This window comes from Sphingobacterium haloxyli, from assembly GCF_002980525.1.
Lineage (GTDB): Bacteria > Bacteroidota > Bacteroidia > Sphingobacteriales > Sphingobacteriaceae > Sphingobacterium > Sphingobacterium haloxyli.
The window spans coordinates 288,358-375,873 of the sequence record NZ_PVBQ01000004.1 but is presented as its reverse complement, the minus strand read 5'-3'; the positions used below and the strand labels follow the sequence as shown (position 1 = coordinate 375,873).

At 42.0% G+C, this 87,516-nt stretch carries 79 protein-coding genes (1 of these 79 only partly in view); 34 read left to right on the top strand and 45 right to left on the bottom strand.

All coding sequences use genetic code 11. The features are described from left to right. The 21 genes from C5745_RS07270 to C5745_RS07170 form a co-directional block, all read right to left on the bottom strand. Positions 1–661: IS256 family transposase (locus C5745_RS07270; protein ID WP_207795739.1), on the bottom strand; the 661-nt coding region annotated here is incomplete at its 3' end. A 224-nt stretch (positions 662–885) separates the two neighbouring features. Continuing rightward, positions 886–1,413 (bottom strand): SAM-dependent methyltransferase, encoded by a 528-nt coding sequence (locus C5745_RS07265; protein WP_105716341.1) that lies wholly within the window; start codon positions 1,411–1,413, stop codon positions 886–888. Positions 1,414–1,495: 82 nt separating this feature from the next. Beyond that, entirely contained in the window at positions 1,496–2,905 is a 1,410-nt protein-coding gene (locus tag C5745_RS07260; RefSeq protein WP_105716319.1) for an APC family permease, read from the bottom strand. Between the two features lie 111 nt (positions 2,906–3,016). Further along, a complete protein-coding gene (locus C5745_RS07255; protein ID WP_105716318.1) occupies positions 3,017–5,203 on the bottom strand; it encodes a TonB-dependent siderophore receptor in 2,187 nt (728 codons plus the stop codon). Beyond that, positions 5,203–5,754, bottom strand: a complete 552-nt coding sequence (locus C5745_RS07250; RefSeq protein WP_105716317.1) for a GNAT family N-acetyltransferase — start codon at positions 5,752–5,754, stop codon at positions 5,203–5,205. Before C5745_RS07250 ends, C5745_RS07255 begins: the two co-directional genes overlap by 1 nt. Continuing rightward, entirely contained in the window at positions 5,751–6,527 is a 777-nt protein-coding gene (locus C5745_RS07245; protein WP_105716316.1) for an ABC transporter ATP-binding protein, read from the bottom strand. Before C5745_RS07245 ends, C5745_RS07250 begins: the two co-directional genes overlap by 4 nt. Beyond that, positions 6,524–7,537 carry a FecCD family ABC transporter permease gene (locus tag C5745_RS07240; RefSeq protein ID WP_105716315.1) on the bottom strand — a complete coding sequence of 338 codons (1,014 nt, stop codon included), beginning with the start codon at positions 7,535–7,537 and terminating at the stop codon, positions 6,524–6,526. Before C5745_RS07240 ends, C5745_RS07245 begins: the two co-directional genes overlap by 4 nt. A gap of 3 nt (positions 7,538–7,540) precedes the next feature. Continuing rightward, positions 7,541–8,563: an ABC transporter substrate-binding protein gene (locus tag C5745_RS07235; RefSeq protein ID WP_243403275.1), complete on the bottom strand. Its 1,023-nt coding sequence runs from the start codon at positions 8,561–8,563 to the stop codon at positions 7,541–7,543. Positions 8,564–8,583: 20 nt separating this feature from the next. Further along, positions 8,584–9,000: an urease accessory protein UreE gene (locus tag C5745_RS07230; RefSeq protein ID WP_105716314.1), complete on the bottom strand. Its 417-nt coding sequence runs from the start codon at positions 8,998–9,000 to the stop codon at positions 8,584–8,586. Positions 9,001–9,012: 12 nt separating this feature from the next. Further along, on the bottom strand, positions 9,013–9,726 hold the full coding sequence (gene hypB, locus C5745_RS07225; RefSeq protein ID WP_105716313.1) for a hydrogenase nickel incorporation protein HypB: 714 nt from the start codon (positions 9,724–9,726) through the stop codon (positions 9,013–9,015). Further along, complete coding sequence (locus C5745_RS07220; RefSeq protein WP_105716312.1) at positions 9,726–10,073, bottom strand: hydrogenase maturation nickel metallochaperone HypA/HybF; 348 nt, start codon at positions 10,071–10,073, stop codon at positions 9,726–9,728. Before C5745_RS07220 ends, hypB begins: the two co-directional genes overlap by 1 nt. A 13-nt stretch (positions 10,074–10,086) precedes the next feature. Beyond that, complete coding sequence (locus tag C5745_RS07215) at positions 10,087–11,127, bottom strand: urease accessory protein UreD (protein WP_105716311.1); 1,041 nt, start codon at positions 11,125–11,127, stop codon at positions 10,087–10,089. 12 nt (positions 11,128–11,139) lie between these two features. After that, positions 11,140–11,751: an urease accessory protein UreG gene (gene ureG / locus C5745_RS07210; protein WP_105716310.1), complete on the bottom strand. Its 612-nt coding sequence runs from the start codon at positions 11,749–11,751 to the stop codon at positions 11,140–11,142. Between the two features lie 8 nt (positions 11,752–11,759). Further along, complete coding sequence (locus tag C5745_RS07205; protein WP_105716309.1) at positions 11,760–12,446, bottom strand: urease accessory protein UreF; 687 nt, start codon at positions 12,444–12,446, stop codon at positions 11,760–11,762. Beyond that, the gene (locus tag C5745_RS07200; RefSeq protein ID WP_243403274.1) at positions 12,443–12,937 is read right to left on the bottom strand and encodes an urease accessory protein UreE; all 495 of its coding nucleotides are present in this window, start codon (positions 12,935–12,937) and stop codon (positions 12,443–12,445) included. Before C5745_RS07200 ends, C5745_RS07205 begins: the two co-directional genes overlap by 4 nt. Further along, on the bottom strand, positions 12,938–14,794 hold the full coding sequence (gene ureC / locus C5745_RS07195) for an urease subunit alpha (protein WP_105716308.1): 1,857 nt from the start codon (positions 14,792–14,794) through the stop codon (positions 12,938–12,940). A 15-nt stretch (positions 14,795–14,809) separates the two neighbouring features. Further along, entirely contained in the window at positions 14,810–15,181 is a 372-nt protein-coding gene (ureB, locus tag C5745_RS07190) for an urease subunit beta (RefSeq protein ID WP_105716307.1), read from the bottom strand. An 18-nt stretch (positions 15,182–15,199) separates the two neighbouring features. Then, a complete protein-coding gene (gene ureA, locus C5745_RS07185; protein ID WP_105716306.1) occupies positions 15,200–15,502 on the bottom strand; it encodes an urease subunit gamma in 303 nt (100 codons plus the stop codon). Positions 15,503–15,548: 46 nt separating this feature from the next. Further along, on the bottom strand, positions 15,549–16,751 hold the full coding sequence (locus tag C5745_RS07180) for a porin (protein ID WP_105716305.1): 1,203 nt from the start codon (positions 16,749–16,751) through the stop codon (positions 15,549–15,551). A gap of 84 nt (positions 16,752–16,835) precedes the next feature. After that, on the bottom strand, positions 16,836–18,209 hold the full coding sequence (locus tag C5745_RS07175; RefSeq protein ID WP_105716304.1) for a sensor histidine kinase: 1,374 nt from the start codon (positions 18,207–18,209) through the stop codon (positions 16,836–16,838). Further along, entirely contained in the window at positions 18,199–18,879 is a 681-nt protein-coding gene (locus C5745_RS07170) for a response regulator transcription factor (protein WP_105716303.1), read from the bottom strand. The genes C5745_RS07175 and C5745_RS07170 overlap by 11 nt, the downstream gene beginning before the upstream one ends. Positions 18,880–19,119: 240 nt before the next feature. On the opposite strand from C5745_RS07170, the gene C5745_RS07165 reads away from it, so the two are divergent. The 3 genes from C5745_RS07165 (at position 19,120) to C5745_RS07155 (ending at position 22,854) form a co-directional block, all read left to right on the top strand. After that, complete coding sequence (locus C5745_RS07165) at positions 19,120–20,118, top strand: beta-ketoacyl-ACP synthase III (RefSeq protein ID WP_105716302.1); 999 nt, start codon at positions 19,120–19,122, stop codon at positions 20,116–20,118. Between the two features lie 204 nt (positions 20,119–20,322). Next, positions 20,323–21,573, top strand: coding sequence for a PQQ-dependent sugar dehydrogenase (locus C5745_RS07160; RefSeq protein WP_105716301.1), 1,251 nt, complete (start codon positions 20,323–20,325; stop codon positions 21,571–21,573). 75 nt (positions 21,574–21,648) lie between these two features. Then, positions 21,649–22,854, top strand: coding sequence for an MDR family MFS transporter (locus C5745_RS07155; RefSeq protein ID WP_105716300.1), 1,206 nt, complete (start codon positions 21,649–21,651; stop codon positions 22,852–22,854). Between the two features lie 12 nt (positions 22,855–22,866). On the opposite strand, the gene recR is transcribed toward C5745_RS07155, so the two are convergent. Continuing rightward, complete coding sequence (gene recR / locus C5745_RS07150) at positions 22,867–23,481, bottom strand: recombination mediator RecR (protein WP_105716299.1); 615 nt, start codon at positions 23,479–23,481, stop codon at positions 22,867–22,869. A 57-nt stretch (positions 23,482–23,538) separates the two neighbouring features. Here recR and C5745_RS07145 point away from each other — a divergent pair, with 57 nt between their 5' ends. Next, the gene (locus C5745_RS07145; protein ID WP_105716298.1) at positions 23,539–24,243 is read left to right on the top strand and encodes an LOG family protein; all 705 of its coding nucleotides are present in this window, start codon (positions 23,539–23,541) and stop codon (positions 24,241–24,243) included. Positions 24,244–24,360: 117 nt separating this feature from the next. Beyond that, positions 24,361–25,005, top strand: coding sequence for an MgtC/SapB family protein (locus tag C5745_RS07140; protein WP_105716297.1), 645 nt, complete (start codon positions 24,361–24,363; stop codon positions 25,003–25,005). 14 nt (positions 25,006–25,019) lie between these two features. Here C5745_RS07140 and C5745_RS07135 read toward each other — a convergent pair whose 3' ends face one another. Both C5745_RS07135 and C5745_RS07130 read right to left on the bottom strand, forming a co-directional pair. Continuing rightward, complete coding sequence (locus C5745_RS07135; protein WP_105716296.1) at positions 25,020–27,395, bottom strand: endonuclease MutS2; 2,376 nt, start codon at positions 27,393–27,395, stop codon at positions 25,020–25,022. Between the two features lie 7 nt (positions 27,396–27,402). Beyond that, a complete protein-coding gene (locus tag C5745_RS07130; RefSeq protein ID WP_165793039.1) occupies positions 27,403–28,080 on the bottom strand; it encodes a DUF4296 domain-containing protein in 678 nt (225 codons plus the stop codon). A gap of 81 nt (positions 28,081–28,161) precedes the next feature. On the opposite strand from C5745_RS07130, the gene C5745_RS07125 reads away from it, so the two are divergent. Genes C5745_RS07125 through C5745_RS07110 form a run of 4 tightly spaced genes read left to right on the top strand, consistent with a single transcriptional unit; the run spans position 28,162 to position 32,190 of the window. Next, complete coding sequence (locus C5745_RS07125; RefSeq protein WP_105716294.1) at positions 28,162–28,854, top strand: YggS family pyridoxal phosphate-dependent enzyme; 693 nt, start codon at positions 28,162–28,164, stop codon at positions 28,852–28,854. A gap of 36 nt (positions 28,855–28,890) precedes the next feature. Continuing rightward, positions 28,891–29,715 (top strand): DUF3298 and DUF4163 domain-containing protein, encoded by an 825-nt coding sequence (locus C5745_RS07120; protein ID WP_105716293.1) that lies wholly within the window; start codon positions 28,891–28,893, stop codon positions 29,713–29,715. Positions 29,716–29,723: 8 nt separating this feature from the next. Then, the gene (locus C5745_RS07115; RefSeq protein WP_105716292.1) at positions 29,724–30,995 is read left to right on the top strand and encodes an aspartate kinase; all 1,272 of its coding nucleotides are present in this window, start codon (positions 29,724–29,726) and stop codon (positions 30,993–30,995) included. Beyond that, entirely contained in the window at positions 30,988–32,190 is a 1,203-nt protein-coding gene (locus C5745_RS07110; RefSeq protein ID WP_105716291.1) for a THUMP-like domain-containing protein, read from the top strand. Before C5745_RS07115 ends, C5745_RS07110 begins: the two co-directional genes overlap by 8 nt. 442 nt (positions 32,191–32,632) lie before the next feature. Here C5745_RS07110 and C5745_RS07105 read toward each other — a convergent pair whose 3' ends face one another. After that, the gene (locus tag C5745_RS07105) at positions 32,633–32,983 is read right to left on the bottom strand and encodes a 4Fe-4S dicluster domain-containing protein (protein ID WP_105716290.1); all 351 of its coding nucleotides are present in this window, start codon (positions 32,981–32,983) and stop codon (positions 32,633–32,635) included. 134 nt (positions 32,984–33,117) lie between these two features. Between C5745_RS07105 and C5745_RS07100 the strand changes: the two genes are divergently transcribed. The 8 genes from C5745_RS07100 to C5745_RS07065 all read left to right on the top strand — a co-directional run bounded on the left by C5745_RS07100 (position 33,118) and on the right by C5745_RS07065 (position 39,425). Next, complete coding sequence (locus tag C5745_RS07100; RefSeq protein WP_105716289.1) at positions 33,118–34,134, top strand: acyl-CoA reductase; 1,017 nt, start codon at positions 33,118–33,120, stop codon at positions 34,132–34,134. A 42-nt stretch (positions 34,135–34,176) separates the two neighbouring features. Further along, the gene (locus C5745_RS07095; RefSeq protein WP_105716288.1) at positions 34,177–34,380 is read left to right on the top strand and encodes a fructose-6-phosphate aldolase; all 204 of its coding nucleotides are present in this window, start codon (positions 34,177–34,179) and stop codon (positions 34,378–34,380) included. A 5-nt stretch (positions 34,381–34,385) separates the two neighbouring features. Then, positions 34,386–35,072 carry a cell division ATP-binding protein FtsE gene (locus tag C5745_RS07090; protein WP_105716287.1) on the top strand — a complete coding sequence of 229 codons (687 nt, stop codon included), beginning with the start codon at positions 34,386–34,388 and terminating at the stop codon, positions 35,070–35,072. Positions 35,073–35,215: 143 nt separating this feature from the next. Further along, complete coding sequence (locus C5745_RS07085; protein ID WP_105716286.1) at positions 35,216–35,758, top strand: nucleotide exchange factor GrpE; 543 nt, start codon at positions 35,216–35,218, stop codon at positions 35,756–35,758. A 4-nt stretch (positions 35,759–35,762) separates the two neighbouring features. Then, complete coding sequence (gene dnaJ / locus C5745_RS07080; RefSeq protein WP_105716285.1) at positions 35,763–36,908, top strand: molecular chaperone DnaJ; 1,146 nt, start codon at positions 35,763–35,765, stop codon at positions 36,906–36,908. Between the two features lie 135 nt (positions 36,909–37,043). Next, positions 37,044–37,787 (top strand): nucleotidyltransferase, encoded by a 744-nt coding sequence (locus C5745_RS07075; RefSeq protein WP_105716284.1) that lies wholly within the window; start codon positions 37,044–37,046, stop codon positions 37,785–37,787. 4 nt (positions 37,788–37,791) lie between these two features. Then, on the top strand, positions 37,792–38,529 hold the full coding sequence (locus tag C5745_RS07070) for a metallophosphoesterase family protein (protein ID WP_105716283.1): 738 nt from the start codon (positions 37,792–37,794) through the stop codon (positions 38,527–38,529). A gap of 296 nt (positions 38,530–38,825) precedes the next feature. Continuing rightward, a complete protein-coding gene (locus C5745_RS07065) occupies positions 38,826–39,425 on the top strand; it encodes an outer membrane beta-barrel protein (RefSeq protein WP_105716282.1) in 600 nt (199 codons plus the stop codon). A gap of 73 nt (positions 39,426–39,498) precedes the next feature. On the opposite strand, the gene C5745_RS07060 is transcribed toward C5745_RS07065, so the two are convergent. From C5745_RS07060 to C5745_RS07030, 7 genes are all read right to left on the bottom strand, one after another. Next, the gene (locus tag C5745_RS07060) at positions 39,499–41,715 is read right to left on the bottom strand and encodes an NADP-dependent isocitrate dehydrogenase (RefSeq protein WP_105716281.1); all 2,217 of its coding nucleotides are present in this window, start codon (positions 41,713–41,715) and stop codon (positions 39,499–39,501) included. A 143-nt stretch (positions 41,716–41,858) separates the two neighbouring features. Beyond that, complete coding sequence (locus tag C5745_RS07055; RefSeq protein WP_105716280.1) at positions 41,859–42,311, bottom strand: septal ring lytic transglycosylase RlpA family protein; 453 nt, start codon at positions 42,309–42,311, stop codon at positions 41,859–41,861. 81 nt (positions 42,312–42,392) lie between these two features. Continuing rightward, on the bottom strand, positions 42,393–43,436 hold the full coding sequence (locus tag C5745_RS07050; protein ID WP_105716279.1) for a ferredoxin--NADP reductase: 1,044 nt from the start codon (positions 43,434–43,436) through the stop codon (positions 42,393–42,395). 110 nt (positions 43,437–43,546) lie between these two features. After that, entirely contained in the window at positions 43,547–46,588 is a 3,042-nt protein-coding gene (gene infB, locus C5745_RS07045) for a translation initiation factor IF-2 (RefSeq protein WP_105716278.1), read from the bottom strand. A gap of 107 nt (positions 46,589–46,695) precedes the next feature. Further along, positions 46,696–47,934 carry a transcription termination factor NusA gene (gene nusA, locus C5745_RS07040; protein WP_105716277.1) on the bottom strand — a complete coding sequence of 413 codons (1,239 nt, stop codon included), beginning with the start codon at positions 47,932–47,934 and terminating at the stop codon, positions 46,696–46,698. A 2-nt stretch (positions 47,935–47,936) separates the two neighbouring features. After that, positions 47,937–48,401, bottom strand: coding sequence for a ribosome assembly cofactor RimP (gene rimP, locus C5745_RS07035; protein WP_105716276.1), 465 nt, complete (start codon positions 48,399–48,401; stop codon positions 47,937–47,939). 122 nt (positions 48,402–48,523) lie between these two features. Then, positions 48,524–49,297 (bottom strand): XRE family transcriptional regulator, encoded by a 774-nt coding sequence (locus tag C5745_RS07030; protein WP_105716275.1) that lies wholly within the window; start codon positions 49,295–49,297, stop codon positions 48,524–48,526. Positions 49,298–49,408: 111 nt separating this feature from the next. Here C5745_RS07030 and C5745_RS07025 point away from each other — a divergent pair, with 111 nt between their 5' ends. After that, positions 49,409–49,735: a GIY-YIG nuclease family protein gene (locus tag C5745_RS07025; protein ID WP_105716274.1), complete on the top strand. Its 327-nt coding sequence runs from the start codon at positions 49,409–49,411 to the stop codon at positions 49,733–49,735. 68 nt (positions 49,736–49,803) lie between these two features. Here C5745_RS07025 and C5745_RS07020 read toward each other — a convergent pair whose 3' ends face one another. Then, the gene (locus tag C5745_RS07020) at positions 49,804–52,908 is read right to left on the bottom strand and encodes a DPP IV N-terminal domain-containing protein (protein WP_165793038.1); all 3,105 of its coding nucleotides are present in this window, start codon (positions 52,906–52,908) and stop codon (positions 49,804–49,806) included. 106 nt (positions 52,909–53,014) lie between these two features. Then, positions 53,015–55,345 carry a transglycosylase domain-containing protein gene (locus tag C5745_RS07015; protein ID WP_105716273.1) on the bottom strand — a complete coding sequence of 777 codons (2,331 nt, stop codon included), beginning with the start codon at positions 55,343–55,345 and terminating at the stop codon, positions 53,015–53,017. Positions 55,346–55,571: 226 nt separating this feature from the next. Here C5745_RS07015 and rpoN point away from each other — a divergent pair, with 226 nt between their 5' ends. Both rpoN and C5745_RS07005 read left to right on the top strand, forming a co-directional pair. Beyond that, the gene (gene rpoN / locus C5745_RS07010) at positions 55,572–57,035 is read left to right on the top strand and encodes an RNA polymerase factor sigma-54 (RefSeq protein ID WP_105716272.1); all 1,464 of its coding nucleotides are present in this window, start codon (positions 55,572–55,574) and stop codon (positions 57,033–57,035) included. A gap of 31 nt (positions 57,036–57,066) precedes the next feature. Next, positions 57,067–57,744 carry a M48 family metalloprotease gene (locus C5745_RS07005; protein ID WP_105716271.1) on the top strand — a complete coding sequence of 226 codons (678 nt, stop codon included), beginning with the start codon at positions 57,067–57,069 and terminating at the stop codon, positions 57,742–57,744. Between the two features lie 16 nt (positions 57,745–57,760). On the opposite strand, the gene C5745_RS07000 is transcribed toward C5745_RS07005, so the two are convergent. Further along, positions 57,761–59,281 carry a GH3 family domain-containing protein gene (locus tag C5745_RS07000; protein ID WP_105716338.1) on the bottom strand — a complete coding sequence of 507 codons (1,521 nt, stop codon included), beginning with the start codon at positions 59,279–59,281 and terminating at the stop codon, positions 57,761–57,763. A 459-nt stretch (positions 59,282–59,740) separates the two neighbouring features. On the opposite strand from C5745_RS07000, the gene C5745_RS06995 reads away from it, so the two are divergent. Both C5745_RS06995 and ku read left to right on the top strand, forming a co-directional pair. Beyond that, positions 59,741–60,907, top strand: coding sequence for a YbfB/YjiJ family MFS transporter (locus tag C5745_RS06995; RefSeq protein WP_207795737.1), 1,167 nt, complete (start codon positions 59,741–59,743; stop codon positions 60,905–60,907). Between the two features lie 319 nt (positions 60,908–61,226). Beyond that, positions 61,227–61,982 (top strand): non-homologous end joining protein Ku, encoded by a 756-nt coding sequence (gene ku / locus C5745_RS06990; RefSeq protein WP_105716269.1) that lies wholly within the window; start codon positions 61,227–61,229, stop codon positions 61,980–61,982. Here the strand turns inward: ku and ligD are convergent. From ligD to C5745_RS20065, 3 genes are all read right to left on the bottom strand, one after another. Next, on the bottom strand, positions 61,979–64,426 hold the full coding sequence (ligD, locus tag C5745_RS06985) for a DNA ligase D (RefSeq protein ID WP_105716268.1): 2,448 nt from the start codon (positions 64,424–64,426) through the stop codon (positions 61,979–61,981). The genes ku and ligD overlap by 4 nt on opposite strands. A gap of 45 nt (positions 64,427–64,471) precedes the next feature. Then, on the bottom strand, positions 64,472–65,185 hold the full coding sequence (locus C5745_RS06980; protein WP_207795736.1) for a type 1 glutamine amidotransferase domain-containing protein: 714 nt from the start codon (positions 65,183–65,185) through the stop codon (positions 64,472–64,474). Between the two features lie 67 nt (positions 65,186–65,252). After that, on the bottom strand, positions 65,253–65,459 hold the full coding sequence (locus C5745_RS20065; RefSeq protein WP_133166311.1) for a hypothetical protein: 207 nt from the start codon (positions 65,457–65,459) through the stop codon (positions 65,253–65,255). A gap of 262 nt (positions 65,460–65,721) precedes the next feature. Between C5745_RS20065 and C5745_RS06975 the strand changes: the two genes are divergently transcribed. Beyond that, entirely contained in the window at positions 65,722–66,405 is a 684-nt protein-coding gene (locus C5745_RS06975) for a DinB family protein (RefSeq protein WP_207795735.1), read from the top strand. A gap of 275 nt (positions 66,406–66,680) precedes the next feature. Further along, entirely contained in the window at positions 66,681–67,805 is a 1,125-nt protein-coding gene (locus tag C5745_RS06970) for a baeRF3 domain-containing protein (protein WP_165793037.1), read from the top strand. 134 nt (positions 67,806–67,939) lie between these two features. Here the strand turns inward: C5745_RS06970 and mnmE are convergent, their stop codons facing one another. The 4 genes from mnmE to C5745_RS06950 form a co-directional block, all read right to left on the bottom strand. Next, positions 67,940–69,349 (bottom strand): tRNA uridine-5-carboxymethylaminomethyl(34) synthesis GTPase MnmE, encoded by a 1,410-nt coding sequence (mnmE, locus tag C5745_RS06965; protein WP_105716265.1) that lies wholly within the window; start codon positions 69,347–69,349, stop codon positions 67,940–67,942. Positions 69,350–69,371: 22 nt separating this feature from the next. After that, positions 69,372–70,091 carry a bacillithiol biosynthesis deacetylase BshB1 gene (gene bshB1 / locus C5745_RS06960; RefSeq protein ID WP_105716264.1) on the bottom strand — a complete coding sequence of 240 codons (720 nt, stop codon included), beginning with the start codon at positions 70,089–70,091 and terminating at the stop codon, positions 69,372–69,374. A gap of 81 nt (positions 70,092–70,172) precedes the next feature. Beyond that, positions 70,173–70,664, bottom strand: a complete 492-nt coding sequence (locus C5745_RS06955) for a glutathione peroxidase (RefSeq protein ID WP_105716263.1) — start codon at positions 70,662–70,664, stop codon at positions 70,173–70,175. Between the two features lie 19 nt (positions 70,665–70,683). Then, positions 70,684–71,325 carry a DUF4294 domain-containing protein gene (locus C5745_RS06950; RefSeq protein ID WP_105716262.1) on the bottom strand — a complete coding sequence of 214 codons (642 nt, stop codon included), beginning with the start codon at positions 71,323–71,325 and terminating at the stop codon, positions 70,684–70,686. A 144-nt stretch (positions 71,326–71,469) separates the two neighbouring features. On the opposite strand from C5745_RS06950, the gene C5745_RS06945 reads away from it, so the two are divergent. From C5745_RS06945 to C5745_RS06915, 7 genes are all read left to right on the top strand, one after another. Next, on the top strand, positions 71,470–73,677 hold the full coding sequence (locus C5745_RS06945) for a RelA/SpoT family protein (protein WP_105716261.1): 2,208 nt from the start codon (positions 71,470–71,472) through the stop codon (positions 73,675–73,677). Between the two features lie 108 nt (positions 73,678–73,785). Continuing rightward, positions 73,786–74,292, top strand: coding sequence for a Fur family transcriptional regulator (locus tag C5745_RS06940; RefSeq protein WP_105716260.1), 507 nt, complete (start codon positions 73,786–73,788; stop codon positions 74,290–74,292). A gap of 105 nt (positions 74,293–74,397) precedes the next feature. Beyond that, complete coding sequence (locus C5745_RS06935) at positions 74,398–75,669, top strand: adenylosuccinate synthase (protein WP_105716259.1); 1,272 nt, start codon at positions 74,398–74,400, stop codon at positions 75,667–75,669. Between the two features lie 12 nt (positions 75,670–75,681). Further along, the gene (locus tag C5745_RS06930; RefSeq protein WP_105716258.1) at positions 75,682–76,974 is read left to right on the top strand and encodes an anthranilate synthase component I family protein; all 1,293 of its coding nucleotides are present in this window, start codon (positions 75,682–75,684) and stop codon (positions 76,972–76,974) included. A 17-nt stretch (positions 76,975–76,991) separates the two neighbouring features. Further along, positions 76,992–77,651: a TatD family hydrolase gene (locus tag C5745_RS06925; protein ID WP_105716257.1), complete on the top strand. Its 660-nt coding sequence runs from the start codon at positions 76,992–76,994 to the stop codon at positions 77,649–77,651. A gap of 18 nt (positions 77,652–77,669) precedes the next feature. Next, a complete protein-coding gene (locus tag C5745_RS06920; RefSeq protein ID WP_105716256.1) occupies positions 77,670–78,425 on the top strand; it encodes a tRNA threonylcarbamoyladenosine dehydratase in 756 nt (251 codons plus the stop codon). A 21-nt stretch (positions 78,426–78,446) separates the two neighbouring features. Further along, positions 78,447–79,835 carry an exonuclease domain-containing protein gene (locus C5745_RS06915; protein ID WP_105716255.1) on the top strand — a complete coding sequence of 463 codons (1,389 nt, stop codon included), beginning with the start codon at positions 78,447–78,449 and terminating at the stop codon, positions 79,833–79,835. Here C5745_RS06915 and fbp read toward each other — a convergent pair. Beyond that, positions 79,814–80,836, bottom strand: coding sequence for a class 1 fructose-bisphosphatase (fbp, locus tag C5745_RS06910; protein ID WP_105716254.1), 1,023 nt, complete (start codon positions 80,834–80,836; stop codon positions 79,814–79,816). The two genes, C5745_RS06915 and fbp, sit on opposite strands and share 22 nt — an antisense overlap. 264 nt (positions 80,837–81,100) lie before the next feature. Between fbp and ppk1 the strand changes: the two genes are divergently transcribed. After that, entirely contained in the window at positions 81,101–83,167 is a 2,067-nt protein-coding gene (gene ppk1 / locus C5745_RS06905; RefSeq protein WP_105716253.1) for a polyphosphate kinase 1, read from the top strand. Between the two features lie 5 nt (positions 83,168–83,172). Here ppk1 and C5745_RS06900 read toward each other — a convergent pair whose 3' ends face one another. Both C5745_RS06900 and C5745_RS06895 read right to left on the bottom strand, forming a co-directional pair. Next, positions 83,173–83,766, bottom strand: a complete 594-nt coding sequence (locus C5745_RS06900; protein ID WP_105716252.1) for a DUF502 domain-containing protein — start codon at positions 83,764–83,766, stop codon at positions 83,173–83,175. Between the two features lie 15 nt (positions 83,767–83,781). Continuing rightward, on the bottom strand, positions 83,782–86,211 hold the full coding sequence (locus C5745_RS06895; protein ID WP_105716251.1) for a bifunctional UDP-N-acetylmuramoyl-tripeptide:D-alanyl-D-alanine ligase/alanine racemase: 2,430 nt from the start codon (positions 86,209–86,211) through the stop codon (positions 83,782–83,784). 86 nt (positions 86,212–86,297) lie between these two features. On the opposite strand from C5745_RS06895, the gene C5745_RS06890 reads away from it, so the two are divergent. Then, positions 86,298–86,777: a regulatory protein RecX gene (locus C5745_RS06890; RefSeq protein ID WP_105716250.1), complete on the top strand. Its 480-nt coding sequence runs from the start codon at positions 86,298–86,300 to the stop codon at positions 86,775–86,777. 132 nt (positions 86,778–86,909) lie between these two features. Further along, a protein-coding gene (locus C5745_RS06885; RefSeq protein ID WP_105716336.1) for a DUF6733 family protein crosses the window boundary here: on the top strand, positions 86,910–87,516 show its 5' portion. It continues 122 nt past the right edge of the window; 607 of the gene's 729 nt are visible here — the first part of the coding sequence; the start codon lies at positions 86,910–86,912; the stop codon falls past the right edge of the window.

Genomic DNA, 87,516 nt, shown 5'->3' with positions numbered 1-87,516 from the left:
TCAGTACCGAAAGCCAGAACTTGGCCCCTTCATTTTCCGAAAGATAAATGCCGATCAGGTCTTTCCGACCATCCCTGTTTACCCCAAGTATATTGTACACCGCACGGGTCTGGACACTGCCATTGTCCTTAACTTTATAATGCATACAATCCAGAAAAACAAAGGGATATACCGATTCAAGCGGGCGGTTTCGCCATTCGTTCAGCGCAGGGATAACCTTGTCGGTAATATTGGAGATCTCCGTAGCAGATATATCCATGGCGTACATCTCCTTAACATAACCCGAGATATCCCGCGTACTCATGCCCCTGGCATACATCGCTATAACGTTGCCTTCCAGTTCGTCAGTGATAATCAACTGCCGTTTAGGAACTATTTTTGGCTCGAATGTGCCGTTTCGGTCCCGGCCGCTCTCCAGTTCAAAATGTCCTGATTGAAGGCTCCTGACCGTTTTTTTCGTCTTCCCATTTTTACGGTTGATCTCTCCGGAAGCTTTATTCTCCTGTAGGTGGTGGTCCAGCTCTCCCTCCAACATGCTTTCCAGTAGATGTTTCAGCATCGGAGCAAAAACTCCGTCTGTACCGCCCATTTTCTTGCCCTCATAAAGGCCTTTCATAGCTTCCTCTTTGAAGCTTTCGAAGTCAAAATTGTCTTTACTCATGTTCTGTGTCTAAATATAGAAATTCTTTATTTGACACAGTTTACTTTACACCCTCTGTTTACTTTTATTTACGCCTTGCACCATCCCCTCCTTAACTTTTAAGGTCGCATCCGAATGTTTTACAACTGCACAAATTCATCCTTAGTACTATTCCAAATGTAAAACATCCGAAGCGACGATTTTTTTTGGTTCTTTTTTGAGGGAAAAAAGAACACTTAAAGCTATTAACGATTAGGAACAGTCCATAAGAATATAGTGCTTCCGTTTACGGTGATGGTTTTCTCAGGTTCCCAATCGCCCATATCAAAAGCATGTGATACCACACGTGTTCCCGGCTTCAGTTCTTCCAGGATTTTCGGACGTAACTTTAAATTGACTTGGGGTAGTAAATAGAGCGTCAGTACATCGGCTTTACTAAAGTCAAAATCAAACAGATTTCCCTGTATAAAGGTAACTTTATCGGTTACACCTGCTTCTTTTGCATTTTCGTTCGCCTCCTTAATACGTTCCGGATCCAGATCAACGCCCGTCGATGTAGCTCCACGTTTAGCAGCGGCGATTGCTATACGTCCATCACCGCAACCTAAATCATAATGGATATCCCCCGCCTTCACGCCTGCCAAATCTAACATCGCGTCCACTACCGCTTGCTTTGTAGGCACATATGGAACGTCCAAATTAGGCTTTTGTGCAAAGACCTGGAAGCCGACCAATAAACAAAAGACCAGTAAATAGTTTTTCAATGCATTCATTTTTTTAAAATTTAAAGAGCCAAACATTATTTTTTCAATTAATTATACAAAACCAAGCCCACCGTAATATAGTACCCTCAAATCATACCTTTTGTTTCAACTTCGGTATGAAAAAGAAAAACACCATTCCCAACAGCAATACAGCTACACCAAGCCACGCTCCACTGCCAGCGAACATCAGGCTGGAGTACAATAAGTACAAGGAGGTAAGGCAAAAAATAATGGGAAGCACCGGGTATAATGGCACCTTAAAGGGACGTACCGCGTGTGGCTCCTTGTAACGCAAGACAAAGAGCGAAAGCCCGGTACATAAAATAAAAAACCAAAAAATCGGTGCTGTAAAATCCACCATAGATTCGAATCCACTACGAGCAAAAGAGCCGACAATAATCAGTAAAATCGCGATTGCTCCTTGTACCAAAAGTGCATTGACAGGCGTGGACGTTTCGGACTTCCAGGTCCGCATAAAGGAAAAAATCGGAAAATCTCTACCCAGCGCGTGATTGGTACGCGCGCCGGTAAAAATAGTTGCGTTAGTGGATGTCAACGCGGCTAGAATCACCAATAAACCTATAAAAAAGACCCCCGTGTCTCCCATAACGACACGCATTGTTTCTACCCCCACGGCTTCCGAAGATGCCAGTCCTTCAATGCCTAAGACATTGAGATAGGCTAAATTAATTAGTATATAAATAGCGGTAATGATCAGGATGCTGGCTATCATTACCAAAGCCATCTTCTTGCTGCCGCCGCGCATCTCTGCGGATATATAGCCCGCTTCGTTCCAGCCTCCGAAAGTTAATAGCACCATCACCATAGCCCCTCCTATTGCCGGTGTAATTCCTGAGCTGGCAGGTTCGGCTGTTGTATCAACGCTATTTTCGGGCACGAACAAAAAACCGGCAATAACCAAGACGAGTAAACCGATGAATTGCAGACAAACAAACAGCTTCTGTGCGCCGGTTCCGACGTGCACACCGATAACATTAACGAATGTAAGCCCTATGACTACTAGTGCGGCGTATATCGAAGAAGAAAACGCGCCCACGCTATACAATTCACTCATATAGTCGCCTACTATAAATGCCAACAACGCTATGGAACCCGTTTGGATGATACTCATTCTTGCCCAAGCAAACAGAAATGCAAAGCGTCGACCAAAAGCCCGGTGTAAAAAATGATAATCGCCACCCGTATTGGGAAAAGCAGTACTCAGCTCCGCATAACACATCGCACCAATAAGGGAAATCACGCCGCCCAACACCCACACGCCGAGAAATAATTCCGAACTACCTGTGTTTGCGGCAACAATGGAGGAGGTCCGAAAAATACCTGCTCCTACGACGACACCAATGATAACGACGATGGCGTCTACTACACGTAAACGCGGTTTTGGGCTATTGGTATTATCGTTTCTTTTGGTAAAATCGTTACTGTCGTTCGGTTGTGTTATACTTTTGAGACGGTCTTCCAAGTTCTGCGTGTCTTTCATGCGCGCTTTCTGTTATATGGAGTTTATGAATTTTCCCCATATAATAGTACAAACAACTATCCAAATTGTTTACCGTATTCCCTGACATTATTGAAGATAGTACCTACGAAACTAAAACGAAAAGCCTAAAGACAACATCGCTGTCCGTGGCGTCCCTACAAAACCCCTTGTATAATCAAAACCACCTAAATAATAATACTTATCGAATATATTGTTGATATTGAGGCTCAGCCGAGCTCCGCTTATATGATAATATAATGCGGCATTCCAGACCTGGTAAGCGGGCCATTCTCCCCACCTCATATTCCCCTGATCGTCTATTGCCATCGGGTTCTCCATCCGCCTGCTGTTCATAAAATTCGTTCCACCACCAAATCCCAGTCCTTTTAACGCGGCATGCGGAATAACATACTTCATCCATATGCTCCCCATATGCTTCGGTGCATTAGCTAATGGCATACCGACCTCCATTTCTCGCGAGGAGGATTTCACCTCGGTGCGGTTAAAGCTGTAATTTGCCATCACCTGGAGTTCTTTCGTTACCTGCCCTCTGAAATCCAATTCTACCCCTTGTGAGATAACCCTTCCCGATTGCCTATATACCGGAAAACCACTGTCGCCCATTTCGCCTGTAGCAATTAGCATGTTTTCTCTACCGATATGGAATATAGAAAGCTCTGTTTGCAATTGATTGCTAAAGAACCCTGCTTTCAATCCGGTTTCCACTTGAAAACTACGCTCGGGCAAAAACGGGCGATCCCCACCGTATTGTTCGTGGTTGTGAATAAAATCTGCCCCAACCGGAACATATCCCTGCGAATAGCTCGCGAAATAATTCACTTGGTCATTGATATGGTATGTCAACCCGAAACGAGGTAACCAAGCGTGTTGGCTCGTTTCATAAGACCGCGCCAAATCCGCACTACTCGAACGGTAATATTCATGCCGCAAGCCGACAATTACGTTTAGGCGTTCACCAATAGTCATCTGGTCTTGCAGATAAAAGCCTATACTTTTGTACGGATTCAAAAACGGAAATTCAGCTTGGGCTAACCACACGTAAGATCCTACATCAATAACATCCCGTACTGGGCTTTCCAGATCAATCGTCAGCGGCACTTCTTCTCCATCCAACATACGGCGTCTTGCCTCGCGCTGTACGTTATTTTTATCTCCACCGTATTGTGCGTAGTCTACCCCCAACACGAAACGATGTGCATGGCCTGGCTTTTGCAGGTTGTAGCTTAGATAACTTACGAGATTATCCGTATAATCCTTTACTTTCTTTGAAAGAAAGCGCATGTTCATAATGGTATTCTCTGGCGGATTGGCATACGTATTCAGTGTACGGAATTCATTCAGATCCTCACTATATATTGATTTCATGTAGTTTACATGCAAAGACAAATCGCTGGTGATGTATTGTGACAAACGGGTCGAAAACGTCAAGAACCTGGAACGGTAAAAATCTGTCGGTTGATTTACATTGAACGCTCTATCCTGCCCATAGAAATCATTATTTCGGATGCCAAGACCTCTATCCAAAAACCCATCAAAATCATCATAGGTTAAGTCCACATCAATCTGTGTTCCTTCTGCAGGACGAAATCTAAAAGAGGGAGCAACCAATATATTTTTTCGCTGGTTATTATCTCGAAATGTACGTGACGCTTCGTAAGCCAGATTGAGTCTATACAAAAATCGGCTGTCTTTATCCAAAGGGCCACCCATATCCAATGTAGACCGAAGTGTTTGAAAGCTTCCTACACTAAAACCAATATTCGTTTTTTGTTCTTCGAGCGGCTTTTTCGTCACCAGATTAATCGTCCCACCCGGTACGATATCACCAAATAGCGAAGCCCCTGGACCTTTCAGCACCTCGATACTTTCCAAATTTGCTGTTAGCGGTGCACGCCAAAAACTAGTCCCATAGCCATAGGCTGAGCGCATTCCGTTCACCAAACGAAGACCACTTGCATAACCACTGTTAAAACCTCGTATGGTTAAATCGTCATAAACAGATGCTTGGCTCACACCGGCCAGATCCTGTACCATATCCGTAATCTGAAAAGCTTGTCGATCCTCCATGAATTCACGACTCACTAACGATACCGATTGCGGGAGATCTTTCAATATTCCCGAAAACTTACCACCCAGCTCCGTCGTATTGATTAAATACGAATTGTTCCGCCTACCGGTAATCAATACCTCTTCTAAGGTGACGACAGTGGTATCTACTTGCGCATAGCTCATCACTGCGCAACACAGTAAACAAAACGTATAAAAAGCTTTTGCCATCAGCGGTTCTCCATAAATGAAGTAAAAGTATCTGTCGTTATCACTTTCGTCTTATCCAGTGTCATGTGCAATGTCTCAAAACCAGATTCTTCACATGCCAAGACCAAATCGAACCCCTGCTTTAACCAAAACTCATAAGCACCTTCCAGAAAAGGATGTGTATGTAAATACAATAATTCAACGCCCTGTTGCTTTCCTATAGTTTTCAACCGCTGTACAAGTGCTGTCCCGAGACCCGATTTCCGGTAGGCGGGCTCAACATATAACCTCGCGACTTCGACAATCTTGCTCCCCGTAAAAGAAAAATAGGGAAAACGATTATCATATGCCATCATACCTATGGTGCCGATGAGCTTTCCTTGTTTTGTACGCGCTTGTAAAAAAGCCCCTACATCGGTGTGTACATACGTTGAAGAAAAATCTCTTAAATCTCTCGGTATAACCTGATGGTTCAACATGGGAAATAGATGCTCCCGTGTTTTCAATACGTAGGCGATAACTTCTTCACGATCTCGTATGCCTACAGGTAATATGTCTATATCGTTTATCATAAACGCTTCCGTTTAGGGATTATCAATGTTCGTCCATCATGCTGGACATCTGTTAAAGCAACATTATAGGTGTTTTCTAAAGTGGAAAGCAACACAGCTGGGTCTTTCTCTTCTAACCCATGTAATTTTTTGTCTTGCATCACATAAAATCGATCGCCATATAAAAGTGCAAGGTTAGGATCATGCATCACAGACACCACTGTTGTACCAGCTTCGACCAAACGCTTGAGATGTTCCATCACCGCAACCTGGTAATGCAGGTCCAGGTGATTTGTTGGTTCATCGAGTAGCAGTACATCCGGTTGTTGCACCAAAATTCGGCACAGCAAAACCAATTGCCTCTCCCCTCCCGAGAGCGCCGTATATGGCTTATCCTTTAGGTGCCACAACCCGAAGGCACGCAGATTTTCTGCCACTAAGTCAAGATCCACTTGCCGTGGAGCAAACCTAGAAAATGCGGCTCGACCTGTTAGTACCACATCGAACACGGTAAACGGAAAAGTAGTTTGGTGAAATTGCGTCATGAAGCCGATCCGAAAATCACTGTTCTTTCCCCACTTGATATGTTTCCGATCTTGATTGCCAAACAGCACTTCGCCTTGATAGTGGCGTTCCATACCCGATAGAATATTAAAAAGTGTCGATTTTCCACTCCCGTTTCTACCAAGAATAACCGTCAGCTCGGATGCATAGAAATTTGCTGTCAGTTCGGCCAGCACTTGCTGCTTTCCGAACGAAAAGGAGAGGTTATGAATTTGTATCAACTCTTTCATGCGTTCCAGTTTACAGCATTTTTACGCATTAAGTAAATAAATAAGGGTGCGCCCAAGATCATAGTGAATACACCCACCGGAATTTCAAATGGCATGACAGCACGTGAGAAGTCATCAATTAGCAGCAGAAATGTTCCACCGATACTCATATTAGCGAAAACGCCTATTTGATTGTTAGGTCCGAAGGCGATACGGCTAATATGGGGCACAATCAATCCGAATAAACTAATCATGCCCACCGAAGCGACCGCCGATGCCGTAATCATTGTTGCAAGCCCTACAATAATAAACTTAATATTTCGGGGATTAACCCCCACTGCCATCGCCTCTTGGTCGCCAAGCGCCAATAAATTAAGTTTCCAGCGGAGTGCAGCAATAGCCACCAATCCGCCTCCTATCGGTAAAAATGCTGTCTGTACCTTATCCCATGAAGCCGTGTGCAGATTTCCCATTGTCCACTGTACAATGGCCTGTAATTTATAGGGGTCACTCAAATACTGTAATATGGTCAAGAACGCCGTAAAAACACCTGTTATAATCATTCCGGATAGTACCATCGTTATCAACGAAGTCCGTACACCCGAATAAGAGACGAGGTAGGTAATCCCTACCGCTAACACCCCAAATAAAAACGCAGAGAGATTAATCGGTATCAACGGTATCAACATGGACAATGCCGCACCGAAGGCCGCACCGGAGGATATACCTAATGAAAACGGGTCGACAATCGGATTTCTGAAAATGGCTTGCAACACCCCTCCTGACACCGCCAATGCGGCTCCCACCATGAAGGTAAGCAAAATACGAGGTAAGCGGACTTGCCAGAGGATGGTCTCGATATCGGTATACGGTTCTCCTGACACGTCAGCCCAAAGCCGCTGTATAGCCGTCCAGGTATAGCGGGTTAAATCCAATACGCCTATATAGCCCGTACTACCCAAAGACAGGGAGAAGAACAACACGACAAGCGGCATTAGGACGAGCAGAAGGATCTTCAAACGCTGTTGCATAGTTTAGCCCCCCTCCTTCGCGCTGTGATAGAGCTTGTCCATTGCTTCTTGAATTTGGGTTTTCAAAAGCTCCGCGCTTTCTTCCGGATAACACCAATGCCGCAGCTGCTTGGCAAAAAGCATAAATTTAAGGGTATGCGGGTCAAAGTTGAACGTAGGTGTCAGCACGTACACTTCTTTATTTTTCACAGCAGGAAGGGCAGTTAACTCCTTAAGTGTATAGACATCCGCTAACTTAGAATTCCATAGCACAATAATATCCGGATTCCAGCTGTACAGCGATTCCGCCCCAATATTCGGAGCTTCCATTTCCAACGTGCAAGCATTTGTCGCGCCCGCCGCCTCAATGGATAAATCCATCAGTGAGCCTCTGCCGGAAGTCGAAAGTATACGTCCTTTGGACCAGGCGTAATATACCTTTTTACGAACGCTATCCACCGGTCTTTCCATTTTGATCAACTCTTCTTCTACATAGGAAATAAGCTCCTCTGCTCGCTCCTCTTTACCTACTAATGTAGCAACACCCCGTAGTTCTTTGTAAATACGCTGTTTGTTTTTACTGGAAACAGCATAAACGGGGATATTTAACTCTTCCAACTGAACGATGGTCTCCTTATCTTGCTCATACACGATAGCCAAGTCCGGTCTTAATCCAACAATGGACTCCACGTTATTCGCTCGCCCACCATAGGTGGGTGTCGCAATTTCTTTACGCGCTATACGTTTATCTAATTTAGACAAAAACTGGTAAGAGGACTCATTTTGATAAACCTGTTCGGGAATGCCTACGATGCTTGCCCCTGCCTGCAACATATACAGTTCGTCCACCATGGGTTCAAACAACACCACCACCCGTTTAGCAGGCTGGGTCAATGCTATTTTTAAGCCCCTGCTGTCTTCCGCAACATAAGCGCTGCCTTCCTTATGGTTATGCTGTGTAGTTTGTTGACAGCTCGTCAGCAGCAATGCAATACACCACCATAACGACACGTATCTAAAATCTACACCTGTATATCTTTGCATCATTTTATATTGTACCAATCTTCTTACATGTAATTTCCGAAAGCTTTGATGGTATATTCTGCGTCCAGTACTTTGGTCTCCATCTTTACCTTTTCCCCATATTTACCAAATAACGCTTGAAATAGACGCCCATCGTAAGACACTACGATTTGATCGTCTATACAAAATATAGGCAAATGGCGATTGCCTACATCAAAGCAAAAGCTTCCAATGGTCGCCATATCGTCCGCATGTAACACGATGCATGTACAAGGTTGAATCCGCGCTTTCACGATAACCTTATCTGTGGCGTAGACAACCTCGCCATCGTGGATAGGATTCTTCGGAAACCGAGAGAGGGAAACATCGCTGCCCCCCTCGGTCTTCCGTCTGATTACTGTTCGATTGACCTCATACCATTGGAGCGGTAAAAAGTCTATTTTTGGATCGGAAGCATGCATTTTTATCGTTTTTTATACTATGCTCACTGCCTTTTTTGCAGCCACTTTCTGTTTCAACCAATTGCACCATGCATCAATTCCTTCACCATTTAATGTACTGATTGATATCATTTCCAAATTGGGGTTAACTTCACGTGCATCTTTTGTTACCGCTTCAAGCGAGAACGGGACATAAGGCAATAAATCTGCTTTTGAAACAAGCATCAATTCACTCGTTAGGAACATACGTGGATATTTCTTTGGTTTATCATCACCTTCGGTAGAAGCTAGCAATGTGACGCGGTAATCCTCTCCTAGGTCGAATGCAGCAGGGCAAAGCAAATTGCCTACATTTTCAATAAACAATAAATCGACACCATCTAAATTGATATGATCCAGTGCCTGCAAAACCATCTGTGCTTCAATATGACACATACCGCCTGTTACAATTTGTAAAGCATTGATGCCAACTTCGCGCATACGGACAGCATCACGTTCGGTTTCGGGGTCGCCCACTAAAACCGCTATATTTAACTCGCTGCTTAGACGCTTGCCTGTTTCTTGCATTAAAGTCGTTTTTCCGCTTCCCGGGGAAGAACATACATTAATAACACAGACATCTTTCAGACGCTCCCGAATTGCTTTGGCTACGAAATCGTTGGCCTTCAATAGATTCAGCGTGGTATTATCACACTGGACCGAACCTACCGGCATTTGATTACTCTTTGGGGTTGTTGGGTTACTCATTATTTATCCTCCTGAAATGTTACTTGACTAATTCTTAATTCTTCACCTTGTATTATGCTATCTGACGGTTCCCCGCAGTCGCATACAAATCGATGATATTTCACTTCAAACTGTTTATCACAACTTTTACAATACGCTACGATAGGTAATATAGACACTTCCAATTCCGTATTTTTAAACCTTGTATCATCCAATACATACGCTTCGAAGGCATTCTGAATCAATATCGGTTGCAAGCTGCTTAACAAGCCTGCCTCCAGATTAATTTTGACAATAGCTTCATATTTATCCGGATAAGCCTCTTCTAACGTTCTAAAAATATCTTTAACAATACCTAACTCATGCATATCAATCTTATATTTAAACCGCTTTCTTACTTGTCTTCCGTTCCGTATCTTTTTTTACTATTTTTTCCCCTTTGCTTACCGTCTTCTTTTTGACAGCTGTTTTCGTATCCACCGTTTTGGAGGTTACTCCTTTCGACTCTGTTTTCTTTAGTGTGTTTGCCTTCTTGGCAACTACACTTCTTACTTCCTTCTTCTCGAGATCCGTACCCGCCATATCTCGCTGTGCTACTTCAGCTTCAAGCTTCGTCGTTTCTTCAGCTTTTACCGCTAATTGATCATGTGTAAAGACCCAACACATTTGTGCCAACATAGTTAAAAAGCTATATAGCAATTCCCCATCCGTGCCCACTGCGCGCAGCATGAGCGTGTTATCCGCGCATTCGGTAAACCCAAACGAGACATCCTCATACTCCATCGTTAGAATCTCATCCATCTCGTCTTTCATTAGCTTCGCGAACGGACCACAATAAAACAGTGTCGCCTGATGCGTATATCCTTCAAAAAACAACAAATCAGATACGGGCTGCTCCCGGGGTAATAAACACTGATTATCAGTCACCAACAATTTGCCATCTTTATAAATACGTGTAATGCTGTGCAATTTTTGAAAAGCAAACACTTCGTTCCGATGTATTCTCCCGGCACTGATGATATCACCCCAAATTAAGGTTGCGTCATCATCGATATGGATAGTATTGACCGTCTTAAAAATAGAATCCTTAAAGGGGGTTACGGGATGTGGCACGTAGTTAAAAACACTATCCCTGTCCAATCTCACATTTGTCTCTTGAGAAGCACCCTCTTTCATCGGGTGTAGCTTATTGAAAGACTGTGTAAAAAGCTTCAAATGTGCACTCTCTTTGACATGTACATCGATTACTAGCGAATCTTTGTCCAAAATCCCCGGAGAGGCACTCATGATAATCATTTCCAAATGATCTTGCGCCCGGGGCGAACCATAATGCGTCAACTTATAGGGTGCATTATGATAGCTTTCCTTCAGCAAACTCCGATTTCCTTCTCTTTCTACATTAATCTTGATTATACTATCCATCAATACCGACTGTTATTGCTCTAATAAGGCGTGTTTTTTAATCCAGTTCTTGACATCTTCGAGTCCTTGCAATGTCATCAGGTTCGTAAAAATAAATGGCCGTTCGCCTCGCATCCTTTTAGCATCGCTTTCCATAACGTTCAAATCAGCGTTTACATAGGGCGCCAGATCTATCTTATTAATCAACAGCAAATCTGACCGTGTGATGCCTGGTCCACCTTTACGCGGAATTTTTTCGCCCTCGGCCACATCGATTACAAAGATGGTTACATCAGCCAAATCAGGGCTAAACGTAGCCGTAAGATTATCACCGCCACTTTCCACAAACACAATCTGCGTGTCCGGAAATCGTTGTACTAGGTCCTCTACCGCTTCGATATTCATCGATGCATCTTCACGAATAGCCGTATGTGGACATCCACCTGTTTCCACGCCCGCAATGCGCTCTGCCGGCAACGCGGAATTTTTTTGTAAAAACTGCGCGTCTTCGCGCGTATATATATCATTTGTAACAACACAGATGCTGTAATCTTCTGACATCGATCGTGTTAATCTTTCAATCAAGGCCGTCTTTCCGGAGCCTACCGGGCCGGCCACGCCTATTTTCACATAATTTCTTTCCATCGTAATGATTAAGAGATATAAATTCTTGTATAAAGTTTTTCATGCTGCATGCAACGAATATCCTGCACAACACAACAGTTCCCTATCATGTCTGTATCCATATCCGACTGCTTATCAACCAGTTCTTTTATCAAAGACTGGAGTTTAAAGAGAATCTTCTGTCCGTCCATTTGACTGATCGGAACAAGCTTAGCGCAGTTAGTTACAATTCCATTTAATGAATTATAATAAAATGCACTCAATGCATCCTCCAAAGTAATATTTTGGGCGTGGGCGTACATCGCAAACGCCATCGCGTAATGCCCGTGTGCTTCGCCTGCTTGAATAGCTTCCAAATAGGTTTTGCAACGCCTTACAGACTGGAAGTTTTCAACCACTTTCAGAAACCGTATCGCCAATTTTTTACTGGCTTCTCTGATTTCATATGGTGATTTAAGCGATGTAATAAAGCTGTCAAGTTCGATCAATTTTTGCTTCAATGCCTTCTTATCGCATATTTTCCATGTTTCATAAAAAAAAGCGGCATCGTTATAAAAGAAGTTGTAACGTAACATCTTTTCGGCATAAGCTTCGGTAGATTTACTATCGTGTACTATACCTTTATGGATATAAGTTTCCAAACCATAGGAGTGGGTAAAGCTTCCTATTGGGAAAACAGAATCATTAATTTGCAGCAACGTCAGTAATGGATTCATTCGCTTTTTGCTAATGTGATATTAAATTTTGTTTTTGTTGACCACGCATGCATTTTTAACGTATGCGTTTGCAGAATCACCCGGGTATCTACCGTGACCTGATATTCACCGATCACTAATAGTTGATGCAGGGGCGACTCATAGGCCAATATCACCTCCGCGGTTTCATTGATATAGATAGGTAAATGGCGGTTACCTATCTCAAAACAGACTCTCGCCATTTCCATACTATCGCGGGGATGAAAAATTAGACAAAGGCAAGGTAATATACTGACGACAATACGTTGCTGTTCGTCTTCAAACAAGATGTCGCCATCCTGTAGCGGCGCACCGCTTAGATTCCGAAAGCCAATTTCCTGGCCATTCACTGTACGCACCCTCAAGATTCGTTTTTCGGTATCGAACCATTCCAGTTCAACTCGATCAGTCGATTTTTCTTTCAGCGCATCATCTGTCCGTATATTACCTGCTATGCCATTGGATACGATCATTTAGAACAAGAAATAACGTTGTGCCATCGGAAGTTCCGCCAGCGGTTCACAAGTTGCTAATACACCGTCTACCGTTACTTCATAGGTTTCCGGATTCACCTCAATATTCGGTGTCGCATCATTATGTACCATGTCTTTCTTCATGACATCGCGACAACCTGATACCGGTAAACTTTGTCTAGATAATCCCAAAGACTTGATCGTCCCATTATCAATAGAAGCTTTTGATACAAAATTGAAAGATGTTTTGGTTTTGGCCTTTCCGTAGTTACCAAACATCTGGCGATAAATAATAGGCTGAGGTGTCGGAATAGAGGCATTCGCATCCCCCATTTTCGAACTCAGAATCATCCCGCCTTTAATAATCATCTCTGGCTTAACACCAAACATTTCCGGCTTCCACAGCACTAGATCTGCAAATTTCCCCACTTCTACCGAGCCCACATACTGATCGATACCGTGCGCTTTTGCCGGATTGATCGTGAATTTAGAGACATAGCGTTTCACACGAAAATTATCGTTGTTGGTAGCTTTGTCTTGCTCTAACGGTCCGCGCTGTATCTTCATTTTATGTGCTGTCTGCCAAGTTCTAGAAATCACTTCGCCTACGCGTCCCATCGCCTGACTGTCCGAACTCATGATCGAGAAAACGCCCATATCCTGCAAGATGTCTTCCGCTGCAATAGTTTGCGGACGGATACGCGAATCAGCAAAGGCCACATCTTCTTTTACGTTTTTATCCAAGTGGTGACAAACCATTAACATATCCAGATGTTCCTCCGCGGTGTTAATAGTGAACGGTTTTGTTGGATTCGTCGACGCTGGAATAACATTGGGATACATGGAAATCTTAATGATATCCGGCGCATGCCCTCCTCCCGCACCTTCGGTGTGGAACGTATGAATTACACGACCATTGATAGCTGCAACAGTGTCTTCCAAAAACCCAGCTTCATTCAAGGTATCGGTGTGGATAGCCACCTGTATATCATATTTGTCAGCCGTTTTCAAGGCTGCATCGATAACAGAAGGTGTCGCGCCCCAGTCTTCATGAATTTTCAATCCTAAAGCTCCTGCTTCAATCTGTTCTTCTAACGCTTTTAATCCTGTTACATTTCCCTTACCGAAGAAACCAACATTAATGGGCAATTCCTCAAATGCCTCCAGCATTTTTTGAATAAACCATTTACCTGGCGTCACGGTAGTTGCATTTGTACCATCAGCCGGCCCTGTACCACCACCAATAAATGTCGTAACACCACTATATAGAGCGGTTTCTACCTGTGTTGGACTGATAAAATGGATATGTGTATCCACCCCGCCAGCCGTAAGAATATAACCAGCGCCACCGTGCACCTCTGTTGACGGCCCAATAACCATACCCGGCGTCACACCATCCTGCACATCTGGATTACCCGCCTTACCGATTCCCACGATTTTGCCATCTTTAATACCGACATCCGCTTTCACGATCCCCCAGTGGTCAATAATAATCACGTTGTTGATACAAAAATCAAGTACATCCTCGTCACGCAAGGCACGTGCCGACTGCCCCATACCATCACGGATCGTTTTGCCACCACCGAACTTATTTTCTTCGCCGTAGACTGCGTAATCTTTTTCAATTTCGATCAACAGTTCCGTATCTGCTAGACGAACACGGTCACCCGTAGTCGGGCCAAATAGCGAAGCGTATTTATCTCGTGGTATATATAAAGCACCGTCATCGTCATAATGAATCGACGATTTATCCAAGCCTAGTTTTTCGAGACCTAAGGCGTTTAGTTTTGTCGTAGCAACTCCTGCAGTTGCCAGTCCGACAATCTTAATCCAGTCTCTTCTGTTCCATTCTCCCATAATATGTTCTTTTAATTATTTAGAAGATTTAAAATTCTGTTTCTTCATTTTATCGATAGCCGAAGCTTTCACCTTCGCATTGGTATACTTACCATTGGTCAAGCCATTGAAACCGTGGATTTCTTTGTTTCCACCGATGTCTACCAATATGACATTTTTCTTCTCACCTGGTTCGAAACGGACCGCTGTACTGGCCGGAATATTCAGGCGCATGCCAAATGCCTCTTCTCTGTTAAACTCCAAGTCTTTATTCACCTCAAAAAAGTGATAGTGCGACCCCACTTGAATAGGTCTGTCGCCTGTATTAGCTACCGATATCGTCTTGGTTTTATAGCCAACGTTCGCTTTGATATCGTCATTCTTCAAAAAGTATTCTCCTGGAACCATTTTCTTAGATTTTAAGGGTTAACGAATAGGATTGTGTACGGTTACTAATTTCGTGCCGTCCGGGAAAGTGACCTCGATCTGTACGTCATGTATCATTTCCGGCACGCCTTCCATAACCTGCTTTCTTTTCAGAAGTGTTGTCCCATACTCCATCAATTCCGCAACGGTTTTGCCGTCACGCGCACGCTCCATCAGTTCCATACTGATATACGCGATACATTCAGGGTAATTGAGTTTCACTCCCCTTTTTAGCCTCTTAGCTGCAAGTTCGCCAGCTGTATGAAGCATTAGTTTTTCGATTTCACGTGGTGTTAAACGCATAATAGTTATCGATTTATTTTATTCTATTAGTAATTCCTTAAAGCTATTATAATAAGGGGATCGTAAAATAAGCCCCCAATGCTAATCTGTTAAGCTGTTGCCGCTCCACATTCATTTTATCTGCGTAAGCTATGCTGTTGCCGATATAACCTAAATAGAAACGCATGTCTTGTTTTCGGAACGGCTTGTGTTGCAGCGCGGCAAAGTAAGTATAGTTCTGTCTAAAATTCTTACCCAGTTCCTCGTCCTTCGCACTTCCGGCGGTTTCTACAGCACCTTTCAACGCGATTTCCCACTTATCTGTTAGAAATTGATCATAACGCAACACCGCTGATTTATAAACAATATCTTTACCTAATACCCTGTCTGCTCCTGTATGGTTATAAAAATCATTGATTCCATTGGATGCAATCAACGCATGGTCGACGCCCATGTGAGAATACTGCAGATCTAAATAAACCATTTGCTTATTGGTTTTATACTTATTCGCCAATGAAATAGCGTGATTGGTATGTTTGTCCGCAAACTGAGAAACATGATAAGACCATTTCGTATGTATTCTTTGGTCGGCAAAAGCCCCCACCCAAGTAAAATAGGCACCCATCGGCACTTTTGAACGTTCCAAATCACCTATAGCAAAACCATTGTTTAAAATGCGGTCATCGAAATTGTCATTCACCGTGTTGTGCACCTGTACGTGAAAGGAATGATTTGGGTTTACGTGATAGCCCAACTTTGCCCCCGTTACGAATAAGTTCAATATACGGTCTACATAATCCGTAAACATAAATTCGTAAATCGGGTTGTTTTCAAATTCATACGATCCCACCATCGCACTTTGCTTACCTACTGTGACATCCCAATTTCGGTTCTTACCAAATTTGTATTTGATGTTTGCAAAGTCCAATGCCGGAGCACCATTGTCCAATGAGTTCTGAGAGAATGGACGGTTCAGACGAAGACGTACACTATACGATAAATCCTCGTTGTAGTTTCCGTGAAGATGGAGCCGGATCTCCTCCATTTTTGCCCTGGTCAGGGCCTCGTCCCTACCTAGGTTGTCGCCAACAAGCGCACCTCGAAACAGCACATCAAAATTAAACAGCTGGGATTGATCGGGCTCGCGTTCCAACGTATCCTGGACAGCAGTTGATTGCACCCCAACGGTATCTGACTTTTTATCCCCGTCATTTGTATAACCGGCCTTTACTACAAAGCCTAAAGTCAAAAACAGTAAAACTTTCTTCATGAATTTTAATTAAACCTACTTTCTACAATTATACTACCACCATATAAGAACCGCATTAAACTAAGATTAGAACGAAATTAGAAATCAAACAGGAATTTCAATCGTCACACTTGTTCCGTGATTTTCAATCGAAGCGATCGCAAGTTTGGCACCGTGCAAGTCGAAAATATTCTTCGTTAAAACGAGCCCCAAACCATTTCCGTATATCTGTCCAACATTAGAAGCTCTAAAAAATGACTCGAAAATATGGGGTTGATCTTGCTTCGGGATACCGATGCCGTCGTCCGTAATTTTTACTATAACATTATTTAAATGACATTCCAATGAGACCGTCACTGTATTGTCGTCCCCGAATTTACATGCGTTAGACAATAGGTTACTAAATGCAATATAAAATAAATCCGGGTTGACAAATACATTCAACCGATGACTTTCATTTGGAATATTCGAAAAATCCAAGTGGATACGGGCTTCTGGATTAACGGCCTTTTCATTACGACGCACCTCATAAAGCAGTTCATCTATCCGTATGAGTTGCTTATTTTTTATTTTCCGGTCAAATCCAGAACGTGAAAGCAATAAGAGATTGTTGACAATCAAAGCCATTTTGTTGGTTTGCTTTGATATCGTCTCTACGGAATAATAAGCTTCATGCTGCTTATCCAAACTCTGTAGTGCCAACTCTGCTTCCCCCCCGATAATGGTTAATGGGGTACGCAGAGAATGCGAAGCATTCCCTATAAAACTTTGTTGGGATTTCATCGAAATATCTAGGCGGTTCATCATCGAATTAAAGTTAGCAATTAATGTTCCTATTTCATCGCTTTCACTATTAAATTTATTTTGCAACCGCATATCCAAACGGGAAATATCAATCTGCGTAAGGTCGTCGTTGATCGCCTGGATAGGTACCAGCAATTTATTTGCAAAATAAAAAGACAATAAAAAAACAAGTGCAACGGCGATTAATGCACCCGACACGACGGTCCGATCTAACGTACGCTGTTCATCGTGTCCATATTCATCTACCCCTTCCGAAATGACTAATAAATCTTCTTTATGCAGCGAGTCAACAAAGAACACAGCTACATACGACGTTTTTTCATGAAGATACTGGGCTTTACCGCTGACAATCGCTTCTCTATAAAAAGAAGCGGGCATCGGAAGATCAGGTTTAAACCGTAAATTCGTGCTATCTTTTACAATCCGAATGAGATAATCTTTTCCCGCTGACAGTTGCGCCAGGTACTTACGCCTTACTTCATAATATATTTGATTATTATATTCGTCATTTTGGACAATATGGTTTCCCACGATGGTGGCATTCTCTTCCAGGCGATGGTAAAACTTAGTCTGCAGACTATCACGCGTGAAATACGATACATATATGGCGAACGACACAATATAAAATATTGAGATCGTCGTAAAAAGTAAAATAATCCGGGTCTTAATTTTCATTTCTCAACACATAACCCATGCCGATCACCGTGTGAATCAGCTTCTTATTAAATGGGTGGTCAATTTTTTTTCGTAGATAATTCACATAGACATCAACAACATTTGTACCCATATTGAAGTCCATACTCCACACTTTCTCCAGGATATCTACCCGGGACAATACTTTATTTTTGTTTATGAGCAGATATTCCAACAATCGATATTCTGTAGCAGTCAGTATAATAAGTGTGTCGCCACGAACCACGGTTTTACTGTCCCGATCAATCACCAAGTTACCAATAGAAACGGTATTTGGCGTGGATTTTCGGTTCGTTGCACGACGTGAAAACCGGTTCACCCTCGCTCGAAGCTCATCTAGCTTAAAAGGCTTGGTCAAATAATCGTCGGCATCCCGATTGAATGCTTCAACAATATCCTCGGTTTGATTTAATGCACTTAAAATAAGAATAGGCACCTCCTCATTTGCCATGCGTATATTCTTACAAACATCCAGCCCATTCATTCCTGGCAGCATCACGTCGAGGATAATCAAATCATAACGATTCAGCCCTGCCATTTTGAGGCCAGTGAAGCCATCCATGGCTATACTAATCCGATGATTTTCTCCTTTAAGCCCGCGTTCTATCAACGATATCACCGACGGCTCATCCTCTATTAAAAGTATTTCCAAACTTCTTCTCCGTTAGTAACAAAAAAATTGATTCAACCATGTGATTTCTCAACATTTGCCTGTGAGGTAAATATACATTTTAACGGCTTTGTGGGAGCACCTTCGATTCAATTTTTTCTAATGTTTCTATTTTTTTACGTTTGGGTTACCAAAAACAAATAGTTCCAATATTTTATCTTATCCAAACTAATTATAAAAATCCCTATCTTTGCCCTGTTTTTATTTTGAGAAACCAAATTTATGCAAAACATTTATTCTTCCCGACCCCATGCTGCTATTACTGCTATAGGTGGTTATGTTCCGCAAGGGCGAAGAACCAACTTCGATTTAGAGCAGGTATGTGACACTTCGGACGAATGGATTGTAAAACGTACAGGAATTAAGGAGCGTCGTATTCTAGAGCAGGGATTGGCAACGTCGGATATGGCGGTGATGGCCATCCAGGATTTATGTACGCGATACGCCAAAGATATTGCTGATGTCGACGCCATTATCGTAGCAACCTCAACGCCGGACGTCTTGATGCCCGCAACAGCCAACATCATCGCTCGCAAACTGGGTTTAAAAAATGTATGGGCTTTCGACATGAACGCCGCTTGTTCGGGATTTCTATACGCATTGGATATGGGCGCTTCGCTGGTAGAAACCGAACGATATAAAAATGTACTTATTGTCGGAGCAGACAACATCAGCGCATTCGTGGATATCCATGACCGTTCCACTAATATTCTTTTCGGGGACGGGGCCGGCGTAATTTGGCTGGAACCATCGGCAGAAGCTGGCGTGATGGATGCCTTTATGCAAAGCAATGGCGACGGACGTGAGTTTCTAAATATTGAAGGCGGTGGCTCCTTGTACCCAGCTGGCCACGACACATCAGACGATGAACGTAGATACCTACGGCAGGACGGCAAAGTCGTATTCAAGCAAGCCGTACAATCGATGAGCAACGCCTGCAAGCATATTCTAGACCGCAATCAATTGGGTATAGAACAAGTTGACTGGCTCGTACCACATCAAGCCAATAAACGTATCATTGACGCCGTCGGTAAGGAGATTAATATCCAGGGAGAGAAAACATTAACGAATATAGCATACCGCGGTAATACCATTGCAGCTACCATTCCACTGTGTATCTGGGAAAATATTAAATTGATACAAAAAGGCGACCTGCTGATGTTGACCGCATTTGGAGCAGGATTTTCTTGGGGAGCCAGTTTGCTGCGATGGATGATATAGTGGTATTTCATAAGAAAAATTAAAAAATATTTGTTTTTTAACCAAAACGACCTTATCTTTGCAGCATCATAATTTAGGTTTATAATTGGTTAGCTAAAGGTTTTCATTCTCCCCGTTTGAAAACCTTTTTTTATGCTTTACGAAAACATTTTCATACATTTAGTGCTTAAATAAAAAGACATATTAAAAAATAATATTTAACAGATGAAACGAACATTTCCAGCTTTTTTATTATTATCGACAGCGTCGTTAATAGTTGCTTCTTGCGATAGTAATGGGGCTTCCAAAACGTCAGACAACAACGCTGTAACAGACAGTATCTATCCCCCTGTAGAAAAAAACAAACCCAATACGGACTATAAACCTGCTTTTGAAGGTCAGACCCGGGCTCCGGGCGTAAAGACGCAGACACCATATGAAAGCCACGTTGTAACAGATAAGCTCGAATCTCCTTGGGGAATCGCCGTACTTCCAGATGGCCGTCTCTTAATTACAGAAAATGAAGGCAGTATGCGCATCGTTTCCGAAAACGGCGAACTTAGTGAAGCGATTGGTGGCATCCCGGAAGTGGACGCACGTGGCCAAGGCGGGCTTCTTGGGCTTACACTCGACCCTGACTTTAGTTCCAACAGAATGGTATACTGGGTATTTTCCGAGCCCGTAGCAGGTGGTAACCATACCGCAGTCGCCAAAGGCCGTTTGGCAGACGATGAAAAGTCCATCGAAAATGCGCAGGTCATCTATCAAGCGCTGCCAACCTATGATGGAAGGCTTCACTACGGCGGACGTATCATCTTTGATAAAGAGGGCCACTTGTTCGTGGGCACTGGAGAACGTTCTGATATAGAAACGAGACCGCAAGCACAAGACCTCCAGTCTGCTTTGGGAAAAATTGTACGCATCACAAAAGACGGTCAGCCCGCCCCTGGCAATCCTTTTGCTTCAAACCAAGAAGCTCGTCCGGAAATTTATAGCTACGGAAACCGAAATGTTCAAGGATTGGCAATACATCCTGAAACTGGAGATCTATGGTCTACAGAATTTGGTCCACGTGGAGGCGATGAACTTAACCGCATAGAAGCAGGAAAAAATTATGGGTGGCCTATTATTACCTATGGGCTAGAGTATAGTGGAAAGGAAATTGGAAATCCTCCTATTCAACAACAAGAGGGATTAGAACAACCCGTTTATTACTGGGATCCTGTATTATCCCCGAGCGGTCTTACATTCTATACTGGTGATGCTATTCCAGAATGGAAAAACAATTTGTTTAATGGAGGCTTAAGTAGTACACATATCGCTCGGCTCGTTATAAAAGATAATAAGGTGGTCGGCGAAGAAAGGCTTCTCGAGAAAGAAGGGCAGCGTTTCCGTGATGTCGCACAAGGTAAGAACGGTGAAATATTTACAATTACAGACGCAGGTAGACTTTACAAAATACATAAAAAAAGCTAGTCAGTCTTTATTTAAAAAGTTATAGACGGACGCTTTAAAAGGTGTCCGTTTGTTTTTTACACATTCTTTCATGATTTGAAAAAATTAGTACAACTCTATAAGAACTCCTATCGGGGTTTATCTACTGAAGCTTGGTTATTAGCCTTAGTGATGCTTATTAACCGTACAGGCTCGATGGTAATTCCATTTCTGAGTATGTACATGGCATCGGAACTGCATTTCAGCAAAGCACAGGTCGGAATGGTATTAGGCTGCTTTGGGCTGGGCTCTGTTTGTGGCTCCTGGTTGGGTGGCTGGTTAACCGACCGACTGGGTAATTTCCGAGTACAAGCAACCAGCTTATTACTTGCAGTTCCTATTTTTATTATGCTGCCGCAGTTCAGAACCTTCGAAAGCTTAGCGGGTATGATTTTCCTGCTGACCCTCGTTGCCGACACCTTTCGCCCCGCCAACTCCGTCGCTGTCGCCCGGTACGCTAAACCAGAAAATTTGACAAAAGCCTACTCCCTCAACCGCATGGCGGTCAATCTTGGCTTTTCTGTAGGCCCGGCATTGGGCGGTTTTCTGGCTATGATTTCTTACAGCTGGATTTTTTACGGTAATGCTATTGCTGCATTATCCGCGGCTGTTGTCTTCCTTATCTTTTTCCGAAACCGCAAGCCACGCTCTACCGCACCCTTACAGCAGAAAGAGGAAAAAATAATCACAAAAAATGACAGAAATGCCTACCGAGATGTGCCTTTCATCGTCTTCAACGTTTTCTGTTGTCTATTTTCTATGGCCTTCTTTCAACTGTTGAGTACAGTTCCCCTGTATTATAAAGAAGTTATTGAACTGTCAGAAGTACAAATTGGAATGCTTTTAGGTTTCAATGGCTTCAGCATTGTCGTGTTTGAGATGCTGTTAGTACACGGTGTTGAACGTCGCTTTTCCCCTCGGCAAGTCATGATTTTTGGCACTGCTGTCGCAGGAATTTCGTATTTCATGCTATCTATTCCATTGGGTATTGCCTGGCTATATTTTGCGATGTTCGTTCTTTGCGTAGGCGAAATGCTTACCTTACCTTTTACAGCGACCATCAGCGCATCGCGAGCTACACCGAATACACAAGGTGCCTATATGGGATTCAACTCATTGGCATTCGCGGCCGCCAATATCTTTTCGCCCTATTTGGGCACATACGTCGCCGCGCATTTCGGTTATCAAATCTTATGGTTCGGTACCGCCGGATTATTAATTTTCACCAGTATCGGTTTTTCATGGATATTAAAGAAAATGTAGTGTAGGGCTATCCTACCCTATATTTCTTTCGTAAGGCACACGCGTAGCGATAGACCGCCCTAACGTTATTTCATCAACATATTCCAATTCACCGCCAAAAGCAATACCCCTAGCGATCGTGCTCACCTGCACATCAAAATCCTTCAGTTTTCTATACAGATAGAAAATCGTAGTATCGCCCTCCATGGTCGCACTAAGCGCTAAAATAATTTCCCGAACCGTACCGTTCTTCAATCGCTCCATCAGTGCGTCAATCTTCAGGTCGGAAGGGCCTACTCCATCCATCGGCGAAATAAGCCCACCGAGAACATGGTAGACCCCTTGGTATTGATTCGTATTCTCAATAGCCATCACGTCTCGCGTATCTTCCACCACACAGATTGTTTCATGATCCCGCTTTACAGACGTACAAATTTCGCACACTTCCTGATCGGAAATATTAAAACAGGTTGTACAATAACGGATCTGTTCTTTAAGCTGGTCTATAGAATGGGTAAAACGGCTTACGTCACTATTTGATTGCTTTAACAAATGTAACACTAAACGTAGGGCTGTTTTTTTGCCTATTCCAGGCAAACGCCCAAATTCATCTACTGCCTGCTCTAAAAGTCGTGACGAAAAATGCATGCACAAAAATAAGTAAAAAAATCCCTATCTTGGAAATCTCAATAAGTTGTATTATATATGGTTAAAGAAGACAAAATCAGAAGCTCGTTTGCCAATAAAACTTGGCAAGAAATAAAGGTAAAAGACTCATGGCAGATTTTTAAAATCATGGCCGAATTTGTTGATGGTTTCGAAAAACTCGCTAAAATAGGCCCTTGCGTCTCGATATTTGGCTCCGCCCGGACCCAATCAAACCACAAATATTATGAAATTACGGTAGAAATAGCGCGCTTGCTTGCCGACAAGGGTTACGGCGTGATCTCGGGAGGTGGCCCCGGAATTATGGAAGCAGCCAATAAAGGTGCATACGAAGCAGGTGGTAAATCGGTTGGATTGAATATCGAGCTGCCGTTTGAACAGTTTCATAACAAATACATAGATCGGGATAAGCTGTTAGAATTCAATTATTTCTTCGTTCGCAAGGTTATGTTCACCAAATATTCGCAAGGATACATTGTAATGCCGGGAGGTTTTGGTACGATGGACGAACTTTTTGAAGCCATGACCTTAATCCAAACCGGAAAGATAGCTCGTTTCCCAATCGTTTTGGTCGGAACCGAGTACTGGAAAGGTTTATTCGATTGGATCGAACAGAGCATGCTTGGTAACGCCTATATTTCGGAGGAAGACCTGAAACTCTACCGATTTGTAGACACCGCTGAGGAAGCAGCAGACCATATCTTCCGTTTCTACGACAAATATTTAATGAAGCCGAATTTTTAGTGTTCCGGCTTTTACGCAATTGGGGGGCTTTATTGACCCTCCAATTAAACTTTATCAGTAGCAGACCGTTCTACTATCAATACGAAATAACAGTTAGTTCACATTATTTATAAAAGTATGTTTGCGGGGTTAGAAGAGCTTCCTATCCAGAGTATATTAGTATCCATTTTGTGCGGAGCCGTCGTTGGCTTTGAACGTGAATTTAAAAATAAATCTGCAGGTTTCCGTACGATCATTCTTATTTGCTTAGGCTCCACCATCTTTACATTAACTTCTCGTATGGGCAATATTTCCGACGATCGTATAGCCGCCAACATTGTCACCGGAATTGGCTTCCTCGGTGCGGGCGTTATTTATCAGGGTAAGTTTACCGTACAGGGGTTGACAACGGCAGCGGTCATTTGGTCTATGGCGGGGGTAGGCATGATGATCGGCTTTGAGAATTACACCTTCGGCTTTATACTCACGTTCTGCATGGTGATTATCCTTTCGCTGTTTCAAAAAATCGAAAATTTACTTACCAATATCTACTTTGTAAGGACCATCCATGTTACTTTTCAAAACATTGAAGTATCAAATTTGGGAGAATTCGAAAATTTCATGAAAGAGTTTAAAGTAAAGCCGCAACGTAAAGGCGTAGAAAAACGCGGCGAACATCTTACCGTTGTCTATGAGATAACAGGAACACAAAGGAATATCCGCCGTGCAAACGATGCCGTCATTGCCTTAGATTACGTGTATTCATTTAATAATCTGGGCTAAACAGCGTGCCTACGCTACTGAATATGCGCGTAAGTAATACCGTCCCCACCGCGGTCAGCATGCTCATCTTCAAAATGCGAAACATGGTTATATTTACGTAAATAATCGCGAATGAATTTCCGGAGTATGCCATCCCCCCTGCCATGTAAAATTTTCAACGTGGGGTAACCGATCATTACAGCACGATCCAACACGGTCTCTAATTGACGTAGCGCATCTTCCGTCCGCATGCCCCTGACGTCAAGTTCGGGTTGAAAATCTGCAGCGGATTCCGTGGCTATCGTTTTGTGTTTCTTTATTACTTTAGCTTTTTCCTTTCCTTGCAGTTTAACGACTTTATTTTTCTTGACAACCGTACGTAATTCACCAAGCGCCAAAATCAAGTTATTACCTTTCGACACTTCGATCACTTGCGCCTCCGTATCAGCGTCCAGAATCTTCACCCAATCTCCCACCTTGATAGATTCATCAGGCTGTGCATTATTCACCTGTTTATCAACTGGTTTCTTCTCGCTGTGTCGATCTACTTCGGCATGCAAGCGACGTCTTATTTCCCTCGTTTTTTCTTTGTCCGCCTGTACTGATTTAATCTCTGCAACCGTATTTTCGATCAGTTTATTAGCGTTTTTCAATATTTGGCGAGCCTCCTCCTTAGCTTCTCGGATGATCTGCTTTTTATTTTCCTCCAGATAGCCCTGTAGGTCTTCATATTCGCTTTTCAGTTTTTCCAGCTCACGTTCCCGCATCGCAATAGCCGCCTTCGTGTCGTATATCACTTTCTTATCGCGTTCCAAATCAACCAATAAAGTATCCACCTTTTTCTGACGGACGCCTATTTTGTCCTTAGCAGCATGTAAAATCTCCTTATTTAACCCAATTTTTTGCGCAATTTCAAATGCATACGAACTTCCCGGTTTTCCCACTTGCAGCACATACAACGGACGCATTTCGACATTATCAAAGAGCATAGAAGCATTTTCCAAACCTGCGGTGTTGCTCGCGAATACTTTCAGGTTGGAATAATGCGTTGTTATCACGCCGCGCACCTCTTTTTTATTCAGTGCTTCCAACACCGCCTCTGCTATGGGACCTCCAAACAAGGGATCTGTTCCCGTACCAAACTCGTCAATCAGCACTAGTGTCCGCGCGTTTGCAAACTCAGTAAAATGCTTCATTTTTGATAAATGAGCACTATACGTACTCAAATCACTTTCGATGGATTGATCATCGCCTATATCGGCAAAGATCTGTTGAAAAACACCGACTTTAGAAGTATCTTCTGCCGGGATAAGCAGGCCTGATTGTACCATAAGCTGTAGCAAGCCGACGGTTTTCATGCAGACCGACTTACCCCCCGCGTTAGGCCCGGACACTAAGATTACTCGGTCTTCCTGATCTATTTTGATATTCAGGGGTACAACAGGCGGATGACTTTCCTTCCGTGCATTTATTAGCAACAAGGGATGTCGGGCATTGATCAGATTAATTGCAGCCTCTTTTGACAATTCCGGCATCTCGGCCTCTATATCAATAGCGAACAGGGCTTTCGCCCGAACAAAATCCAGCTTGCTCAATAAGCCGTGGTACGCCAGTAGCAAGGGAACGTGCGGCCGTAGCTCCGTGGTGAGTTCCGTCAAGATACGGATGACTTCCCGTCTGCGTTCAAACGCCAGATCCCTTACTTTATTATTCAGGTGGAAAACCTCTTCTGGCTCTATATAAGCTGTTTGTCCTGTAGCAGACTCGTCATGTATAAAGCCCTTCAACTTGCGCTTATTCTCTGCAAGTATTGGCATACATAAACGGCCATCCCTAATTGTTAAATTTCCATCTGCCGTCCATCCATTATGCTGCGCTTGCTTAAACACTTGGTCGATACGCTTACGGGCCTCTTGCTCACTTTTAAGTATTTGCTGTGTTAAATCCAATAATAAACGAGACGCATTGTCTTTCATTTTCCCACGGTCGTCTATCACCACTTCGATCTGCCTGATAATTTTCGTTTCGATCGGCAGGTGTTCAAACAGCAATTCTAAATGGACATATTGTCCGTCCCGTTCGTTGAAATAACGAATAATAGCATACACCGTGCGCAATGAAAGCAAAATCCGATGAAATTCCTCTTCCGCTAAAAAGGAACCTTCTACACGCGCTTTTTCTGCCAACGGTTTTATCGGATAAAGGTGGTCTACGGGCAACGGAGCATCGTTAACCAACAAATCCTTAAATTCCTGTGTTTGACGCAGAAACCTATCTATTTGTTCAAGTTTTACCTGAGGCTGGATTTTCTCCACCATCTCCCTTCCAGATTCACTCAAACATTTATCTTTTATCAGGTCTTTAATTTCAATAAAACCTAATTTATCTATTGCATTTTTCGGAAAAATCATAAAATTCTTAATTTTCAAGCGGCTTCGCTTCTACTTTCTGTGGCACGGTATTTCGAACCGGCGTTGGTCGCGTCCTACGGGGTACAGTCGAATCCCCCTGCATCTTTTTCGTGTTCGAATTTGGTTCGTTTGTTTCAGGTTCTTTCGGTACATCAGGTTGAACCGTAGGCTGATAAAGCTGGACCCCGTGGAGCTCAGCACCCACCATAAATTCCTTTTGGTAAACTCCATATGTAAATGGTAGCGTATCCACCTGTACATCCAAAATCAATTTGCGCGCATCCTCTTTCAAACGTTCATACCGGCGCACGACCCGTATACTATCCGAGATCCGTGTATTTTTCAAAGAATCCGTCCGGCGGTAATCCTCTTCATAGGTATTCAGCTTTTTCGTCACTTCAGCATACATTTCCTTTGAAAGGATCGGATTGCCCAAATAATAGCTTATATTTGCTTTAAATGTGATCGAATCAATACCGTACTTTTCAAATATACCATCATACAAGCCATCAATAACTTTACGGGTACTATCAACCTGCAACGTGTTCAGGTAGCCATCCACCAGGTGTACATCGGTCATCAAGTCCACCATCGTCTTTTCCGAAAGGATGCCTTTCGGCTTCGATCGATTACAGGAAATCATCAGAAAAAACGACGACAATATAATAACTATTAAGCGCTGCATTTCGTAAGTTTGTACAAAATTACAAAAAGGCATTCTAATAACCGCTTTTTTCAGTTTCCGAACGTTTGAAATTACAGCAAAATGAGTATTGCAACAAATATTGAATCTTTAAAAATCGACCTTAAACCCATCGGTGTTACGCTTGTCGCGGTTTCCAAAACGAAATCTAATGATGAAATTATGGAAGCTTATTCCGCAGGACAACGTGTATTCGGTGAAAATATGGTGCAAGAGATGGTAGAAAAGTATGAAGCCTTACCCAAAGATATTGAATGGCATCTTATCGGCCACCTGCAGACAAATAAAGTAAAATATATTGTTCCTTTTGTATCCATGATACAGTCCGTTGACTCTTTAAAAGTTTTAAAAGAGATCAACAAACACGCTGCTAAGCACGACCGTGTCCTTGACTGTCTGCTACAGATCCATATCGCAGATGAAGAAACCAAATTTGGATTCGATCACGCAGAGCTTATCGAAATGCTACGCAGTGAGGACTTTCAGCAGATGCAGCACGTACGGATTCGTGGGCTCATGGGAATCGCAACCAACACCGAAAACGAGAAAGTGATCAAGGAAGAATTTTATGAACTAAAAATGTTGTTTGACGGTGTCAAAGCGAGCTTCTTCCGTAAGGATGACACGTTTGACACCCTGTCTATGGGCATGTCGTCAGACTACAGCCTAGCTATAGAGAAAGGCGCCAATATGGTTCGCCTGGGAAGCACTATTTTCGGCAAACGTGTTATTAAACATTATAAGAACACAGACTAAGGACACATCGCATCCAGATAACTATAAAAGGTAACAATGGCATTAAAAAGAGAACTCCTATTTAGCATCGGACTGGTCGCCTTACTATGGAGCTACAGTTGTATGAATAGCAATAAATCGCAACAAAACGTACACGCATCGCAAGACGTGGATATGTCCATGACCGATACATTGGATTATCACATGGAGGTTATCAAGGAAATCAGTCCCTATTTCTCCGCCGACGGAACGGCTTTAGATACCACCTATTATGCAGCACGGTATCCGGTATTTTCTGCCGCGATTGATACGTTGGTGCGCGCGGCCATTTTTGTCGATGGCGAAAATACCGCCAGCCAAGTAGCAGAGAGCTTTCTCGGCGGATTTAATGAATACGCGGAAGAGCAAATAAATAGCGACCATCCGGGCTTCCATGCTTGGTTCAGAAACCAAGATTGCGAAGTCGTTCTGAATGTTCCCGGTTTTCTAACATTAAAAAACGCCATCAATGAGTATACGGGAGGTGCCCACGGCATAGAAATTGAAATCTGGTCCAGCTATGATATAGGTAATAAAAAGAAGCTCACATTGACTGATCTTTTTCAAGACACCATTGCTTTACGCCAAATTGTAGAAAATCATTTCAGAAAACAGGAACAATTAGATGACACCAGTTCTTACGGAACTGCTTATTTTTTTGAAGACGAGACTTTTACGCTGGCAGAAAACTTTGGCCTGACCCGATCAGGACTTTTGTTCCACTATAACCCTTACGAAATAAAATCATATGCAGAGGGGCCAACGACGCTCACCGTTCCATACGGGGTATTGGCGGACCTGATGACAGCGCGCGGAAAGCAATTGCTAAACGCTATAAAATAAACGTTTTAATGCAAGTATTTAAATTTGGCGGCGCATCGGTAAAGGACGCCGACAGCATACGCAATGTAGCACATATTATTACCAAATGTAAGACCAGCGAACTGCTCGTCGTGGTTTCTGCACTTGGCAAAACCACGAATGCCTTAACCGAGGTCACCCAACATTTTGTTGATCAAACCGGACAAGCGTTCGATCTGTTGGAAAAAGTAAAGCGTGCACATCAACAGATTCTGGGCGATCTTTTCGGCACATCCAATCATCCTATATTTGATGACATTGCCAATTGCTTCGTCGAAATCGAATGGATACTGGAAGAAGAAGCCCAAGATTCATACGACTACCTACACGACCAAATTGTCTCTACCGGCGAGATTGTATCTTCCAAAATCTTAGCTGCGTACTGCGCTCATACCAGTTTACCCATTAAGTGGCTCGACGCGCGCGATTACATCTTTACAGACAATACGTATCGGGAAGCCGAGGTGGACTGGCAAAAAACGGAAGACAAAATCCGCAGAGAGCTGCCCGCTTTACTCGACGAGCAGATCATTATCACCCAAGGTTTCATCGGTTCCACCTCTGAAAATTTTACGACAACATTGGGTCGTGAAGGTTCCGACTATTCCGCTGCTATATTCGCAGCTTGCCTACAGGCTGATGATGTCACCATTTGGAAAGATGTGCCGGGTGTGCTCAATGCAGACCCCAAATGGTTTAACCCGACAGAACTCATTCCAGAATTGTCATATACCGATGCCATTGAACTTACCTATTACGGTGCAACGGTTATCCATCCGAAGACCATCAAGCCACTACAGAATAAAAAGATTACCTTAAATGTGCGTTCTTTCGTACATCCCGACGAGCCAGGCACCCTTATCCGTACGACGAACGACGGCCTGCCTATCCCGTCTTTTATTTTTAAGGTCAATCAGGTTTTTGTAAGTATACAGCCGCGCGATTTCTCGTTCATCGTAGAAGATAACCTAAGCCATATATTCAACCTGTTCCATAGCCACCGTATCAAAATCAATATGATGCATAATAGCGCGATCAGCTTCTGTGTCAGCATTGATGATACCGGAGCAAATGTGGAAACCTTACTGGAAGAATTGGAAAAACGTTATAAAGTCAGTGTGGAAAAAGGTTTGGAGCTTATCACGATCCGCTATTTTAATCAAGAGACCATCGACCGGGTGTTGGTGAATAAAAAAATTATCCGAGAACTTAAAGATAGTTACACCTGTCAATTATTAGTTAAGGAGTTAAAGATTGAATAACACTGTTTTATCATCGGAAGTCCAGGCATTTATCCGTCAGCATGTACATGATGACGCAAGCCGTATTGCGCTGAATAAAAGTCCTTTCGAGCATGTATCGTCACCGGAACTTGCCCAACAGATCCACGGCTTGCAAAAAGTGAGCAGGAAGGTCCCCGATTGGATAGAACAAAGCAAAGCGCTGTATTTTCCCGAGAAATTGAATCTGGAACAGTGTTCCTCAGCCGGAACTGCAAAATTCAAAGCTTCTCTTCTTTCGCCAAACAGTACAGTTTTCGATTTAACAGGCGGGTTTGGCGTAGACAGCTATTATTTTGCACAGCGCGCAAAAAAGGTAACTCACTGTGAAATTACCCCCGAACTGTCGCAAATCGTCGCCCATAACCTCAACGCATTAGGCGTAGACAATGTGCAATGCCACGCCGGAGACGGAGTCGCTTTCTTGGCTTCCTCGAACAATCACTATGATTACATTTACATCGATCCTTCGCGAAGGGTGAAAAACCAAAAGGTCTTCCGACTGGAAGACTGTGAGCCCAATATACTCGCCTATCAGGAATTATTTTTTCAACATTCGGATAAGCTCATCACCAAGCTAGCGCCTCTGCTCGACATCTCGGGGGCTTTAAATGCACTGCCACATGTCAAAGATGTCTATGTAATGAGTATTGAAAACGACTGTAAGGAACTGCTATTTGTCCAAGAGAAATCCTTTCAAGGTATTCCTAATATTCATGCCGTGCGGTTATCGGCAGAGGAACCGAAAATCTTCTCTTTTAACTATATACAGGAAAAGGAAGCAGCTCCTGCATTAAGCGAACCGACTAACTTTTTATACGATCCCGATGTTGCTATTACTAAAGCCGGTGCTTTTAAATCTGTTGCTACTGCTTTCGGGATACAGAAACTGCATCAGCACAGCCATCTGTATGCCAGTAAAACCCTCGTTGCCGAATTTCCCGGACGCATCTTCCAAGTACGACAGGTTGTTCCGTTTTCCGTCTTCAAAAAGAACATTGACATTACCAAAGCGAATATCGTCGCCAAAAACTTTCCATTGAAAGTGGAAGATATCCGAAAGAAGTTTAAGATTAAAGATGGCGGGGATGATTATCTCTACTTTACGATGTTATATGATGATCGGCTTATGGTTGTGTATGGGAGGCGGATTGTACGGGCCTGCCAGCCACGGTAGCTGTAAGCTGGTGCCGGTCAGAACGCTTGTGCCCCTTCGCTGTGCAGCTTCCTCCCCATTCAGGTGCACGATCCGTTGCACGCAAGTTTGGGAAGCGCCACGGTGTCCTTGACCTTGTTGTCGAGTATGCTCCATTCGTGTTAAAGGACGAAAGTTTCGGCAATAAGAATACACTAGGCGTCAATCAGAGGGTCAGGAAAGCTCCCCAGTGAACCATTCGACACAGTTTCTTGGTTAATCCTTTTCCGAATCCGTCTAAAGTCTTGCAATTGCAATATCCGCTGTGGCAGTATAGAACTACAGTAAAGGTCAAGTCAAGCTTTACGCCATATCCTTTTCCAGTATCCGCCTGAACCATAAACAAAAAAATATGAGGCCTACAAAAAAAAGCATCATCCAAAGGGCAATGCTTTTTTACAAGTTTGATAATGAGCAATCTTACTTACTCAGCATGAAGCCACGCTTTCTTAGCCAAAAGTTCTTCTTCCGTCTCCACAACCTCTTCATCTTCCACACAACAATCCACTGGGCACACGGCTGCACATTGTGGTTCATCATGGAAACCTTTACATTCTGTACATTTATCCGAAACGATATAATATACCTCGTTTGAAATGGCTTCTTGGGACTCATTGGCATCCAATGTTACACCGTCTCCAAAATCAATCACACCATCCAAGGCAGTTCCTTCCGAAAATTTCCAACTTACTCCTGCATCATATATAGCGTTATTCGGGCACTCTGGTTCACATGCTCCGCAATTTATACACTCGTCTGTAATTTTAATTGCCATTTATCACCTCACAATTATAATAAATAAACTAATTTTGTCTCGTCCTAGAATAATACTACAAAGTTAGTAGTTATTTCTTAAGACACGCAAAGATACTTCAAAAAAAAATCAGAACGGTTCTAAATTAAAAGATTTTGACACAGAAACAACGAATTGAGGCCTTTGTAGCACTAGGTGAATTACTTTCCTCCAATCATGAAAAGATCGGTAGAATGTTACAGCAAGCATCCATTAAAAATCCGTGGTACACCACGGAAAACACCAAAAAGCAGCTTCAGGCACTATCTTCCAACTTAACATTTGAAAAGCTCATGCAGTGGATAGCTCCCTATCCTGACATACAAACCGATCAAACTGTAGGCCTTATATTAGCCGGAAATATTCCATTAGTAGGTTTCCATGATATATTATCGGTGCTTATGGCAGGTTTTAACGCACAGGTTAAATGCTCCTCTGATGATGCCGGGTTAACAACGTTTGTATTTAATGAGCTTATCGAAATTGAGCCTGCGTTCGCCGAGAAAATCCAGTTCGTAGATCGGCTGCAACAATATGACCTGGTTATTGCTACCGGAAGCAACAATAGCTCTCGCTACTTTGATTATTATTTTGGAAAGAAACCTCACATTATCCGCAAAAACAGAAATTCTCTTGCTATTCTTACCGGCACAGAATCTTCCGACCAACTAAAAGCACTAGGGTTTGATATTTTCGATTATTTTGGGCTCGGATGTCGTTCTGTTTCCAAAATATATATTCCCCGTGGCTATAACTTCAATTCGTTTTTTGAAGCAATAGAAGACTTTAGCGCTGTTAAAGAACATTATAAATACATGAACAATTATGACTATAATAAGGCCATTTATTTAATTAATGGCGATAAGCACCTTGACAACGGCTTTATATTGCTTAAAGAAGATGCAAGATTGGCCTCTCCATTGGCTACCGTATTTTACGAAGAATACAATCAAACCCACGAGATTATTGCCCAATTAGAAGCAAAAGCGAATCAAATACAATGTGTCGTTACCGAAGCCACAATACAAACAAGCATTCCGACGTTTCTTTTAGGAGGTAGTCAATGTCCTTCTCTAACAGATTATGCTGACGGAGTGAATGTTTTGGAGTTTCTTTTTCAATATAGTAAGTAGTTTGACCTCCGAGGGTTAAATAAAAATGATAACTTTGTTCTTATGTATGTTATTAAGGTTAAAGGTGTGGCTAAGATCCCCGATTATGTCCAACTAAGGGACGAGGGTTTTACATTGTTAGCATATTTTCGAGTAGATAGGCCGGACAAATCCTTAGAAAAAATAGGTTTAGGCGAAAAAACCGACTATATTATGCAAATTGTGGCGGAAATGCCCTTCGGCCAAATAAAAAAAATTGATATATAAAACGTATGACAACAGCGAACAACACAGTTATTAAACTAAAAAACGTAGATATATACCAGCAAAAGCACTTAGTGCTTTCCCATGTCAATCTCGATATCAATCAAGGAGAATTCATTTATCTAATTGGACAATCGGGTACCGGAAAAAGTAGCTTGTTGAAAATAATATATGGTGACCTCTACATCGCCAACGGCGAAGGAATGGTAGCGGGTTTCGATCTCAAAAAACTGCATGAAAACGACGTCCCTTATCTTCGTCGAAAACTAGGTATTGTCTTTCAGGATTTCCATTTATTAAATGACAGAACAATAGAAAAGAATCTTGAATTTGCATTGAAAGCTACCGGATGGACAGACAGAGGGTTGATCGAAAATCGCATGCTTGACGTACTGGAAAAAGTAGGGTTACGTTCAAAGTTACGCAAAATGCCTCACGAATTGTCTGGCGGTGAGCAACAACGTGTGGTTATTGCCCGGGCGTTATTAAACAATCCAGAAATTATCCTTGCCGATGAGCCGACAGGAAACCTCGACCCAGCAACTTCTGAAGAAATTGTGCTTTTATTGAGAGATATTGCCGCCTCAGGTACAGCCGTGTTGATGGCGACGCATGACTATCAGATTATAAAAAATATGCCCGCGCGCATTCTCAAAACAGCAGATACCGCTTTATACGACAATGCAACGATATAAATCAAAACACTGACAGAACATCATAAAGCCGACATTTTGGTAGTTTATTTTAGAATAGACTGACAGCGTGTCGGTTTTGTTTGTGTTGGCAATATTATTGAACGCCAACAAAAGGATATTAAAGAAGGCTATATAATATAGATATGATGAACGAACAGGAAAACAATATTCAAGACGAAAATTTAGCGTCCGTTGACCCCACTTCGGAAGAAAGTATAAACGAATCTGAAGAAACGACGGAAGGACGTTTACAGCAGGAATTAGCAAATGCGAATGATAAATACACACGCCTGTTTGCTGAATTCGATAATTATAAAAAAAGAACGTCCAAAGAACGTGTTGATCTTATCCAATCTGCAAGCAAAGACGTCTTAGCTAAACTTTTACCTATTTTAGACGATTTTGATCGAGCATTGGCGGCCATGCAAACAGCCCAGGACATTGAATCTGTAAAACAAGGCATTGACTTGGTAAATAGCAAGTTTAGAAAAATATTGACAAATGAGGGGTTAAAAGAAATGGAAAACCTTATCGGACAGCCATTTGATGCTGAATATCAAGAAGCAATCACCGCCATTCCCGCACCCTCAGAAGAGTTGAAAAATAAAGTTATAGATGTAGTGGAAAAAGGTTACTTTCTCAACGATAAAGTAATCCGTTTCGCAAAGGTGGTAATAGGTCAATAAGAAGATGGCTAAGAGAGATTATTATGATATATTAGGCGTTTCAAAGTCTGCGGACGCGTCCGAAATTAAGTCTGCATATCGCAAATTGGCGATAAAATATCATCCGGACAAAAACCCGGACGATAAAGACGCAGAAGAGAAATTTAAAGAAGCAGCTGAAGCGTACGAGGTATTAAGCAGTCCGGAGAAGCGACAGCGGTATGACCAATTTGGCCATGCGGGAAATTCGGCTTCAGGCTTTGGGGGCGGTGGCATGAATATGGAAGATATATTCAGCCAGTTTGGTGATATTTTCGGCGGCGGACATCCCTTTGAAAGTTTCTTTGGCGGCGGCCGTAGTGGAAGTGGTAGACGCGTACAGCGAGGCACCAATCTTCGTATTAAAGTGAAATTGACTTTAGAAGAGATTGCGAAAGGTGTAGAGAAAAAAGTCAAGGTAAATAAGCAAGTGCAATGCCACACCTGTGATGGAACCGGAGCAAAGGACAAATCGTCTTATCATACCTGCAAAACGTGTGGCGGCGTGGGTTCGGTGAGAAGAGTGACCAATACCATATTAGGACAAATGCAAACTACGAGCACGTGTCCGACATGTAACGGTGAAGGCGTTGAAATCACATCCAAATGTACCACCTGTCGCGGTGAAGGGTTAGAAAGGGGCGAAGAAACAATTGCTATCAACATCCCTGCAGGCGTAAGTGAAGGAATGCAACTGTCTATGAGCGGAAAAGGAAATGCCGCGCCTAGAGGTGGTGTTCCAGGAGACTTAATCATCCTCATCGAAGAGATACCACATGAAACGTTGAAACGTGATGGCATCAATGTCATTTACGATCTTTATATCAATTTTGCCGATGCTGCTTTGGGCACCAGCGTCGAAATTCCTACTATTGACGGGAAAGCAAAAATCAAGATCGATCCCGGAACGCAAGGAGGAAAAATTTTACGCTTAAAAGGAAAAGGAGTACCAGAGGTAAACTCTTATCATAAAGGAGATCAACTGGTATATGTTAATGTATGGACACCTAAAGCCGTCTCTCCGGAAGAGCGTTCTGTTCTGGAAAAACTGAAAGGTTCGGCAAACTTTAAACCGCAACCAGGTAAAAGTGAGAAGTCCTTTTTCGAACGCATTAAAGAATATTTTGAATAAATAAATTTCATTCTATTGATAAAACCTCGGGATTTCTCCGGGGTTTTTCTTTATATATAATACGAGATCGAAGTAGGATCGGTTGAGGATGGAACAAAAACGCATGTTAGTTGTTCAAAATATAAAGTATTATATATGATAACAACTGAGAAGCAGAAGCAAGCATCGGAGGCATTCTATCGGGACGCGCTCCAATTATTACTTGACGGCGAATGCCAATTTATGTTAGGTGGAGCTTTTGCTATGTTCCACTATACAGGGATCTTTCGCGACACTAAAGACTTAGATATCTTTTGTAAAAGTAGCGAATACCCAAAAATATTAAAATTTTTTGCTGCCCAAGGCTACGAAACCGAACTAACCGACGCTCGCTGGCTCGCTAAAGTATTTCATGGTGAATATTTCATCGATATTATTTTTGATACCGTTAGCAATATTTGCACAGTAGATGATTCTTGGTACGAAAGAGCATCGACAGGAACATTTGCTGGCGTACCTGTACAATTTATACCGGTGGAGGAGCTTATTTGGTGCAAAATATACGTACAGAACCGGGAGCGTAACGACAGCGCCGATATCAACCACATCCTTCTAAAATATGGGAGAAACGTGAATTGGAAGCTATTGCTACAACGCTTAAGCCCGCACTGGCACTTGTTATTGGCACAACTTCTGACCTTCCAGTTCGTATATCCTGCAGATTACCGCGACATTATCCCTAAATGGCTTTTCGACGAGCTTATGGTCCGCGCAGCGGAACAATATGATCTTCCCGCTCCGTTAGAAAAGGTGTGTCGAGGTCCCCTAATCGATCAGACCCAGTACGAAATAGATATTAAAGAGTGGGATTACAAGTCCTATACAATAACAACTATTTGATAGCATGACAAAAAAGAAAAAAACGAAAATTGCCGCCATGGCAGATATCCATACTAAAATAACCGACCACGGCAGTTTGCGCTCAACCTTTGAACAAGTTTCTGAAGAAGCAGATGTCTTGGTTATTTGTGGCGATCTGACGGATACAGGCGATGAGGACGAAGCAAAGATTCTCGGCGAACAATTAGAAATCTTAAAAATTCCCGTAATCGGTGTTTTAGGCAACCATGATTATGAAAAGGGACGGCAAAAGATTATTAAACAAATCCTTACGGAACATAATATGATTATTTTAGATGGCGAATCTACGGTTGTCGAGAACGTGGGATTTGCTGGCATAAAAGGATTCGGAGGGGGATTTGACCAATATATGCTTTCTATCTTTGGAGAAGATATGATGAAGCAATATGTACACGAGGTAGTCAATGAATCGCTACAATTAGATCGCGCCCTTACACGACTGGAACAAGAGTGTCCAGCGTTGCCGAAAGTAGCGCTTTTACATTATGCCCCTATTAAAGAGACAATCCAAGGCGAACCGGAACAGCTGTTTCCTTTTTTGGGGTCCTCGCATCTAGCAGAGCCCCTTATTCGGCGTCAAGTTTCTGCAGCTTTTCACGGACATGCGCATGCCGGGAAGCTCCGCGGTTCCACGACAACCAAAATACCAGTATACAATGTCGCTCTCCCCGTGCTAAGAAAAGAACATTCTAACGCTTCCTACTTGGTGGTCGAAGTATAGCCGTTCGGCAGCGTCAAATGCTACGTTGTAGTTTTTCAATCACGCGGACTGCCATTCTTACACTGACAATTTAGCTTTTTGCTGCCAAAATGCCCAATAAACGATTCTTTTCCGAACATAATAATACTTTGTTATTAAATATTTAATATGGAATTCAACTAAAACTATAATAGCCAGCTAGTTGTACAAACAAACAATAGAATGACAATTTCATGTTGCGAATGGCACGAGTATTGGAATAACTGAATAACTTTGATAAAAAGTCAAAGTATTAGAACAAATTAAATTCAAGTAACATGAAAAAATTTTATTTAACCCTGGCAGCTGTCGCTGCATTAACATTTGCTTCACAAGCGCAAACAGAAAAAGGTAAATTTGTTGTCGGCGGTGGGCTAGGATTTAATACCGAATCGGTAAAAGACACCGATTTGAAGTCTACTTCATTTAATATTATGCCATCTGCAGGTTATTTCGTATCCGACAACATTGCTGTAGGAGTTGGTTTAGGTTATCAATGGAACAAAAGCGAATATGATGCAGAAGCTAATGTCACAGAACGTACCAACAGTGCTTTTGCTGTTGCTCCTTTTGGTAGGTGGTATTCAGCTAATGGCCCAGTGAGATTCTTTGGACAACTTTCAGTTCCAATGTCTTGGGGAAATCAAAAAGCTAATGATGAAAAAACTGCCAATGTCAGTAACTATGGCGTCGAATTGGCGCCTGGTATCGCGTATTTCCCTACATCAAAAATTGGTTTGGAATTTAAAGTAAGAGGTTTATACTTTAATTCAAACATCACAGATCCCGAAGGTGGCTCTGCTAAAACAACCGTTAACTCATTTGGTTTAAATGCTAATTCATTAGCGCCAACAGTGGGCGTACAGTTTTATTTCTAATACATTCAATAAAACAAATGAAAAAGCCGGTTCGTGAACCGGCTTTTTCGTTACATAGCGTTAATGCTCACTCTTATTCAAATGAATCTATCGTCGCGTTCAATGTTAAGGACGGACGCATCGCTTTTGAAGCTAGGGCATCATCAGGGAAATAATATCCGCCGATCTCCTGTGATTGACCTTGCGCACCGATCAATTCCCCATTTATTTTGGTTTCATTTTCTGCTAATGTCTTCGCTAAACTACCAAATTTAGATGCTAAATTTGCATCTTTGGTTTGACTAGCCAGGGCTTCTGCCCAATATAATGCTAAATAAAAATGAGAGCCTCTATTATCGATTTGTCCCACTTTACGAGCTGGGGATTTGTCATTGGCAAGGAATTTTTCTGTTGCCACATCCAACGCATCAGCCAACACTTGGGCTTTAGCGTTCCCCTGTGTTTGTGCAAGATGTTCAAAAGAGGCTCCCAACGCTAAAAACTCACCTAAAGAATCCCAACGGAGATAACCTTCTGTCACGAATTGGTCTACGTGCTTAGGTGCGGATCCCCCTGCTCCTGTCTCGAACAGGCCGCCACCATTCATCAATGGAACAATAGACAACATTTTTGCAGAAGTACCTAATTCCAAAATCGGGAATAAATCTGTTAAATAATCACGTAATACATTTCCCGTTACGGAAATTGTATCTAATCCTTTACGGATACGCTCCACTGAGAATTTAGCGGCTTCGATTGGTGATAATATATGGAGGTCTAAACCTGCCGTATCGAAATCAGCTAAATATTTATTTACTTTTTTAATGATTTCACGGTCATGGGCACGATTTTCATCTAACCAAAATACTGCGGGCGTATCTGACAAGCGAGCACGGTTTACGGCCAATTTCACCCAGTCCTGAATAGGAGCATCTTTGGTTTGGCACATCCGGAATATGTCACCCTCTTCTACCGGCTGTTCCATAAATACTTTGCCAGATGCATCGACTATACGAATGGTTCCCTTGGAAGCCGCTTGGAAAGTCTTATCGTGGGAACCATATTCTTCCGCTTTTTGCGCCATCAATCCCACGTTCGGAACAGAACCCATTGTTTTCGGATCATAAGCACCATTTGTTTTACAGTCTTCAATTACAGCCTTATAAACACCAGCATAGGAACGATCTGGAATAATGGCGATGGTATCTTGCTGTTTTCCTTCTTTATTCCACATCTGTCCAGATGTACGAATCATCGCCGGCATAGAAGCGTCTACGATTACATCTGATGGAACGTGTAGGTTGGTAATACCTTTGTCCGAATTGACCATAGCCAAATCAGGCCCGCTCGCGATGGCAGCTTCAATAGCTGCTTTTACCTCTGATTCTTGCGGGTGTCCTGCAATCTTGCTATAGACCTCGCCCAAACCATTATTCTTATTAATGCCTAGCGTAGCAAACAGTTCACCAAATTGCGCAAAAACATCTGCAAAATACACTTCTACGATAGCACCGAATATAATAGGATCAGATACCTTCATCATCGTAGCTTTCAAATGAGCCGAAAGTAATACGCCAGTGGTCTTAGCTTCCTCAATAACATTCGATACAAAAGCTTTCAGTTTGTCCAAATTCATTACTGACGAATCAATCACCTCTCCTGCTTTTAAATTCGCCAGACCTTTTAGCTCTTTTACACTTCCATCCTCTCCTACAAATTCAAGCCTGAATTGTGTATCCGTATCTACAGTAAGCGACTTTTCCGTTGCATAAAAATCACCATCAGACATCGACGCAACTTTTGTTTTACTATCTGCCGACCATGAACCCATACTATGTGGATTAGTCTTAGCATAGTTTTTCACGGCTTTCGGGGCCCTACGGTCCGAATTACCCTCGCGTAAGACTGGGTTCACAGCTGAACCTAAAATTTTTGCATACGTTGCCTTAATTCCTTCTTCTTCCGCGTTGACGGGTGTATCTGGATAATTTGGCACATTATAACCTGCTTTCTGTAGCTCGGCAATTGCTCCCTTTAATTGCGGAATAGAGGCTGAAATATTCGGTAATTTGATAATATTTGCTTCCGGTTTAGTGGCTAACTGGCCCAATTCTGCTAATGCATCAGACACTTTTTGCTCTGGTGCTAAGTATTCCGAGAAATTAGCTAGTATACGTCCGGCTAAAGAAATGTCTCTTAATTCTACTTCGATATCAGCTGTTTTTGCAAAAGCTTGAACAATGGGTAAAAACGAATAAGTTGCCAATAATGGCGCTTCATCTGTCTTTGTGTAAATGATTTTGGATGACATAATTTTCTATTGAAATATACTTAATGTTCAATGAATTAATAAACCAGCCCTTAGGCAATGGTCTATCCTTTTAAAGTTCGCCTAAAGATACGGATTTGAACGCAAAAAAGGAAGTAAGATACAGCAGAGTCTGTTGTCCTTTTTTATTTTCGTGGCTTTTTCATCTTGATTTTTTTACCGGAAGCGGCTCCATTCTTATATCGCAGTTCCACCGGCACAACACCCGCTTGGATCATCCCTATTTTCTTGGCGGCTCCCTTAGAAAGGTCGATCATTCTTGATTTGGACGACGGGCCCCGATCATTGATCGTCACTACCACCTGCTTGCCGTTGTTCAAGTTCTTTACTGTCACCTTGGTGCCAAAAGGGAGGGTCCTATGGGCCGCCGTCATTGCGTTTTGGTTGAATCGCTCGCCACTAGCGGTGGTTCTGCCGTGAAATTTATCTCCATAGTATGAAGCGCGGCCTTGCTCCCGAACATCCCTGCCCGCCGTGCGTAACTTTGGTGAGCAGCTTGCAAGAAGCAAAATTGCCACGAAACATATATAAACAAAAGGTAGAATTCTTATAATTTTTCTTATGGATTTTTTATTCATTTCAACTTTCAGAACACTGCATTTATCAGATTTTACTGACTAATATACGTTTTTTAATGTACAATCTACGGAAGCGATAGGCTAAAGCACCTCAATCACCGTCCCGTCTTCCAAGGGATGCGAAACACAGATTAAGCAACGTCCATTTTCCACCTCCCTATCCGTTAATACCTCATTGTAATCCATACGTACGCTTCCTGAGGTACATTGCGAGATACAGGTGCTACACATGCCGGACTTACACGAATATGGTAGTCTAATTTTATGTTCTAATCCTACGTCTAATACAGTTTTATTGTACGGAATAACTAAATCATACTCCTTACCTTGAAGACGAAGTCTGACATTATACGACGTCATATCCACAGGTTCCTCTTCCTTCTCATCTTCGTCTTCCTCTTCTTCAGGAAAATGGAACGTTTCTCTCTTTATATGGTTGTCAGGGAATCCCATACCCAATAAGGTAAACCGCACTAAATCCATATAGAAAACGGGGCCACAAGTATAGAATAATACGTTGCCGTGTTCAGGCATTTGTTCCTTCACGATACGAATTAGATATTCCCTATTTAATCGTGCGTGCAAAAGATTTTTCGAACTGGAAAATATCCACACTATCTCTAGTCGGTTAGCGTACCGAGTTTGCCACTCCAACAATTCAGTGTAAAACACTGTACTTGCCATTGATCTATTGCTATACACAAGCACGACTTTAGTTTCGTCTTCAGCGATTAACACAGTTTTCAAAATAGAGAAAAGCGGCGTTATACCGACTCCTGCTGCAAAAAGAAACAATGTGCGATCTTTAGCTGTATCGGGTTCATAATAGAACAGCCCCTGCGGCTCAAGTACATTAATAATATCGCCTACCCTAGTCTGGTGATGCAATAAGCGAGAAATCTCGCCATTGTCCACTCTCTTTACGGTGATGGCCAGTGGTTCGTCAACATCGGGGGAGCTGCTAAAAGAATAGGATCTTCTAACCTCTCTTTCTCCGAATATAAAAGAGACAGTCAGAAATTGTCCTGCCTTGGGCTTTGGGTAACTACCTGATAAGTCGCTAAATATTAACGTAACGGTGTCATTGGGCTGATATATAATATTGGAAATCTCAAATTTATACATGTTATAAAAGTAGCTTTATTCTTGATAATAGGCAACTAGATAGCTTCTATGGGATATAAAAAATCCCGACAATAACCTGCCGGGATTATATTATCAATACGTAAATAGCATTAAAGTTTACGTTTAACTTCTACTTGTTCGTAGGCTTCCACAATATCACCTTCTTGTATATCATTGAAACGGTCGATATTCAAACCACATTCATATCCTTGGGACACTTCTTTCACATCGTCTTTAAAACGTTTTAATGAAGCTAGTTTACCCGTATGGATCACAACACCATCGCGGATGACACGGATATCATTGTTACGGTTGATCTTACCTTCTCGAACCATACATCCAGCAATTGTGCCCACTTTAGAAATTTTAAATGTCTCGCGAATTTCGACCTCTGCGACAATCTTTTCTTCAAACTTCGGCGCCAACATACCTTCCATAGCCGATTTTAGTTCATCAATGGCATCGTAGATAATTGAGTACAGGCGAATGTCGATTTGTTCGTTTTCTGCCAGCTTCTTAGCGCCCTGTGTTGGGCGTACCTGGAAACCGATAATGATTGCATCTGAAGCAGACGCTAATAATACATCGGATTCCGAGATAGCTCCCACCGATTTGTGAATAATATTAACTTGAATTTCGTCAGTAGACAGTTTCAACAAGGAGTCGGATAATGCTTCTATTGAACCGTCCACGTCTCCCTTAACAATAACATTCAGCTCTTTAAAGTTTCCGATAGCTAAACGACGACCGATTTCATCTAAAGTAATGTGTTTAGTAGCACGCATACCTTGTTCACGCTGCAATTGCAGACGTTTATTTGCCACTTGACGCGCTTCCGATTCACTTTCCATTACGTATAGCTTATCTCCTGCGGTAGGCGCACCAGACATACCCAAAATCTGTACCGGTACGGATGGCCCTGCCTCTTTCACGCGCTCACCGCGTTCATTCGTCAACGCCTTCACTTTACCCGAGTGCGAACCAGCAAGAATAGGATCTCCAACACGTAGTGTACCGCCCTGTACGAGTACAGTTGTGACAATACCGCGACCTTTATCTAATGCGGCTTCTATGACAGAACCTACGGCACGTTTTTTCGGATCTGCCTGTAGTTCTAACAATTCTGCTTCTAACAAGACTTTCTCCAACAATAAGTCGACGTTCTCTCCCGTTTTTGCCGATATTTCCTGGGCTTGGTACTTACCACCCCAGTCTTCTACCAAGATGTTCATACCTGACAATTGCTCTCTGATCCGATCCGCATTAGCACCCGGCTTATCTACTTTCGTAAAAGCAAAAACGATGGGAGAACCAGCCGCTTGAGCATGATTAATAGCCTCTCTTGTTTGCGGCATGACAGCATCATCCGCTGCAATAACGATAATAACGATATCCGTTACCTTCGCCCCACGTGCACGCATCGCTGTAAAAGCTTCGTGACCTGGCGTGTCCAAAAATGTAATTTTACGTCCGTCCTCCAAGTTCACAGCGTACGCCCCGATGTGCTGCGTGATACCACCAGCTTCGCCTTTTGTTACGTTCGCCTTACGGATGTAATCCAATAAGGAGGTTTTACCATGGTCGACGTGTCCCATTACCGTTACGATTGGCGCACGGGGGATTAAGTTTGCCTCGCTATCCGGCTCCTCTAATTCCGTAATCTCCTCATCCTCGGGCTTTATAAATTCTACTTGATAACCAAATTCATCAGCAACGATTGTTAAAGTTTCAGCATCCAAACGTTGATTGATGGATACAAACATTCCCAAACTCATACAGGTCGAAATGATTTGCGTAACCTGCACATTCATTAAATTCGCTAACTCATTTGCCGTCACAAATTCCGTAACACGTAGGATTTTAGATTGTGCAGCTTCCTCCATTGCAGCCTCTTCTGCGGAAAGGGCTATATCATCACGCTTCTGCCGACGTAATTTGGCACGCTGCGCAAATTTACCTGACTTACCAGCACCGCTTAGACGAGCCAACGTTGCCTTAATTTGGTCTTGAATTTCTTTTTCTGACGGTTCTTCTTTCGGTGTTTCTTGCTGACGCCCTTTTCCACGATGATCATGGCGTCCTTTTCCATGTCCATGTTGTTGGTTTCCTTGCCCTTGCCCTTGCCCTTGTCTTGGACCAGCTTGTCCGCCAGCTTTGTTAAAGCCAGTACCGCGATTAACATTTCCTTCGCCAGTACTTCTTTGTCCTTCTACGGCGTTTGGATTGACTGGTGTGTTCTTATTGGAACGTTTGCGCTTCCGTTTGTTATCATTGTTATGCGACGGCCCAGAGGACGAAGCAACAGGTTTACGTTCCACAGGAAGTTGAATCTTTCCAACGACTTTGGGGCCACTCAATGTTTCGGAGCGTGCTCTTATCACGTCCCTATGAGGGTTTTCGGATACCACTGGTTTTTGTTCTTGCTTTACCGGAGGTTTAATTTCTTCAATTTCTTTATTCATGTCAGCCGCAGGCTCTGCTTTTGTTTCTTGTTTTTGTTCCTCTTTCGGCTGCAGAACCTCCTTATCTTCTTTTTTAGATGTTATTTCCTGCTTAGGTGTTTCAGCTTTCGGCTGCTCCACCACAGGTTTAACTTCCTCTTTCTTCACTTCCTGTTCAACAGGTTTGGTTTCCGGTTCCGCTGTCTTCGGGGATGTTTCTTTTGCTACTTCCTCTTTCTCGGATTCTTTTTTAGGCTTGCCCCGTTTAAGGCTATTTAAATCAATCTTTCCAACTACTTTTAAGGGGCTAAGACTCGCTTCTTTTTCTTCGACGGCAGGTTCTTCCGACACGGGAGGCGTGGGCTCTGCCGCAACGGGCAAGCCAGTGTCCTTAATTAGGACTTCCTTAGGCGTTGCATTATCTTCTTCTTGAAAATCTTCTCTAGATTCCGTAGGATTCGCTCCACCTGTTCCAGCAGCCGACTCGTCACGACGAATTTTACCGATAACAATTTGTTTCGCTTCGTCTTTTACGATTTTGTCTCCTTGAAATTCTTTTAGAAGGACAGTATACATATCTGGGGACAACTTAGTACTAGGTTTTGATTCTACATCAAAACCTTTTTTAACCAAGAAGTCAACAGCTGTACCTATCCCAATGTTAAGTTCTTTTGCTGCCTTTAGCAAGTTTATGCTTTTTCCTTCTGCCATCTAATATTTACCTTCTATAATTTTAATACTACAAAAATATGTTTTTTTACACTGAAAAAACAATTTCAGCTCAATTGTTTTTTCAGCCTGCAGATACGGCGAAACCCTTATTCAAACTCAGCTTCGAGGATACGGAGAATCTCACGTATAGTATCTTCCTCTAAGTCGGTCCGTCTAACCAGTTCTGCTTCTGTGAGCGCTAAAACTGATTTCGCTGTATCAAGCCCTACACGTTTTAATTCATCGATAATCCAGCTGTCGATTTCGTCCGCAAATTCTTCGATGTCTACATCCTCTTCTACTTCGTCATTTTCTCTGTACACATCAATTTCATAACCAGTCAATTTACCCGCAAGTTTGATGTTGTGTCCACCTCTACCAATAGCAAGAGATACTTGATCCGGCTTTAAATATACAGCTGCCGTGTCGTTCTCGTCATCGATTTTAATTGAAGAGATACGTGCAGGGCTCAAAGCACGCGTAATATATAGCGTATTGTTTGAGGTGTAATTTATCACATCAATGTTTTCATTGCGTAATTCCCTCACGATACCATGTATGCGAGAACCCTTCATACCCACACATGCTCCTACAGGATCGATACGATCGTCATAAGATTCAACTGCAACTTTTGCTCTTTCCCCTGGCTCGCGAACGATTTTCTTAATCGTAATGAGTCCATCAAAAATCTCGGGCACTTCTAATTCAAATAAACGTTGTAAGAATTCAGGTGCGGTACGCGAAATAATGATTTTTGGATTACTGTTCATCATATCGACCTTCAGCACCACTGCACGAATACTATCACCTTTTTTGAAATAGTCGGCTGGAATCTGTTCGGTTTTGGGAAGGATTAGTTCATTTCCGTCCTCATCCAGTACTAATATCTCTTTCTTCCATATCTGATATACTTCTCCTATGACCAATTCACCTTCCCGGTCTTTATATTTTTTAAAGACTTCATCTTTTTCCAGTTCTAGTATTTTTGAAACCAGCGTTTGGCGTGCAGCCAAAATAGCTCGTCTACCAAAGCTTTCCAACGTAATTTGTTCAATATATTCGTCGCCAACTTCCAAATCCGGATCGTACCGACGCACATCCGATAATTCGATTTCCAAATCATCATCTTCGGAGAATCCGTCTTCCATCACTACACGTGTCCTCCAGATTTCCAAATCCCCGTTATCCGGGTTTACAATTACGTCTACGTTCTCATCTGTTCCAAAACGCTTGCGTATCATACTGCGGAATACTTCTTCCAATACTGTAATAACGGTCGGACGATCGATATTTTTGAATTCTTTGAACTCTTGGAAAGAGTCTATCAAATTGATATTGCTGCTCATTTTTATTTAAATGAAATTAACACCTTTATTTCTGTTATATTATCTAGGGGAATTTGCGCCTCCTGTATTACGGCTTTTTTTCCTTTTTCTTTTTTTACTTCTTCTATCACGACGCTTTTGTCGTTCACAGCGATCAGCTTCCCTTCTCTTTTCTCCCCTTCCAAACTATTTATTCGGACATTTCGTCCAATATTCTTTTGGTATTGCCGATGCAATAACAGCGGAGCGTCAATACCTGGCGAAGAAACTTCCAAACGGTAGGCGCGGTCAATTACATCTTCTTCTTCTAGATGGAAACCTACATGACGGCTAATTTGAACACAATCCTCGATAGCTATTCCATTGTCTCCGTCCATCAATATCTCCAAAAGACCACTGTTGTTCATTTTTATCCGCACAATAAACAAATCCGTCCGATCCGATATTTTTTCGGTTACTAGTTCGCGTACTCTTTCCTCTATTTGCATATCTTATTTCGATACGTGAATTAACTCTTTTCAATAACTGAATTAAAAAAGGGGGCATATGATGCCCCCTCTTATTCAGATTGTACAAAGATAAATATATTATTTTAAAAAACAAATAGCATTTATTTGTTATCTACAACAGATTTAATTGTCTTTTGCATTTGTGCCATCATTGAAGTTAACGTTTCCATCGTAGGTTCGGGACCGGGTTCAGGTAATTCAGTACTGATAAATGCCTTTGCTTTCCAAACCTCAATGATGTCTTCTGTACTTACCCAATACGGTTCGTACGTCTTGTTATCCGAAACGAGCTTCAACCCTTTCTCCTCTTTAAATTTGTACGCTATACGTTTGTATACTACACCGTCTTCTTTGGAAACCACAATATAGGTTTGATTGGGTTTAATATCGTGCCAGTTTTCAACGTACTCTCCAATGATAACACTTCCTGACGGAAGTGGCAACATCGAATCACCCTTGATCTCAAATGCACGATACGTTCCCTGCGCAAACATAGGAAGCGAAAATTTGGGCAGCGACGCAACATATTCAGGATCTCCATAACCATTTAAATAGCCTGCGCTGGCTTTAACCGGTACTAATTCAATGTTTTCCCGTTCGTTGCCATCTACAGTTATGCTTAACACCCGCAAGTTCGACGCGTTACTTTTGGGCTGAGGCCTCCATTTTTCGTCAATGATATCATTCGCGAGTTCATCCATAGTGAGATCATAAAATTGCGCTATTTTCCTTAGCAGCTCGTATTTTGGTTCTGCCCTATCTTCTTCATAAGCGCCCACAGACGCTCTTTTTATCTCGAGTGCATCAGCAAATTGCTGTTGCGTTAAACCTTTTTTCTTTCTCAAAAACTTAAGATTCGATGCGATATTTGACATATTTCTCTAAAAAATTTTTATTTACTAAATTAATTAGTATTATTGTGCCAATAAAATTAGTAAATAATAAACAGACAACCAAATTTATTAGTACATAATATCAATTGGCACATGGCAACACACATCGTATATATTATTACAGATAGTAACCGAGCATATTTAGAAGTTGGATATTGCACTGATATGCCCTCTCGTTTACAGGAGATACATCACGCATCTTCCTTCCTATTTGATGGGTCACCTAAACTAAGCAACGTGGTTTATATGGAAATCTTCCAAAGCAAAGAGAAAGCGCTTTCCTTCCGTGACACAATACGACGTTTCACCAGGATGCAGCGGGAAAAGCTTATCCGCCTAAAAAATCCGAACTGGCTTAATCTTAACACTTCATCCTACAGAAAGAGACTGACTAACGAAAAAGTCGTTGTTTATGCTTAGTGCAAAACAACGACCCTTGACAACAACCTTCCTTAAACATCAATCTACTTTCATGTCTCTTTATTGGACTACCAGCCTGGCATGAAGTTTAATCCAAACGTACCGAATTTCGTTCGCGACGACACAAAGGGTATTGCATAATACGGTTCCAAAATCATGGCGCCAAATAAGTTTACACGCATAGATATGCCGGCACTAAATACTGGCACGCGGTAGTTCCTATCATAAACATATTCTCCAGGTATGAGATCTCCGTTTTGATCACGGGCGGGCACTGTAGGTTTTTTATCTAGATTACTCACTATTTTATTTCCGCTATTCCAAGCTAAACCCGCATCAAAGAAAAGGTTCAGATCCGAAAACAACAAACCGGATTTTACTACGGCGAGTTGCTCAGGACCTGTAAACGGCAGGCGTACTTCAAAGTTACCTACCAACACCCGTGATCCCATTAAATCATCAAAAGAAATATTTCCAACGCGGTCACGACTTAGGTTGTCATAACCACGAACGAAAAACGGATAACCTATATAATTGCCGCGCAAGCGGTTTGCATCATCGCCCGAACGAATATAAGAGTAGGCCCGCGCTGCTATAGTTATGGGCTTAAAGCGCAGATAACGACGGACATCGACGTTGTACACCTGCATATTGATGTCACCGAAATATTGCCCCGCAGATACGCGATAACGGAACCCCTGTATTGGGGATGTCAAACCAAAAATAGAATTATCACCGACAAAAGCAGTACTGACCTGCTGCATAACGAGCGGATCTAGGCTAAAGCCCAATAAATCCATAGCTTCTTCGTTTGATAACCTTTGGCGATCTACAAAACCAAAACTGAAATAACTTTGACGCCATTTTTCCACGCTATAGCCGTAACGCGCCAATGCACCGCCGATTTCAAAGCGGTGATGCCTATTAAACGGATAGGCCACAAAAGCATCTAATTGCGTCTCAAATTGACGAATAATGTAGTCACTGAGTATCAATTCATCACCTCTACCCAAATCGTCCATTTCGTACGCCCGGAACCCGCTACGATACGGAATATGTGAAATCGAACCACCCCAATTCCAACGGCTTCGTTGATTCACATAGGCAACCTGTCCTCCAAAATCCTGTACCTCTCCGTTGATATTCAAAGTAGAATAGATCTGATTGTAACCGAGAATATCAGAGAAGATACCAAAAATACCACCCGCCATTCCCGCTCCGTAACGTGTACCGACAGTCATCCCAACGCCCGAATTAGCTAAATAGTCGAGCTTAAATTTCGAACGGTAAGGGATCGGTCTTATGAGCGCGGTATCAATCCGTCGATAAGCATTAAAACTTTGCAAATTTGTATTGACAATATTGACCCCGCGATCTACATTCGGCGGCAACATCGCCGCTGTGAAATCAGAAGCACTGGCATCTACCTCCTCAGGCTCAAAGTCTGACGCGTTTGCTTTATAGATACTGTATTGATTACCTTTAAAATACGAGTACACAATGTCATCGTTGTTCGATATACTCATGGCTGGTGAATACTCCGTAATACCACTGATGCCCGTAAAATAATCGGTAAGCCGTTCCACGGTCGCCTCATTTAATGAATAGCGAAACATATTGCGATAACCGTCTCCATTGGACAGGAAATAAATATAAGTCCCATCACCCGAAAAATGTGGATTCAAATTGTTTGCGCCTGGAAAAATATCGATGGTTTTAACTTTTTTCGTAGCCACATCGATCATCGCCATTCCCATAGGAATGTCGACAGAACGGGAAGCACTTTCGAACGACATTCTGTCTGTACTAAAAACAATAGTTTTTCCATCCGGTGAAAAGCTCGGTTGAAAATCGGAATACTTATCATTCGTCAATTGCTCCAGTTCTTTGGTCTTGAAGTTATAGACGTAAATATCACTCTGTCCTTCTTTCAGTCCTGAAAAGGCGACGCGGTCGCCATCAGGAGCAAAGCTGATGTTTGTAAATTCTACGATATCCCCCATTGCTTCGAGCGCAACCGTTCTTCCTGTTTGCACGTCAATGATCATCAACTTGTTTTTCCCTTCACTGAACACACTGAAAGCAAAATATCGGCTATCCGCTGAAAAGTCTCCCGCCGATTCCAAATAGCTGAATTCGTCGATGTCTTTGTTAGTTGTTCGACTCCCGAGCTTCCGTAGGATCTTGCCGGTTTGAGTATCTGCCAAAAAGAGATCGATGCCGAAAAGATCTTTCTCAGACATAAAGGCGACTAAACGCCCATCGGACGAAATCGCCGGCGCTACGTTCATACGCCCTCCATTTGCTGCAGTAATTAACGCCTGACCAATAGGACGGGAAGTAGTATCTTTATTTAGGGCTTTAAAAGTAGATTCCATCGTATTTCGCCATAGCGTTGACATGGTCTGTGCGTCGTAACCAAAAACGCGACGTATCCCCATCTCATAACCGTATTTAGCCGTTTCCATAAACATCGGCATGATGACGGTGTCTCCGTAAGTAGCTCCAATATAGGCCAAAAACGCTTGTCCATAACGGTAAGGAAAATAGTTAAACGATTGTTCCGTCAGTTGCTTTAACGACGGGATATCATTACGAGCGTATGCGTCGCGCATCCACATCGCTGTAAAAGCGTCTTTCTTTCCTATAGATAGGTATTCCGCCATTCCCTCCACCATCCATAAAGGAATATTACCCACATTCTCCAAACGCGTGGTATCTCTTCCTTCCATCAACATACGGAATTGGAAAGCATGGACCATTTCGTGCCCCAACACGTGTCTCGTTTGATGGTTAATTTGCATGATCGGCATTACTACGCGCTGCTTAAACGCTTCTGTCACACCTCCCGTACCGACAGATATTTCACCAGATATGGCGGTCGTTTGTTGAAATTCCGGATGATTGTTATAAATAATAAGCGGATTTTTACGTAAAAATGTATCCTGAAAAACTTGCTGGTGCATGTTATACCATACTTCTGATTCTTTCGCCAACCAGGTCATCATACTATCGTTTTTAAGATAGCTGTACATTTCAAAATGAGGCGTTTCTTTCACATCGAAATCCAGCTTCTTGTAACGCATTTTATTTTGTCCGAAATACTGTGCCGAGGCAATATGAGGCATAAGCAATAATACCACCATTGCTACAATAGCCTGCTTGACTCCCATTGAGCACCCCTTAGCATGCATTCCTGTCCTTTTTATCTGTTTTTTAATCGTCCGACATGGAGATAAATATTTCATAATTAAAGATTAGTCTTTTCAAAAATACAAATTATCTTTCTATTTCGTTTATTTCTGTCTCTTCTGATGATTCTACTTCCGGCAATATTAATAAGTTTTCTGCTTGTTCATCTTCTTCCAATACCGTACTATCACTTTGCACCTCTACGCGGATCCGTGGGCTGGGACAGTTGTATTTCTTCTTAATCGCTACCTTAGGATCTGGAAACTTACCTTTTGTGACACCTAATTCTGGTCGCGTATATAGCGTTTCCATAAATGCGGCGTATATTGGTAAAGCCGTTTTGGATCCCTCTCCCGTTTGGGAGTTTTTAAAACGAATGCTTTGCTCATCACACCCAACCCAAACACCTGCGACCAAGTCTTTTGTCACGCCCATATACCATCCATCAACGTAATCAGAAGAAGTGCCCGTTTTTCCTCCGATCTGATTTTCATGACCGAAAAGGTCCCATTCCCATAGCGCTTGCGATGTTCCCCCTGGTTCTTCTATTGTACCGCGCAGCATATAGGTCATTAACCACGCGTTCTCCGGGCTTATAACCTGCTCTTCTTTTGTTTTGAAAGATGCTATCCGCTTTCCTTCACTATTATAAATCTCGGAAACGAGAACCGGCTCCACCCGCTTTCCCTCATTCACAAATGTCGCGTAAGCATTCACCATTTCAAATACCGATACGTCATTTGAGCCAAGTCCCACCGATGGCACGGATTCCAAATGGCTCTCAATCCCACAGCGATGCGCCGTTTCCACGATTTTATTCCAGCCCACGTCCTTTGTTATCTGCGCTGTGATCGTATTTAAAGAACGAGCCATTGCCCAACGAAGCGACATATTACGATAAGAAAAACTCCAATCCGCATTTTTGGGTTCCCAAACCTCTTTTTCGCCTTGTTTATTTACAAAGTCTAGGCGTACAGGTTTATCTTCGTATTTATCACAAGGTTCCATACCATTTTCCAACGCTGTCAAATAAACAAAAGGTTTAAACGTAGAGCCTGCTTGCCGTTTTGCCTGGTTTACGTGGTCGAATTTATAGTAACGATGATTGATACCTCCTACCCATACTTTAATCTCCCCATTGTACGGGTCCATAGCCATCATCCCCGTATTCAACATGCTTACGTAATGTTTCAGTGAATCCATGGTGGACATCTCTACTTTCTTATCCCCTTCCCAAGTGAAAATGGTCATTTCCTTAGGTCTATGCATAATTTGGAATACCTTTTCTTCGTCATTGCGATATTGCTTCATCAGCGACGTATAGACAGGCAATTTTCGCGCTTTCTCTTCCAAAAAACCCGAAATCACGGCTCCACTTTTATCTCGCCATGGCTCTTCGTTTCGCCACGTGTTATCCAATCGTTCTTGCAACCCTTTCATCTGTTTGGTTACTGTTTCTTCTGCCAACTGCTGCATGCGAGAATCGATTGTTGTATATATCTTTAAACCCGCTGTATAGATATCAACATCATGCTCCTCACTCCATTTCTCCAGCCATTTTTCGACAGCCGCACGCAGATAAGAATCATTCGTTCCGCCTCTATCAGGGTTGTTAACATTCAAATCTAATGGTTCTTTGGCGAATGAAATATACTGCTCCTGGCTGATATATCCTTCTTTTTGCATCTGTTTTAACACGACATTCCTACGCTCTTTTGATTTATCCGGATTACGGATAGGATTATAAAGCGTCGTCCCCTTTAACATACCTATCAGTACAGCAGCTTCCGTAGCAGATAACTGATTGGGTTGTTTATTGAAATATCGTAACGAAGCAGATTTAATACCGTAAGCGTTGTTACTGAACGACACGGTATTTAGATACATCGTGATAATCTCCTTTTTATCGTATTTGCTTTCCAGTTTATAGGCAGTCATCCATTCTTTAAATTTCGTAACCACCAAACGCAATCCCGGAATCCCTCCTAGTAAACCTTGGGACTGGTGATATCGGGTTCGATAGAGGTTCTTGGCAAGCTGTTGCGTAACAGTACTCCCTCCACGCTTATCGCCTCTCAATGTAGACAAAGCACTAGAAAACAAGCCAATAAAATCCACACCATTATGTTTATAAAAACGAACATCTTCCGTGGCTATCAGCGCATTCAAAATGTTTTCTGAAATGCTATCATAGCCCACTGGGTCTCTATCCTCCTCAAAGTACCGACCTATTAATACGGAATCCGCGGTGTATAGCTCTGACGAAACATGAAGTGTTGGCAGTACAATATCTTTTTTGGTTGGGGAGTATCCGAATAACCATAGGAAGTTTAGCTGCACAGCACATACCAATACAATAAGGCTATAGACCGCTATCAAAAAGTAACGGACAACTTTGTTTTTAACCCTTTTAAACATACGGTAAATATGGAAATTGTTTTTCTAAAAAAAGCTATACAAAATAAAAAAACGGATCGTGGTTTTTGAAATTAACGTATTTTAACACTTAATGCATCCATGTAAATTTCACGGGGATAGCTGTTGGCCCTCAATAATTATACCTAATTTAGGTTAGTGAAAAACGACGAACTTTAGTTTTCTGATTTATTTAAGTATTTTTACCCATGCAAAAGAAGCATAGCGCATGTTAAAGCAGACACTACAGCAAAAATTATTACAGAAACTCTCGCCGCAACAGATTCAGTTCATAAAGCTGTTACAGGTACCTACAGTCTCTCTCGACGCTCGCATTAAGGAGGAGCTAGAGGAAAATCCTGCTTTGGAAGATGGAAGTTTGGCAAACATGAACGATCCCGTTGAGGAGTACCCAGACCACGATCCGGACGAGAACTTTGAAAGCCAGGACAACGATTTCGACGAAGAATTTAGTGTAGACGAATATATCCAAGAAGATGACTACAATGATTATTCCACAAGTTATGGAAATGATGATGATGATGACAGAAAGGAGATTCCAATAGCTGTCCAAGATTCGTTTTTCGAGTTATTACAAAATCAGTTAGATTTACTTGCTTTATCAGATAAAGATTACCTCGTCGGCCAACAGATCATCGGTAGCCTGGATGATGATGGTTATTTGAGACGTCCGATACTTTCGTTGATCGATGACCTTGCTTTTTCCCAAAACGTGATTGCAGAAGAAACAGAAGTAGAAAGTATATTGAAAGTAATCCAGGATTTCGAACCCGCAGGTATCGGAGCACGTGATTTACAAGAATGTTTACTTATACAACTACGTAAAAAAGATCAAAACAACCCCATTATAAATCAGGCTATTAAAGTGGTTGAAAATTACCTCGACGAATTTACCAAAAAACATTATGACAAGATTGAGAAGCAATTGGGGGTAGATTCGGAAGAACTCAAAGATATCATCAACGAGATTCTAAAATTAAATCCCAAACCGGGTGATTCAGGAGCCTCAACGAATAAACAACTCCATATTATTCCCGATTTCCATATCACGAACAACGATGGCATACTCCACTTGACGCTCAACGGACGAAACGCTCCGGAACTCAGGGTGTCTCGAAATTACCAAGAAATGTTCGCCCATTACGAAAAAGCCGAAAAAACGGATAAAAAAATGAAGGAGGCGGTGCAGTTTGTCAAACAAAAGCTGGATTCTGCTAAATGGTTTATAGATGCTATCAAACAACGGCAACAAACGTTATTGAAAACCATGAATGCCATCATGGAATACCAATATGATTATTTCCTTACGGGAGATGAACGACTCCTTAGACCCATGATACTAAAGGACATAGCCGATAAGATTGAAATGGATATTTCAACTGTATCTCGAGTCGCTAACTCTAAATACGTACAGACTGAATTTGGGACCTTTCTACTAAAATCTTTCTTTTCTGAAGCCATTCAAACAGATTCTGGGGAAGAGGTGTCTAACAAAGAAGTAAAGAAAATACTAGAAGAATGCATTGCCAATGAGGATAAACACAAACCGTTGGCGGACGAAAAACTAACAGAAATTCTAAAGGAAAAAGGATATACCATTGCACGGCGCACCGTCGCCAAATATCGGGAGGCAATGAATATTCCGGTAGCAAGATTAAGAAAGGAGCTTTAGGCGTATTTTTTAATATGTAAAAAGTTATGTTATGGGTAGTTATACAGATAGAGAAACTCATATAAATGGACACTTACAGGGATTTTCCAATAACAAGAAAATCCCTAAAGTTATTGAGCAATTGGCCCTCAAGGCATTGTCTTATTATCCAGAACTCGAAAATGCACACATTCGATTTGTATTTAGCCGAAAACTAAAGAAATCGGTAATGGCGGCACGCCCGGTAGTAAATACCCTCTTACAATCCCGCAACAAACGCGCATACGCTATCTTAATCAGCCCGGTATTTAAGCTTACCCAAAGTATTGAACCCATCCATCATCTACCGGAGGAGGTCCTGATTGGATGGCTTGGCCACGAACTTGGTCATATTATGGACTACGAACAGCGAACGGTGTGGGGTGTCGCAAAATTTGGTCTGTTGTATTGGCTATCTAAACGATACGTACGCAAAGCAGAACGCGTAGCGGATACGTTCGCTGTCAACCGAGGTATGGCCTCCTATCTTTTGTCTACCAAGACATTCATCCTAGGACATAGCGAGTTATCTACGCGTTATAAAGAAAAAATCGCTCGTCTCTACCTTTCTCCAGATGATATTGTTGAACTCGTATCTGAAATGGAAAAGAAGACAATACCGGAAAAAGAGGAGTTTTTAACCAACGAAGTAGCACTAATGCAGCGCAACCGCGAAGAAGAGACTGGCTAACTATGTTGTACACATATCACAAGTTAGCGATAAATGCTTCGAATTCCTCAAAATCCTTCTCATTCATCACACGCGGTATTTTAGTCTGCCCACCCAGCTTTTTATAATTTTCGCTCCATTGATAGAAATGTGTTATTGGTATAATCTCCACTTCCACACCATCTAGGGTCTGACGCCTAGCCACCGCGTAGTTTTTATTAGCTGCTTGCAATTCGTTGTCAAGTGTGTTCACAATGTCATTGGCAGCCCAATCTCCGCCTTCCGCTCCGAGATACCATTTATTGATACTGCGACCTCCTCGGCGAATAGAAGCGACCGTAAACTCCCCAATCTCCAAACCGAACAGCTCTTGTAGTTTTTGGATTGCAAGGTTCATTTGATGTACAGAAAGCTGTTCGCCGACCACATTGAGGAAATGCTTCGTACGTCCGCTTATAATGATCTCCGCGCGCTCTTTATCTTTCACAATAACAGTATCTCCAATCATATACCGCCAAGCACCCGATACAGTAGAAATTAATAATACATATTCAACACCCTCTTCCACCTCTCGAATCGTCAACGCGGACACGCTTTGCTTTACACATCCTTCCTCATCCATATTGTCTGGCGTGAAGGGCACAAACTCGAAGAAAATCCCATTGTCGACAATAAGAGCCATTGCCTCGGTTTCCGGTCGCTTCTGCGTTGCTAAATACCCTTCTGATGCTAAATAGGTGTCGATATAGGTCATAGGCTTGGCAAACAATTTTTCAAAACTTTTTCGGTATGGCCCAAAGGCCACTCCGCCTGTACTGTAAACTTGTAAGTTGGGCCAGATATCGTGTATCGTATCGACCTTATTGTAACGTACAATTTCTTTAATCAAAATTTCCGACCACGAGGGAATTCCGGTCATACTGCCGATATCCCATTTCTTTGCCTCGTGGACTATCTTATGCACACGTTGATCCCAATCTTGGGTGGCCGCTATTCTCCTACCCGGCTTATAAAACCTTCGAAACCATAAAGGTAAGTTGGCAGCAGATATACCGCTGATTTCGCCCTCTAGGAATCCGTTGTGCTCAACCAGCTGTGTACTACTCCCGAGCATCATAATATCTTTCTCAAAAAAATCTCCCGGAAGACCAAAATTCTTTAAACTTAATATCTGCTGTATACCCGCCTTTTTAATAGAATTCAACATATCATCAGTTACGGGAATGGCCTTACTGTTGCTAGTAGTCCCACTACTCATGGCGAAATAGCGCTGTCCTCCTGGCCATGTCACATTCTCATGGCCCTTGTGCAGATAGTGCCACCATTCGGTATGCAGCTTATCATAGTCAAATATTGGAACCACACGTTGAAAACATGCGATCGTATTGGAATCGGCAAGGATATCACCGAAATTATATTCCCTCCCAAAAGCCGTGTTTTGCGCCATTTCCAACATGTTCAATAAGACCTGTTTCTGAGCTTCCCAAGGTGCTGAATCCCTATTAATTAAACCATTTACATCGATTGCTCGTTTAATTATTTCTCCAATGATAGCCATAATATATTTATTTCCCTCACACTGATAAATTGCCTTCCGTTGCATCGAAGGTCATAAACCACAGATAATCTTCGTTATCCACATGTAATACCGTCATGGATCGTACTGACAGAGACACGCCTGTTCGGATAGCACTGCAAAAAAACAAGTTTTTACTTCTTTTACTCTTGCCCTGACTTTCTCTAAGGCTTTCATACCATCAAGATCAAGGGTTTTCTCTTCTTTTTGCCCCATATTACGTTTTATTTTACTGTTTCAATCTTTTCACAACAGATCAGCAATCTGTCAACGATATACTAACATTAGAACAACACAACTTTAAAAGAGTTCTTTTTAAACTTCTCCACTTTATTTTTACATTTTAAAGAACGGCGAGATATTTTTGTGACGCTGAAAACTAAAAGATGCAGAAAGACAAAAATATTTACTAAGTTAACACCATTGATGAATCATTATAAAATGACAAACGAGAAAGCTCTTCGTTACCTCTTAGCAGGTATTGCTAGCCTGGCAGTGGTCCATGCATTGGGTAGGTTTTCTTTTACGCCTTTGTTACCTTATTTCATCCGGGACAATATGTTAACTATATCGCAAGGGGCTGATTTAGCGACTGTCAATTATCTGGGTTATTTGATAGGAGCCTTATTAGCCGTCCGTTATTCGGGACCAAAATTTATCAAGAAATGCCTAGTAATAGGCCTTTTGGGAAATGTATTGGTAACCATAGCACAATGTTTCGTCCCGCAATTTGAGTCCTTATTGTTGCTACGCTTTTTAAATGGCATCACCAATGGGATCGTATTTGTTTTAGCACCGGCTTTACTGTTGGAGTGGTTCATCACGAACAACAAACCTCAATTAAGTGGTTTAGTATATTTTGGTGTGGCTGGCGGGTTATTGGCAGGCGGGTTATTAGTGGATTCGACCGCAACTTTTTTTCAAGCGGAACAACGTTGGATCCCAGTAGCTATTATTTCCTTGTTATTAGCAACTTACAGCATTACACAGTTCGTAAATATTCAAGTGGAAAGGCCCGACTATAAAGACAAAGACCAACGATTGACACACAATAGCGCACTTTTCGACCGACGGAGCACACCACTATTTCTTTCTTATATCGGCGCAGGTCTGGGTTATATCTTACCTATGACTTTTCTTCCTACGCTCGCCCACGACATGATGTCAGAGGATAGTATATGGATAACAAATGTCTGGGCTATCACGTCCTTTTCATGCTTGATTTCCATCCCTGTATGGAACTGGATCGGGCATCGATTTGGAGACCGATTTGCTCTGATCTATACATATATATTGCAAGCGCTGGGAGTAGCCTCCGTATTGCTAAACCCATCAGGAACCGGCGTAATCGCATGCGCAATTCTAGTAGGTAATGGATTTTTAGGATCGGTTATGTGTACGCAACGATTAGCAAGGTATTTTCAACCACATCAGGGACCGAGATTGTCCGCTGCGCTTATTGCCATTTACGCCGGATCACAATTAATAGGCCCGTGGCTTGCTAAGTTGTGGATTGAGCATGGAGGTACTTTACTGCAAAGTTTTGTCGTAGGACTGGGAGCTTTCATCTGGGGGTTATTCTGGACATGGCGAACACCCAAAACGTAAAATTATCTGTAAACACGTAAACATTCATTTTTTTACATTTCTTCGAATTATATATTAAACCTCTACTAACCCCCATAGAATTGCACCTAAGTAATAATGCGGTGATATGGAGGTAATTCCAATTCCCGAAAAATAACTTATTATTCATCCGCGCAAAAAACGGAAGTGGAAACAGGATGAGTTATATGCCTATTCTTATTGGAAAGCTGGTGTAGCAGAAGAAAAATCGGCCACCGATCGCCGCCAAGAAAGCGTACTGGGCTAAAAAGAACCTTTTTATCAAAGTATTGTTCTTACTAATAGAACAACGTAAAATACTATGAGAGCTATTTGGACTGGAGCAATAGGATTCGGATTAGTTAATATCCCCGTTAAAATATATAGTGCTGTACAGAGCAGTTCCCTGGATTTAGATATGTTAGATAGAAAAGACAAATCGAACATCAAATACAAGCGCGTTAACGAGAACACCGGCAAGGAGGTTAAGTGGGAAAATATTGTTAAAGGCTATTTGTTAAAAGATAAATATGTCATTTTGGAAGATTCAGATTTCGAAGAGGCCAGTCCCGAAAAGAACAAAATGATAAATCTACATTCTTTCGTTAAGATGGATGAAATAGATAGCATTTATTTTGATACACCCTATTACCTCGAGCCTCAAAAAGGAGGAACGAAAGCTTACCAACTTCTTCTCAAAGCACTTGAAAAAAGTAAGACCGCCGGATTGGGTTCTTTTGTCATGCGTAACGTCGAACATCTTGCCATCGTGAAACCCTACGAGAATATGCTGTTACTCAACAAAATTAGATTTGAGGAAGAGATCCGGGCAACGGATGAACTAAGCTTACCGGGCAACACCCGGTTAAAAAAAGAGGAAATGGATATGGCTCTCCAACTGATTAAACAGCATAGCCAACCTTTTGATATATCAAAACACAAAAATGAGTACACCAGTGAATTATTGAAAATTATTAAACAAAAAGCGAAAGGGAAACATACTTCTATTCGTAAGATGAAAGTGGAAAACACGAAATCCACAGACTTATTGAATAAATTAAAGGCTAGTTTAGCCTAAAGTTCAGCAAGCACCTGTTTTATATTAACCGCACTATCCCATAGCGTTGCCCACGGATCGTCAAGCTCTTTTACGCGTTTTAATGTTGTCTTGATATTATAGTCCGCTATACGCAATTTGGGCGTTAATTCTTCCCATCGCAAAGGTGTACTGACGGTTGCTCCTTCTTTGGGCCGCAGGGAGTAAGGTGCCGCGATCGTCTGCCCCCTCCTATTCTGCAAAAAATCTAGGTAAATCATTCCTTTTCTTTTTTTTGGATCGCGTACCAAGCTTGTCGTATCGGGATGTCTCTCTTGAACCATTTGAGCGACCAACTCAATAAAATCCCGCGCAACCTCGTATGTATACTTCTTATTTAAGTACACATAAATATGGAATCCCGTAGACCCGGAAGTCTTTAAAAATGCCGATACTTTCAGTTCTTCAAAGATTTCATGTGCTGTCTTTGCTACCTGTATCAGTTCTTGAAAATCAGCTCCGTTTGGATCCAAATCCAACACAGCAAAGTCTGGATACTCCGGCTTTTGATAAGTAGAAAGCCAAGGGTTAACCTCAATAGATCCCAAATTTGCAATATAAAGAAGCGTCGCTTTGTCGTTACAGACGATGTAGTCTGTCTCTTTTCCGGTGCTCTCCGAATGTATCGGAGCTGTTTTTACCCAACTTGGGATATTATCGGTGTCCACATCTTTTTGAAAAAAGCCCTCGGCTGTGATGCCATTGGGAAAACGATGCATCGATATTGGTTTATTTTTGATAAACGGAAGTATGTGATCCACCATTTGTTCATAATACGCAATCATCTGACCTTTGACATAATGTTCTTTTGGCCAATATACCTTGTTTAAATTGGTCAGCTGCACCTTTTTACGACCGATCGTTATTACATCGTTATTTTCTTCGTTTTTCATGGGATCCTCCTTTTCAATTTCTTCGGCATCTTTATCCTGCCGCAAGCCTTTAAATACCGGGTGCCGTAAATGGTTGTCGGTTGTCCATTCGCTATAATACACTTCACAGACCAATACGGGCTGTAACCAGGTCACTTCCTTTTCTTTCGCAACCGCCACGTCTTGGTCAAATGGTTTGTGCGCGTTCTCATGCTGCTGCATTGCGGCGTATATATCTTTAAGGTTCTTCGCATTGAAACCTGTACCACAGTTGCCGATATATACGAGTTTCCCCCCGCGATACCGACCGAGCACCAAGGCGCCAAAAAACAATCGACTCCCTTGCGGTGATGTATAACCACAGATCACAGCTTCCTGGCTATTCCGCAGCTTGAATTTTGTCCAGGAGCTACTACGTTTACCTTGTAAGTAGGTGCTATCGACGTCTTTCGCGATAACTCCTTCCCATTGTTGCTTTTCAGCCCTCGCTTTAACTTGTTGGGCTGTACCTTCTACGATCTGCGTTAACTGAACAATTTTAGGTTTCTTAAGACGACGAAATAACAGTGCGAGTACCTCTTCACGCTCTTTAAGAGCATAATCCGTCACATAATCGTCTTCTAAACGGAGTATATCAAAGATATAATAGCGCAATCGAAGATGACTCGGGATAGGCTCACCACTAGCGATCAATTGGAAATGTGGTTTCTTATATTTATCCTCTATGACAAGTTCTCCATCCAGCCACGCATGCCTATCCAAAGAAGCTAGTTCTGTTACCAGCGATGGAAACAAAGGGTTCATATCTTTCCCGTTTCGGGAATGAAGTTGGACACCTGCCTCGTTCCGGATAGCCAAAATGCGGAACCCATCGTATTTTTTTTCATACCGCCAAGCTGTTCCTTCAGGAAGATGTTCTGCTAATTTTGCCAACATGGGTTTAGGGAAAGGAAGCTCTTTCTGGCTGTGAGCTTTTTTTTCTTTTTTAAATTCGACGCCGGCTTGCTTAACCTCTTGTCGTACGCTATCTTCACTATTGTACGGTTCATCCCATGCGTACCGGTCTTCATGTTTTATGAGTAACCAGGCATTCTCCTCCTGCCCTTTCATCCGTACCAATGCAAATTCACCACGAAGAATATGGCCTTGTAATTTGAATTTTAAGGAACCTTTCTCTAAGTCCTGCAAAAATTCTTTTGCGTTCTTTGCTTCAGTAAACTCATAATATCCCGAATCAAAAATAGTGACTACTCCTGCACCGTAATTGCCTTTTGGAATAATTCCTTCAAAAGAAGCATAATCTATCGGATGGTCTTCGACTTGCATGGCCAACCGCTTATCTTTAGGATATAACGACGGCCCTTTCGGAACAGCCCAGCTCTTTAACACGCCGTCCAGTTCCAAACGGAAATCATAATGTAAGCGAGAAGCATGATGTCGTTGTACGACAAACCGTAACTTTTTTTCCTGATTATCCGTTCGCTTACTACTGCCCTTTGGTTCTTGCGTTTGTTTAAAGTCCCTTTTCTTTTTATAGTCTGCGAGCTTCGCCATATCCTGTCTTTTTTATTGAAATAACACGCTCATCTCCCTAAGGTTTTAAAGATCTTCTACAGTAGCAGGATAAGTGAGAAGTTCGATCATGGTTTGTGCTGTAGATGCCGCGGATAAAGGATTTTGGCCCGTAATAAGCTGTCCGTCCAATACGACATGCGGACTAAAGGGCAACTTGGCTGCACTAAAGTCTGCCCCATACTCTTTCAGTCGTGATTCCAATTCGAATGGAATATTGTTGTGCCGCATGACCAAAGTTTCTTCCGTATTGGAGAATGCTGTAAGCTGCTTACCGATTAGGTAGCCCGGATAAAGGTCCGCTAGCGGAAGTAGTGCGGCCGGCCCATGACAAACTGCTGCAATAGGTTTATCTTCTTTTACAAACTCCAACAACAATTGGCCCACTATCGGATGGCGCGCTAAGTCCCATAGTGGACCATGGCCACCGGAAATAAACACGCCGTCAAAAGCGCAAGCGTGCATATTTTCCAGTTTTAGTGTATTTGCGAACTGCTGTCGAGCCGCCTCATCACTTAGATAACGTCTGTTTGAAGCTGTGATATGTTCCGTCAGTTTGCTCATTGGGTCAACCGGGGGCTCGCCTCCTAATGGGCTAGCCATCGTCACTTTAAAACCAGCATCGACAAACGCGTAATAAGGATCCGTCATTTCACCTAACCACACTCCTGTTCTAGAATCTGTTCCATCCATCCGCTCGTGGGACGTGAGCATCAGTAATATATTGAATGTCAATGTCATTTATTTATTCGTAATATTCTGTGTCAAAAGAGAACACAGTTTCGCCAACATATGATCTAATGATGAATTAAGGTGTAGCTGGCGGTGGTGTAGGAGGCAACACAGAATCCACACTATCTCTTATCGTCGTATCTGTAGTCGATCTCCCATTTCTGTAATTCTGGTCTCCCATTGTATCTCTTCTGTCAATCGAGTCGGAGTTTTCACTTCTATTGCCACCACATCCGGTGCCTAGCAGGCCACACATAAGTGTAAAAAAAACAATTCTTTTCATAGCTGTACAATTTATTATAAACTTAGTATATTATTTAAACCAGTTGTATAACAATAAAATACCTACTATAGTTGCCCCTAAGGATAATTTAGGTATTTATACATTTCGATTAACCGAAATACACGTATTTCGCGTGGTTATAGTGAAAAAATCTTGTCTTAGGTCAAGTATCTTATTCAAAAAAATTGATATTATTGTAAAGGATACCTATTTATCAATACAGAATATTAACATTAAAGTTCGAATCCTTATGAAAAAAAACATGGCACACTTCGCTTGGACGGCAACACTTTTTGCCGTTCTACTGTTGGATAATACAAGCGTAAAGGCGTATGGTACGGGAAAAAGTGTCACACCTTCTAAACAGGCTATTCCTGTCTCGGAATACATCGTCGAACCAGACAGCAGTCGTGATATTCAAAAACTACTTACGCATTACAACCAGACTGCCGTAAATTTAAAGACCAGTGTGTCGGGACTTACTGAAGAACAGCTGCACTTTAGTCCGGGAGAAGATCAATGGTCTATCAGCCAATGTATAGAGCACATCATTTTATCAGAGCCACTGATTTTTGAAATGTTCAAACAAGCGATTTCAAAACCTAACGTATCTAAAAATTCTCAAAAACCGGGTAATACTGACGAAGAAATCCTCAATAGTATGACAAATAGGAATGAAAAACATCAAGCTCCTGAAATACTTAAACCGACTGGAAAATACAAAAATGTAAATGAGGCCTTAATGGCCTTTGAAAACGGACGAGCCTCGATAATCGATTATATAAAAAATGCAGATATAGACGCTTTACGGAGCCATGTTAGCCAAAGCCCAGCGGGCCCAGTAGACGGTTACCAGAGCTTATTATTCATCACGACGCACTCTGATAGACATATTCTACAGATCGAAGAAGTTAAATCGCACCCTGATTACCCAAAAAACAAATAAAACTAGACGATCGAATGAAATGGTAAGAGTATGCCGTTTTACACGTATTTCATAATAGATTATAATCGGTTAGGTGAAAATACCGGAGTTCTCGCTCCGGTATTTTTTGTTTATGCTTTATTGGAATTATCGTAAACTTTTCTAAACATCTATTTAACTACGCTGTTTTATATACAGGCTACATGAATATAATAGGACGATTTTATTCCTATTTGGAATCTTCCTACGAAGAAACGTTTAAACGTAAATCAATGCATTCATTAAATATAACTATTATGCAGACAATCGATTTGAAATTACTGAAAGAATTGACGGCAATCCAAGATGAACCTTGTATCTCGATTTACATGCCGACTCATCGCGTACATCCCGCAAATGCGACGGACCCCATCACCTTCAAAAATCTTTATAAAAAGACGCTCCAGTATATCAAGGACAACGAGCTCGATCAGCATCAAAAAATAATCCAACCGTTGGAAAAACTCATAGACGACAAAGCTTTTTGGGATCATAACGCGCAAGGACTTGCTATTTTCGTATCTTCGCGAGATACCCTAATTTTACGTTTACCTGAAAAAGTACAAGAAATAACCTGCGTGGCCGACTCATTTTGTATAAAACCGCTGTTTAAGCTATATCATGAAAACCAACCTTATTATCTCTTAGCGCTAGCGTTGGATGATGTTAAACTTTATGTGGGGGACAAATACCAAATTCAAGAACTGGAAATAAAAGACAAGGTGCCTACCAGCATGAAAGAAGCATTAGGCAAAGAGCTCACCAACAACCACTTGCATGGAAATGTTGTAGAAGGGGCTGGGCTTCATGGCTACATGGAAAAAAGTCAAGAAGAAGATATTGATATGAACCGATTTTTTAGAAAAGTAGATCAAGCTATTCTAGAACACTATCCTATGCCTCACGATGTTCCTCTTTTGGTGGTCACATTACCTGAGCATCTAAATCACTTTATACGTATTAGCAAACATCACAATTTTTCGCCAATCCATATAGAAATAAACCCGCACTCCCTAAGCAAAACAGCTTTACTAGAAAAGGTACAGGAAGTCTTTGACAAAATACGCGAGAAACGAAAAGAAGAACTTTTAGAACGGTACCAACTTGCATTATCCGAAAACTTAAGTAGTTTGGATATTGGCGATGTGGTAAGAGACGTTATAGACGGTAAAGTGGAAGTGCTTTGCATCGAAAATGGTAAATCTATCGACGGTCATATTGATATGCAAAAACGTGATATAGTAACAAATAATGGACGGCATACCGATGTAATCAACGAGCTAGCATGTTTGGCGTTTAATTATGGCGGCAGCGTAATTGCACTTGACACAGAAGAAATGCCATCTGAAACAGGTATTTTCACTATTAATCGTTATCAATAGCCCGACATCCTGATAAGCACTCTCTAGCGGAGACAATGATGATGTAGCATCCCTAATCAAGGTATAATTAAGCCATTAAAAGGTCTTGAAGAGAAACTTCAGGATCTTTTTACCATGGCCCTACTATAAACCCCTTACTTCCCGATACAAAATTTACCGAAAATCGTCCCCAAAATATCCCTATCGACATCGATATCTCCCGTTATACTAGATATATGTCTCAATGCTTCCCGTACATGGTGAGCAAGTAAATCACCTGGAAGACGCATACCTAGTCCTTGTTCCACTTGTTCGAGCGCGTTAAAGGCATGCTCTAGCGCTTCGACGTGACGGGTATTGGTAATAATCTGTTGATCCTCCATTTTCGTTTCGCGGATCTTGTCTAGCAAAACGCTTTTCAAAGATTCTACACTATCGCTATCCTTCGCGGAAATTGCAATTAGCGAATCGCTGTAATTGGCAGATAAGGCACCGGTGATGATTGTATCCATTTCGTTGGGGTGATATCCGCCATGCAAATCGATTTTATTACGAACTAAAATAACAATCAGACCGTCGTAATACAGCTCCTTAATCTGTGCAATAACTTCATCCGCAGTACTGTCCCTATCGTCGTATAAATATAATAAGACCTTCGCTTGCCTAACCTTTTCTTTGGCTTTGGTGACACCAATAGCCTCTATGGCGTCAACTGTTTCCCTCAATCCAGCTGTATCGATAAATCGAAAAGTAATTCCATCTAAATTTATAGACTCTTCTATGGTATCACGGGTGGTTCCAGCAATATCGCTAACGATAGCGCGCTCTTCGTCAAGTAGCGTATTAAGCAATGTTGATTTCCCGGCGTTGGGTTTCCCTATAATGGCGACAGGGACGCCATGTTTTATCGCGTTTCCGTATGCAAACGACTGGATTAGCTTCGCAACGTGCATTTTAAGCTCTTGCACTAAGGCCTCGAATTGTGCTCGGTCTGCAAATTCTACATCTTCTTCTCCGAAATCAAGCTCGAGCTCCAATAGCGCCGTAAAATTTATCAACTGCTCACGCATTTTTTGCAGCTTGCTACTGATTCCCCCACGCATTTGGTTCATCGCTATTTCATGGGAAGATTTGTTTTCTGAAGCGATCAGATCCGCAACAGCTTCTGCTTGCGATAGATCCATACCGCCATTTAAAAATGCTCGTAATGTAAACTCCCCTGCCTGCGCGGCCCTAGCCCCTTTCTTGATCAATAGACCTATCAGGCGTTCGATGATGTATTTCGAGTTGTGGGTAGAAAGTTCAACCACGTCTTCTTTAGTGTAGGAATGGGGCCCCTTAAAAAGGGAAACTAATACTTCATCAATTATTTCGCTCCCATCTCGTATGGTGCCGAAATGAATTGTATGAGATTGCTGGTTTAGGAGATCTTTCCCTTTGAATATAGCGTTGGTAATCGTAATCGCTTGCGGACCGGATAAACGGATAACCGCGATTGCTCCGTTCACACCCGGCGACGTCGCTAAAGCTACGATTGTATCTTTCGAAACTAATCCTGTTGACATGGAACAAAGATACAATTATCTCTTAGATCAGTTGAAAAATGTCATGCACCCCTAAGAGCTTACGCGCAGTAAAACCTTCGGCATACTTGGCCTGGATATTTCGACCCAATTCCGCGGCTCTACCTCGTGTTGATTCCATGAAATCGGGATTCGAAATATAAGTTTGTGGCTCATCGTCGTCTCCCGAAACGTTAAATTGTGTAGTATAGGCTAAAATAGATTGCTCTTTCTTTGCCCAAAAATCTGTAATATCTATTAGAATATTTGGTTGAATATATTTGTCTTGTATCACTTGCAATTGAAGGCGCGGACGAAAAGCCTCTTGGGCCTGGCCTTCATAAATCGTCTCAATCCGACGTAGTCCGCTTAGGAAAAGTGCATCATTAACCAGTTTGCTTGCTCGCCCATGATCGGGATGGCGATCTTCCAGCGCATTGGTTATTACAATTTCAGGTTGATATTTACGCACGACACGCATAATACAGCGTTGGCTTTCCTCGTCATTAGCAAAAAAACCATCACGTAGATCCAAGTTCTCACGAATCTCGACGCCCAGGATACTAGCCGCTTTGGTTGCTTCTTGTATCCGGATCTCGGGAGTGCCACGTGTTCCCAATTCACCCCGTGTCAAATCGATAATACCCACCTTTTTACCTGCTGCAACATATTTCGCAATCGTTCCCCCCGCCCCCAATTCGGCGTCATCGGGATGAACAGTCATCACCATTAAATCCAACTTCATACTACGTTTCTTTGTTCCAAAAGTAGGAATTTCAGTAAAGTTTGGCAAGTGAGAGCAAAGGATACGGACGCAACCGCTATCTCATTCTGCAATCAATTTTTCGATTTTTGTCATTACTCGCCTCGCCTGAGGGCTTGTCATACTATAAAAATAGTCGACGACCTCACCTTGTTTGTTTACAAGATATTTGTGAAAATTCCATAAGGGCTTAACGGCTACACGCCCATTTAAATCTTTTTCAGACAGAAATCTAAATAGCGGATCACAATATGCACCAACGACATGTATGCGTTTAAACACCGGGAAGGTAACCTGTTGCTGTATCCGGCAAAACGTTTCCAATTGTAAACCTGTCATCGGCTCCTGCGCTCGAAAATCGTTGGAGGGGAAAGCTAAAATTTCGAATCCCTCGTCTTTATATTTCTGATATAATTGCTCCAACGATTTAAATTGCTTGGTAAAGAAACATTGGCTGGCTGTGTTTACGATCATCAAAACTTTGCCAGAATAATCCTGCAGCGATTTCTTCTCTCCGTTAAACTGTAGCCCGTGAAAATCATAAACCGTCTGCATAGCCTTCCTTACTATTAATTTAATAATTATATAAATTTTTTATCGGCCGTACTCGCTCGTAACTCCGGATAATATTTTCAATTTCATAATCGTCTTCGGGATCATAAACCGATTTTAGGTTGTGACCAAACACTTTTGCCACTGACTGATAGAAAAAAGCAGAAAGACCTCCCTTCATCTCTCGCACAAGCTCATAACTACTATTCCCGGTTTGGCGTTGCACAAGCTTGATTAAGATTGCTCCCTGGGAAATACTGAGGTTTTTTATTTCTGTTCTGAATTTTTCTTTAATCTCGTCTTCACAAGTCTTTATTAGCCGCTTTTCTTCCCTTTTGGACGACGCAAGTGCGATTTCACGATCCAATTGTTCGTATCGTTTTTGTGCATAAATCGCATAAGGCAATACCCGCAACACGTTCCGTTCTAAACGGAGATATTTCAACCGCTCCTCTTCTGTCTTAAATGTACGTCTAGCCGTCACGACGACATCTTTTATAGGAAACCAGGGAACCACCTCTCCACTTTCTAAACGGGTGGTTGGATAATGCTGCAACGTTCCACCCTCCCCCTCTCCGTAATGGGGAACCTGCAACGTCTGTCCTTTGCCTGTAAATGGCAGTAAGAAGACCCAAAATAAACCCCATACAAAAGACCGTTTCATCCCCCTAAAAAATGTTAATGTATTCCAAATACATAAAAAAATTGCTATATTTATATATTGTTTTCCGGCCGTCTCACACGACTGGGAAAACAACAATAAAATTACGAACAAAAAAATATAAAAGCAACTTTTTTCACTGCGTATATGGAAGAATTTGAGATTGATATCGAGGCAGAAAATAAGGAAATTAGGAAGAGGTATCGCGCATTACTTAGAGCCTGCAAACCTACTTTGCAAAGAGGTGATAAACGAGAGATCCGCAGAGCTTTTGACCTTGCGTTGGAAAGCCACAAAGATATGCGTCGCAAATCAGGTGAACCATACATATACCACCCTATAGCGGTTGCACAAATAGCAGCAGAAGAAATTGGGTTAGGGACAACTTCCATCGTCTGTGCTTTGCTACACGATGTGGTGGAGGACACGTCTATTACCTTACAGGACATAGAGGCGCAATTTGGCAAAAAGGTAGCTCGGATTATTGACGGGCTAACTAAAATATCGGGAATTTTCGACCCCAATAGCTCAATGCAGGCGGAAAATTTCCGTAAAATGCTGCTCACTTTGGCTGATGATGTACGCGTTATTTTAATCAAACTTGCGGATCGCCTTCACAATATGCGCACAATGGAGTTTATGGCGCGGCATAAGCAGCTGAAAATCGCTTCGGAAACGAGTTATTTATACGCTCCTCTTGCACACCGCTTAGGCCTCTATGCTATAAAATCTGAATTGGAGGACCTCTCTATGAAGTATACCGACCCAGATACTTACAAATTCATCGCACGAAAACTGAATGAAAAGAAGGCAGAACGTGAAAAATTTGTAGCTGACTTTATCGAACCCGTTAAGAAAATATTAGAGGAACAGGGTATCAAGGCTGAAGTGTTTGGACGTCCAAAATCTATTTATTCCATCTGGAACAAGATGCGTAAAAAGTCTATCCCGTTTGAAGAAGTATATGATTTATTCGCCATCCGGATCATCATTGATACCCCTGCAGAAAGAGAGAAAACAGAGTGTTGGAAAGTATATTCCATCGTTACGGATCTGTACCGCCCTAATCCGGACCGACTACGGGATTGGGTTTCTTCCCCAAAAGGAAATGGTTATGAATCGCTGCATACTACCGTGATGGGCCCGCGAGGCCAGTGGGTGGAAGTACAGATTCGTACAAAACGGATGAACGAAATCGCCGAGAAAGGGTTTGCGGCACATTGGAAGTACAAAGAATCTAACTCCGACAGTGGGCTGGATCAGTGGATACAAAATGTTCGGAACCTATTAAGTAGTCCGGAGCAAAACGCAATGGATTTCGTGGACGACTTTAAGATGAATTTGTTCTCGGACGAGATATTTATTTTCACTCCCAAGGGCACATTGGTCCAGTTACCAAATGGGGCCACCGCGTTAGATTTTGCATTTGAAATACATTCCGATATCGGCGCAACCTGTATAGGTGCTAAAGTCAATCACAAATTAGTTCCGCTCAGCCACCCGCTGCAAAATGGCGATCAGGTTGAAATTATCACCTCCAGTAAGCAAACGCCAAAAGAGGACTGGCTCAATTTCGTTGTTACGGCAAAAGCGAAATCAAAAATACGGTCTTCGTTGAAAGAAGAAAAAAGACGTGTTGCGGAAGATGGTAAGGAGATTCTAGAACGCAAATTAAAATCCTTAAAAATCACCTACAACACAGATAATATTAATAAGATTGCTAATTACTTTAAGTACCCTAGCTCCCAAGAACTTTTCTACAACGTAGCCAAGGGCAACATCGACATAAAAAACCTCCGTGAATACGCAGAAAGTGAAAAATCGAATACGCCTGGACAAAGCCATTTCAGTTCACATGTTTCAGGCTTGGTAGAAAAAATCAATAAAAAAGAAATCGACACCATTCTTATTGGTGACGATTATCAGCAAATTGATTATACATTGGCGCCCTGCTGTAATCCCATTCCGGGTGATGATATCTTTGGATTTTTAACTGTGAATGACGGCATTAAAATACATCGTACCAGCTGTCCCAACGCCTCCAAACTCATGGCTAGTTACGGATATCGAATACTCAAGGCGAAGTGGGCGTCTTCTCAACCGAATGTTGCTTTCTTGACTGGATTACGTATTGTGGGAATTGACGATGTGGGGCTTATTAATAAGATAACAAACGTTATATCACAAGAATACAACGTCAATATACGTTCGCTGTCTATAACCAGTAATGAGGGGATTTTTGAAGGAAACATTATGGTATTTGTAAATCACATCGAACAGCTGGAGGATCTCATGAAGACGTTAAAGCAAATTAGCGGAATTACTGGAATAACACGCTATGAAGCAGATAATTAAATACCAGCACGGACTTCAGGAGCAAACCGTCGTTTTTTAAAAATGAAATTGGTAAATTTGTGGAAGATTTAAGCGAGCTGGATGAGCTCTTTTTAACAACTATTTAATATGAATAAAGGCGAAAACTACCAAACAGTAAAAAAAATATTCGAAGCTTACTTAGAGAATAAGAATCTGAGAAAAACGCCTGAGCGCTATGCCATCTTAGAAGAAATTTACTCACGTTCCGACCACTTTGATGTAGAGTCACTTTATATTCACATGAAGAACAAGAAGTACCGTGTAAGCCGTGCTACCGTCTATAATACATTGGAATTGCTAGTATCTTGCGATCTGGTCACCAAACATCAGTTTGGCCGGAACATGGCTCAATTTGAAAAATCTTACGGTTTCAAACAACACGACCACGTTATCTGCATTGAATGCAATAAGGTTGTCGAGTTCTGTGATCCCCGCATTAACCAAATTCAAAGTTTGATGGGCGATTTGTTAAAGTTCGACATCAAACATCATTCCCTTAACCTGTATGGTGTATGTGAAGATTGCCAGAAAATAGATGCTGGAAACGCTGGAAGTTCACCCAAAAAAGGCAGGAGTCCGGTAATTTCAAATTAATGTGGTAATCGCCAATTATTGTATTACCTTTGCTCAGAAAAGACGATATTTCGCTTTTTTTCTATATGTATCATTTAAAATTTTAATATCCATATTTCAAATATTATGCAAGTTGATGTGCTTTTGGGCCTACAATGGGGCGATGAAGGAAAAGGAAAGATCGTAGACGTATTTTGTCCGAAGTATGATTTAATCGCTCGCTTTCAAGGCGGCCCTAACGCTGGGCATACATTAGAGTTTGATAACAAGAAATTTGTCTTGAATACTATCCCCTCTGGTATTTTTAATGACGGTACACTTAACCTTATTGGCGGTGGTGTCGTTATCGACCCTATTATCTTAAAACGTGAGTTAGATAACCTGCGTACTTCCGGATTCGACCCAGTGGGTAAAGGTACTCTGGTTCTTGCGCGAAAAGCACATTTAATCCTTCCTACCCATCAATTACTGGACGCAGCGTCCGAATCAAAAATGGGCGCTGGTAAGATTGGCTCTACCCTGAAGGGGATCGGACCGACATATATGGATAAAACCGGGCGAAATGGTCTGCGTGTAGGAGATACAACCCTTCCCGACTTTCAAGAACGTTATGAAAGATTAAAAGCTAAGCACTTGGAAATTCTTTCTCACTATGGTGAGATTCCTGATTTTTCGGAAAAAGAAGCGGCATTCATGGAAGCAATTGATTTTATCAAAACGATTCCACACGTAGACGCTGAACATTTAGTCAACAATTACTTGAAAGAAGGAAAGAGGGTACTTGCCGAAGGTGCGCAAGGTACATTGCTGGATATAGATTTCGGTTCGTATCCTTTCGTGACCTCATCCAATACAACTACTGCAGGAGCTTGTACGGGACTCGGCATTGCACCAAATAAAATTGGCGCAGTATACGGCATCTTCAAAGCTTATGCTACTCGTGTAGGTGGCGGTCCATTCCCGACCGAGTTGGACGATGAAACGGGCGAAAAATTACGCCAGATAGGACATGAATTTGGTGCGACTACCGGACGCTCACGCCGGACTGGATGGATCGATATTCCGGCGTTGAAGTATGCAATTATGCTAAATGGCGTAAGCGAATTGATTATGATGAAAGCCGATGTATTAGATGCATTTGAAAAAATCAAGGTGTGTACGCATTATAAACATAACGGCCAGACTATCGATTACATGCCTTATGAAATTATCACCAACCAGGCAGAACCTGTCTTGGAAGAAGTAGCAGGTTGGAATCAAGATATTACGGGCATCCGTTCAAAAGACGAGATTCCTACTGCATTAAAAAATTACATCGCTTATTTGGAAAAAGCATTGGAAGTGCCTATTAAATACCTATCTGTAGGACCCGACCGCATTCAAACAATCGAACTGTAAGAGAACAAAAGCATGGCTACTGCCGTATTTCAGGTTGACACGCAGCATTTCGAAAAACGGGCCCTTCAATGGGCACAACAGTTTGATGAGGTTTGCTTCTTTCAATCTAATGACTACAATGATGAATATGCACAAATAGACCGTTTACTTGCCGTAAAAGCTATAGATCAAGTTGTCTGCGAGCACATGGACATATTCCAGACGTTGGAAAAATTTAGAGCCAGGTATCCTGATAGATGGATGCCTGGCTTTTTTAGTTATGACCTAAAAAATGAAATTGAGAATCTAACTACATCTTTTCCCAATCGATTAGAATTTCCTGAAGCTTATTTTTTTATTCCAACCATCGTTTTGCATTTTACCGATAAAGAAGTGAAAATTGAAGCCCCTTATCCGGAAAATGTATATAACGACATTTTAGCCAGTAGCGATACGGCCAATAGAAGAATAAAAGAAACAACGAACATCTGTTTCCAAAAACGGATGTCCGAAACAACTTACGTCGATGTATTCCAGCAGCTATTGAAACATATCCAGCAAGGCGATATTTATGAAGTGAATCTTTGCCAAGAATTCTACGCCGAAAATGTTACGTTGTCTCCGTTAGCCGTATACCAAAAATTGAACAGGGTCTCCCCTACACCATTTTCCTGCTATTTCAAAATTAAGGATAACTACATTCTATCCGCATCACCGGAACGTTTTTTAGCCAAGCGAGGAAGCGCTTTGATTTCTCAACCTATTAAAGGCACCGCACCACGCGGAAAGACGCAGGAAGAAGACTTCCTTATTATCGAGACATTAAAAAACAGTCCGAAAGAAATCTCAGAGAACGTGATGATTGTAGATCTCGTTCGCAACGATTTAACGCGTAGCGCACAAGAGGGTACAGTAAAAGCAGAGAAACAATTGGAAGTACAAACATTCGAACAAGTACATCAATTGGTCTCTACTATCGCCTGCCAAAAAAGAGTAGGCATATCGGATATAGAAGTTATCCGTAACACCTTTCCTGCCGGTTCGATGACTGGCGCACCGAAAATTAGTGCGATGAGATTGTGTGACCGTTACGAGAACAGCAAACGTGGTATATACGCAGGCGCCTTAGGTTACTTTGATCCGAAGGGCGATTTTGATTTCAATGTAGTTATACGCTCATTACTTTACAATAGCAAAAAGCAATATTTATCTTTCCACACCGGTGGAGCGATAACCATCGATGCCGATCCAAAGAAAGAGTACGAAGAATGCTTACTGAAAGCCTCGGCAATTCTTAAAACACTGGGATCTAAGCTAGTAAGATAAATTCCGTATATTTGGATATGTCTTTTCCTTATATTAATATACATACCCACTGCACGCTTGCTCCTACCGCACAAATCTTTTCGCTTCCCAACGTTATTATTTCCAAGAACTACCTATTTCCTCATCCCTGTTCACTTGGCATACACCCTTGGTTTGTTGAAAGAAATGTGAAGGCACAATTGGATGCGCTTCACCAATATGGAAAAAAGCAACAGGTTTTAGCCATCGGCGAATGCGGACTCGATAAGCTGTGTGATACAGCATGGAACATACAAGAGGCTATCTTTCGCAAACAGATCAGCTATGCGAACAGCGTCCAAAAGCCTTTAATTATCCATTGTGTCCGGGCATATCAAGAGTGCTTACGAATACTTCATGAAGAAAAAGTACGTGTTCCCGTTATTTTTCACGGTTTCGAAAAAAAGACAGAATTGGCAACACAAATTATCCGTCACGGTTATTTCCTAAGCCTAGGTGGCGCGCTCCTGCGAGGAAACAAAGACAGCCTCATTCAACACATACCTTTGGACAAAATTTTACTGGAAACGGACGATAAATCTATTAATATCGTAGATATTTATGCTTATTTTTGCCGCGTTCGAAAAATAGAGTTACAATATTTGAAAGAACAATTGTACCAAAACTTTAAGCATATATTTAGCTATCCTATTGGATAATTGAAAATGATTATTTGAATGAAAGATTTATCTTGGTTATCAAGAACAGAAGCTTTAACTGGACGCACAGCACTGGAAAAACTTGCTAATTCACACGTAATGGTTCTCGGTTTAGGAGGCGTGGGTTCATTTGCTGCAGAATTTATCTGCCGCGCAGGAGTTGGTAAAATGACCATCATCGATGGCGACACCGTCGATCCATCTAATCGAAATAGGCAATTGCCGGCGCTTGCTACTAATCATGGCGAACCCAAAGCACAGATCATGAAAGATCGTTTATTAGCCATCAATCCGGAGCTGGAACTTCAGGTTATCGAAGATTTTATTATACCAGAAAAGATCCCAACGCTTTTAGCGTCAAATCCCGACTATTGTGTAGAAGCGATTGATAGTATTACACCAAAGCTATTTTTTATCCGACAGGCATTAGAAGCAAAGATGCCTTTTGTCAGCTCAATGGGTGCTGGCGGAAAGGTCGATCCCACCAAAATTCGTATCGCCGACATTAGTCAATCATACAACTGTAAACTGGCCCAACACATCCGAAAGAAACTTCGCAAGCACGGCATTCGTGACGGCGTTAAAGTGGCATTTTCCACTGAACTTCCCAATAAAAAATCTTTATTGTACACGGATGGCAGTAATTATAAGAAATCCGCTTATGGAACCATGTCTTATCTGCCCGCGGCATTTGGTGGAGCCATCGCTTCTGTAGCAATTCGAGACTTGATTGACGAAGCAGTTAATTATCATCAACAGCTTCCGCATTACTAATTAAATTAGTAATATTGCAAAGTGAATAAACAAAAACATTTTGCCATTGTCGATATTGAAACCACGGGTAATCATGCCGAACGGAGCCGTATTACAGAGGTTGCTATTTTGATACATAACGGGAAAAGGATTACCGAACGGTATCAAAGCCTTGTTAACCCGGGATGCCCCATCCCTCTCGCCATACAGACCCTGACAGGTATTACGCCGGACATGTTAGAAGACGCACCTGCTTTCGACGAAATCGCCGAAGACGTATACCATCTTTTACAGGGCAAAGTTTTTGTGGCTCACAATGTTAATTTCGATTATTCGTTTCTAGTAAAAGAACTAAAGCAAGCAGGCTATGACTGGCAAGCAACAAAACTCTGTACAGTTCGGCTGTCCAGAAAAATCTTTCCCGGACACCGCTCCTACAGCTTAGGGAACATCTGCAAAGCACGCGGCATCGAGATTACCGCCCGACATCGGGCCATAGGTGATGCCGAAGCCACGGTCGAACTCTTTTCCCAACTTATTGCACACGATAAAAACAGATATTTGCAGGATAGCTTACACAAGAACACCGAACATCGATTGCCTACACATCTTTCACTAGAACAGTTCCAACAGCTACCTGAAACCACAGGAATATACATCTTTCGGAATAAGAAAGGTAAGATTATCTATGTCGGAAAGGCTGTTAATATACGTAAGCGTGTTTTAAGCCATTTCGCGGGCATCAACACGAGTCTTAGACGACAACAATTTATAAATGAAATCGCGACCTTAGATTTCGAAGAGTCTGGAACAGAGCTTATGGCACTCCTTATGGAGTGCCAAATGATAAAAAAACATTGGCCCATCCATAATCGGGCACTGAAGCGATACGAGCCGAAATTTGTGCTTATGCATTACGAGGATATCCGGGGCTATTGTAGATTGGCTATAATGAAGGCAATCAATCACCCAAATAGTATTCGCTATTTCGAAACAGCACAAGAAGCCAATTTATTTCTACGTAACATATTGGAAGAATTTAATTTCGATTCAGCCCTTTGTACGTTCTATTCTCCGTCTACGGAGACACACGCAGACCGCAGGACACCGGCCAAGACCCTTCCGTCAGTTGAAGAGCATAATCGAATCATTAATAGCATATTTCAACACCTGCACCATCGTAAACGTTCATTCCTACTTATCGACCAAGGACGGAATGAAGAAGAAAACAGCTATGTCTACTTTAAAGAAGATAAGCTTTACGCGTTTGGATTTGTAGCGTTTGTTCAACAATGGTCCAATGTAGAGGATATCGTTTCTTATAAAGATAAGTGCGTCAGTAACTTTTATATGCAACAGATTGTCCTGCAATACGCGGAACGTTACCCTGAAAAAGTAAATATCTTATCTCAGGTGCCAATTCTTTCTTGAGCTTTGTCCATAAAACTGAGCACCTTGTTTACCATATTTTTGCTTCCGATAACAATAGGTGTCCGTTGATGCAGACTAAGTGGTTTAATCCCCAGTACTCTTTCTGTACCGGAAACGGCCTTTCCTCCCGCTTGCTCGATAATAAACGCCATCGGATTACATTCATAAAGTAGACGCAGCTTACCATTCGGATAACTAGAAGTCTCAGGATAGAGAAACACGCCTCCGGTAATCAGCGTGCGGTGAATATCGGCTACCATAGAACCTATATAACGAGAAGTATAGGGCCTGAAGGTATCACTTTCCTCTTCTTGGCAATACTTGATGTAATCTTTGATATATTGCGGAAATTTTAAATAATTCCCCTCATTTACGGAATAAGATTTTCCATCAACCGGAATTTTCATATCCGGGTGCGATAAACAGAACTCTCCAATAGACGGATCCAGTGTAAAACCGTTCACGCCTTTGCCCGTTGTATAAACCAGCATCGTCGAGGAACCGTAAATAACATATCCTGCAGCAATTTGTTCGTGACCATACTGGAGTATTTCTTCTTCAGATACGGGTACGTCAAGTATCTTCCTTCGGTAGATTGAAAAGATAGAGCCAACCGACACATTCAAATCAATATTTGCTGATCCATCTAACGGATCCATACAAACCATGTATTTGCCGTTACTTGTTAAGTTTTTTAATGATATTTCGATACATTCCTCGTGTTCTTCCGAAGCGATATAACAGCATTCGCCGCCTCGAGTTAAGGCTTCAATAAACTGCTCATCTGCATACACGTCAAGCTTTTTTTGTGCTTCGCCCTGTACGTTGTGATCGCCATTTTCCCCGAGTATATCAACAAGGCCAGCTTTGTTGACCTCCCGGTTAATAATCTTGGCCGCGATACCAATGTCACGCAACAATCGCGAAAGCTCGCCTTTCGCGTACGGGAAATCTGCTTGCTTTTCAATGATGAATTGACCTAATGTTTTGAATGCCATAATATAGTTGTTCGTTTTGATGACTTATTCACGGCACAAAACTACACAAGCAAAACAAATTAAAAAACTGATTTTCAGCTTATTGTACAATATACACATATTTACCAGATTGATATTCAAGCGATTATTTTCGATAAAAATTTCGTTTTTTTATTAGGATAAACTTCCCTCGCTCTCACCCGTTAACATCTTCTTTATATTTTCGTTATATTTAAGACACATTACGGAGGTATATTTAAAAGCTATCAAATAGTGGCAAAGAAAAAGATGATAAATAGATTTATTCCACGCGATATCAGTTGGTTAAGTTTCAATGGCCGCGTGTTGCAGGAGGCTGGTGACGAGAGCGTCCCCCTTTCCGAACGGATCAAGTTTTTGGGTATTTTTTCAAACAACTTGGATGAATTTTTTCGTGTAAGGGTGGCCGGATTAAAGAGGGCATTGGTTTTAGACGAAAAAGAGTCCAAAGAGTTTTTCTTCGAAAACCCACAGTATATTCTGGACAAGATCAATGAATCAGTCATCGAACTTCAAAAGCAATTCGACCAAATATGGTTACGGGTACAGTCGGAGATGGCGAAGGAAAAGGTCTTTATTAAAGCTCCAGAAGAGCTTAGTGCGACGCAACGAGAATTTGTGCGACGCTATTATGAAGATGAAGTAGAATCCAACGTCATTCCATTAATGTTGGATGAATCTCGTCCGATGCCCTACCTAAGGGATAAAAGTCTCTATCTCGGTATCGCTATGCGTAAAACTGATTGGGTATACGAAACACAGTTCGCGATTATCGAAAATCCTACTCGAAATAACGGCCGGTTCGTATTGCTACCCTCACCAAAAGACCAAAAGCACGTCATTCTTTTGGAAGATGTCATTAAGTTCAACCTGCCCTATATTTTTTCTTATTTCGGGTTTGATACTTTCAAAGCACACGCCTTCAAGATCACAAAAGATGCGGAATTTGATATCGACAATGATATCAACACCACGTTGGTGGAGAAAATCGAAAAAGGTATTAAAAACCGTCGTAAAGGTAAACCAACGCGTTTTGTGTTCGACAAGGATATGGATTCGTCACTTGTCACCTTCTTAATCAAGAAGTTGAACCTGTCGAAAAAAGACAGCATTATTCCAGGGCAAAAGATTCATAACTTCAAGCATTTCATGGATTTTCCGAAAATATTCAGATCGGAAAAACCCTCTGTAGAACGCAGCTCATTTGACCATCCAGACTTCGCAGGCCGTCAGAGAGTAAGCGATGTACTTGTGAAAAAGGACGTGCTGCTTTCCTTTCCTTATCATACTTTTAATCCGATTATCGATCTACTCCGTGAAGCAGCGATGGATCCGCACGTGCAGTCGATTCATGTTACCATTTATCGCATGGCTGAAAATTCCAAAGTAGCTAACGCCCTGATTAATGCCGCCAGAAACGGCAAGCAGGTCACTGTTATGCTTGAACTACGCGCTCGTTTCGACGAAGAGCACAACCTGACATGGAAAGAGCGTTTTGAGATGGAAGGCGTTAAAGTGCTACTGGGCATACCGGATAAAAAGGTGCATGCTAAACTATGTATCATAAAAAAAAGGATGAACAATAAAACACTGCAATATGGGTTTGTCAGCACCGGAAATATCAATGAGAAAACAGCAAAGATTTATGGGGACCACTGTTTTATGACTAGCAACCGAGCCATCATGGCAGACATCAACAAAATTTTTGCTGCGTTGAAGAAACCGAAAGCTGAACTCACCGAAAGCCTCAAACCATGTAAAAATCTTCTGGTCTGTCCAACAACGATGCGTGAAACGTTTTTGAAATTAATCGACTGTGAAATTGCCGAGGCTAAAGCAGGTAATGAAGCACATATAATTGTCAAAGTCAATTCGTTAAGTGATAAAATACTCATCCGCAAGATGTACGAAGCGGCCGATGCGGGGGTAAAGATCGAGATGATCGTGCGCGGTATCTATTGCGCCGTCAACCAAAAAAAATTCAAAAGCCCACTCCACGCCGTCAGTATAGTCGACGAGTATCTGGAGCATGCCCGAGCGATATACTTTTACGCAGCAGGAAAAGAACTGGTCTATATTTCATCGGCTGACTGGATGCCCCGCAACCTCGACTATCGCGTAGAGGCCGCTGTGCTGATTACCAACAAAAAAATAAAACATGAGCTGATCGAGATGCTGCACATCCAACTGAAAGACAACGTAAAGGCACGTATTCTAAACAATAAATTAGAGAATAAATACGTGCGCGACGATGGAGCTCCATTCCGGTCTCAACTAGAACTGTATAGATACTTACGGAAAAAAAATAAAACGTAAAGCTGCTATTCAATGCCGCTTACACCGCCCGAAACCACTAGTTTCATAGCATCTGTAGCTGTCATATCCAAACGTTGCACATTAGTTGATTTAACCACAACAACCTGTCCTGCAACAGAATAAGAGTACGGAAAGTAAACTATAACTTCATCTGGTAGTCCGATTTTATGCAGGTCGCGCTGTGTTAAAAAACCGATTTTTTTCAGTCCGGTTTCGTTCACCAATACCAGTACCGGCTCGTTAAACTTCTTGGCATCACCTACAAAGGCCTCCGTAAAGTCCTTTATCGACGAATAAAGCGTATTGAATAACGGGATCTTGTCAATGGTCCGTTTCAACCATGCGCGTATAGGCTCCGTAACAAACGTTGTGAAAATGATCCCGACTAAAATCAGTATAAGGAGTACCGTCAATATCCCGATGCCGGGGATATATAGCGGATGTCCTTGTTCATCTTCTAAAAAGTGGATTGTTAGATTTAACGCGTTATCTAAGGATGCTACTACCCACACGATTAAAAATACCGCTCCCGCCACCGGAAGTGCAACTAACGTACCCTTTATTAAATAATACAATAGTTTTTGTGAAACTCTTCTCATTATTTCCTATTTTCTTTAACCATAAAAATATATACGTTTTACTCTAGCAGCTATATTTACTAACAACTCATAGGGAATTGTACCGATACGCTCTGCCGCCTCCATCAAGTCAGGAAACACGACGACCTCATCTAATTCTTGTGCGCCAATATCCGTGACGTCAAGCATGCACATATCCATACAAATCGAGCCAACAGTCCTCGCCCTTTGCCCATTGATAGACATCTCCCCTATGCCGCCGCCAAAACGCCTGCTGTAACCATCTGCATATCCTATTTTCACCGTGGCGATACGGCTCGGTCGGTGCAACAGTCCTTTCCGGTCATAACCGACCGTTACTCCAGCTGGCAGCTCTTTAATTTGCGTAACTGTGGTTTTTAGTTCACTTACCTTTTCCAGCGCCATCTTTTTATTCATATCCACCCCGTACAACCCGATACCCAAACGAACCATATCCATATAGGCAGATGGCCAATTGACAATACCAGAGGTATTTGCAATATGACGAACCACTTTATAACCCAGCATCACTTCTAGTTTATCTACGCTTGAAGAGAACAGCGAAATCTGTTGCGTTGTAAAATCATTATGTTGGCTGTTGCCCGAAGCAACCAAATGCGAAAATACCGTCTTAACTTTAATCTCCGACGAAGCAGATAATAGGGTCGTCAACTCATCCATTTCAGCGGGTAAGAAACCTAGGCGGTGCATGCCGGTATCAATTTTGATATGAACAGGAAAATCTTTCTGTTTACGAATTCGTAGAAAATCTATCAAGGCTTTTAAAATACGAAAGCTATATATCTCCGGCTCCAGATCGGAGTCTAACAAACTTTCAAAAACTTGTTCATCTGGGCTCAACACCATAATGGGTAAGTCGATCCCGTGTTGCCGCAGTTCGACACCCTCATCCGCAAATGCAACCGTTAAATAATCTACCTTATTAAACTGCAGGAGGTTTGCCACCTCAAAACTACCGCTCCCGTATGAAAAGGCCTTGACCATGACCATCAGCTTGACGTGCGGTGGTAGCATCGAACGATACATCTGTAAATTATGTTCCAACGCGCTAAGGTTTATTTCCAGAACGGTTTCATGTGATTTAGCAACTAGCAATTTGCTTACATCTTCCAAGTGATATCTTCTGCTTCCTTTGATAAGAATAGATTCGTTTTCAAACGCAATATTTCCCAAGTTTTGCACCAGTTCTTCCGTGGAATCAAAAGACAACAGCAATGTATCCAGTTTATCCTGCAAGCGGTGTAACGATTTACCCACAGTAATTATCCGATGAAGATTTTGCTGTCTCAAGACCGAAACAAGCTTTGCTTCAAGATGATCATTAAGACCATCCATATCAGACAGAATGAGCGTCTTCTTTTTATGTTGTTGCTGTTGGCGTAAAAAATCCAAAGCAATTTGTAAAGACGCCAGATCATTTGAATAGGTATCGTCAATAATGGAGCAATTATATCGTCCTGTCTTTAGTTGCAAACGCATCTCTAGGGGGCGTAACCGCCCTAGCTTTTGGATGATCGCATTCATCGAATAACCCAAGAACAAAAGTGTAGTCAGACAGGTAAGCACGTTTTCTATCGACGCTTTATCCACAAAAGGCACGGTAAAGGTCACCATCTCCTGTCTATAAATCAGCTGGATAGAGGAACTCCCCTCCTGTCTTTCTGCTATGCGCGATACCTGCACTTGATCCACATCGTTCTCTCCAAAAGTAAAAGTCCTCGTTTCACCGGATAAATATTTCCCAAAGGCATATCGCGAAGGAAAGATCACGTCTCTGGTATGCTTAAAGAGTTTTAATTTCTCTGTTAATTTTACTGTCTTGCTGGCAAAGCCCTCTGCGTGTGCTACTCCAATATTGGTCACGATACCAATATCCGGACATATCATTGCCTCCAATTGATCCATTTCACCTGGCATGCTGATCCCTGCTTCGATAATGGCACAGTCATAATCATCCGAAAGATCCCATAGCGATAGTGCTACTCCTAATTGCGAGTTGTAGCTTTTGGGACTCTGGTATACTTTTTTATCTTCCTGCAATAGTTGAGCGAGCCACTCTTTTACAATCGTTTTCCCATTACTACCTGTAATTCCGATAATAGGTTTACGGAATTGCCGACGATGGTAGCGAGCAAGGTCCTGCATTGCTTTCAAGGCATCGTTTACCCAAAAGAAACTAGCTTCGGGACATAATGTTGTATCGATATCATCGCGCGAGACAACGAAAGCACGGACACCTTTCTGATAGGCGTCTGAAATAAAAGTATGTCCATCACGCACATTCTTCAAAGCAAAAAATAGACTGTGTTCCGCATTTCTTATTTTACGGCTGTCATAGGCCAAATCATAGATCGGTTGTTCCGCATTGCGAACCAAGTGCCGTTTGCTATTGATATGAGGAAGAATAGATGCGAGTGTGTACATGATAAATTGTAAAGGACAAATTTCATCAATATTTTCAATAATACTATTATTTAGTATATAAAAACGAAATTATTTAGGTTTGCAGGATGGACGAATATAGGAAGCAGAAAAAACCATTAGCGCCGCTACAGGCTAAAAGAAAAGCTGAAAACTACTGTGCTTATCAAGAGCGATCCCAGCAGGAAGTACGAAACAAATTATATGAATGGGGTCTTCACCAAGAAGACGTAGAAAATATTATCGTACAGCTTATCGAAGACAATTTTCTGAACGAAGAACGATTCGCAAAAGCATACGCTTTAGGCAAGTTTCGAATGAAGGGTTGGGGAAAAATCAAAATAAAACACCATTTAAAAGCCAAAAATGTCTCCGAACCTCTTATCCGTATAGCACTAAAGGAGATTAACGAAGAAGAATATTACAAAAAAATAGAAGAAACAATAGAAAAAAGGATAAAAAAACCAATATCATCCATTTATTTCAATGAAAAATCAAAACTACACACCTATTTACGATCAAAAGGATTCGAAAGTTATATTATTAACGACATAATTAACCTAAAATAATCATTTTTACAAATAAAAAGTGTATTAGCTTATGTTTTTTATCTAAAAAACTATTGCAATATTAAAATATTTGTATAGTTTTGCTGATATAATTACATTTTAAAACAACCTAATCCATTTTTTATGAAAAAAATGAAAAAAATCTTCAAATTATCCGCAGTTTTAATCTTAACTGGCTTTGTATTCACTACCAGCGCACAAGAAAATGAGACAACTTTCTCTCTGGGGGTTACTTCTGATCAATTTTTTGGCGTAGCGCCAAGTGTTGCCATGGAATACAAGTTATCGGAGAAAGTCGGAGCCTCCGTTTACGGGATTTTCTGGGGGGCAGGTACTGCTGGCGCGTGGGGCAACTGGACCGAGTTTGGCGGTGGCGTCAATTTGTACTTAGCGGAGGGTATCACCTTAAACCCTAACATTGGTTTCACGTTCGGAAACCTGTTATCTAAAGGAGCAGCTGATGGCCAGGCGGGCGGAATTGCGGGTGATGGAATCGTACCCAACCTCTTTTTCAACGTGGATATTCCAAATTTTGAAAGTGCGATTTATGCCGGCTACTATGCTCCGCTGCGAGACCAAGCTCCCGAGGGCGGCTCTGCCCTTGCCTATTTGCACTATTGGGTAAGCGCAGGATATAAAGTAAGTGACGCGTTCTCGTTCGGTGCGCACTACGAACATCTGAAAAGAACAAAAGACGATATTGGAGGTAAATTGGATTATTTTCAATGGTTAGGCCCAT

Bases quoted from the DNA above. Each gene is read 5' to 3' on its own strand.
- C5745_RS06920 (WP_105716256.1), top strand. From the start codon at position 77,670: ATGAAAGATTTATCTTGGTTATCAAGAACAGAAGCTTTAACTGGACGC.
- ligD (WP_105716268.1), bottom strand. From the start codon at position 64,426: ATGGCGAAGCTCGCAGACTATAAAAAGAAAAGGGACTTTAAACAAACG.
- C5745_RS07180 (WP_105716305.1), bottom strand. From the start codon at position 16,751: ATGAAGAAAGTTTTACTGTTTTTGACTTTAGGCTTTGTAGTAAAGGCC.
- C5745_RS07250 (WP_105716317.1), bottom strand. From the start codon at position 5,754: ATGATAAACGATATAGACATATTACCTGTAGGCATACGAGATCGTGAA.
- C5745_RS07075 (WP_105716284.1), top strand. From the start codon at position 37,044: ATGATAACAACTGAGAAGCAGAAGCAAGCATCGGAGGCATTCTATCGG.
- ku (WP_105716269.1), top strand. From the start codon at position 61,227: ATGAGAGCTATTTGGACTGGAGCAATAGGATTCGGATTAGTTAATATC.
- C5745_RS06930 (WP_105716258.1), top strand. From the start codon at position 75,682: ATGGCTACTGCCGTATTTCAGGTTGACACGCAGCATTTCGAAAAACGG.
- dnaJ (WP_105716285.1), top strand. From the start codon at position 35,763: ATGGCTAAGAGAGATTATTATGATATATTAGGCGTTTCAAAGTCTGCG.
- C5745_RS07030 (WP_105716275.1), bottom strand. From the start codon at position 49,297: ATGTCAAATATCGCATCGAATCTTAAGTTTTTGAGAAAGAAAAAAGGT.
- C5745_RS07020 (WP_165793038.1), bottom strand. From the start codon at position 52,908: ATGGGAGTCAAGCAGGCTATTGTAGCAATGGTGGTATTATTGCTTATG.
- infB (WP_105716278.1), bottom strand. From the start codon at position 46,588: ATGGCAGAAGGAAAAAGCATAAACTTGCTAAAGGCAGCAAAAGAACTT.
- C5745_RS07260 (WP_105716319.1), bottom strand. From the start codon at position 2,905: ATGAAAGACACGCAGAACTTGGAAGACCGTCTCAAAAGTATAACACAA.
- C5745_RS07050 (WP_105716279.1), bottom strand. From the start codon at position 43,436: ATGTATAAATTTGAGATTTCCAATATTATATATCAGCCCAATGACACC.
- C5745_RS07025 (WP_105716274.1), top strand. From the start codon at position 49,409: ATGGCAACACACATCGTATATATTATTACAGATAGTAACCGAGCATAT.
- recR (WP_105716299.1), bottom strand. From the start codon at position 23,481: ATGCATTTTTCGTCACGACTTTTAGAGCAGGCAGTAGATGAATTTGGG.
- C5745_RS06900 (WP_105716252.1), bottom strand. From the start codon at position 83,766: ATGAGAAGAGTTTCACAAAAACTATTGTATTATTTAATAAAGGGTACG.
- C5745_RS07255 (WP_105716318.1), bottom strand. From the start codon at position 5,203: ATGGCAAAAGCTTTTTATACGTTTTGTTTACTGTGTTGCGCAGTGATG.
- C5745_RS07005 (WP_105716271.1), top strand. From the start codon at position 57,067: ATGGGTAGTTATACAGATAGAGAAACTCATATAAATGGACACTTACAG.
- ureA (WP_105716306.1), bottom strand. From the start codon at position 15,502: ATGCGTTTAACACCACGTGAAATCGAAAAACTAATGCTTCATACAGCT.
- C5745_RS07165 (WP_105716302.1), top strand. From the start codon at position 19,120: ATGCAAAACATTTATTCTTCCCGACCCCATGCTGCTATTACTGCTATA.
- C5745_RS06995 (WP_207795737.1), top strand. From the start codon at position 59,741: ATGACAAACGAGAAAGCTCTTCGTTACCTCTTAGCAGGTATTGCTAGC.
- C5745_RS06935 (WP_105716259.1), top strand. From the start codon at position 74,398: ATGCAAGTTGATGTGCTTTTGGGCCTACAATGGGGCGATGAAGGAAAA.
- C5745_RS07175 (WP_105716304.1), bottom strand. From the start codon at position 18,209: ATGAAAATTAAGACCCGGATTATTTTACTTTTTACGACGATCTCAATA.
- C5745_RS06925 (WP_105716257.1), top strand. From the start codon at position 76,992: ATGTCTTTTCCTTATATTAATATACATACCCACTGCACGCTTGCTCCT.
- C5745_RS07235 (WP_243403275.1), bottom strand. From the start codon at position 8,563: ATGATGCAAAGATATACAGGTGTAGATTTTAGATACGTGTCGTTATGG.
- C5745_RS07140 (WP_105716297.1), top strand. From the start codon at position 24,361: ATGTTTGCGGGGTTAGAAGAGCTTCCTATCCAGAGTATATTAGTATCC.
- C5745_RS06945 (WP_105716261.1), top strand. From the start codon at position 71,470: ATGGAAGAATTTGAGATTGATATCGAGGCAGAAAATAAGGAAATTAGG.
- C5745_RS06895 (WP_105716251.1), bottom strand. From the start codon at position 86,211: ATGTACACACTCGCATCTATTCTTCCTCATATCAATAGCAAACGGCAC.
- C5745_RS06980 (WP_207795736.1), bottom strand. From the start codon at position 65,185: ATGACATTGACATTCAATATATTACTGATGCTCACGTCCCACGAGCGG.
- C5745_RS06970 (WP_165793037.1), top strand. From the start codon at position 66,681: ATGCAGACAATCGATTTGAAATTACTGAAAGAATTGACGGCAATCCAA.
- C5745_RS07095 (WP_105716288.1), top strand. From the start codon at position 34,177: ATGTATGTTATTAAGGTTAAAGGTGTGGCTAAGATCCCCGATTATGTC.
- C5745_RS07055 (WP_105716280.1), bottom strand. From the start codon at position 42,311: ATGAATAAAAAATCCATAAGAAAAATTATAAGAATTCTACCTTTTGTT.
- C5745_RS07160 (WP_105716301.1), top strand. From the start codon at position 20,323: ATGAAACGAACATTTCCAGCTTTTTTATTATTATCGACAGCGTCGTTA.
- bshB1 (WP_105716264.1), bottom strand. From the start codon at position 70,091: ATGAAGTTGGATTTAATGGTGATGACTGTTCATCCCGATGACGCCGAA.
- C5745_RS07205 (WP_105716309.1), bottom strand. From the start codon at position 12,446: ATGAATCCATTACTGACGTTGCTGCAAATTAATGATTCTGTTTTCCCA.
- C5745_RS07220 (WP_105716312.1), bottom strand. From the start codon at position 10,073: ATGCATGAGTTAGGTATTGTTAAAGATATTTTTAGAACGTTAGAAGAG.
- nusA (WP_105716277.1), bottom strand. From the start codon at position 47,934: ATGAGCAGCAATATCAATTTGATAGACTCTTTCCAAGAGTTCAAAGAA.
- hypB (WP_105716313.1), bottom strand. From the start codon at position 9,726: ATGAGTAACCCAACAACCCCAAAGAGTAATCAAATGCCGGTAGGTTCG.
- C5745_RS07215 (WP_105716311.1), bottom strand. From the start codon at position 11,127: ATGGATAGTATAATCAAGATTAATGTAGAAAGAGAAGGAAATCGGAGT.
- rimP (WP_105716276.1), bottom strand. From the start codon at position 48,401: ATGCAAATAGAGGAAAGAGTACGCGAACTAGTAACCGAAAAAATATCG.
- ureB (WP_105716307.1), bottom strand. From the start codon at position 15,181: ATGGTTCCAGGAGAATACTTTTTGAAGAATGACGATATCAAAGCGAAC.
- ureC (WP_105716308.1), bottom strand. From the start codon at position 14,794: ATGGGAGAATGGAACAGAAGAGACTGGATTAAGATTGTCGGACTGGCA.
- C5745_RS07060 (WP_105716281.1), bottom strand. From the start codon at position 41,715: ATGTCATCCAAAATCATTTACACAAAGACAGATGAAGCGCCATTATTG.
- C5745_RS07105 (WP_105716290.1), bottom strand. From the start codon at position 32,983: ATGGCAATTAAAATTACAGACGAGTGTATAAATTGCGGAGCATGTGAA.
- C5745_RS07125 (WP_105716294.1), top strand. From the start codon at position 28,162: ATGAGTATTGCAACAAATATTGAATCTTTAAAAATCGACCTTAAACCC.
- C5745_RS07245 (WP_105716316.1), bottom strand. From the start codon at position 6,527: ATGAAAGAGTTGATACAAATTCATAACCTCTCCTTTTCGTTCGGAAAG.
- C5745_RS06940 (WP_105716260.1), top strand. From the start codon at position 73,786: ATGAATAAAGGCGAAAACTACCAAACAGTAAAAAAAATATTCGAAGCT.
- C5745_RS06975 (WP_207795735.1), top strand. From the start codon at position 65,722: ATGGCACACTTCGCTTGGACGGCAACACTTTTTGCCGTTCTACTGTTG.
- mnmE (WP_105716265.1), bottom strand. From the start codon at position 69,349: ATGTCAACAGGATTAGTTTCGAAAGATACAATCGTAGCTTTAGCGACG.
- C5745_RS07115 (WP_105716292.1), top strand. From the start codon at position 29,724: ATGCAAGTATTTAAATTTGGCGGCGCATCGGTAAAGGACGCCGACAGC.
- C5745_RS07120 (WP_105716293.1), top strand. From the start codon at position 28,891: ATGGCATTAAAAAGAGAACTCCTATTTAGCATCGGACTGGTCGCCTTA.
- C5745_RS07090 (WP_105716287.1), top strand. From the start codon at position 34,386: ATGACAACAGCGAACAACACAGTTATTAAACTAAAAAACGTAGATATA.
- C5745_RS07070 (WP_105716283.1), top strand. From the start codon at position 37,792: ATGACAAAAAAGAAAAAAACGAAAATTGCCGCCATGGCAGATATCCAT.
- C5745_RS07000 (WP_105716338.1), bottom strand. From the start codon at position 59,281: ATGGCTATCATTGGAGAAATAATTAAACGAGCAATCGATGTAAATGGT.
- C5745_RS07265 (WP_105716341.1), bottom strand. From the start codon at position 1,413: ATGAATGCATTGAAAAACTATTTACTGGTCTTTTGTTTATTGGTCGGC.
- C5745_RS07135 (WP_105716296.1), bottom strand. From the start codon at position 27,395: ATGATTTTTCCGAAAAATGCAATAGATAAATTAGGTTTTATTGAAATT.
- C5745_RS07065 (WP_105716282.1), top strand. From the start codon at position 38,826: ATGAAAAAATTTTATTTAACCCTGGCAGCTGTCGCTGCATTAACATTT.
- C5745_RS07230 (WP_105716314.1), bottom strand. From the start codon at position 9,000: ATGCATGCTTCCGATCCAAAAATAGACTTTTTACCGCTCCAATGGTAT.
- C5745_RS07200 (WP_243403274.1), bottom strand. From the start codon at position 12,937: ATGATCGTATCCAATGGCATAGCAGGTAATATACGGACAGATGATGCG.
- C5745_RS07145 (WP_105716298.1), top strand. From the start codon at position 23,539: ATGGTTAAAGAAGACAAAATCAGAAGCTCGTTTGCCAATAAAACTTGG.
- ppk1 (WP_105716253.1), top strand. From the start codon at position 81,101: ATGATAAATAGATTTATTCCACGCGATATCAGTTGGTTAAGTTTCAAT.
- C5745_RS06950 (WP_105716262.1), bottom strand. From the start codon at position 71,325: ATGAAACGGTCTTTTGTATGGGGTTTATTTTGGGTCTTCTTACTGCCA.
- C5745_RS07015 (WP_105716273.1), bottom strand. From the start codon at position 55,345: ATGTTTAAAAGGGTTAAAAACAAAGTTGTCCGTTACTTTTTGATAGCG.
- rpoN (WP_105716272.1), top strand. From the start codon at position 55,572: ATGTTAAAGCAGACACTACAGCAAAAATTATTACAGAAACTCTCGCCG.
- ureG (WP_105716310.1), bottom strand. From the start codon at position 11,751: ATGGAAAGAAATTATGTGAAAATAGGCGTGGCCGGCCCGGTAGGCTCC.
- C5745_RS20065 (WP_133166311.1), bottom strand. From the start codon at position 65,459: ATGAAAAGAATTGTTTTTTTTACACTTATGTGTGGCCTGCTAGGCACC.
- C5745_RS06955 (WP_105716263.1), bottom strand. From the start codon at position 70,664: ATGCAGACGGTTTATGATTTTCACGGGCTACAGTTTAACGGAGAGAAG.
- C5745_RS06890 (WP_105716250.1), top strand. From the start codon at position 86,298: ATGGACGAATATAGGAAGCAGAAAAAACCATTAGCGCCGCTACAGGCT.
- C5745_RS07240 (WP_105716315.1), bottom strand. From the start codon at position 7,537: ATGCAACAGCGTTTGAAGATCCTTCTGCTCGTCCTAATGCCGCTTGTC.
- C5745_RS07130 (WP_165793039.1), bottom strand. From the start codon at position 28,080: ATGCAGCGCTTAATAGTTATTATATTGTCGTCGTTTTTTCTGATGATT.
- C5745_RS07085 (WP_105716286.1), top strand. From the start codon at position 35,216: ATGATGAACGAACAGGAAAACAATATTCAAGACGAAAATTTAGCGTCC.